77 protein-coding genes are annotated in these 95675 nt (G+C 68.3%); 43 read left to right on the top strand and 34 right to left on the bottom strand.

Translation table 11 applies throughout. From position 1 onward, the window contains the following. Positions 1–1137: flavin-containing monooxygenase (locus GOAMR_RS19330; RefSeq protein WP_005191863.1), on the bottom strand; the 1137-nt coding region annotated here is incomplete at its 3' end. Between the two features lie 307 nt (positions 1138–1444). Here GOAMR_RS19330 and acmB point away from each other — a divergent pair. Continuing rightward, positions 1445–2647, top strand: a complete 1203-nt coding sequence (acmB, locus tag GOAMR_RS19335; RefSeq protein WP_005191866.1) for a methyl acetate hydrolase AcmB — start codon at positions 1445–1447, stop codon at positions 2645–2647. 178 nt (positions 2648–2825) lie between these two features. After that, entirely contained in the window at positions 2826–3239 is a 414-nt protein-coding gene (locus GOAMR_RS19340; protein ID WP_005191868.1) for a hypothetical protein, read from the top strand. A 28-nt stretch (positions 3240–3267) separates the two neighbouring features. On the opposite strand, the gene GOAMR_RS19345 is transcribed toward GOAMR_RS19340, so the two are convergent. The 10 genes from GOAMR_RS19345 to GOAMR_RS19390 all read right to left on the bottom strand — a co-directional run bounded on the left by GOAMR_RS19345 (position 3268) and on the right by GOAMR_RS19390 (position 14089). Next, on the bottom strand, positions 3268–3948 hold the full coding sequence (locus tag GOAMR_RS19345; protein WP_005191870.1) for a response regulator transcription factor: 681 nt from the start codon (positions 3946–3948) through the stop codon (positions 3268–3270). Continuing rightward, the gene (locus tag GOAMR_RS23810) at positions 3945–5081 is read right to left on the bottom strand and encodes a sensor histidine kinase (protein WP_050942813.1); all 1137 of its coding nucleotides are present in this window, start codon (positions 5079–5081) and stop codon (positions 3945–3947) included. Before GOAMR_RS23810 ends, GOAMR_RS19345 begins: the two co-directional genes overlap by 4 nt. 2 nt (positions 5082–5083) lie before the next feature. Next, on the bottom strand, positions 5084–5875 hold the full coding sequence (locus GOAMR_RS19355) for an ABC transporter permease (protein WP_005191873.1): 792 nt from the start codon (positions 5873–5875) through the stop codon (positions 5084–5086). Positions 5876–5909: 34 nt separating this feature from the next. Continuing rightward, complete coding sequence (locus GOAMR_RS19360) at positions 5910–6896, bottom strand: ABC transporter ATP-binding protein (protein ID WP_005191878.1); 987 nt, start codon at positions 6894–6896, stop codon at positions 5910–5912. Between the two features lie 97 nt (positions 6897–6993). Then, a complete protein-coding gene (locus GOAMR_RS19365; protein WP_005191881.1) occupies positions 6994–8364 on the bottom strand; it encodes a TerD family protein in 1371 nt (456 codons plus the stop codon). A gap of 74 nt (positions 8365–8438) precedes the next feature. Next, positions 8439–9308, bottom strand: a complete 870-nt coding sequence (locus GOAMR_RS19370) for a hypothetical protein (protein WP_005191885.1) — start codon at positions 9306–9308, stop codon at positions 8439–8441. Then, positions 9305–10429 carry a cysteine protease StiP family protein gene (locus GOAMR_RS19375; RefSeq protein ID WP_005191888.1) on the bottom strand — a complete coding sequence of 375 codons (1125 nt, stop codon included), beginning with the start codon at positions 10427–10429 and terminating at the stop codon, positions 9305–9307. Before GOAMR_RS19375 ends, GOAMR_RS19370 begins: the two co-directional genes overlap by 4 nt. Then, positions 10426–11712: a phosphoribosyltransferase family protein gene (locus GOAMR_RS19380; RefSeq protein WP_005191905.1), complete on the bottom strand. Its 1287-nt coding sequence runs from the start codon at positions 11710–11712 to the stop codon at positions 10426–10428. The genes GOAMR_RS19375 and GOAMR_RS19380 overlap by 4 nt, the downstream gene beginning before the upstream one ends. Then, the gene (locus tag GOAMR_RS19385) at positions 11709–12881 is read right to left on the bottom strand and encodes an HpcH/HpaI aldolase/citrate lyase family protein (protein WP_005191909.1); all 1173 of its coding nucleotides are present in this window, start codon (positions 12879–12881) and stop codon (positions 11709–11711) included. Before GOAMR_RS19385 ends, GOAMR_RS19380 begins: the two co-directional genes overlap by 4 nt. Further along, complete coding sequence (locus GOAMR_RS19390) at positions 12878–14089, bottom strand: hypothetical protein (RefSeq protein ID WP_005191912.1); 1212 nt, start codon at positions 14087–14089, stop codon at positions 12878–12880. Before GOAMR_RS19390 ends, GOAMR_RS19385 begins: the two co-directional genes overlap by 4 nt. 131 nt (positions 14090–14220) lie before the next feature. Between GOAMR_RS19390 and GOAMR_RS19395 the strand changes: the two genes are divergently transcribed. The 12 genes from GOAMR_RS19395 to GOAMR_RS19455 all read left to right on the top strand — a co-directional run bounded on the left by GOAMR_RS19395 (position 14221) and on the right by GOAMR_RS19455 (position 34160). Further along, a complete protein-coding gene (locus GOAMR_RS19395) occupies positions 14221–14841 on the top strand; it encodes an AIM24 family protein (protein ID WP_005191915.1) in 621 nt (206 codons plus the stop codon). An 11-nt stretch (positions 14842–14852) separates the two neighbouring features. Next, the gene (locus GOAMR_RS19400) at positions 14853–15569 is read left to right on the top strand and encodes an AIM24 family protein (RefSeq protein ID WP_005191918.1); all 717 of its coding nucleotides are present in this window, start codon (positions 14853–14855) and stop codon (positions 15567–15569) included. Positions 15570–15583: 14 nt separating this feature from the next. Next, positions 15584–16345 carry an AIM24 family protein gene (locus GOAMR_RS19405; protein WP_005191922.1) on the top strand — a complete coding sequence of 254 codons (762 nt, stop codon included), beginning with the start codon at positions 15584–15586 and terminating at the stop codon, positions 16343–16345. An 82-nt stretch (positions 16346–16427) separates the two neighbouring features. Further along, a complete protein-coding gene (locus tag GOAMR_RS23815; protein ID WP_005191924.1) occupies positions 16428–17012 on the top strand; it encodes a hypothetical protein in 585 nt (194 codons plus the stop codon). After that, the gene (locus GOAMR_RS19420; RefSeq protein WP_005191928.1) at positions 17009–19849 is read left to right on the top strand and encodes a vWA domain-containing protein; all 2841 of its coding nucleotides are present in this window, start codon (positions 17009–17011) and stop codon (positions 19847–19849) included. Before GOAMR_RS23815 ends, GOAMR_RS19420 begins: the two co-directional genes overlap by 4 nt. Before the next feature lie 64 nt (positions 19850–19913). Continuing rightward, on the top strand, positions 19914–23525 hold the full coding sequence (locus tag GOAMR_RS19425; RefSeq protein WP_005191930.1) for a tubulin-like doman-containing protein: 3612 nt from the start codon (positions 19914–19916) through the stop codon (positions 23523–23525). Then, positions 23525–26206: a hypothetical protein gene (locus GOAMR_RS19430; RefSeq protein ID WP_005191933.1), complete on the top strand. Its 2682-nt coding sequence runs from the start codon at positions 23525–23527 to the stop codon at positions 26204–26206. Before GOAMR_RS19425 ends, GOAMR_RS19430 begins: the two co-directional genes overlap by 1 nt. Position 26207: 1 nt before the next feature. Next, positions 26208–28724 carry a SaeA-related protein gene (locus GOAMR_RS19435; RefSeq protein WP_050942814.1) on the top strand — a complete coding sequence of 839 codons (2517 nt, stop codon included), beginning with the start codon at positions 26208–26210 and terminating at the stop codon, positions 28722–28724. A gap of 7 nt (positions 28725–28731) precedes the next feature. Beyond that, positions 28732–31437 carry a GAP1-N2 domain-containing protein gene (locus tag GOAMR_RS23820; RefSeq protein ID WP_005191940.1) on the top strand — a complete coding sequence of 902 codons (2706 nt, stop codon included), beginning with the start codon at positions 28732–28734 and terminating at the stop codon, positions 31435–31437. After that, the gene (locus tag GOAMR_RS23825; RefSeq protein WP_005191942.1) at positions 31437–32471 is read left to right on the top strand and encodes a vWA domain-containing protein; all 1035 of its coding nucleotides are present in this window, start codon (positions 31437–31439) and stop codon (positions 32469–32471) included. The genes GOAMR_RS23820 and GOAMR_RS23825 overlap by 1 nt, the downstream gene beginning before the upstream one ends. After that, positions 32468–33610 carry a hypothetical protein gene (locus tag GOAMR_RS19450; protein ID WP_005191945.1) on the top strand — a complete coding sequence of 381 codons (1143 nt, stop codon included), beginning with the start codon at positions 32468–32470 and terminating at the stop codon, positions 33608–33610. Before GOAMR_RS23825 ends, GOAMR_RS19450 begins: the two co-directional genes overlap by 4 nt. A 37-nt stretch (positions 33611–33647) precedes the next feature. After that, a complete protein-coding gene (locus GOAMR_RS19455) occupies positions 33648–34160 on the top strand; it encodes a TerD family protein (RefSeq protein WP_040515868.1) in 513 nt (170 codons plus the stop codon). 70 nt (positions 34161–34230) lie between these two features. Here the strand turns inward: GOAMR_RS19455 and GOAMR_RS19460 are convergent, their stop codons facing one another. After that, the gene (locus GOAMR_RS19460; RefSeq protein ID WP_005191949.1) at positions 34231–35355 is read right to left on the bottom strand and encodes a DUF475 domain-containing protein; all 1125 of its coding nucleotides are present in this window, start codon (positions 35353–35355) and stop codon (positions 34231–34233) included. 151 nt (positions 35356–35506) lie between these two features. Continuing rightward, complete coding sequence (locus tag GOAMR_RS19465; RefSeq protein ID WP_005191950.1) at positions 35507–36082, bottom strand: TerD family protein; 576 nt, start codon at positions 36080–36082, stop codon at positions 35507–35509. A 212-nt stretch (positions 36083–36294) separates the two neighbouring features. Between GOAMR_RS19465 and GOAMR_RS19470 the strand changes: the two genes are divergently transcribed. Next, positions 36295–37638 carry a GmrSD restriction endonuclease domain-containing protein gene (locus GOAMR_RS19470; protein WP_083837029.1) on the top strand — a complete coding sequence of 448 codons (1344 nt, stop codon included), beginning with the start codon at positions 36295–36297 and terminating at the stop codon, positions 37636–37638. A gap of 114 nt (positions 37639–37752) precedes the next feature. Next, positions 37753–39798, top strand: coding sequence for a CocE/NonD family hydrolase (locus GOAMR_RS19475; RefSeq protein WP_040515889.1), 2046 nt, complete (start codon positions 37753–37755; stop codon positions 39796–39798). A 148-nt stretch (positions 39799–39946) separates the two neighbouring features. On the opposite strand, the gene GOAMR_RS19480 is transcribed toward GOAMR_RS19475, so the two are convergent. Then, positions 39947–41263 carry an MFS transporter gene (locus tag GOAMR_RS19480; RefSeq protein WP_005191953.1) on the bottom strand — a complete coding sequence of 439 codons (1317 nt, stop codon included), beginning with the start codon at positions 41261–41263 and terminating at the stop codon, positions 39947–39949. Positions 41264–41339: 76 nt separating this feature from the next. Between GOAMR_RS19480 and GOAMR_RS19485 the strand changes: the two genes are divergently transcribed. Further along, positions 41340–41804: a MarR family winged helix-turn-helix transcriptional regulator gene (locus GOAMR_RS19485; protein ID WP_244427457.1), complete on the top strand. Its 465-nt coding sequence runs from the start codon at positions 41340–41342 to the stop codon at positions 41802–41804. 13 nt (positions 41805–41817) lie between these two features. Here GOAMR_RS19485 and GOAMR_RS19490 read toward each other — a convergent pair whose 3' ends face one another. Continuing rightward, positions 41818–42231 (bottom strand): universal stress protein, encoded by a 414-nt coding sequence (locus GOAMR_RS19490; protein ID WP_005191958.1) that lies wholly within the window; start codon positions 42229–42231, stop codon positions 41818–41820. A 99-nt stretch (positions 42232–42330) separates the two neighbouring features. Between GOAMR_RS19490 and GOAMR_RS19495 the strand changes: the two genes are divergently transcribed. Then, positions 42331–43485 (top strand): Gfo/Idh/MocA family protein, encoded by a 1155-nt coding sequence (locus GOAMR_RS19495; protein WP_040515869.1) that lies wholly within the window; start codon positions 42331–42333, stop codon positions 43483–43485. Here GOAMR_RS19495 and GOAMR_RS19500 read toward each other — a convergent pair. Next, the gene (locus tag GOAMR_RS19500; RefSeq protein WP_005191969.1) at positions 43475–44494 is read right to left on the bottom strand and encodes a sugar phosphate isomerase/epimerase family protein; all 1020 of its coding nucleotides are present in this window, start codon (positions 44492–44494) and stop codon (positions 43475–43477) included. The two genes, GOAMR_RS19495 and GOAMR_RS19500, sit on opposite strands and share 11 nt — an antisense overlap. A 46-nt stretch (positions 44495–44540) precedes the next feature. Continuing rightward, the gene (locus GOAMR_RS19505; RefSeq protein ID WP_005191972.1) at positions 44541–45734 is read right to left on the bottom strand and encodes a Gfo/Idh/MocA family protein; all 1194 of its coding nucleotides are present in this window, start codon (positions 45732–45734) and stop codon (positions 44541–44543) included. Between the two features lie 174 nt (positions 45735–45908). Between GOAMR_RS19505 and GOAMR_RS19510 the strand changes: the two genes are divergently transcribed. Beyond that, positions 45909–46934, top strand: a complete 1026-nt coding sequence (locus GOAMR_RS19510) for a LacI family DNA-binding transcriptional regulator (RefSeq protein ID WP_005191975.1) — start codon at positions 45909–45911, stop codon at positions 46932–46934. A 129-nt stretch (positions 46935–47063) separates the two neighbouring features. Here the strand turns inward: GOAMR_RS19510 and GOAMR_RS19515 are convergent, their stop codons facing one another. After that, complete coding sequence (locus GOAMR_RS19515; protein ID WP_005191978.1) at positions 47064–47804, bottom strand: GntR family transcriptional regulator; 741 nt, start codon at positions 47802–47804, stop codon at positions 47064–47066. Positions 47805–48084: 280 nt separating this feature from the next. On the opposite strand from GOAMR_RS19515, the gene iolC reads away from it, so the two are divergent. From iolC to GOAMR_RS19550, 7 genes are read left to right on the top strand one after another with little or no spacing between them, the layout of a single operon-like run. Beyond that, entirely contained in the window at positions 48085–49074 is a 990-nt protein-coding gene (iolC, locus tag GOAMR_RS19520; protein ID WP_005191981.1) for a 5-dehydro-2-deoxygluconokinase, read from the top strand. Next, entirely contained in the window at positions 49067–49963 is an 897-nt protein-coding gene (locus tag GOAMR_RS19525) for a Cgl0159 family (beta/alpha)8-fold protein (RefSeq protein WP_040515870.1), read from the top strand. The genes iolC and GOAMR_RS19525 overlap by 8 nt, the downstream gene beginning before the upstream one ends. Positions 49964–50016: 53 nt before the next feature. Beyond that, positions 50017–50937: a 5-deoxy-glucuronate isomerase gene (iolB, locus tag GOAMR_RS19530; protein WP_005191988.1), complete on the top strand. Its 921-nt coding sequence runs from the start codon at positions 50017–50019 to the stop codon at positions 50935–50937. Positions 50938–50963: 26 nt separating this feature from the next. Continuing rightward, positions 50964–52874, top strand: coding sequence for a 3D-(3,5/4)-trihydroxycyclohexane-1,2-dione acylhydrolase (decyclizing) (gene iolD, locus GOAMR_RS19535; protein ID WP_040515871.1), 1911 nt, complete (start codon positions 50964–50966; stop codon positions 52872–52874). Between the two features lie 27 nt (positions 52875–52901). After that, on the top strand, positions 52902–53846 hold the full coding sequence (locus tag GOAMR_RS19540) for a sugar phosphate isomerase/epimerase family protein (protein WP_005191992.1): 945 nt from the start codon (positions 52902–52904) through the stop codon (positions 53844–53846). 31 nt (positions 53847–53877) lie between these two features. Beyond that, positions 53878–54894 (top strand): Gfo/Idh/MocA family protein, encoded by a 1017-nt coding sequence (locus tag GOAMR_RS19545; protein WP_005191996.1) that lies wholly within the window; start codon positions 53878–53880, stop codon positions 54892–54894. Positions 54895–54906: 12 nt separating this feature from the next. Further along, positions 54907–55773 carry a sugar phosphate isomerase/epimerase family protein gene (locus tag GOAMR_RS19550; protein ID WP_005191999.1) on the top strand — a complete coding sequence of 289 codons (867 nt, stop codon included), beginning with the start codon at positions 54907–54909 and terminating at the stop codon, positions 55771–55773. Positions 55774–55845: 72 nt separating this feature from the next. On the opposite strand, the gene GOAMR_RS19555 is transcribed toward GOAMR_RS19550, so the two are convergent. Further along, positions 55846–56775 carry a type IV toxin-antitoxin system AbiEi family antitoxin gene (locus GOAMR_RS19555; protein ID WP_005192001.1) on the bottom strand — a complete coding sequence of 310 codons (930 nt, stop codon included), beginning with the start codon at positions 56773–56775 and terminating at the stop codon, positions 55846–55848. A 146-nt stretch (positions 56776–56921) separates the two neighbouring features. On the opposite strand from GOAMR_RS19555, the gene GOAMR_RS19560 reads away from it, so the two are divergent. The 5 genes from GOAMR_RS19560 to GOAMR_RS19580 are packed head-to-tail and all read left to right on the top strand — an operon-like array spanning position 56922 to position 60673. Beyond that, positions 56922–58592 (top strand): Ycf46 family AAA ATPase, encoded by a 1671-nt coding sequence (locus tag GOAMR_RS19560; protein ID WP_005192004.1) that lies wholly within the window; start codon positions 56922–56924, stop codon positions 58590–58592. Between the two features lies 1 nt (position 58593). After that, a complete protein-coding gene (locus GOAMR_RS19565; protein ID WP_040515873.1) occupies positions 58594–59082 on the top strand; it encodes a hypothetical protein in 489 nt (162 codons plus the stop codon). Between the two features lie 2 nt (positions 59083–59084). Beyond that, entirely contained in the window at positions 59085–59300 is a 216-nt protein-coding gene (locus tag GOAMR_RS19570; RefSeq protein WP_005192011.1) for a DUF2997 domain-containing protein, read from the top strand. After that, positions 59284–60051, top strand: a complete 768-nt coding sequence (locus GOAMR_RS23830) for a ComEA family DNA-binding protein (RefSeq protein ID WP_005192014.1) — start codon at positions 59284–59286, stop codon at positions 60049–60051. Before GOAMR_RS19570 ends, GOAMR_RS23830 begins: the two co-directional genes overlap by 17 nt. Then, entirely contained in the window at positions 60041–60673 is a 633-nt protein-coding gene (locus tag GOAMR_RS19580; RefSeq protein ID WP_005192016.1) for a 4Fe-4S single cluster domain-containing protein, read from the top strand. The genes GOAMR_RS23830 and GOAMR_RS19580 overlap by 11 nt, the downstream gene beginning before the upstream one ends. Here GOAMR_RS19580 and GOAMR_RS19585 read toward each other — a convergent pair. From GOAMR_RS19585 to GOAMR_RS19600, 4 genes are all read right to left on the bottom strand, one after another. Further along, positions 60670–61713, bottom strand: coding sequence for an NAD(P)-dependent alcohol dehydrogenase (locus GOAMR_RS19585; RefSeq protein ID WP_005192018.1), 1044 nt, complete (start codon positions 61711–61713; stop codon positions 60670–60672). The two genes, GOAMR_RS19580 and GOAMR_RS19585, sit on opposite strands and share 4 nt — an antisense overlap. Positions 61714–61847: 134 nt before the next feature. Beyond that, positions 61848–63974 (bottom strand): RNA polymerase recycling motor ATPase HelR, encoded by a 2127-nt coding sequence (gene helR, locus GOAMR_RS19590; RefSeq protein WP_005192021.1) that lies wholly within the window; start codon positions 63972–63974, stop codon positions 61848–61850. A 143-nt stretch (positions 63975–64117) separates the two neighbouring features. After that, positions 64118–65386, bottom strand: a complete 1269-nt coding sequence (locus tag GOAMR_RS19595) for a competence/damage-inducible protein A (RefSeq protein ID WP_005192024.1) — start codon at positions 65384–65386, stop codon at positions 64118–64120. A 151-nt stretch (positions 65387–65537) separates the two neighbouring features. Continuing rightward, on the bottom strand, positions 65538–66143 hold the full coding sequence (locus GOAMR_RS19600) for a DUF8020 domain-containing protein (protein WP_005192026.1): 606 nt from the start codon (positions 66141–66143) through the stop codon (positions 65538–65540). A gap of 212 nt (positions 66144–66355) precedes the next feature. On the opposite strand from GOAMR_RS19600, the gene GOAMR_RS19605 reads away from it, so the two are divergent. After that, on the top strand, positions 66356–68959 hold the full coding sequence (locus tag GOAMR_RS19605; RefSeq protein ID WP_005192029.1) for an ABC transporter ATP-binding protein/permease: 2604 nt from the start codon (positions 66356–66358) through the stop codon (positions 68957–68959). Beyond that, positions 68956–70698 carry an ABC transporter ATP-binding protein gene (locus GOAMR_RS19610; protein WP_005192047.1) on the top strand — a complete coding sequence of 581 codons (1743 nt, stop codon included), beginning with the start codon at positions 68956–68958 and terminating at the stop codon, positions 70696–70698. The genes GOAMR_RS19605 and GOAMR_RS19610 overlap by 4 nt, the downstream gene beginning before the upstream one ends. Positions 70699–70701: 3 nt before the next feature. Here GOAMR_RS19610 and GOAMR_RS23835 read toward each other — a convergent pair whose 3' ends face one another. The 3 genes from GOAMR_RS23835 to GOAMR_RS19625 form a co-directional block, all read right to left on the bottom strand. Continuing rightward, positions 70702–71559 (bottom strand): TY-Chap domain-containing protein, encoded by an 858-nt coding sequence (locus GOAMR_RS23835; protein WP_005192049.1) that lies wholly within the window; start codon positions 71557–71559, stop codon positions 70702–70704. Positions 71560–71661: 102 nt separating this feature from the next. After that, entirely contained in the window at positions 71662–72810 is a 1149-nt protein-coding gene (locus tag GOAMR_RS19620; RefSeq protein WP_005192051.1) for a lipase family protein, read from the bottom strand. Beyond that, complete coding sequence (locus GOAMR_RS19625; protein ID WP_005192053.1) at positions 72807–73784, bottom strand: ABC transporter substrate-binding protein; 978 nt, start codon at positions 73782–73784, stop codon at positions 72807–72809. The genes GOAMR_RS19620 and GOAMR_RS19625 overlap by 4 nt, the downstream gene beginning before the upstream one ends. 80 nt (positions 73785–73864) lie before the next feature. Between GOAMR_RS19625 and GOAMR_RS19630 the strand changes: the two genes are divergently transcribed. From GOAMR_RS19630 to lysX, 4 genes are all read left to right on the top strand, one after another. Next, positions 73865–74899: a FecCD family ABC transporter permease gene (locus GOAMR_RS19630; RefSeq protein WP_138943818.1), complete on the top strand. Its 1035-nt coding sequence runs from the start codon at positions 73865–73867 to the stop codon at positions 74897–74899. Further along, positions 74896–75927 (top strand): FecCD family ABC transporter permease, encoded by a 1032-nt coding sequence (locus tag GOAMR_RS19635; protein WP_005192059.1) that lies wholly within the window; start codon positions 74896–74898, stop codon positions 75925–75927. The genes GOAMR_RS19630 and GOAMR_RS19635 overlap by 4 nt, the downstream gene beginning before the upstream one ends. Next, positions 75920–76726, top strand: coding sequence for an ABC transporter ATP-binding protein (locus GOAMR_RS19640; protein WP_005192063.1), 807 nt, complete (start codon positions 75920–75922; stop codon positions 76724–76726). The genes GOAMR_RS19635 and GOAMR_RS19640 overlap by 8 nt, the downstream gene beginning before the upstream one ends. Before the next feature lie 138 nt (positions 76727–76864). After that, positions 76865–80191, top strand: a complete 3327-nt coding sequence (lysX, locus tag GOAMR_RS19645; RefSeq protein WP_005192065.1) for a bifunctional lysylphosphatidylglycerol synthetase/lysine--tRNA ligase LysX — start codon at positions 76865–76867, stop codon at positions 80189–80191. A 10-nt stretch (positions 80192–80201) separates the two neighbouring features. On the opposite strand, the gene GOAMR_RS19650 is transcribed toward lysX, so the two are convergent. The 5 genes from GOAMR_RS19650 to GOAMR_RS23840 all read right to left on the bottom strand — a co-directional run bounded on the left by GOAMR_RS19650 (position 80202) and on the right by GOAMR_RS23840 (position 88409). Next, complete coding sequence (locus GOAMR_RS19650; protein ID WP_005192068.1) at positions 80202–83438, bottom strand: UvrD-helicase domain-containing protein; 3237 nt, start codon at positions 83436–83438, stop codon at positions 80202–80204. After that, positions 83438–86293 carry a PD-(D/E)XK nuclease family protein gene (locus tag GOAMR_RS19655; protein ID WP_005192071.1) on the bottom strand — a complete coding sequence of 952 codons (2856 nt, stop codon included), beginning with the start codon at positions 86291–86293 and terminating at the stop codon, positions 83438–83440. The genes GOAMR_RS19650 and GOAMR_RS19655 overlap by 1 nt, the downstream gene beginning before the upstream one ends. 308 nt (positions 86294–86601) lie before the next feature. Beyond that, positions 86602–87210 carry a DUF3558 family protein gene (locus GOAMR_RS24335; RefSeq protein ID WP_005192073.1) on the bottom strand — a complete coding sequence of 203 codons (609 nt, stop codon included), beginning with the start codon at positions 87208–87210 and terminating at the stop codon, positions 86602–86604. 199 nt (positions 87211–87409) lie between these two features. Further along, positions 87410–88096, bottom strand: a complete 687-nt coding sequence (locus GOAMR_RS24340) for a DUF3558 family protein (protein WP_306302445.1) — start codon at positions 88094–88096, stop codon at positions 87410–87412. Next, on the bottom strand, positions 88056–88409 hold the full coding sequence (locus GOAMR_RS23840) for a hypothetical protein (protein ID WP_005192075.1): 354 nt from the start codon (positions 88407–88409) through the stop codon (positions 88056–88058). Before GOAMR_RS23840 ends, GOAMR_RS24340 begins: the two co-directional genes overlap by 41 nt. 353 nt (positions 88410–88762) lie before the next feature. Here GOAMR_RS23840 and GOAMR_RS25235 point away from each other — a divergent pair, with 353 nt between their 5' ends. The 3 genes from GOAMR_RS25235 to GOAMR_RS19680 all read left to right on the top strand — a co-directional run bounded on the left by GOAMR_RS25235 (position 88763) and on the right by GOAMR_RS19680 (position 92201). Continuing rightward, the gene (locus GOAMR_RS25235; protein WP_040515874.1) at positions 88763–88960 is read left to right on the top strand and encodes a hypothetical protein; all 198 of its coding nucleotides are present in this window, start codon (positions 88763–88765) and stop codon (positions 88958–88960) included. Between the two features lie 956 nt (positions 88961–89916). After that, entirely contained in the window at positions 89917–90501 is a 585-nt protein-coding gene (locus GOAMR_RS19675) for a hypothetical protein (protein ID WP_005192078.1), read from the top strand. A gap of 167 nt (positions 90502–90668) precedes the next feature. Then, complete coding sequence (locus tag GOAMR_RS19680) at positions 90669–92201, top strand: fatty acyl-CoA synthetase (protein ID WP_040515876.1); 1533 nt, start codon at positions 90669–90671, stop codon at positions 92199–92201. Positions 92202–92244: 43 nt separating this feature from the next. On the opposite strand, the gene GOAMR_RS24345 is transcribed toward GOAMR_RS19680, so the two are convergent. The 3 genes from GOAMR_RS24345 to GOAMR_RS19690 form a co-directional block, all read right to left on the bottom strand. Continuing rightward, positions 92245–92976: a DUF3558 family protein gene (locus GOAMR_RS24345; protein WP_306302446.1), complete on the bottom strand. Its 732-nt coding sequence runs from the start codon at positions 92974–92976 to the stop codon at positions 92245–92247. Further along, entirely contained in the window at positions 92897–93250 is a 354-nt protein-coding gene (locus GOAMR_RS19685) for a hypothetical protein (protein ID WP_005192083.1), read from the bottom strand. Before GOAMR_RS19685 ends, GOAMR_RS24345 begins: the two co-directional genes overlap by 80 nt. A 157-nt stretch (positions 93251–93407) precedes the next feature. Next, the gene (locus GOAMR_RS19690) at positions 93408–93869 is read right to left on the bottom strand and encodes a 5' nucleotidase, NT5C type (RefSeq protein WP_005192085.1); all 462 of its coding nucleotides are present in this window, start codon (positions 93867–93869) and stop codon (positions 93408–93410) included. Between the two features lie 211 nt (positions 93870–94080). On the opposite strand from GOAMR_RS19690, the gene GOAMR_RS24560 reads away from it, so the two are divergent. The 3 genes from GOAMR_RS24560 to GOAMR_RS24885 all read left to right on the top strand — a co-directional run bounded on the left by GOAMR_RS24560 (position 94081) and on the right by GOAMR_RS24885 (position 95601). Then, entirely contained in the window at positions 94081–94659 is a 579-nt protein-coding gene (locus GOAMR_RS24560) for a hypothetical protein (protein WP_005192086.1), read from the top strand. A 114-nt stretch (positions 94660–94773) separates the two neighbouring features. Further along, positions 94774–94998 carry a hypothetical protein gene (locus GOAMR_RS24565; protein WP_005192088.1) on the top strand — a complete coding sequence of 75 codons (225 nt, stop codon included), beginning with the start codon at positions 94774–94776 and terminating at the stop codon, positions 94996–94998. Between the two features lie 141 nt (positions 94999–95139). Then, on the top strand, positions 95140–95601 hold the full coding sequence (locus tag GOAMR_RS24885; protein ID WP_138943820.1) for an HNH endonuclease signature motif containing protein: 462 nt from the start codon (positions 95140–95142) through the stop codon (positions 95599–95601). Positions 95602–95675: the final 74 nt, after the last annotated feature.

Consider the following 95675-nt stretch of genomic DNA (forward strand, 5'->3'; position numbering starts at 1 on the left):
GTCCTTGAACCGCACCGTGTGGCCGTCGGAGCTGTCGATACCCGCGTCGTTGAGGACGACCGCGCCGCTGACGAGGCTGGGGATGAAGGTGACGTTCTTGGAGAAGATGCTGCGCTGGCACCAACTGCCGTCCGGATGCGAACGACGATTCCAGGTGCGGATCATCTCGTAGTTCTCGTCGGTGTGCGGGGTGTCGAGGTCGAGCATCGGTGGATTCGACGGTGCACCAAAGGGATTGGCCTTGGGCTTCGCAAACTCCCGGCCCAGCAGTGCGCGCACGATGCCGGCGACGGTGGTGGCCGCGCCATAGACCACCGAGGCGGCCAGGAACAGGGACTTGGCGACGGCGCTGCGGCCCCAGAAGGATTCGTAGATGAACGGGTATTCGCTTGAACGGCGCAGCATCTCGTGCACATGTGAGCGCACCGTGCCGTTGTCGGTGCTCATCGTGCTGTTGTACACGCGCGGCAGCAGCCAGGTGTAGGAGCGGATCGACAGCGTGCACGAGTCCGCCACCTCACCGACCTCGCGCACCAGGTCGGCACCGGACTCGGCCAGGCCGACGATCAGCACCCGTTTGCCGCGGAACTGCTCGGCGTCGCGGTACTCACCGGAGTGGATGATCTCGCCGGTGAAGTTCTCCAGGCCGGGGATGTCGCGGTTGGGTGTCTGGAACGGGCCGGAGCACAGCGCGATCGCGTCGAAGTCCTCGCTGCTCTCGGCGCCGGCCGTCCGCGCGGTCACGGTCCACCCCGAGTCGGTGCGCTTGAGGTCGGTGACCTCGCTGCTGGGCCTGATGGCTTCGAGGAGGCTGAACTTGCGGGCGTATTCGCGCAGGTACTCCAGATACTGCCGCCGGGTGTAGAAGATCCGCCGGCCCCGATACGGGTGGTCGGAGAAGGCCATCAGCTTCATCGAGATGGTCAGATAGAGACTGTCGTACGCCTTCGTCTCGCCCGCTGTGGACTGTGCCGCGTGGTCACCGGCGTCGCCCGCGTCCTGGTCGACGTCGTCGCGGTACCAGATGCCGCCCGCGCCGGCGTTCTTGTCGAAGCAGACCACCTCGTGGCCCTCGTCGCGCAACTGTTTGATGGTGGTCAGTCCGGACGGCCCAGCCCCGATAACGGCAACTTTCAACGTTCACATCTCCTGACGATCCCGGCAGTCGGCGCGGCTCACGAAGCACGCAATTATGTAGGGAAGCCTAACATTAGTTAGGTGTGACAAGCGCCTGGGCGCCGGCCGAAAGGGCGGATCGCGCGGAATGTCAGGTTTGTCTCTCCTGTCGAGGTTCCGAGGCGGACCTTCTCTTTTGTCGACGGTCCTTCCACGACAAAGCGGCAGGAAGTCACCTGGTCGTTCGGACAGCTTCCCGGCGACTCGTTCACACCGATCCCGCCGGGTGGCATGGTGTCGTCACCATCTCCGCGAAAGGACCCACATCATGACCAGTGCCACCCCGGCCCTCGACGTGGCCTCGTTCCAGTCCGCTGCCGACACCGTCCTGGCCTCGGCGGTCGAGGGCGAGCGCCGCGTGCCCGGCGTCGTCGCGATGGTGACCGATCGCGACGGCAACATATACGAGGGCGCCGCCGGTGTGCGCCGTATGGGCACCGACGACGCGATCACCACCGACGACGTCTTCGCCATCTTCTCCACCACCAAGGCGATCACCGCCACCGCCGCCCTGCAGCTGGTCGAGGCCGGACAGCTCGACCTCGACGCGCCCGCCTCGGACTACGCCCCGCGGATCGGCGAGCTGCAGGTCCTCGAGGGTTTCGACGACGCGGGCAACCCGGTGCAGCGCGCACCGAGGTCGGTGCCCACCACCCGGCAGCTGCTCACGCACACAGGTGGTTTCGGCTACGACTTCTTCGACGTCAACTACTGCCGGCTCGCCGAGGAACACGGCCAGCCCAGCGTCATCACCTCCACCATGGCCGCGCTCACCACACCGCTGCTGTTCGATCCGGGCGAGCGCTGGCAGTACGGCACCAACCTCGACTGGGTCGGCCAGGTCGTCGAGGGCATCACCGGCGCACGCCTCGGCGAGGTGTTCGCGGAGAAGATCTTCGCCCCACTCGGCATCGAGAACGTGAGTTTCGACCTGCGCGACGACTTCCGGCCCCGCCTGGCGCAGATCCACGCCCGCGGTGACGACGGCTCGCTCACCCCGATGGACCTGGAACTGCCGTCGCCGCCCGAGGTGCACATGGGCGGGCACGGGCTGTACGGCACCGTCGGCGACTACATGAAGTTCATCCGCATGTGGCTCAACGACGGTGCCGGCGAACGCGGCCGGGTGCTCAGCGAGGCCACCGTCGAGATGGCGCTGCGCAACCACCTCGGCGACCTGCCGGTGACCGCGCTGCCCGGCGTGATCCCGTCGCTGTCCAACGACGCCGAGTTCTTCCCCGGCCAGTCCAAGTCGTGGTCGCTGCCGTTCATGATCAACAACGAGAAGGCACCCACCGGGCGCCCGGCGGGCGCGCACGGCTGGGCGGGGCTGGCCAACCTGTTCTACTGGATCGACCGTGAGAACGGCTTCGGCGGCTACTGGGCCACCCAGATCCTGCCGTTCGGCGATCCGACCTCCTTCATCAAGTACATGGAGCTGGAGACCGCCTTCTACAACGCCCTCGGCTGACACTCCTTCTCGACCATCGGTGAGGCGTCGGTCGAATGAATGATCCGCTTCACGTGGCTAACGATCCTCGGCGTGACCGCGAACACACTCACAGCGGTCAACACTGTCAGCCAATCTTTTTGGGGGAGACCGCGGCGGACCGCAGTCGTAGGTCTTTCTCGCGACGAGGAAGTATGTCATGTCGAATCGAATCACCCGGCTCAAGCGAGCCGCAGTGCTGGGTACCGCGGGGCTTCTCGCGGCCGGAACAGTCGCGCTCGGCGGCGGGGCCACCGCGCAGGCCTATCCGTACGACGGATTCCCCGGCGGCCGATATTGCGTGAGCCAGAACGTGATCAAGGCCGAGACCAACGCCTCGCAGGTGCTGATCTGCAGGGTGCCCGGCAGCAGTCAGTACGTGTACAAGGGCAAGGGTAAGCGCAACGGGCTGTGGGTCACCATCTGGAACGTCAATCGGTACGGAAATACGTTCTGGGCGTACAACAACGGATACAGCTACCGGATCAGCCCGGCCAACCTGACCATCCGGAATCCGCAGGGAGCGGTCATCTCCCGCGAATACTGGTGGTACTACCGCCAATCCGGTTGGTGATCTGGAGGTTTCGCCGGCCACCCGGCCGTCACCGGCGCCGGGGGCGCACCAGACCGTGATCGAAGGCGTAGACCACCGCGGCCGCCCGATCACGCACGTCGAGTTTGGTGAAGATGTGCCCCACATGGGTTTTCACCGTGCCCTCGCCGAGGAACAGGCGTTCGGCGATCTCCGTGTTGGACAGTCCCGCACCGATCAGCGCCAGCACCTCCTGCTCGCGCGGGGTGAGGCCGGTGGTGTCGGGGGCGGGATCCGGTTCGGGAGCCCCGGTGCGATAGGTGGACAGCACCCGTCCGGTGACGGCCGGATCCAGCCAGCCGTCACCGGTGGCCACCGCCCGTACGGCCCGCTGAAGATCCTCGGCCGGAACACCTTTCAGTAGGAAGCCGGCGGCACCTGCGCGCAGGGCGCCGGCCAGTGCCGCGTCGTCGTCGAAGGTGGTGAGCACCAGCACCGGCGGGGCATCGGGCAGATCGCGGACGGCCGCGGTGGCGGTGATGCCGTCGACGCCGGGCATCCGCACATCCATCACCACCACGTCGGGCCGCTGCCGCCCGATCGCGGCGGCGACCTCGGCTCCGTCGGACAGCTCCCCGACCACCTCGAAACCGAAACGGGCGCGCAGGATTCCGCGCAGACCGGTGCGGATGAGTTCCTGGTCGTCGACGAGCAGCACCCGGATGGGCGGCGTCGGCGGGGGCGTGGTCATCGCGGCAGCACCGCCCGCACGTGCCACCGGCCGCCCGTGGGTCCGGCGGTCAGGGTGCCGCCCACCGACGCCGCGCGGTCGGCCATGCCCCGCAACCCCGAACCCGGTAATCCCGGCCCGGTATCAGTGACGGGGGTTCCGGCACACTCGTTCTCGACGTCGGCGGTGATGTTGTCGGCTCCGGCGTCCACGCGCACCGACACCGGTTGTCCCGCGGTATGCCGGGTGGCGTTGGTGAGTGCCTCCTGCACGATCCGGTACAGCACCAGCCCGTGTGTGCCGCCGACACCGGAAAGATCGCCTGTCACAGCAAGTGACACGTCCACCCCCGCCTTGCGGTAGGAATCGGTGAGGGCGGGCAGGGCGGCGGCGTCGGGCAGTGGCGCGAGCGCGGGATGGCCGTCGGCCCGCATGAGGCCCACGCCGGCGCGGATCTCGTCGAGACCGGCGCGGGCCAGCCGTTCGGCCTCGGCCAGCGCCGCCCCGGCCACCTCGGGGCCCTCGTCGAGGGCCAGCCGGGCCGACGAGATGTGCAGCAGCGTCACCGTCAGCGCATGGCCCACCACGTCGTGGATCTCCGCGGCGATCCGCGCCCGCTCCTCCTCGCGGCTGCGGATCGCCAACTCCTGCTGCGCGTCTCGCAGTTCGGCGAGCGTGACCACCAGTTTACGGGCGAAGACGCAGGTCACCGCCGAGAACAGGGTACCGGTCGACCATGCCGCCCAGCCGGGCTCGGACGGATCGGCGGCGAACTGCACCACGAACACCGACAGCAGCACGGCGGTGGTCGCCACCACCATCCGCGGCGGTGACGAGACCCCCGCCCACACCGCGATCAGGCAGAACCCCATCCAGCCCAGCGTCGAGGACACCCCGGCCGACTGGACCGTCAGTGCCGCGGCGATCAGCAGCAGACCGCCGTGCAACACCACCCCCGACACGCCGGCCAGCAGGAGCGTGGCGGCCACGGCGATCGCCGCCACCGCACCTGCCCAGCCCACCACGGGCCCGTGCGGCGACGCGAGCGCACCCACCACCGCGAACAGCATCACCCCCGCCGCCGCGTACCGCACCACCACCGGCTCGCTGAGTGCGGAGCCGGCGGCAGGCGCGGTGGCGGTCATGGTTCCCATCGTCACAAGGCTGTGCGGCGCGCCGCAAGGGCGGCAGCGGCCACGGCCAGAGCCACCGTGATCAGCAGTGCGCCGGTCGCGGGCCCGATACCGAGCCACGGCTCGCGGACAGCCCTGGTGACGATGCCCAGCGGCATCCACTCGGAGATCGTGCGCAGCACCTCGCCCATCGCGGCGGGCGGCGGTCCGCCCACCCCGAGCAGGAACGACGGGAAGAACAACAGCAGCCCTACCGCCTGGGCGGCGCGGGCCGTCGGGAGGACGGTACCCAGCAGCACGCCGAGCGCGATGAACGCGACCGCACCGCAGACCGCCCCCGCGATCACCCTCGGTACGTCCGCCACCGCGGGTATCCCGTAGACGGGTGCGGCCACCGCCATCAGCAGACCGCCGGCCACCACAACAGCGGTGAGCCCGATGACCAGTTCGGCGGCCACGAACGACCACCGCGGGAACCCGGCGGCGGCGAACCTGCGCAGCACCCCGCGTTCGCGGTAGGTGGCGATGTGCACGGGCAGCATCACCAGCCCGACCGCGCCGATCACGGTGGTGAAGTACGACGCGACGTACCAGTGCGACGGGTTCACCGGGAACACGGCGTCGGCCTCGGTGCCGAACACGCCGCCGATGATCAGCATCGACACGATCGGGAACGCCACCACGAAGGTGAGGGTGATGGGGTCGCGGCCCAGCAGCCGCAGTTCGGCGGCCAGCAGGCGCGCGGTGGGCGACCGGCGCCGCCAGGGGACGGTGACGGGGTTGTCGGTGACAGAATCGGCTGTGGCGGTGGTCATGACCATTCCTTTTGTGGGTGGGCGTGGCCTGGTGTCAGGCGGCGCGCGGGGAGTCGAGGAGGGTAAGCAGGGCGTCTTCCAGGCCCGGCTGGTCGACACGCAGATCGGGCGGGACCGGCTGATCGGAGGCGGCAAGCCAGGCGCCGACATGCGCGATCACCGGCACGTCACCGTCGACGATCACCCGGCCGGCGTTCCGGCGCACGCGGGTGACACCCTCGATCCTGTTGAGCCGGTTCAGGTCCCGGGCGAGGTCGAGGTGATCGCCGGGTGTCCAGGTGAAGGAGACGGTGGCGGCCCCCGCGAAGCGGCGGACCAGCTCGGCGGGGGTGCCCGCGGCCAGGACCTTGCCGTCGCGCATGGCTATCACCCTGTCGCACAGGGCTTCTGCCTCGACCAGTTCGTGGGTGACGAGCAGGACGGTGGTGCCGACGTCCCGGAGCTGGTCGACGGCCGCCCACACATCACGTCGCGCGGTGGGGTCCAGGCCCTGGGTGAGTTCGTCGAGAATGACCAGCCGCGGGGTGTTGAGCAGCGCCAGCACCAGGAACAGCCGCTGGCGTTCGCCGCCGCTCATCGACCCGAACGCGTACCGGCGCCGGTACGCCAGCCCGAATCGTTCCAGGAGCGCATCGCTGTCGGGTGCGGGGGCGCCGGGCCGGGGCTGGGCGAACAGGGCGACGGCCTCACCGACCCGCATCCGGTCGGGCAGGGCCGAACTCTGCAGCTGGCTGCCCAGCAGCGGCCGCAGCCGGGCCGCGTCGCGGTGCGGGTGCAGGCCCAGTACCCGGACGCGCCCGGCGTCGGCATGGCGCAGACCCTGGATGATCTCGACGGTGGTGGTCTTGCCGGCGCCGTTGGCGCCGATCAGGCCCACCACCTCGCCGGGCCGGACGGTCATCGACAGGTCGTCGACCACCACCCGCCCGTCGTAGGACTTGCACAGGCCGTCGATCTCGACGACCGGCGCGCCCGGCTGTGGTGTCGCTGCTTGGGTGGAGGTTCCCGGATGGTTCGGCATGCATCTATTGCAGCCGCCGGGGCACCTCCGGCACATCTGCCGCGGGACAGATTTCCGGCCTCTGCCCCCAGACAGAGATCAGGCGGAGATCAGGACGTCAGACGTACTTCTGCAGGTGCGGCAGCGCGTCCTTGGGGGTCTTGCCCTGGAAGCCGTCGCCGAGTGCGGTGAGCTTCCAGTCGCCGCCCTCACGCTTGATCACCGCCATCGCCACACCCGTGTACGGCATCCCGCCCTGCAGGGTGTATCGGGCGAGCTCGGCGCCGGTGGTCAGGTCGACGAGGCGGCAGTACGCGTTGGCGACCTCCTCGAAGGTCTGCCCACGGTAGGAGGTGACGATGAAGACGAGCGTATCGATGCTGGGGGCCACGTTGTGCAACGCGACGGTGACCATCTCGTCGTCACCGTCGCCCTCACCTGTGAGGTTGTCGCCGGAGTGCTGGATCGAGAGATCCTCGCTCTTGAGATGCCCGAAGTAGACGACATCGGCGCAGCGACCCTGCGAATACATCAGCACCGACGCGTCGAGGTCGATGGAACTGGCGCGGCTGCGCCCGAACATCGACTTGGCCATCGCCGGATCCCAGCCCAGGCCCATCTGCACGCTGGTGAGTTTGACGCCGCCCTCTTTGCGCAGCGTCACCTTCTGGCCCTTGACCAGGCTGACCGGCCGGTCCTTGCTGAGATTGACCTCCGGCGGCGGACCGGCCGGGGCGGGCGGTTCTCCGTACGCGGCGGGGGCCCCCGTGGGCGGCGGGAACGACTGCCGGCCCGGGGGCGGGAACGACTGCGGCTGCCCGGGCGGTGGGAACGACTGCGGCGCCTGATACCCGGGCTGCGGGGCGGGCTGACCGTACGCGGGTGCCGGCGGCTGCTGGTACCCCGGTGCGGGCGCGGGCGGCTGATAGGACGGTGCGGGTGCGGTGGGCGGCTGGTACGACGGTGCCGGTGCGGCGGCCGGAGGTGCGGGAGCATCGTCGACGCTCACCCCGTGGTCGCGGACCAGGTCGGCGAACCCGCCGGCGTAGCCCTGCCCGACGGCGCGCACCTTCCAGTCGGCGTTGCGCCGGTAGACCTCCAGCGCGATCACCACGGACTCCGACGACAGTTCGCCGATCGAGTACGAATACAGCTCGCGGCCGGAGTTGTCCCCGACCCGGGCGACGGGCGGGGTGAACCGGCCGAACGACGATGACGCGTCATCGAGGGTGATCACGGCCCGGATGGCGTCGATCTCGGCGGGGACCTGGCCGGTGCTGATGTGCAGTTGCGCCAGTCCGGCACCCGGAACGAGCCGCACGCCGGGACCGGTGGGCTGGTTGTAGAACACGAAATCATTGTCGGTGCGCACCTTGCCGGTTCCGGTCACCAGCAGCGCGGACACGTCGGCGGCGGCGCCGACCTCGACGGAGACGACGATGTCAGGGGTCGGCAGCTGGGCGTTCTGGCCCTTCGACAATGTGGTCACGGTGGCGGCTCCTGGAGGGTCTGGGGTGTCGCGGACGGTCACGACCCACCCTAGCCACGAATCGGACACACCGGTCAGGCGGCACCGGCGGCCGGCATCGCGGCGTGGAACCAGGCGAGGATCTCCTCGCCGGCCAGCGCGCCGGAGGACTCGGTGACCCGTACGTGCTCGCGTGCGAACCCGAGTTCGTGCAGTTCGCCGTGTGCGGGCCGGATGCCGCGGTCGGCGGCCTCGAGCATGTCGGCGTCGAGCAGTCCGTCGCCGGCGGCCAGCACCGGTGCCCCGGCGGTCAGGGTGCCGTCGTCGATGAGCCTGTTCCGCACCTCGGCCAGGGCGGCGCTCTTGGTGACGGTGGCGGGCTGGGCGTAGATCTTGCGGCCCTGCTGCGACACGGTCCAGCCGCGCGGCGCGCACCAGCCGGTCCAGTCGGCCAGGAACCCGGCGGGCTGCCGTTCGGTGCGCACCACGAGGTAGCAGAACAGGTCGTCGGCGATGCGCAGCTTCTTGACCCACGACTGATCGATCCGCGACCGGAGTTCGGCGACGACCGTGTCGAGATCGGCTCCGGCACCGGACAACTGGGTGTCGATGTGACGGCGCCAGGCCTTGTCATCCGTGCCGTCGGTGATGATCCGGCCGCCGCTGGACACCACCGCGTGCCGGAAGGGGCTGCCGGGCAAAGCGATCCGCTTGTACTGCTTGGGGGTTCGGGTGGTCACCGGCACCACCGGCGCCGACGCGGCGAGGGTGCCGAGCAGGTCGACGGCCTCGGAGGTCATGTACGACAGCGGCGCGTCCTCATGGATCTCGACGCAGCACAGGTCGAGCGCGGCGAACTGCTCGGGGCCCATCGCGGCCTTGGAGAAGATCATCGTGCGGTCCAGATCTGTCGCTATCAGTGGTGTCGATATCGGGGGCACAGGTGCACCGGGGGACAGGGTCATTCGGTGTTCTCCTTGATCAGTCCTACGCACGAGTACGCCAGGCCGTCGACCACTTCGACGGGAACGTCGCGCTGGGCGGCGAGCAGCCGGATGTGGTCGTGTTCGGGGCGGTCCGGTGCGTCGACGAGGATCTTCCACGGCACCCGCCGCAGCAGCACCCGGGTGGTCTCTCCCACACCGGGTTTGACGAAGTTGATGGAACCGAGGCCGTAGTCGTGCTGCACCTGCTCGATGGAGCGCCAGCCCGCCCACGTGGGTTCGCGGTCGGACGCCAGCACCTGCGCGCACTGCCGCGCGGCATCCTCCCGGACGGCGTCAAAACGGTCGGTGACGGTGTCCAGCAACAGGTACGACACATCGAACGGTGCCAGATCGGCGTAGAACTTGGCGCCATGGAACTCGCCCGGCCCGATGTAGTCGCTGTTGAGCACCGTCCGCGACACCAGTCCCGACACGGTCGAGTTGAGGCACGCCGAGGCGATGAGGAAATCGTCGCGGGTGCCGAAGGTGCGCACGCAGTAACCGGGGTCGGCGAGCACCGCGAGATCGTCGGACAGCATCGGACCCCCGGCCGCCGCGTACTCGGCGAGGGCGGCGGACAGTTCGCGGGCAATGGCGCCCTTGCCGGTCCAGCCGTCGACGAACACCACCGACTCCGGCCGATGCCGGGCAGTGATGTAATCCAGTGCCACCGCGTCGATTCCGCGATCGCGGACGATCGAGATCGTGTAGTGCGGCAGGTCGAGCCCGTGGATGAGCTGTGCCCAGCGCCGCATCAGGATGCCGACGGGGGTGCCGGCGCGGGCCAGCGACACCAGGGTCAGCTCGGTGCCCCGGTCGGCGATGAGCAGGTCGGTGACCGCGCCGATGGCGGTGGCGAGCCGGTCCGCGCTCTCGGACAGCGCTGTGCGGAACAGCTTTTGGTACTCCTCGTCGGGCTGGAACTCCACCGGCAGTGACTCGGCGTAGTGCGCCCGCCCCGACTGGATGGCCTTCTCCCGTTCGGCGATTGCGCCTTCGAGTGCCACGTGCGAGAGATCCTTGAGCAGCCAGGTCACCTCGCCCGGCACGTACGAGCCGAAGCCGGGTCCGCTCAGCGGCGGGGTGAGGGGTGTGGTCATCGGGCCTCCCTGGCCGTGCGGAGTGACTGCTGAGACGGTGTATCCACCACGGCCACAACCACATTGTGTCCGGCGCGGGTCAGTACATCGACCAGGCCGCCCGCGCGGTACAGGTCGTCGGTGCCGGCGGGCTCATCGCACACGAACACCACCTGCGAACCGGCCGGATCGGTCGGGTCGAGGACCGCGTTGTACAGGTACCGTTTGGCGGTGGTATCGCCCTCGGGTGCCGGGAACTCGAAACCGCGGCGCAGCGGGTACCCGGGCTCGTCGAGAACGAAGGCCGGTGAGCGCGTCGACGTCTGGTAGCGCACCGTGAAACCGTCCTGTGCGAGGTGCTCGGCGACGCACAGCGGCTGATACATGAACTCCTCATGCCCGACCACCACCACGGCGACCGCGGGATCGAGCCGCTCGCGGACGGCCGCGGTCACCGCGGCGGTCGCCTCCTCGAACGACGCGGTGTCGGCGCGCAGAAAACCGTGCCGGCCGCCATCGGGAACGCCGGTGGGCCACGGCGCGCGGACAATGGTCACCGAACCCGGAACCGGACCCACCGGATTGAGTTCGGGCGCGGCCAGCGCGCACACCTGTTCGGTGAATCCCGAAGGCAGGCCGATGCTTCCGTGTGCCAGGGCGACGAAGGTGACGCTCAGGCCCAGCCGGTCCGCCTCCGCCTCGCACTGCTGCTGCTGCGCCGCATCGCGCATGTCCACCAGCGCGGCCGCCACATACGAGCGCCGCGGATACTGCGCGTGCAGCGCCGCGATGGCTTCCAAAGCGGTGGCACCGGTGGAGATCTCGTCGTCCACCAGGACGAGCGGAACGTCGGTGTCCGGACTGTCGGGGGCGAACAGCGCGTCGTCGGTGGGTTCGATGAGGTGGGTGGTGGCGTGCGAATGCCCCTCCTCGAACGTCGCGGTGACGCTCACGCCGTCGGCGCGGCGCCGCGTCGAATGCAGGTAACACGCCGCACCCATCCGGTCGGCCACGCAATGCCCCAGCCCGGTGGCGGTCTCGGCGAAACCCAGAACCGTTGCCGCGGCCGACTTCTCCGCACCGATCAGCTCGACGACCAGGTCGGCCAGCCGGTCCGCGGCACCCCGCACCCGCACCGGGTCGGTGGGGATGTGTTTGCCCAGCACCGTCGACACCAGCAGATGCGCGCGTTTGGGGTTGCGGCGCAGGCCGAGTCGCACCAGCTCGGTCACCCCGTCGCCGTCGAGGCGGACACCGAACCGCTCGCTCACCCAGCCGGTGCCGGTGCCTGTCGGTGCGCTCACGCGGGGACCAGCGCCGTCAGCAGATCGACGAACGTGACGTTGGGGTTGGTGACCCCGAACACGTGCGCCCGGTCGAGCACGCCCCGCGCCCAATGGCGGTGTGGTTTCAGCTCATTCATCTTGTTGCGGTACGTCGACGGCCGCACCCCGCCGGCGTTGCCGCCCGCGATGTCGACCGCGTCGTGATACTCCTCGTGGGTGACCGCCGACAGCGCGTGCACGGCTGCGACGTGGGTGGGATGGATGACGGTCTTGCCGTGCATGCCGTTCGCCCGGTCGAGCGCGATCTCGCGCAGCAGTCCGTCGATGTCGCGGCTGACGAGTTGCTGGCGGAACAGCACCGCGTCGTGTTCGGCGAACGGTGTCTGCCGCAGCGTGGGCCGGAACAGGCGTTCGTGGTCGGCGAAGTACTCCCACACCGGCCCGGTGACGATGTGGCCGGTGCCGTCGCCGCGGGCGAGATAGTTGATGATGCTGGCGATGGCGTCGGCCGCCACCCGCACGTCGTAGATCGTCAGGTCACGGTCGCGGCGGATGCCGAACATCCCGCACATGTCGGTGGCGCCGATCCGTGCGGCCAGGACATGATCGCGATACTCGTTGAGGTGCTGTGCGATCCGGGAGAGCTCGGCATCGCGGGTCTCCCGGTACACGATCTCCGGCGATTCGAGCACCGGCATCGCGTACAGGTGGGTGCCGAGCACCTCCGAGGCCCGCACCACCGCGTCGAGACCCTCGCGGGCGATGGACGCGGTGAACTTGGGCAGCACGAAACCCGACAGGGCGGCGCGCCCGGCCCCCAGCTCAGCGGCGATCTTCGGGATCCGCTCCGGGGTGCGGGTGCGCACGAACAGCAGCATTCCGGCGGTGGGTCCGTCGGCCAGTTCGTCGAGCGCGGCCACGGCGCACGCGGCGGCATGGTCCTCCTGGTCGTCGGCGACGGCGTCCTCGAGGTCGATGACCATCGAGGTGACCCCGTCGGCGAACCGGCGGCGGATCGTGCCCGCCAGGTCGTCCCGGTTGCCGGGCACGTACAGTGTTGCGCCCAGCGCCAGGGCCAGGACGCGGGTCGGGTCGCCGTGCGTGATCGGCTGGGGCCGATGGAGGAACAGGCGCTCGACGACGGCGTCGTCGAGGTGGTGGAAATGCCGGAGCGTGGGCGTGCTCATTTCGCGGCGAGTTGTCCTCTCATGCGGTCGATGATTTCGGTGATCTTGCCGTCGACCGCGCGTAATTCCGTCCAGTACGCCCAGTAGTCGGGGTGGATACGGGTCAGTGTCGCCTTGGCCCGGTCGATGCGGTCGCTTTGAGCGTCGAGCACCGAACCCCAATCGTCAACCAAGGAGTTATTTACGGCAAATTGTTGCGCATCCCGTAATCGGAACCTCACTTTGCGTTCATGCCCGGCCGGATCGGCACGCACATCGCGCAACGTCCGCAGCCGGTCGAGGACCGCGTCGACCTCCCGCTCGGCCTCGTCGAGGTGATCGCGGGCCCGCGCCGCGTCGCCGATCGCCACGTCAGGATCGGTGCGCTGGTGCCGGCGGGCCTGCTCGATGTCGGCTCGCGCGTCGGCGAGGTGACTGTCGACCCGGCGCTGATTGTCGCGCAGGTCCTTCGAGCAGTCGCTGCTGAATTCGCGCAGCAACTCCGACAGCGCCTCGGGGACTCGGGTGGCGCGGTGACCGATCGCCGACAGCCGGGTTTCGACCGATCGAATGACCCGGTCGGACTGCTCGGGGAGCGTCGCCGCGTCGGCGAGCACCTCACGCAGCCGCTGCGCCGCCGCCAGCACCGCCGCGGCCTCCCGCCGGCGTTCGGGGATCCCGCCCGCCGCCTCGAGCCGGACCATTCCGTCGCGGACCGCGCGCGCTGCCTGGTCGACGGTGCGGAGCCTGCTGATCCCGCCCGGCGCATGTTCGAGTTGTGACAGGGACTCGTGCGCGGCGACTTTCGCCTGATGGGTCTCGGAGACCGCGAGGCTGCCCGCACCCGAGGCGGAGGTCAGCTCGCCCTGATGGACCTGACTGAACCGGTTCATGTCGTGGGACAGCGCGCCGATGGCGTCGATGCAGGCGGTGATCTCCACCGGGGCCGGCGGCCGGGGCCGGTCGCGGGCGTCGGGGTCGGGGGTGGCGGTCAGCCGCAGGTACTCGCCGACGATCTGCAACTGCCGGTCGCGCAGCGGCTGCCAGTCGTGCGCTGTCCGCGTGTTCGGGTTGATCTCGCGGGCCAGCGACACGGCGAGGTCGAGCTGTGACAACTGGCGTTCGGAGTCCAGAAAAGCAGTGGTCAGGGCATCGAGCTGGTGCTGGAGGTGCGCGTCCCGCTCACGCGAGCGCCCCCCGAACATGCGTCTGACGAAGTTCCCGGCCACGGCACCGATGCTAGACGGTGGCCCCCGGCCGGCCGGGGCGGCGAAACCCTGTCGGTCGTACGGGGGACACCACCGGTCGAACGTCCTGCGGGCACTGCCGCGGCGCCCGCAGGTGTGCCACTATCTGAACCGTGCAATTGGTACAACGATCCAAGCGGGTACTCGAAGCGCATCTCTCGGGCACCTCAGTGCGTGCGCTGAGCGGTTCGATGGTGGCCTATGAAGGCCAGGTCACGTTCAAATCGGCGGGATTCGGCGGCGGTGCCGGCGTGGTGGCCGGCCTCAAACAGAAGGCCACCGGCGAATCCCTGTCGCTGATGGAGTGCACCGGGCACGGCGTCGTGTACTTCGCGCACGACGCCGCCGAGGTCACCATCCTCGACCTGGGCGGTGAGACCCTGCAGGTGGAGTCCGAGCAGCTGATGCTGCTGGCCGGCAACCTGAACACCAACGTCACCTTCGCCGGTGTGCGTGGGGTGAGCAGCGGCCAGGGCCTGTTCACCACCACCGTCACCGGGCACGGGCAGGTGGCGCTGCTTTCGCGTGGCGGGCCGCTGATCCACCTCGAGGTCAGCCCCCAGTACCCGCTGGTCGTCGACCCCGACGCGTTCGTCTGCGCCCGCGGCCAGCTCACGCAGTCCTTCGACATGGACGTGTCGTGGCGCTCGGCGATCGGGCAGGGCAGCGGCGAGGCGTTCTCGCTGCGCTGGGCCGGCAACGGCGTCGTCTCCATCCAGCCGGCCGAACGATAGGAGGGCGAGCGGTGTTCACAGCGGTCAACAGCAAGGTCGTCTCGATCAACCTCGCCCAGTCCGGGCCGGTGGTCGCCCGGCGTGGCGCGATGCTCTTCTACACCGGCCAGGTGTACTTCGAACCCCACCAGGTGCCCGGTATGGGCGGTGGCGGCATGCCCGGTATGGGCGGCGGCGTCGGCGCGATGGCCGGGCGCATGCTGTCCGGCGAACACGAGGCCACGATGATCGCGCAGGGCAACGGCGTGGTGCACTACGGATTCCGCGGCATCGAGGCGACGATCGTCGACCTCGGCTCGGTGGGCGGGCAGATGCGCGTCGAGGCCTCCCGGCTGCTCGCCTACACCTCGGGCATCCAGGCGTCGGTGGTGTCCGTGGCCTCCTCGGGCGGCCAGGGCGGCGGCGGAGGCGGTGGTGGCCTGTTCGGCGCGCTGCGCAACGCCGCGGCGGGCGCGATGACCGGCCAGGGCATGTTCACCACCCAGCTCATGGGTGCGGGCAGCGTCGTCATCCTCGGTCACGGCGGCATCTTCCAGCTGCCGGTGAACCCGAACCAGCCGGTGTTCGTCGATCCGCAGGCATTCGTCGCCTCGGCGGGGCAGGTCGGCACGACGCTCAAGTCGGCGATGAGCTGGCGCAACGTCGGACGCGGCGGCGGCGAGTCCATGCAGCTCGAATGCACCGGTCAGGGCGCGGTGTATGTGCAGGCATCCGAACAGAAGATGTGAGTGGGAGAACAACTGTGAGCGTGTACAACACGGTGTGGAATCCGCACACCCTGCCCAGCGACGACAACATCGAGGGCAACCAGTACGCCTTCTCCATCGACCTGAACCAGCCGTGGTTCATGTCCAAGGGCGCGATGATCGCCTACTACGGGCAGATGCGGTTCACCGCACTCACCCACGGCCTGCAGGGCAGCCTGCTGCAGATGGTGGCGCAACAGTTCTCCGCCCCGTTGTACATGGGTGATTTCGTGGTGGCCGAGGGGCAGGGCAAACTCGTCATCGGCGACCGTGGCTACGACATCAACGCCTACGACCTCGACGACGGCAACCTCACCATTCGCGCGGCCAATCTTCTTGCGTTCCAGCCGAATCTGTCGATGAACCAGTCGATCGTTCCGGGTTTTGTCACGCTGATCGGCACCGGTAAGTTCCTCGCCTCCTCCAACGGGCCGGTCCTGTTCGTCGAACCGCCGGTCCGGGTGGACCCGGAAGCCCTTGTGGGATGGTCGGATTGCCCGTCGCCGAGCCATCACTACGACGAGGCGTGGGTGAACGGTTTCATCGCCGCCGCCGGGCGGCGTCTGGGCGTCAATTCCGGTGAGGAACGGCAGTTCGACTTCACCGGCGCCGGAACGGTGCTGGTGCAGTCGAGCGAGAAGGTCCTCAACGACTCGTCGATTGTCCGATCGATCCAGGGCCAGCTCCCGGGTCTGTCGCTCCCGGGTCTACAGCAGATCAACCAGCAGATCTCCCAGCAACTCGGTCAGCATCAGTAGCACCGGCGCGATCGTCGGGCGAAGGGCGGACATCCGGTGTCGGCAGCCGCCAACTGTCGGTGCGATATGGAACGATGCGAGAGTGTCTTCCGGTAACCCCTTTGGGCCTGGCCCCGCGAACAGCGGCGGTCCCGCGAACAACGGCGGTCCCGCGAACAACTCGGGCCCGGGCCGCTCGCCGTTCGGACCGCCCGCGGGTGGTCCGCCATCGGGTGGTCCTTTCGGGCCCGGACCGTTCGCACCCGCGCAGGGCCGGCCGGCCGGTGGGCAGTCACCATTCGGGCCGGGCGCACCGGGTCCCCGGCGTCCCGACAACCCGGCCCCGTTCAACCCGGCACCGGGTCCGGTCGCACCACCAACCGACCTGACCCCGATCGGGCCGCCCACGGGCCTGCTGGTGGTGGCCGGGGTGCTCGCCGCCGCGGGTATCGCAATCGGCGCGCTGTTCTGGGGCCACTGGCAGGCCCTGATCGGCTGGTTGCTGGCCGGCCCGATCGCGATCGGCGTCGCGGCGCTGTTCTCCTCCCGCGACACCCTGCGCCGCACGTCGGCGGTGTACCTGCGGCCGGGCTGGATCATGGCCGCCTACGCGGCGGTGATGCTGCTGGTGACGGCCGGTGTGATCGTCGGCGCCTGCGGTTTCGCGATCTGGGTGGGACGCCGGTGAGCCCGCGCACGAGGTTCGGGGCAGGGGTCGCGGCGATCGTCGTCGCCTTCCTCACCACCCTCACCGGGGTGCCCTTGGCGCATGCGGCACCCGAGCAGACCGGAGTCGACAGGTTCGGCTCCTGCATGGCGGGGGCCAAGACAGGTCGCGTGCTGCTGCTGGTCGACGAATCGCGCAGCCTGACGGGCACCGACCCCGACGCCGCCCGCGTCACCGCGGCCAAGTTCCTCACCGAACAGCTCAGCACCTACGCCGCCGACACCGGCGCGAAGCTCGACGTGGCGATCGCCGGATTCTCCGACACCTACAGCGAACGCAAGGGCTGGACGCGGCTGTCGAAGGATTCGCTCGGCTCGCTCACCTCCACCCTCGACGGATTCGCGGACCGCGCGGGCGGCACCGACACCGACTACTGGCTCGCCCTCGACGGCGCCCGCAAGACGATGCGCTCGGGCGACGCGCCGTCGTGCCGGATGATCGCCTGGTTCACCGACGGCGAGCTGGACTTCACCATCCGGTCGAACGCCGACAAGCCGTACGCGCCGGGCGTCCCCCTCGACTCCGAGCAGAACCGCAAGAAGATGGTGGAGGCCGCCAAGACCAGCCTGTGCCGTCCCGGCGGCCTCGTCGACCAGGTGCGCTCGTCCGACATCATCACCGTCGCGATCGGCCTGGCCGGCAAGGATGTCAAGGCGGCCGACTTCGACCTGCTCAAGTCCATCGCCACCGGCGAGCAGACCTCCACCGGACCCTGCGGCGACGTGAGGAGCCCAGTGCCCGGCGACTTCTACCTCGCCGACGACATCGACGACCTGCTGTTCGAGTTCGACAAACTCAGCACCCCCGGTCAGCCGCCGCTGACCAGCGAGACCGGGGCGTGCGCGGTCAAGGTGTGCGACGAGGGCAAGCACCGTTTCGTGCTCGACTCGTCGGTGGGCAGCGTCAACATCCTGGCCAGCGCCGACCGCGCCGGCCTGACCCCGGTGCTGGTGTCCCCGGACGGTACCGAGACCCGCATGGCCGGTGACAAGGCCGGCACCGCCGAGGTCGGCGGTGTGCGGATCGGCTACAGCTTCCCCAGCGGCAAGGCCGTCTCGATCCGCATGACCAACCCGCAGGCCGGCCAGTGGCGTGGCGCGTGGGCACTGGTGTTCCTCGCCCCGGACAGCGAGGCCGCGGCGAAGACCAGGTCGCAGATCCACATTCGCGGTGATCTGTCCGCCACCTGGCTGGGTGAGAAGAACACCGCCCTGCACTCCGGCGACACTGTCGACATGAAGTTCGGTCTGCGCAACGGCGCCGGCAAGCAGATCGACCCCACCGACATTCCCGGAACCGCGTCCCTGACCACCGAACTCGTTCCCGCCTCGGGCCGGGCGATCACCATCGGGCGGGACATCCCCAAGGCCCGCATCGCCAGGTCCAGGCCGCTGGACCTGGGTTCGGTGGCCCCCGGGCGGGCCACGCTGCGGATGACGCTGTCGGTGACCACCGCCTCGGCCCGCGACCACGAGGGTGTTCTCGTACAGGGCACCGCGTTGTCGCCGTCGACGGTGGAACTGCCGGTCACCGTCGATCCGCCGGTCGGCTACCCCAAGGTCGACGGCAAGCTCGACTTCGGCACGTTCGAGGGGGAGGGCACCGCGACGGCCACTCTGAAGGTGACCGGCCCCGGCTGCGTGTGGCTCGACAAGTCCACCATCGTCGCCGCCCCCGACGGCGCGGACGGTCTCGCGATCAGCTCCGACGCCTCGGCCAAGGAGAAGTGCGTCAAGGTCGCCGAGGGCGCCGAGCGCGAGCTCACGGTGCGCCTGGCCGTGCCCACCGCGGTCAACGGGGACGTCAACGGCACCCTGCGGGTGCTGCTCGGACCCGACCAGGCCGGCGAGCAGCCGATCGCCACCGAGGTCCCGTTCACCGCGGCGCTGCAGAAACCGCTCAACACCACGAGCTTCGCGATCGCGCTGATCGTCGCGCTGATCCTCGGCCCGCTCATCCCGCTGCTGGTGCTGTACCTGGCCAAATGGCTGACCTCCCGGATCCCCGGTCGGGCGCTGCGCGCCGAACAGATCCAGGTCCGCGTCGACGGCTCCACCGTCACCCGTGGCGGTGCCCCGCTCGCGGTGCGCGACGACGAGTTCGTCCGGCTCGTGCCGGGCCTCGCGTCGTCGACCCGCAAGCTCGACCTCGGCGGCATCGCGCTGCACACCCGCATCGGACGCTCGCCGTTCGGGACCGGGTATGTGGTGGCCACCGCGCCGGGGATGGCAGGTGCGGCGGGCCGCTCCGGCGACCGGGTCGGCGCCACCCCCGACGCCCGGCTGCCGCTGGCCGTGCACAACAGCTGGTTCGTGCTGCACGATCCGCGGGGCCCCGAGAACGCGGCCACCGTGGTCCTGCTCGTCGGCGGCGACGCCGGGCGGTCCGTGATCGACCGGCTCGTCACCGAGGTCGGCGAGCACCTGCCGCGAGTGCTGCCCGGGCTGCGGGCCGACGCCCTGCGCAACATCCCCGAGAACGAGCGGCCGGTCACGCAGCCGGGCCCGGGCAATCCCTTCGGGGGCGGCGGCACGGGCGGCGGTGCTCCGGCCAACCCGTTCGGGCCGCCACCGTCCGGCGGCGCGGGCGGTTTCGGGCCGCCCCCGCAACAGGGGCCGGCACAGCAGGGGCCACCACAGGGGCCACCGCAACAGGGGCCACCTGCTGGGGGAAATCCCTTCGGGGGCAACCCCTACGGACCCCCGGCCGGGCCCCCATCCGGCGGTCCCGGATATCAGGGAGGACCCGGACAACAGGGCGGACCGGGAACCCCCGGCAGACAGAATCCGTTCGGATGATGAATCTTTCACGCACGCATGAACACCCGGCCGGATCCGGCCGGGGCGAAGAGTTGAGGGACATATGAGGCGACTACTGATCGTCGGCTGCGGCGGATCGGGCGGCGCGACGCTGGCGTACATGATGGATCAGCTGCGTTCGGAGCTGGCCGCACACGGCATCGGCCGCATCCCGGCCGGCTGGCAGTTCGTGCACCTGGACGTGCCCACCTCGCCGTCGCGCGTCGAGGGCGTGGGCTCGGTGCGTGACCAGGGCGGTGTGTACGTGGGCACCGGACCCGAGAGTGACAGCTACAAGGTCCTCGACAACGCGCTGTCACAGCGCCTGGCCGCCGGTCAGCAACTCGACACCATCGCCACCTGGGCGCCGCGCGAACCCGACACCGTGTACACGCCGCTGTCGACCGGCGCGGGCCAGTACCGGGCGCTGGGCCGGATGATCACCCTCAGCCGCGTCGGTCAGGTCCGGGAGTCGCTGCAGCGCGCCTGGGACCAGCTCTATCTGACCTCCACCGACACCGAGATGCGGTCGCTGCACATCCCGGGCGCCGGCGCGTACCGGCCCGACGATCAACCGCTCGTGCTGGTCGTGTCGTCGATGGCCGGCGGTGCCGGGGCGTCGATGGCGCTGGACATCTGCCGCGTGCTGACCCTGGTACAGGGCGTCGACCCGCGGCTGATGGCCGTGTTCATGGTGACCCCGGACATCTTCGAGACGCTGCCACCGTCGGCGGTCACCGGCACCCGCGCCAACGCGCTGGCGATGCTCGGCGAGATCGTCGCCGCCCAGACCGGCTCGGCCCGCCGTTCCGACGTCGACCTGCTGCGCGCCCTCGGCCACGAACACGGCGAGGGCGCCCGCATCCCGTTCGCCCGCGTGTTCCCCGTCGGCCGCTATGTGGGCGCCCAGCGCACCGTGTTCGGCGACGGCACCCCCGACGCGGTGTACCGCGGTCTCGGCCGCGGTCTGGCCGGGCTCACCCTGTCGGCGCCGGCGATGCAGCAGTTCGTCGAATGGGACCTCACCAACGGTGTCGGCGACCAGGGTTCGCTGGAGTACCTGGGCTGGGGCAACCGGCAGTGGAACAACATACCCTGGGGCACCTTCGGTTTCGCCAGTCTCAGCATGGGCCGCGACCGGTACGCCGAATACGCGGCCCAGCGCCTGGCGCGCAGCAGCGCCGACCGCCTCCTGCACGGACATCTGCGCCCCGGCAACACCGCCTCCGACGAGGAGCAGGTCAACGCGGCCCTGGACAACCAGTGGGACAACATCTGCCGCAACCTGGGCCTGGCCGGGGCGGGCACCACCTCGGGCACCGCGCAGTGGCTCTCGCATGTGGTGCTGCCCGCACCGCAGGTCAACCAGCATTCGTCGGCCATCGTCAACCAGACGGTCCGCCCGCGCCTGGACACCTCGCCGGGCGTCAACGGCGAGCAGTGGGCCGCTCAGGTGTACCGGGTACTGAACGAGCAGCGGGAGACGGTGAAGGGCGATGCGGCCACCGCGGCGTACGCGATCGCCTACCACTGGCAGCAACGGCTGGCGGTGGCGCTCGAACATGCCGTCACCCACGCCCTGGCCACCCTCGGATTGCCTTACGCCACCGGGCTTGTCAAACGGGTCTCGCGGATGCTGCAGGACGTGGTGATGCCCGAGGCCTACAACCTGTCGGGCTACACCCCCGCCGACGTCGTGGAGACCACGCCCGAGGTCAAACGCACCCTCGCCTCGCTGCGGGGCACCCTCGCCACCACCGGGGCCATCTCCGAGCAGGTGTTCTCCGGTCTGCAGGCCAACATCAACCAGCAGATCTACGCCGGCCTGTCGTACCAGATCTCCACCGCCGCAGGGGCATTGGTCACCGAGGTCATCGAGCCGATGATCACCGCCCTCAACGAGTCGCAGTCGCTGCTGCGGCAGGCCGCGTCCACCCCGCGCCGCGAGGCGGGCCTGGCGCACCTGCAGACCGACGAGTACGCGGCCTGGCCGTCGGACGCCGACGAGCGGGTCTCCGAACGGTTCGCCGAGGCCGACAACGAGGTGATGCTGACCCGTTCGGGAGAGTTCAAGCAGCGCTACGAGATCGACCTGCCCAGCTCTGTCGGGCTCGCCTCCGTCGACATCCAGGCCTTCCAGACGGCCGTCTCCCGGGCGTCACTGCACGTGATCACCGGCTCGTGGACCACCGTCGGCGGCACACAGTCACCGAGCGAGCTGTGCCCGGTGGTCGAACGCACCACCGCGTGGGTGTCCCGGGCGTTCCCCCGCCACCCGGAGACCGGCGACACCCTCATCGCCGCACCCACCGCCTACAAGGTGCACACCAAACCCGCCGAACTCCTCGGCCGGGCACGCGAATTCATCGGCCGCACCGGTGAGTCGTTCGACCGGTTCTGCGCGGTGTCGTTGCGCGAGTATGTGACCGGCGCCGAAAGCCGGGTCCCGGAAACCGAATTGCACGCCCGCAGACAGGATCTGCTGCTGCGCTTCGGTGAGGCCGTCGACCTGGCCCGCCCCCTGGCGAGCGTCAACGAGAACGCCATGCAGGCCATCCACGGTGTGTCGGAGATGGTGTACCGCTACAAGTTCTCGGCGGTGCCCTTCCACGGACTCGACCTCGGCGAAACCCTGGGAACCGCTCTGGCCCAACGTATCCGCGTCGACTCCAATAGTGTCGGCGCCTTCGAAGGCGCGCTCTCCGACGAACGCAACATCAAACGCATCGACATCTTCGGCTCGTACCCCAACTATTCGCCGCTCGCCTACGAGTCGGTGGTCGAACCCGCCGCCCGGCAGTGGCTCGCGGCCTCACCCGCCGAACGGTCGGCGTTCTGGACCTACCGGCGGGCCCGCCCGCTGGAGGCGAGCCTGCCGATGCACGAGACCGAACGGCGCGCGATGGTCGCCGGATGGCTGCTCGGGCGGGTCGTCGGCTTCGTCCGGACCCCCGAACCACCGTTCAGTCAGCCGGTCCGGGTGTGGGACACCGACAACCGGCAGTGGCTGTCGTTCCCGCATCCGCTGCTCACCCCGCCGTCGGAGTTCCTCGCCGAATACGACTGGCTGCCCGCGGTTCTCGAATCGGTACTGCTGGCCATCGCGCAGTCGCACCAGCCTCCGGTGATGACCTCGATGGCGCCGTACCGGGCGCTGCGCCATGTCTTCGACAGCGCGCAGGAGAACGCCACCACCGGTCCCGACGCGCGCACCCTGCTCGCCGGGCACCGCAACCTCGCCGACTGGCTGCGCACCGGCGATTCGGGCACCGGCCTGGCCTCGGTGGTCAAGGACACCGGGGAGAAGGCGGACATCGACGAGCGCGCCGAACGGGCGGGCACCTACCTGCGTGACTACGCGAACTTCGTCTCCGAACACTTCATGAAGCCCGGCGGGGGCGGCGTGTCCGGGCAGCCGCCCGCCGGCGGCGGTGGCGTGTTCTCGGTGATCGGGGTGCGCGCGCAGGCGTCCAAGACCCCGTTCTTCCGTGACCTGGCACCCGATGTGTATTGGGCCGCACACGAATTGCTCGCCCTGCTGCCGTCGGCGACGGCAGCGGCCAAGCGACCCCCGCAGCAGGAGGGCAACGCGCCGCAGCCCACCGCCCAGGGCGACGATTGGAGCGCGCCCAAGTTCGGCGCCGGATTCGACGGACCTCTCGGCGGGATGCTCTGATGACGGCGTTCACCGTGTTCATCGCGCCCGGCGGCCGCGCCGACGGCGTCCTGGCCGCGCTGACCGATCTGTCGGCGGCCGGCATCGTCGACGGGTTCGGCTGGATCGCCGACCCGGCGCCCGACGTGCCGATCGACCGGCTGACGGTGGTCGACGCCGGACTGGCCGCGGACGTGCGGCTCGACCAGTTCGTCACCACCCAGCGCATCACGGTGCTGCGGGTGTGCTCGCTGGTACCCGCCTACGACGGTGACCGTAGGCTGTCGATCCCGGCGGAGGTGGCGGTGGTGTCGGCGCTGGCCACGGCCACCGCGGCCGGTGCGGTGGTGCGTATCCGCTGCCTGCTGACCGGGCCGCAGGGCTGTGCCGCCGACCTCGACGGCTCCCTCGTCGAGGGCTGGCACAACATCATCGTCTCGCCCGAGGATTCGCGTGGCCCCGACTTCGGCCGGGTCCCCACCCCGGAGGATCCGTCGCCCGCGGCCCTCGGCCGGACCGCCGCGCCCGCGGTGGCGGGGGTGTGCGGACTGTGGTCGGGACTGGAGCACGCCCCGCTCGACGGCGCCGCCGTCCTGCCCGGACGGGTGGTACGCCTTGCCCGTTCGTATTACCGGCGGCTCGACACCGCCGCGGCCGAGGCCACCCTGCGCCGGCAGGTGCTCGCTCAGGACGGCGAGTTTCCGCTTCCCGGTGACCAGCGCACTCGCGTCGTGTACGTCGACGACGTGGGGATGGCCGCCCATTCGATGGCGAACGCGTTGTGGCGCAAGCACGGTGACGTGCTGCGCGGACCGCGGCTTCCGTACGAGACCGAGACCGTGGCCACCCTGGGCGGGTGGGCGGCGCTGAAGATGTTCTTCGGCTTCCTGTGGGCGGCGATCAAGAACGCCCCGTCGGCCTGGTACAACAAAATGGTCAGCAACGCCGCAGGCCGGATGGCCGCACAGGTGCAGCAGGCCGTCTTCTCCGAGGGCAACGCCGCCTACGAGGTGGTGGTGCGGGGCCGCCGCGCCGACGGCGGACACGCGGACTGGCGCGAGATCGGCGCCGCCTCAGGACATCTCAGTGACACCATGACGGGCCATCATCCGCAGCAGGAGGCCGCGGCCGACCTGTCCGGGGTGTGGCAGGACTATGCCCGGGCGGCGATGACGCTCGGTGACGCCGGCGACCGCAGCGGCGACCTGCCCGCCATCAGGGTGGGTGCGGCCCGGGGCATCGTGCCCCGCTCGCAGGACGCGGTGCCGGGCAGTGCCGAACGATTCGGTGACATTCCCGGAGTCGTCGCCGCGGCGGTGGGTTTCGACGGGGTCGATGCCACCGACGCGCTCGGCATCACCGATCTGCGGAATCGGCTCGGCGAACTGCAGCGTGACCGCGACCTCGGGCTCGCGGCCGGCTCGACCCTGACCGCGCTGGCGCAATGGCAGCGCGCCCACGCCCACAGCTTCGGTGCCCAGGTGGGCGATCAGCTCGCGCAGGCCTTCCACCACTGCAACCGCGAGGTGGCGCACCTGTGGGAGAAGCTGCGCAACGCGCAGCCCGCACCCGAGGCGCCGCCGAGCGACCTGCGGCTGGCCCGCTGGGTGCAGGTGACGGTCGCGGTGCTCGTGGTGCTCGCGGCGGTGGTCGGCTACCTCGGCTATAAGGAGGTCATCGGGGTGTGGACGGCCGTCGGCATCGTCGTCGGCGCGATCGTCGCGGCGCTGGTCTGCCTGGCCGTCGCCTTCGTCAACATCCAGCGCAAACTGTTCGCCCTCATCCACCAGCGCGCCTCGGTGACCAGCGAGCAGCGGATCGACCAGCAGAACCTGCAGACGGCGCTGTCGGACCTGCGCAGGCTCTCCCGCGCCTACGGGCAGTTCCTGTCGTGGAGTCGCGCCATCGGCGGTTTCCTGGCCGCACCGCTCGGCCCCGACACCCACACAGACCGGGCGCCCGTCCCCATCGCGTGGGGCCTGCCGATGGCCGCGGGCCTGGGGGCGGTGGTCCCCGACGACACCGAGACCGCGACGGCTGCCGGCTACCTGCGCCGCGACCTTTTCCACCCCGGCTGGCTCACCGATTCGTGGGACAAACTGCTCGCCGCGGGTGCGCCGCAGCAGTTCGGCTACGAGTTCGCCTCCACCTCGTCGGCGCTGTGGACCGACCCGGGCCGCGGGAGCGGCTCGGGCCTGGACCGCTGGTCGTCGGACCTGTTCGGCGGGGCACTGACCTCCACCGGCGCCGAACTGGTGTGGCAGGAGTCCCTCGGTCTGCTCGGCGGGTCGATGGCGGCACTGGCCGGGCGGTTGGTGGGCGCCGTCGCCGTCGCGGGCGGTCCCACCGTGCCGGTGGCCGACTTCCTCGGTGGGCTCGAACGCCCCGCCGCGCCCGCCGGATCGTTCCCCACCACGCTGCTCACCGACACCGCGGTCGCGGGGTCGGGGGCCCGGGTGGCCACCGACCTGCGGCACAGCTCCCGGATCGGTCTGGGTGTCGTGTGTGCGGCAACCCAATTCAGCGACGCGCTGGTGTCCGACCAGATCCGGTCCGGATCCGCTGGTGCGGCCCCCGAGACCGGCTGGGCGGCCACCGCGGCACCCGCCCCCGACGAGGGACCGCCGCCGCTGTTCAAGCCGGCCATCGGCCCGTCCGACGAGTTCCGTGCACCGGATCTCGGAAAGGGATTCGAGTTCTGAGATGACATCCGGCGTTCCCGACGGCAATCTCGACGTTCTTCTCCGGTGGTCGCGCACCGCCGCCGACCAGGGTCTGGCGGTGCCCGCCTCGGCGCGGCTGGTGGAGATCTCCCGCAGTCCCGCCAACTGGTGGGCGACCACCACCGATCGGGTGGAACTGGCCTGGCGCCCCACCGTCGACCACCTGTTCCACCAGGTGCGTCTCGGGGTGGTGCCCGCGGCCGCCGTCGAATTCCTTCCCGACGCGCTGCGCACCCCGCCGGGCGTGCCGCGGGCCCCGGTCACCGCACCCGTGCGCGCCGCCCGGCCGGAGCCGGCGCCGGGTCCGGAGCGACCGGCCGAGACCCCCACGCGGGAGACCCCGACGGCCGAGCTGCCGGCTGATCCCGAACCGCCTGCCCCCGAACCGGTTCCGGACCGGGCGACGCTGATCTTCCAGGCGCTCATCGAGTGGCGGTCCGCGCAGATCGCCGCCGGTGTGGACGGTGCGGAGGCGATCAAGGACATCACCCTGCGCAACCTGGTCAAGTACAACCAGACCGGCGAGGACGTGATCCGGGTGAAACTGCCCGGCCAGGCCAAGGGTCTCGCCTCCGACATCGCGGCGGTGTTCGCCCGCTTCGGCGAGAACACCCGAGTTCAGGATGTCGCGGCCCGGCAAGCCCCAGTCCAGAAGGCGCCGGTCCAGAAGACGCCGGCGCAGGAGGCTCCGGTACCGGTGACCCCGGCCGGGCAGATCCCGGCCGCACCGCCGACACCGCCGGTACCGGCACCGAAGGCCCCCGAGAGGGCCGCCCCGCAACCGGGCGCGACCTTGAACCTGACGCACGCGGACTTCTGCGACTACGACTACCCGGAGACCGACGTCGAACCGGGCCGCATCACCCTCACCCCGGACGCCGACGGTGTCGCGCTGTCGTGGGATCCGTGGCCGGCGGCGCACGGCGAGGTGGTGGTGTACCGGGTGGTGTCGGCCGACGGTTCCGGGGCCACGCCGCCGTCGATCTACCGGCCAGAGGCCGGTGAGCTCCTCGCCGCCACCACGGCGACGAGTATCGCCGACGGCCGGTTCCTCAGTTCGGCCGTCCGGCTGTTCGAGGTGTGGTGTCATGTCGGCCCCGACGTGGCGTCGGCGTGCGCGCGCCAGCCGGTCCGCTGGGCGGTCGGTCACGAGGTCAGCCCCGTCGACTCGATGACGCTCACCGAGGACGGCGGCCGGATCATCGGCCGGTGGACGGTGTTCCCGGGAACCCGTGCGGTGCAGGTATTCCGGATCCCGCTCGACGGCGCCGGACCGGCCACCGGCAATCCGCGCAACCAGATCTGCGTCGGTCAGCCCAACCTGACGGGCTTCGTCGACGCCGACGCCGCGCGTGGCCGCCGGTTCCTGTACCGGGCGGTCGCCGAGGTCGATCTGGCCGGCACGGTGCGGCTGTCGCGGCCCCGGCAGCTGGAAATCCTTGTCCCGGTGGAGCTCACCCCCATCGCCGATCTGCACGTGGAGATGGGTGAGGACCGCAGTACCTTTGGATTGCAGTGGACCACACCGGATTCGGGGCAGAGTGTACGGATCTACCGCTTCCCGGCCGAACCCACCGCCGGCCTGGACAGCGAGGACCGCGACGAATCGGTCATCGTCGCGGAGGGATTCACCGACGAGAACCTGATCAAGGATCCGATCGTCGCGCTCGACCCGGTCCGTTCGCAGATGATCGGGGTCATCTGGCCGCCCAACTGGGAACGCGCCTACATCACCCCGGTCACGGTGTCCGGGGACCGGGTGCGGGTGGGCACCACCAGGGTGCACACCAGACCCCTTGCGGCGGTGGTTGAACCGCGGATCATCGAGCGGTATCACACCCAGCTCGCCACGTTCGGCTGGCCCGCGGGAGCCGCTGCCGTGCAGGCCTTCGTCGGCTCGATGTCGCTGTCGCCGGAGCAGGTGTGCGCGCAGCATCCCGCCGCGGAGATCACCAAGCAGGTGCACGAGCGTGACGGTGCGCTCACCTTCCGGCCGCGGCTGCTGCACTGGTCCGGATGTCAGGTATGCCTTGTGCCGGTGGCCTATTCGCGGGGCGAGACGATCCGCGGTGAGATCACCTCGCTGGCCTATCCGGGTCTGGAACGGTTGCGCTACTGGTTCGAGGCGGTGGCGCCCGGATCGTACCGGGTGCGGCTGTTCCTGCAGGCGGAGAACGACATCCAGGATCCACCCCCGCTGGTCCTGGTACGCAATGAGGCGCGGCTTCCGCTCGAACCGCATGACGGGCAACCGGTCCTGTTCGACTCGGCGGCCGGATCGGTGCCGCACTGCCGGATCGACGGCATGCTCAAGGCAGGCCGCGCCGTCGCCACCGAGTGGACCTTCGACACGAGCAGGCTGCGTGGCTACCTGCGGGTGTTCGCCACCGACACCCGCCGCACCCGTGCCGTCGCGATCTTCGATCCCCCGATGCGGTACCTGTTCATCCCGGACCGCGCACCGGAGCCGCGCCCGGCACCGGAGATGCCGAGGTAGCGCCGCCATGGACCTGACGAAATCCCCGGCCGCCACCTCGCCCGCCGCGAGCAGGGTTACGGGCACCACACCGAAGGCTCCCGCCGCGCTGACCTACACCAGTTTCGACGACGGCACCGGCCCCGGCGGCTGGCAGATCAAACAGGTCGCCGGGCAGCTGTCCCAGGCCGAGCAGGACGGGCTGGTCAAACGCATCGCCACCGCCTTCGACCTCGAGCCGCGGCTGCCGCAGTTCCCCGGTAAGACCCAGATCGCGGGCCGCCCAAGGCGATTGAGCTATCTGTGTGTCGACGACGGGGCGGGCGCCTACTGGCACACCGTCGACGCGGGCCGCGACGCCTCGGGCCGGCCCGGCAACGTGTTCGCGCATGTGGCGGTCGATCGCCGTCCGCTCGCCGCCCGCGCCGACCGGCCGATCGTCCGCTGGGGTTCGGCGGATTGGCTTGTCCCGTTCGGGCCCGCGAACGTCGCCGCGGCCACCCTGCCCGGTCCGGAGCTGCCGCGGCCCAACCCCGGCATCAACGTGGTCTCGGCGGTCGAGTTCCTGCTCGGCCGTGACATCGACCGGCAGGGAGTGTTCCGGGTACTGCTCGACGCCGTCGTGCACGCGATCTCGGGCGGGCCCCCGGTGGTGCTGCTGACCGGCGAGCACGACGTGTCGGCGCAGTGGATCGCGGCGGTGAGTTTCTTTCTGCCGCTTCAGGTGGCGCAGGGATTCTCGTGGACCACCCACGACCGCCCCGACTACGCCGAACTCGACATCAGCCGCGGGATGCACCTGATCGCGATGCCCCGGGACGCCGCGCCGGAACCGGGCCGCCCGGCCGCGGCGCTGGTGATCGACGACGCCGAGGTGCCCGACCTCGGTGACCTCGGCGGGGCGCACCGGGTGACCCGTGGGCAGGTGCCCGCCGGGTTGCTGTCGGCGCTCGCCGAAGGGGTGCTGGCCGACGAGGAGACCGCGATCCGGGTGCTCGCGCGCTGCGAACAGGTCGCCGAGGAGTTCGCCGACGACACCTTGACCCCGTTGTGGCCGTTGGCGATCGCCGTCGAGGAGGACCCGGGCCTGGCCGAGTTCCACGCCGACGCCCTCAAGGCCATCGCCGACGAGGCGCCCGAGGGCGTGGACGGGGTGCCGTGGGCGGCGCAGCGCGTCGGCAAGGCGCGCAAGGTGTATCCGCTGACGGCCGATCAGCTGCTGTCGAGGTTCATCGCCGCACACTCCGGGGGTGGGCCGGTGGAGACGCTCGGCACCCAGTTCCTGGCGGCGGCGGTGGCCGATCCGCGGTGGGTGAGCTGGGGGCCGGTGGGTTCGGTGCCGCGGGCGGCGGTCGCCGAACTGACCGCGCTGCGCCCCGTGCTCGACGAACGCATCGCCGCCCTCGTCGCGCGGCGGGGCACCGACGAACCGGCGGGCCTGCTGATCGAGGGGCTGCGGCTGGCCGAGCTGATCGATCGGGTGGCCCGGCGTGGAGACGAATTCACCAGGATCACAGGCGAACTCGCGTCCGCATTGGATTCCGGGGGGCTGGCCGGTTTTTTCTGGGAGCCACCGGAACGCTGGCCGGGGAACTTCACCCCGCAGCTCATCGGCCCCGACGTGCGGGCCCGCTACCTGCGCCCGATCCTGTCCCGGTACCGGCCCGACTACCTGCGGCTGATCCGGTTCACCGGCTGGTCCTGGATCTTCGAGGACACGCCCAGCGCGCAAGGTGGTGCCGCGCAGGCGATCCCGATTCCCGCCAATCCCACCGACGCCGACGCCTACCTGTATCCGTTCGCCGTCGCGCAGGTGCTCGGCGCCGCGGAGGCCGCGCACACCGATCGCTCCATTCGGCGTGAATGGGCCACGGCGGCAATCGAATTCGCGATCTCATCGGACGGCTACAGCGATGAGGACTGCCGTGCCGTGATCTCCTCGATCGTCGACATCGAATGTCCCGACGTGGAGGATCTGCTCGACTGGTCCAGTCGCGAACCGGCCCGCACCGGCCCGGCGCTGCTGCGGGCCCCGGTACTCACCGGTCCGGTGGATCACCGGCTGTTCGCACAGGTCATCGCCGGTGACCGGGGACGCGGCCGCGATGCCGGGATGACCGACGGGACGGTCGCGGCCGCGGTGCTGCGCCACTGGCGTGACAACCCGAACGCGGCACCCCTGACCCGGGCCGAACTGCTTGCGGCGGTAGCGGTCTGCGTGCGCGAGGACGTCACGTCGGTGCCACGGTGCGCCCCCGACCTGGCGCAGACGATCTGCGCCGGATACGTGGTCGGGCAGCTCGCCGGTGAGTCGTGGGCCCCGCCGTCGGGAACGGCCGGCGACCCGGCCGCCACGCCGCTGCTGGGGGCGCTCACCCCGATCCGCAGGTACGTCTGGCAGTTCCTCAAGTACCTGAGCCAGCTTGGCATCGTCGACACGAATTGGCTGGTGGCGCAGGCGGTGCTGTCCCGCGTCGACGGAGAACCCCCGGTGCGCACCCTGATGGATGTGCACGACCCGTCAACCTGGTCGGACCGGATTCTGAGTTCTCTCACCGCCGACGGATATCCGCTTCCCGGTTCGGAGACCGAGGTGCGGGACGCGGTCTGGCCGGCCCTCGCCCGCGGGGACGCCGCACGGGCGGAACGGTTCTTCGGCGAGTATCCGGGCGTCGCCAAGGACTGGCTCAAGAAGATACGGGTCGCATCACAGAACAGGAAGGACCCACGCTGATGGCCACTTTTGTACTCGACGGCAAGGCCTCGGCGGAGCTGCCGCGCAGGCCGATCGCCGTCTCGCTGACTGTCGCCGGACCCGCCGGCGGCGCACGGCTGCTGGCCGAGGGCCGCGGCGGACGTCAGGTCCGGGTGGTCCAGCACACCGGCAGCCTGCTGATCCTGCCGCGCGTCGACGAGGAGACCACCGTCTCCGCCGTGCCCGACGGCCGCGACCGCTTCGGGCAGGGGACCGTCCTGCACGTGACCCTCGGCCCGGACGATCCTTCCGACCTGGGCGCCGACGTCATCCAGCTGACCCCGCGCGACGTGTCGGGGCTGAGCTTCATCGAACTGGCCACCCTCGTGCCCGTCGACGCCGGCACCGTCGGCGTGACCACGAAACTCGCCGTGCCCGACGCCCCGCTGCCGCCGGTCGCGGCGCACGCGCGGGTCGCATGCCGGGGGGTGCTGCACCGCGACCAGGTGGACGAGGCCGACCGGGTGCGTGTCGGCTGCGTCGTCGACACGTCGGTGTCGATGGCGCCGCTGTTCGCCTCCGGCACGGTCGCCGCCGCCGGTGACATCGTGGCCGGGCTCGCCGCGGTGCTCTCCGGTGGGGAAGACGTCGAGCTGGCCGCGCCGGGACCGTCGGGTGCCGACCGGGCAGCGTACAGCGCAAGCGAACTCGGCGATCACCTCCGGCAATCCCCGGTCGCGGGGTTCGGCTACGCGGTGGACCTGAACCCGGCTGTCGGCCCGCACGACCGTGTCGTCGGAGGAGTTGCCGTCGGGCCGTCGCTGACGGTGGTGATCACCGACGGCCGCGGCGTGGTGGAATTCGCCGAAGGGGTTGTCGCGCTGGTGCTCTCACACTCGGCGTCGGTGTCCTCCGGGCCCGGGTTCGCCGGTGCCGTCTGCCCGCTTCCGCCGCCTGGCGTGGGTGGCCGCGACTTCCTGGCCGGGCAGCCGCAACTCGTCTCGCGGGTGGTCGCCGACCTCCTGGCCGCCTCCGGACGGGCCGGGGCGGGCCTCGCGGGGGCCGCCCGATGACCAAGTGCCCGCGCTGCTTCCACGACCTGCCCGACGACGAGTTCGCCTGGTACGACAGTGCCGACACCCGCGTCGAACTCAACCAGGTGGCCTCCCGGTACGCCGGTGGCGATGTGCACACCCGATCGGTGCACACCGTGCTGCGCCCGCCGGACGCCGACCACACGTGGTCGCCGGTGCCCGAGGATGTCGCCCACCACGTCGAGGTATGCCCGCTCTGCCACTACGACCTGCCCGGCAACTGGCGCTGGGGGGATGCCACCTGCATCGCGATGGCCGGGGCGCGCTACACCGGCAAGACCGTGTACATCGCGGTCCTGATCAAACAGCTCAAGAAGTTCCTGGAGGCCGCCGACACCGAGGTCACCCCCGCCGACATGGTGACCGAGCGCACCTACGCCGCCAACTACGAGCGGCCGCTGTTCGAGCAGCGCGGTATTGCCGCGGCCACCCCGGCAGCGGCCGTCGCCGCCCATCAGCCGCCGCTCATCTTCAACATCGGATTCTGGGGCGAGAGGCAGCATTTCCTCGTCATCCGCGACGTGGCGGGCGAGGATCTGGAGAACGCGGAGACGAGCGGGCCGTCGTGGGAGTTCTTCGGCCTGGCGCACGCCGTGCTGTTCCTGTTCGACCCGCTGCGGGTCCGCGACATCTCCGATCAGCTCCTCGACCTGGTGCCGCCCACCAATCTCATCGGCGGCGACCCTGGCGACGTGCTGCGCAAAGTGATGTCGCTGATCGGTCGCGGCAACCCGCGTATCGGCCTCGTGTTGTCCAAATTTGATGCGCTGCAAGCACTGTCGCGGGTGGAGCAGAGTTCTTGGGGGCGGGTGATGGCCAACCCGGGCGCGGCGTTCAACCGCGATCCCGGACTTGTCGCCGCCGAGTACGACGAGGACGACGGCACCTTGCTGCACTGTGAGGTGGTGAGCCTGCTGCAACGCCTGCACGCCGGCCCGATGCTGCGGACCCTGCGCAACCCGGTCACCGGCCAGTACTACGAGAACCGGTTCTTCGCGGTGTCGGCGCTCGGGATGCCGCCGGTGGGGGAGAAGCTGCACCGCAGCGGCATCTCACCGTTCCGCTGCCTGGACCCGATCCGCTGGGTGCTGGCCGAGCGCGGGGTATCGCAGACATGAACGACAGGCCGGGGAAGGCGAACGCATGGCGATAGATATGACCAGGAACCGGACGAAGAAGGCCGGTGGCGGACACGCAAGGGTCACTGTCACCGTCGTGGTCAACGAGACCGCCTCGCTCGGATACGACATCGACATGTCGGGTTATGCGCTTGACCGTGCGGGCACCGTCCTCTCAGACAAGCACTTCGTCTACTTCAACAACGTCACCACTCCCGACGGTACGGTCAGCTATCGCAAACAGGGGCCCGAGCAGACGCTGGTGATCGACCTCGCCACGATCGACCCCGAGGTCGCTCAGGTCGCGGTCGCGGTCACCGTATATGGCGCCGCGGTGGGTTTCGGCCGGGTTCCGGGGGCGCGGATCACCGTGCGTCGGGACGGAGACGTGGTCGCCGACTACGACCTCACCGCAGGACTGCCCAACACCAGCTCGGTGGTCTATGGGCGGCTCGCACGGGAATCGGGTGCGTGGAAGTTCTGGGCGGAGGGCACCGCGTACCCCGACCTCGTCGCCACCGTCTCCAGCTTCGGCGTCACCACCTCCTGACCTCGCCAGGCCTGGGACGACAAATCCCGCCCGGATAACCACCCGGGCGGGATTTGCGCGATCAGAGGGGTCAGGCTGCCGTGAGTTCCTTGGCCTGCTCGTTGCGACGGCGGATGATGCTGGACACCAGCGCCGCGCCGATGAGCACCACGCCGATGAGGCCGGTGACGACCTCGGGCACGTGGGTGCCGATGGAGTACAGCAAGATCAGCGCCAGCGCACCGATCGCCCAGTGCGCGCCGTGTTCGAGGTACACGTACTCCGACAGGGTGCCCTGGCGGACCAGGTACACCGTCAGCGAACGCACGAACATGGCTCCGATGAGGCCGAGGCCCAGGGCGATGATGATCGGGTCGGCGGTGATGGCGAACGCGCCGATCACACCGTCGAACGAGAACGACGCGTCGAGCACCTCAAGGTAGAGGAACAGGAAGAAGCCCGCCTTGCCTGCCGCCTTGGCCAGGTCACTCGGACCGGTGCGGCCGTTGCCGGCCGTCTCGGCACCTTCTTCGGCCTCGTCGTCCTGTTCGAACTCCTCGGTGTGGAACAGTTCACCGAGGCCGTTGACGACGATGTAGGTGATCAGGCCGAGGGCACCGGCCACCATGACGGTGGCGCGCTTGTCGTCGGGCGCGATCCACTCGGCGGTGATGACCAGCAGACCGATCGCGATGACCACCTCGAGCTGGTCGAGCTTACCGATCCGCTCCAGCGGACGTTCGATCCAGCTGAGCCAGGTGAGCTCTTTCTCCTCCAGCACGAAGCCGAGGAACAGCATCAGCAGGAACATGCCGCCGAACGCCGCGATCTGCGGGTGCGCGTCGGTGATGATCGTCTCGTAGCTCGGCGAGCCGTCGGCGAAGTGCTCGGCGCCGTTTGCCGGCGGGTTGAGGGCCAGGTCGAGGGCGTCGACGGGGTTGAGTCCGGCGGTGAGCCACACGATGGCCAGCGGGAACACCAGGCGCATGCCGAACACGGCGATGAGCACGCCGACGGTGAGGAAGATCTTTTGCCAGAACTCGCTCATCCGCCGCAGCACGGTGGCGTTGATGACGGCGTTGTCGAAGGACAGGCTGACCTCGAGGATGCCGAGGATCAGGGTGAGGAGAACAGCCTCTGTTCCGCCGTAGAAGAACGCGACGACCAGCGAGATGATCGTGATGACGAAGGAGAGACCGAATATTCGGAGAACCACGAGAGTTCGGGGTGCCTTTCATGCGGGCAGTGGAGATGCGCGGGCAGATGAATTGTCCGCAACGCTGCGGAGTCGGGGTCCGACTGGGCAGAACCCGCAGGTGTGCCCGGGCCGGTCGTGACCGGTCCCGGGCACACCTCGATGTGGTGGATCAGACGTTGACGCCGAAGTCCTGGGCGATGCCGCGCAGGCCGGAGGCGTAGCCCTGGCCGATGGCGCGGAACTTCCAGTCGGCGCCGTGACGGTACAGCTCACCGAAGACCATCGCGGTCTCGGTGGAGGCGTCCTCGCTCAGGTCGTAGCGCGCGATCTCCTGGCCGTTGGCCTGGTTGAGGACGCGGATGTAGGCGTTGCGGACCTGACCGAACGACTGTGCGCGGGTCTCGGCGTCGTAGATCGACACCGGGAACACGATGGAGTCGATGGTCGGGGGCGTGCCCGCGAGGTCGACGTTGATGACCTCGTCGTCGCCGTCGCCGCTGCCGGTGGTGTTGTCGCCGAGGTGCTCGATGCTGCCCTCGGGCGAACGCAGGTTGTTGAAGAACACGAAGTGCTGGTCGGACAATGTCTTCTTGTCGGCGCCCAGCGCGATGGCGCTGGCGTCGAGGTCGAAGTCGGTGCCGGTGGTGGTCCGGACATCCCAGCCGAGGCCGACCGAGACCGCGGTGAGGCCGGGGGCCTCCTTGCTCAGCGAGACATTTCCGCCCTTGCTCAGGCTCACGCCCATTGTGAATAGCCCTTCCGTTGGTGAGATGTGCCGGCAGCGGGGTGTGCCGGCGTCTGTGGTGCTGACGTCTGTCGTGCCGACAAACAACACCCGCCACTCTATGCGAACCGGGATAAGCCGGACATCGGCGAACCGGATGACACCTGTTCCGGTTACCGTGCCTGTAACAATTCCCGCGCCATCGACGGTACAGAGTCCGATGCCGTGTCGGCATGGAGAACAACGAGAACGGGTGGTCGATGCCGTCAGGATTACCGGGTGCGGGATGGTTTGCCGACCCGGCGGGCAGTGGACGGATGCGCTGGTGGGACGGGTCGTCGTGGACCGATCGTTTCGCGGGGGAGGACGGGCTGTCGCCGTTCGCGCCGCCGGCCCCTCCCGCCGGTGGGCCGGGCGGGCCGCGGCGCCGGTCCCGGAAGTGGGCGTGGCCGGCCGGGGTGGGTGCGGCGATCGGCGGGCTGCTCGTCGTCGCGGGCCTTGTCGGCTCGCCGGATGACGATCCGGACCGGACGGTTGCCGCGACCTCGATCCCGGAGGGACCATCCGTCTCGCCCGGTTCGTCCAGTCCGCACCGGTCATCGACCACATCGGCCTCCGCTGTCGCCTCGACCACCCGGATGAGCAGCCGGGATGCGACGATCGCGCTGGGCAGGCTCGATGACCTCGACGTCAAGGGCCGCGCTCCCAAGACCGGGTACAGCCGCGATGAGTTCGGCGACCGCTGGTCCGACGACGTCGATGTCGACGGCGGCCACAACGGCTGCGACACCCGCAACGACATGCTGGGGAGCCTCGACGGGGTCACGTTCAAGCCCGGCACCCGCGACTGTGTGGTGCTGACCGGCACGCTGCACGATCCGTACACCGGCCGCGACATCGAGTTCGCGCGCGGCGAGAAGACCTCGACGGCTGTGCAGATCGATCACATCGTGGCCCTGTCGGACGCCTGGCAGAAGGGCGCGCAGCAGCTCACCGCCGACGACCGCCGCAACCTCGCCAATGATCCGGTGAATCTGCAGCCCACCGACGGGCCGACCAATTCCCGCAAGAGCGACGGTGACGCCGCGACCTGGCTGCCGCCGAGCCGTTCGTACCGGTGCACCTATGTCTCGCGGCAGATCGACGTCAAGACCAAGTACCGGTTGTGGGTGACCGCGGCCGAGAAGACGGCGATGCGACGGGTCCTCGGGACGTGCGGGGCGACGGCGCCAGAATCCGATACCCCAGAATCCGATACCCCTGAGTCTGATGTCCCGGGCGACCGCACCGGGACCACCGACCGCACCGTGGTTCCCGACCGGAGCACGGCCACCAGAACCCCGCGGCGGGTGCTGGAGACCCCCACCGAGACCGTGGTGCCCGAGACCACCGACGAGGTGACCGAGGTCCCGGAGACGTCCGAGGACACCGTCGACACGACCGAGGACACGGGCGGCAGCGTCTACTACGCGAACTGTTCACAGGTACGGGCGGCGGGCGCCGCACCGATCCATGCAGGTGATCCGGGCTATTCGCGCAAATTGGACCGTGACGGCGACGGGGTGGCCTGCGAGTAGTCCGTTCAGACCATACGAATCGGATCGGCCGTATGATGTGGCTCCGATAACTGCTATGGTCCTCCCGAATATGTGATATCGCATGTTCTCTTGCGGGAGGTAATAACGATGCAGATGTGGCGGGGAAGCCTTCGCGCGACCGGGGTGCGGTCGGCGACGCTGGCAACGGTGGCAATGGTCACCGTCGGGCTGACAGGCGTGGGCGTGGCCGCGGCCGATCCGACGGGCGGTGCGGCGGGCAGGCAGTGGACCGCCACGCACGACACGAAGCATCCGAAGTTCGCGGGCGTCAGCATCCAGACCGACGTGCCGATCCGGATGAGTGATGGCACCGTGCTCAAGGCGGATGTCTACCGGCCGGCCGACGCGAAGAAGCGTCCCATCGCCACCAAGACGCCGGTCATCGTCAACCTGACCCCGTACACCAAGCTGCTCACCTCGCTGGGCACGGCGACCACCGAACACCCGATCCTCAAGCCGTTCATGGAGCAGGTGGTCTCGAAGATCCACCTGACCGGGCCGCTGCGCGGTGTTGACGGCCTGGTCGGTGCGATGCGTGACGGCGGCATGCGGACGATGATGGCCGACTACAACCTCATCCGCAGCGGCTACACCCAGGTGGTGGTCGACGTCCGCGGCACCGGATTCTCGCAGGGCACGTGGCAGGTGTTCAAGAGCCGCGAACAGCAGGACACCGTCGAGGTCATCGACTGGGCGGCCAAGCAGAAATGGTCCGACGGCAAGATCGGCATGGCCGGTGTCTCGTACTCGGGCATCAACCAGATCTACGCGGCCAAGATGGCGCCCAAGGCGCTCAAGGCGATCGTCCCGGTGGAGCCGGGCGGCGACCTCATCCGCGATGTGGTCGCGCCGGGCGGCGCGCTGGGTGTCGGGTTCCTGCCGCTGTGGCTGACGCTGGTCAACGCGACCAAGCTCATCCCCAATGTCGCGTCGATGATGAACGGCACCTTCGACTGGAAGTGGCTGGCCGACAGGATGAGTGAGCCGGGTACCTTCTACCCGCAGCTCATGGCGGCGCTGTCCACCCCGAACATCGCGTCGATCCCGCCGAATCTGAAGAACCTGCTGGAGACCAACTCCGACGAGCGCACCTCGTGGCAGTCGGGCGCCGACAAGATCACCGTGCCCACCATGCTCTACGGCGGCTGGTTCGATCTCTTCACCAACAGCGAGGTGAAGATGTTCAACCAGATCCCGCTGCCGCCGAGCCAGAAGAAGCTGATCATGGGCGACGGCTACCACATGACCATCGGTGGGGGACAGTCCGGAACCAACGGCACCCCGCCCCGCCTGGATGTGCTGCAGAAGGCCTGGTTCGACAAGTGGCTCAAGGGCATCGACAACGGCATCGACAAGTACAGTCCGGTCACCCTCAAGCAGGTGGGCGACAAGTGGATCAGCGCCGAGCAGTTCCCGCGCGCGGGGATGCAGCGGCAGCGCCTGTACCTGAGCGACAAGCGTTCGGGCACCGCGCCGTACGCGGTGCGTGACGGGTCGCTGAAGGCCGCGAAGGTCAACTCCCGTGGTCGGCTGACGGTCAGCCCGGGTCTGGCCACCATCTGCTCGCGGGACAGTGCCCAGCAGTCCATCGGCGTGGTCGCGATCCTGCCGGTGTGCTCGGACGACGCGCGGGTCTCCGAGCGGGACGCGCTGAGCTTCACCAGTGCCCCGGTGCCCACCACCCGCAGCGTGTCCGGCTACACCAATGTGCGGCTGAACACGGTGCTCGACGCGACCGACGGCTACTGGGTGGCCACGCTGAACGATGTCGCACCCGACGGCACCTCGAAGGTGCTCACCTCCGGTCAGTTGGTCACGTCGCTGCGTGCGTACGACAGCGCCAAGTCGGAGTTCGCCCCCAACGGCGACGTCATCGATCCGTACCTGAAGTTGACACTCAGTTCGCGGCAGCCGGTCACCCCCGGTAAGGCGGTCGCCGTCGACATCGGGCTGCTGCCCACCGAGGCGCTGATCAAGGCCGGTCACCGGCTGCGTGTCGACGTGTTCGCGATGAACCTGCCGCGCGGTCTGCCGCTGCGCCCGCTGCTCAACGCCTCGCAGCTCAAGCCGCAGCACATCCAGCTCGACCCGAATAACCCGAGCTTCGTGAATCTGCCGGTCTCGAAGCCTCTGGGATAGCCGGACAGCTTCAACGCCGGTTGAGGCGGTCTACGCGCCGGACAGCTTCTTCGCCGGTTGAGGCGTGAGGAGCGTAAGCGACGAGCCTCGAAACCTCGTGAGATGACACTGTCGTCTCACCGGGTTTCGAGGCTCGCGAGCTCGCACCTCAACCAGCGGCGGGATGCTGGGCCGCGATCTGGTGATCCTCCTGGTAGGCGGCCTCGGCGAGGATCGCCTCCTCCTCCACGACGGGAACCTCCAGGACGGCCTGCTCTGCGTCCTCCCGCTCGTGCGACTGCGCCTCATGCGACTCGGTGTCGGCCTTGTTCAGGGCCGGCTGCACCAGGGTTAGGACGAGCGCGCCGACGAACGCGGTGACCGCGCCCAGCAGGAACGGCAGGTGCAGGTTGTCGTCGGTGTGCTCGACGATCTTGCCGGCCACGAACGGGGCCAGGCCGCCGCCGATGAACCGGACGAAGCCGTAGGTGGCCGAGGCGACCGGACGCGGCACCGGCGCGATGCTCATGACGGCCGCGATGACCAGCGTGTTGTTGAGGCCGACGAAGACGCCGGAGGTGATGACGGCCGCGATGACCAGCCACTTCTGGTCGGGCCAGATGCCGATGACCAGCGAGACCACGACCATTCCGCCGAGCGCCACGTACAGCGAGCGGGCGGTGCCGAAGCGGCCCTTCATCGTGGGTGCGCCGAACACGGCGAACAGTGCGACCAAGATGCCCCAGCCGAAGAACACCCAGCCCATCTTGATGGGGGACATGTTGATCAGGAACGGGGCGTAGCCCAGGATCGTGAAGAACGCCCAGTTGTAGAGCAGACCGACGACGCTGGTGATGGCCAGGCTGCGGTGTTTGAGCGCCACCAGCGGCTCGGTGATCGACGACTTCTTGTCCGGCTTGGGGGTCGGTTCGACGAACACGATGGTCGAGACCAGCGCGATCAGCATCAGCACCGAGACCCCGAAGAACGGCGCGCGCCAGCTCACGTCGCCGAGCAGGCCACCGATCAGCGGGCCGGTGGCGATGCCGACGCCCAGAGCGGTCTCGTACAGCACGATCGCGCCCTCGAAGCCACCGCTGGCGGCGCCGACGATCACGGCCAGCGAGGTGGCGATGAACAGCGCGTTGCCGATGCCCCAGCCGGCGCGGAAGCCGACGATCTCGTTGATCGAGCCGCTCAGGCCCGCGGCGGCGGCGAACGCGACGATGAGCGTCAGGCCGATGATCAGCGTCTTCTTGGCGCCGAAGCGGGAGGACACCCAGCCGGTGATGAGCATGGCGACGGCGGTGACCACCAGGTAGCTGGTGAACAGCATGGTGGTCTCGGACGGGGAGGCGTGTAGGTCGGCGGAGAGGGGCACGAGGATCGGGTCGACCAGCCCGATACCCATGAACGACACCACACAGGCGAAGGCGACGGCCCAGACGGCCTTCGGCTGATGGAATGCGGACGGGGAGTGAGACATAAATACATAGGTACTCTATATAGATAGACTATGCAATTTGGCCGGGCCTCCTTCGCCGGTCCCTTACACTCGGAGCGTGACCAGCGAAATGGAAATACCCGGCAAAACCCTCGGCGCCGCGGCCGACGCCGAGCTGGCCGAAACCCTCTACGCACTCCTGAGCGCCATGCTGCGGCACCGGCCCAGGGAGATGAGCATGACCTCGTCGTCGACGCTCGCCGCTCTGCTCAGCGACGGCCCGATGCGGGTCACCGCCCTGGCCGCCCGGCAGGGCGTCACACAGCCGACGATGACCACGCTGGTGCATTCGCTCGAACGCGACGGCCTGGTGGTGCGCATGCCCGATCCCGCCGACGGCAGGGCCACCCTCGTCAGGCTCACCGACGCCGGGGCCGAACTGGTCCGGGACCGCCGTCGGCAGTACGCGGAGGTGGTCGCGGGCTACGTGCGGATGCTTCCCGACGGCCGCCGCCGCAGCCTCGATGAGGCGCTGCCGGCGATCCGCGCGCTCGAAACCCTCATGCGCGGCGACCCTGCCTGATTCTCGCCGGCCGCTAGCCGCCGTCGGCGGTACCGATGGCCTCGTGGGTGCGGCTGTCCTCATCGGGATGCTCGGGAACCTTCACCGTGAGCACTGGCACCGTCGCGTGCAGCAGCAGCTTCTGGCTGAGACTGCCCAGCAACGCTTTTCCGATGGCCGACCGGCGCCGGATACCGATCACCAGCAGCCTCGCGTCATGCTCGGCGATCTGCCCGAGCACCGCGTTCGCCGGGTCGTGGTCGCCGCGGCCGTCCGGGAACACCAGCTCGATCGTGAGATCACCGGCCAGGCCGCCGACGTCGAGCGGGGTGTGGCCGGTGTTGACGGCGACGACATGTCTGTCGCGGAGTCCGCGCGCCTCATCGATCGCGGCGCGGACTGCCGCCGCGCCTTCCGGATTGTCCGATACGGCAACAACAATGGTCATGATGCGGCTCCTGTCCGGGTGCCGATTCTACCGAGCCACCAGGCGACCAGACGACGAACCGCAAGACAGAATGTTAAGACATATGCCAGACTCGTTCGCATGACCGACCAGATCACCGTCGCCGTCATCGGACTCGGCTGGATGGGCGCGGTTCATTCCCGCGCCTACAACCGGCTCACCCACCACTTCGATGACTGCCCGCGGCCGGTGCTGGTGGCCGTCGCCGACGACGCGCCCGGCCGCGCCGAGGCCGCGGCGGCACGCTTCGGGGCGCGGCGCCACTGCCTCGACTGGCGGGATCTGATCACCGACCCCGATATCGACGCGGTGTCGGTGACCGTGCCCAACTTTCTGCACCGCGAGATCGGGTGCGCGGTGCTCGAGGCGGGCAAGCACCTGTGGATCGAAAAACCGGTCGGGCTCTCGGCCGCGGATGCGACGGCGGTCGCCGAGGCGGCCGCCGCGCACCACCTGCGCACCGCGGTCGGTTTCAACTACCGGGCCGTCCCCGCAGTGCGGGCCGCGCGCACCCTCATCGCGGACGGGGCGATCGGCGACATCACCCATGCCCGCATCCGGCTGTTCAGCGACTACGCCGCCCACCCCGACGGTGCGCTGACCTGGCGATACTCCCGCGAACTCGGCGGCAACGGGGTGCTCGGCGATCTCGCCTCGCACGGCGCCGACCTCACCCGCTTCCTGCTCGGCGACATCGACGCCCTGATCGCCGACACCGCGACGTTCATCGCGCAGCGGCCCGAGCCGTCGGCCGCCACCACCGGACACCAGCTCGCGACCGGCGGCCGGCTCGGACCGGTCGAGAACGAGGACTATGTGTCCGCGCAGCTGCGGATGGCCTCCGGCGCCCGGTGCGTACTGGAGGCGAGCCGGGTGTCGGTGGGCGAGCAGAACTCGTACGGCTTCGAGATCCACGGCACCCGTGGCAGGGTCGCCTGGGACTACCGCCGGATGGGCGAACTTCAACTCGCACAAGGGGATCACTACACCGACGCACCAGTGTCCGACGTGCACGTCGGCCCCGGCTCCGGCGACTACGCGGCCTTCCAGCCGGGTGCGGCCAACCCGATGAGCTACGACGACCTCAAGGTCATCGAGGCCCGCGGGTTCCTGCGCGCCATCGCCGGCACCGGCCCGGCCGTCGCTACCGTCGACGACGCCGTGGCCAGTGCGAAAACCCTTGATGCCATGACAGATTCGGTGGCCACAGGCAGCTGGGTCAGCCTCAGGCGGTGACCGGCGCAGTCGCCAGTCGCTCGGCCTCGAGCAGCACCTCGGCGGCCACGCGCAGTCCCTCGATGCGGCCGAGGGAGACGTCCTCGTGTTCGATGTTGACCGCCATGTTCTCGTCGGCGCGGTACAGCGCGGCCAGGAACTCACCCCAGAACGCGGTGTCGTGGCCGCGGCCGAGGGCCACGAAGTCCCAGGCCGAATCCTTGGGCCACTCGTTGACCCACTCGTCGCCGCCCAGGTTGACGCGATCCTCCGAAGGATCGAGCCGCCGGAACCGATTGTCCAGCACCCCATAGATTTTGGCATTCTCGTTGATCCGCACATCCTTGGCGGCGGCGTGGAACACCCGGTCACCGAGGTAGTCGACGGCCGCGACCGGGTCCATCCACTGCCAGAACAGGTGGCTGGGATCCATTTCGGCGCCGACGAAATCGGTGCCCACCTTCTCGATGAGCTGCAGCATGGTGGGCGGGCTGAACACCACGTTCTGCGGGTGCATCTCGATGGCCACCTTCACGTCGTGGTCTTCGGCGAGGGCGGCGATCTCCTTCCAGAACGGCACCACGATCTCGTCCCACTGGTAGTCCAGCACGTCGAGGGCGCCGGAGTTCCAGGCGTTGACGTTCCAGTTGGGGCGGGTCGCGCCGGGTTCGCCGCCGGGCAGCCCGGACATGGTGACCACTCGCTTCTGGCCCAGTGCCGCAGCCGCTTTGATGGCCCGGCGCAGGTCGCCGGCGTGCTTGTCGCCGATCACCGGATTCGGGTGCAGCGGATTGCCGTTCACATTCAGGCCCGCGAGCGCGATGCCCTTCTCGGCGAAGATGCCGAGGTACTCCTGCGCGGCGGTCTCACTGGCGACGATGTCGGCGATGTCCGGGATATGCACGGGCGGAAGGAAACCGCCCGCGTTGATCTCGGCGGCGTTGAGTCCGAGGCCGCTGATCACATCGAGTGCGTCGGCGAGCGGGCGGTCGTGCAGGACGGCGGTGTACACGCCGAGGGTCTTGGTCATGGGGGTCCTGTCCGGTTGGGTGAAAAGGGGGAGAGGAGGGGTGCGGTCAGTCGCCGACCTTGACCTCGGCCCCGCCGGTCAGGGCGGAGCGGGCGGCGGCGTCGAGCAGGAGCATGTTGTGCAGCCCCTCGGCGAAATCGGCGTTGCGCGGCAGGGATTCGGATTCGGGCAGCCCGGCGACTTCCTCGAGGAAGGCGCGCGCCTGGAACACGAAGCCCTCGTTCTGGCCCACCCCCACGCCGGGCGCGTCCATGGCGTGCCCGCCGCTCCAGTACGGGTGCTTCGGGCCGAGGATGACGGTGCGGGTGCCCGCGACCGAGGCGTCACCGTCGCCGATCAGGTTGATGTGCACCTGCCCGGGATTGCGGAAATCGAACGACGCCGAACCGCGTTCGCAGAACACCTCGAACTTGAGGGTGTTGGGATGCCCGGCCGCCACCCGCGACACCTGCAGCGACGCCGTGCCGCCGGCGCTGAACTCGGCGAAAAAGCCTGCCACATCGTCGTTCTCGACCGGACTGCGAGTATCGGACACGGCACCGCCGGTGTGCCCGACCACCTGTCCGAGCGGTTCGGGCCGCGTGGTGTGAGTGGTGTGCAGCGTGCCGCCGCGCACGGAAGCGATGGGGCCGCCGAACAATTCGGCGATGTAGCTGAGGTGACTACCGACGTCGGCCAGTGCCCCCGACCCGGCCGGCCCGCGGTAGCGCCAGCTGATGGGGCCGTCGGGATCGCAGGCGTAGTCGGTCCAGTACTCGCCGTCGAAGTTGACGAACCTCCCGAGCCGCCCGCCCGCGACGACCTGCCCGAGGAAGGCGATGCCGGGCGAACGCAGGAAGGTCAGGCCGATGCGGGCGATCGTGTCGGCGGATGCGGCGGCGGCGACCATCGCGCGGGCGTCGTCGATGCTCGCCGACAGCGGCTTCTCGCACAGCACATGCTTGCCCACGGCCAGCAGTGCCTCGACGATCTCACGGTGCAGCGCATTGGCCACCACGACGCTGACCACGTCGATATCGTCGGCGGCGGCGATCGCCTGCCAGGAGGTGTCGTACCGTTCGAACCCGAACCGGCGGGCGGTGTCCGCGGCGAGCGGTTCGTAGGTGTCGGCGATCGACACCAGCCGGACCGGCGGCAGACCTGACCCGTAAACAGCTGTGGCGGAACGGTATCCGGCCGCATGGGCTTTGCCGGCCATGCCCGCGCCGATGACCGCGACGCCGAGGGTGCGCTCTGACATGGGTTCTCCTTCGAGTGGGTGGGGGGCGACGCGCCGCGACGGTGGCGACCGCGGGGCCGGGGATGATCGAGAATGTGAGTTGGAGCGCTCCAACGTGACGGCTACCATTGTGCTGCCCCAGCCTATGTCATGTCAATATGTCTTATCCGGATCGGATGACCGAGAGGAGCAGGGATGCCGCCGACACCGCACCGGCGCGGGCGACCGACCATCTACGACGTCGCGCGGGCCGCCGGCGTCTCCAAATCGCTGGTGTCGCTGGTCCTGCAGGGCTCACCCAAGGTGAGTGAGCAGTCGCGCCGCGCCGTCGAGCAGGCCATCGCCGAACTCGGCTACCGCCCGAGCCGGGCGGCGTCGAATCTTGCCGCCGGTCGCACCCGGCTAGTCGGTGTGCTCATCGACGACTACACCAACCTGTGGTTCGTCGACCTGGTCCGCGGATTGCACGCCGCGCTCGGGCCGCGCGGTTACCGGCTCAGCGTCGCCGATATCGCCACCGCCGACCAGGCCGAGCACCCCGTCGAATCATTCCTGTCGACCCGCGTCGACGGCATCGTCGTGGGCATGGACCCGCCCGACGGACTGTGGTCGGGGAAGGTGCCGCCGGTCGTCGTGGCCGGCACGCGGGAACTGTCGCCTCCTCACGCGGGCAGCCCGTTCGCGTCCGTGGCCAACGACGACGCGGCCGGTGCCCGGCTGGTCGCCGGCCATCTCGCGGGACTCGGTCACCGGATCGTCGGCCATGTCGCGGTGGCCGGCGGCGCGGGGACGGCCCGGCGCACCGCGTTCACCGACGAGATGCAGGCCCTCGGTGGCACGGTCCACGTCACCGCGTCGGTGGGGCCGGCCTCGGACGAACTCGGCCACGCCGGAGCCATGGAGCTGCTCGCCGCACATCCGGGGATCACGGCGGTGTTCGCGGCCAACGATGTGATCGCGGTCGGTGTCCTGGCCGCCGCCCGCGACCTGGGACTACGTGTCCCCGACGACCTGTCGGTGGTCGGCTACGACGACACCTCGCTGGCCGCGGCCAGGCTGATCGGGCTCACCACCGTCGACGACCGCGGCTTCGACGTCGGCGCGGCCGCGGGCCGCCTGCTCGCCGACAGGATGGAGGGCCGGATCATCGAACCCACCGCCACGGTCCTGCCACCCACGCTGACGATCCGCGGCACCACCGGGCCGGTGCGGACAACCTGATCTCACCAGGTTTCGAGGCTCGCAAGCTCGCACCTCAACCACCAAGGAGAGCACCTTTCGCTGGTTGAGGTGCGACGAGCCGCCAGGCGAGGAGCCTCGAAACCCGGTGAGGTGACCGTGTCCGTGACTTCAGTGACTCTGTAGCGCGACGTCGAAGAAATACCGGGACGCCCGGTAGATGTGCTGACCGAACTCGACGGCCTTGCCCATCTCGTCGTAGGCGACTCGCTGCATGGTGAGCACCGCGGCACCGGGCTGTTCGTCGAGCAGGGCGGCCTCGTCGTCGGTGGCCAGGCGGGCGCCGATGCGCTGGCGGGCGGACTTGATGCTCAGCCCGCGCCCGCGCAGGCACTGGTAGAGGCCTTTTTGCCGGAGTTCGTCGGGGGCGGGGGAGATGTCGGCGGGGATGTGGTTGGTGAGGATCGCGATCGGTTCGCCGCCGGACTTGCGCAGGCGCCGGATCGACACGACGGGGTCTCCGGGATCGGTGCCGAGTTCGTCGGCCACCTCCTCGGTGGGTGCGCCGAGCTTGTAGTCGAGCAGGTCGGTGGTGGGGGCCTGGCCGGCGGCGACGAGATCTTCGTAGAGGCTGGTCAGTTCGACGGATCGGTGGACCTCGTTGCGCACCACCTGGGTGCCGACGCCGCGTTTGCGTACCAGCAGCCCTTTGTCGACAAGGGCCTGGATGGCCTGCCGGGCGGTGGGCCGGGACATGTTGAGGCGCTTGGCCAGGTCGATCTCGTTCTCGATGCGGTCGCCCGGGTTCAGCCGTCCGCCGACGATCTCGGCCTCCAGCGCCTGGGCCAGCTGGAAGTACAGCGGCACGGGGCTGAGGCGATCGAGTTCGACATCGATCTGCGGCTGGCTCACGGGGTCAATGTTAGGTCATAAGCCGGAGCATGCGACGTGGATCATAGCCCGCATTCACCGTGCGGTAGATCCGTATGTACGGACATAACAAGCGGCTATGACAGAGATCACATCGACGATGATCGTCTCGTCGTGCGTATATCCCCAGGTTATTCGGCATGGACAAGTTGGACCACCCCGTCTACATTGATAGGACAAAGTAGCCACTGTTACGGACATCACGTCTTAAACTTTTCAAATACGACATACGAGATCTGCGACTTCGTCCGAAGGATCCCTGATGACAGCCTCCCCAACCGCGTCGTACGACCGCAACAGCCCCTACGACCTCATCACCATGGGCCGGATCGGCGTCGACATCTACCCGCTGCAGGATGGTGTCGGCCTCGAAGACGTCGAGACGTTCGGCAAGTATCTCGGCGGCAGTGCCACCAACGTGGCCGTGGCCGCGGCCCGCCACGGCCGCCGCGCCTCGGTCATCACCGCCACCGGGGCCGACGCCTTCGGGCGGTACCTGCGCACCGAACTCGCCCGGCTGGGCGTCGACAACAGACACGTGAAGGTCGTCGAGGGACTCAACACGCCGGTCACCTTCTGCGAGATCTTCCCACCCGACGACTTCCCGCTCTACTTCTACCGGGACCCGATCGCGCCGGACCTGACCCTCACCGAGCCCGACCTGGACCCGCGGGCCATCGCCGACGCCCGGATCTTCTGGACCACCGTCACCGGTCTGTCCCGCGAACCGAGCCGCGCCGCCCACCACGCCGCCTACCGGGCCCGTGGCAAGGCTCCGCTGACGATCCTGGACCTCGACTACCGGCCGATGTTCTGGCCGTCGCCCGCCGAGGCCACCGAAGCCGTCGGCGAGGTGCTCGGCCAGGTGACCGTCGCGATCGGCAACAAGGAGGAATGCGAGATCGCCGTCGGTGAGACCGAACCCGACCGTGCCGCCGACGCCCTGCTCGAACGGGGAATCGAGGTGGCCGTGGTCAAGCAGGGACCGAAGGGGGTGCTCGCCAAGACCCGCGACGAACGGGTGGAGGTGCCGCCCTACCCGGTGCGGGTCGTCAACGGCCTCGGCGCCGGCGACGGTTTCGGCGGCGCCGTCTGCCACGGCCTGCTCAGCGGCTGGTCGCTGGAACGGACGCTGCGGTTCGCCAACGTCGCCGGTGCCATCGTCGCCTCCCGCCGGGAATGTTCGACGGCAATGCCCACCACGGGCGAAGTCGACGCCGTCCTCAACGAAATGGACCTCACCCATGCCTGATCAGCCCATCAGCCCCGAGTCTTTCCAGGCGCTGCGCACCGCCCGGCACGCCGATCCGGCGGGTATCGCGACGGCGCTGGGCGGGCGCACCCGGCGGCCGCTGGTCCGGGGTGACGGCCGGCTGCTGATCGTCGCCGCCGATCATCCGGCCCGGGGCGCGCTCGGCGTCGGATCCGACCCGATGGCGATGGCCGACCGCTACGACCTGCTGCAACGGCTGGCCACGGCGCTGGCGCGGCCCGGTGTCGACGGTGTGCTCGGCACCCCCGACATCATCGACGACCTCGCGCTCCTCGGCCTGCTCGACGACAAGATCGTCGTCGGCTCGATGAATCGTGGCGGTCTGCGTGGGTCGGCGTTCGAAATGGACGACCGGTACACCGCCTATCACGCCGGTGCGCTGGTCCGCGACGGCCTGGACTTCTCGAAAGTCCTTGTCCGCGTCGATCTCGAGGATCCGGCCACGGTCGTCACCCTGGAGGCCACGGCCAAGGCGGTCGACGCCTGCGCCGCGGCCGGGATCGCGATCATGCTGGAACCGTTCATGAGCGGGCGCCGCGACGGCAAGATCGTCAACGACCTGTCCACCGACGCGGTGATCAACTCGGTCGCCATCGCCTCCGGTCTCGGTGGTTCGTCGGCGTACACCTGGCTCAAACTCCCGGTCGTCGACGACATGGAACGGGTCATGGCGGCCACCACGCTGCCCACCCTGCTGCTCGGCGGCGATCCGAGCACCGATCCCGAAACCGTGTACGCCTCCTGGAAATCGGCCCTCGCCCTGCCGGGTGTGCACGGCCTGGTCGTGGGCCGCACCCTGCTGTACCCGCCGGACGGAGACGTCGCGACCGCCGTCGACACCGCCGCCGCCCTCGTACACGGTGGCTGAGTGTTCCCCGAATCATCCGCCAACACACCTCGACCGGAGTAACAAGAGTCCCGATGGCTGCAACCTTCAACGAGTGGTTCCACCGGCGCGGCGAACTGTCCCGCGACGGGTGGGAATCGGTGGTGGACGGCTCCCTGCCCGGCTGGAGCCACACAGGTATCCGCGTGACCGACCTCGGCGGCACCGCCCGCGACCTGCCCGCCGGTGACATTGAACGCATCGTGATCCCGCTCTCGGGTGGCGGCTGCGAGGTGGACCATGCCGGGACGACCACCCGATTGACGGGCCGGGCAGGGGTTTTCGACGGACCCACCGACGTGCTGTACCTGGGCGCGGGCTCGTCGGCGACGCTGCGCGGCACCTGCCGGGTGGCCGTCGCCGAAGCGCCGACGACGGTCCGCAAACCGGCGAAGTATATTGCGGCGTCCGAGGTTCCGGTAGAGGTGCGGGGCGCCGGCCGCGACACCCGGCAGGTGCATAACTTCGGCACCCCCGCCGCACTGGACGCGGCCGCGCTCATCGTGTGTGAAGTGATCACGCCGGGCGGCAACTGGTCGTCGCATCCGGCACACAAGCACGACGAGTACGTGGCCGGGCATGAGGCGCGGCTGGAGGAGATCTACTATTTCGAGGCCGCACCGAGCCGCGCCATCCCGGCCGGGGTGAGCATCCCCGCCGATGCCGACGCTTTCGGCAGCTTCGTCACCTATTCGTCGTCGGCGGGGGAGATCGACACCAACGCCATTGTCCGCACCGGCGATATCGCGTTGGTGCCGTACGGGTATCACGGTCCGGCGATGGCCGCCCCCGAATACGACCTGTACTACCTGAACGTGATGGCCGGTCCCGACCCCGAACGGATCTGGCTGATCAGCGACGACCCGTGCCAGGCCTGGCTGCGCGAGACCTGGACCGGTCAGGACGCCGATCCCCGCCTGCCATATACCCCACCCATCCAAGGAGATTCGCGGTGACCGCTGCGCGACACACCACCAGACGCATGACCGTCTCGCAGGCGCTGATCGAGTTCCTGGCCCACCAGTGGACCGTCGACGGCGACCTCCGCGAACGCACGATCGCGGGCACCTTCGGGATCTTCGGGCACGGCAACGTCGCCGGGATCGGGCAGGCGCTGCTGCAGGCCGCCGAGACCGAGGCCGGGTCGATGCCGTTCTTCCAGGCCCGCAACGAGCAGGCGATGGTGCACCAGTCGGTGGGTTACGCCCGGATGCACCGCCGCCGTGGCACTTTGGCATCGGCCGCGTCGGTGGGTCCGGGGGCGGCCAACATGCTCACCGGCGCCGCGCTCGCCACCGCCAACCGGCTGCCGGCGCTGCTGCTCGTGTCGGACACGTTCGCCACCCGCGTCGCCGACCCGGTGCTGCAACAACTCGAACACCCCCACGATCCGGGTATTCAGGTCTCGGAAGCGTTCCGGCCGCTGTCCCGGTTCTTCGACCGCGTGCAGCGGCCCGAGCAACTGTTCTCCATCGCGCTCGGCGCCATGCGGGTGCTCACCGACCCGGCCGAGACCGGTGCGGTCACCATCGCCCTCCCCGAGGACGTGCAGGCCGAAATGCTGGACGTGCCTGTCGAATTCCTGGCCGACCGGGAGTGGCACATCCGCCGTCCGCCGCCCGAACGTGGACCGCTGTCCCGCGCGGTCGAGGCGATCGGGGGTGCGCGGCGGCCGCTGCTGGTGGCCGGTGGCGGCGTGATCTACTCCGGTGCCGAGGACGCGCTGCGCGAGTTCGCCGAGGCCACCGGGATTCCGGTGGCCACCACCCAGGCCGGCGGCGGCTCGCTGCCCTGGGATCATCCGCTGAATCTGGGCGGGGTGGGTGCCACCGGCTCGGCGGCGGCCAACGCGATCGCCGCCGAAGCCGATGTGATCATCGGGATCGGTACGCGCTACAGCGATTTCACCACCGCCAGCCGGACCGCCTTCCAGCACGAGGGGGTGCGGTTCGTCAACGTCAACGTCGCCTCGTTCGACGCCTACAAGCACGGCTCGCAACTGCCGGTGATCGCAGACGCCCGCGCCACCCTGGTCGAACTGCGTACCGCACTCGACGGGCAGCGGGTCGCCGCCGAGCACGCGTGGCATGCGCAGAACGTGAAGTCGGACTGGGATACCCAGGTGGACAGGGCTTTCGAACCCACCGGCGGTGAGCTTCCCGGACAGCCGGAGATCATCGGCACCATCAATGCGGCGATGGCCCCCGAGGACGTGATCATCCAGGCCGCCGGATCGCTCCCCGGAGATCTCCAAAAGCTCTGGCGGGTACGGGATCCACTTGGTTACCACGTCGAGTACGCCTTCTCCTGCATGGGCTACGAGATCGCCGGTGGTCTCGGCGCCAAACGCGGTTTGCTCGCCCTCGGCGACGACCGCGACGTCGTGGTGATGGTGGGTGACGGCTCCTACCTGATGTTGCACACCGAACTGTTGACGGCGGTGGCCGAACGCATCAAACTGATCGTCGTCATCATCCAGAACCACGGCTACGCCTCCATCGGGCACCTGTCGGAAACGGTTGGCTCCCAGCGCTTCGGCACCCGCTACCGGTACGCCGAACCGGCAGACGGCGACCGGGCCAAGGCCACCTTCGAACGCGGCGAGTTCCTGCCCGTCGACCTGGCCGCCAACGCCCGCAGTTACGGCGTCGACGTCATCGACATCAAACCCGGACCTGATGCGCTGCAGGAGCTTTCGGAGGCAATCGGCACCGCCAAGGCCGCCGACGGCCCCACCGTCATCCACATCAACAGCGACCCGTTCGTGTACGCACCCGACGGTCACGGCTGGTGGGACGTGCCGGTGGCCGAGACCTCCGAGGTCGAGAGCACCCGCGCCGCCCGCGCCGAATACCTCGAACAGCAGCAGCTCCAGCGTCCCCTCATCGGCTGAACACTCACCACCGCAAGGACTTACGATATGACCACCACCGAACACGCACCAGCTGCCGTCGGCGCCCACACCGAGGGCCTGCGCATCGGCACCGCCCCCGACTCGTGGGGTGTCTGGTTCCCCGAGCATCCGCGACAAACCCCGTGGGAGCGTTTCCTCGACGAGGTCGCCGACGCCGGCTACACCTACATCGAGCTCGGCCCGTACGGTTACCTGCCCACCGACCCGGCGCAACTGTCGGACGAACTCGCCAAGCGGAACCTGAAACTGTCCGGCGGCACCATCTTCACCGGCTTCCACAAGGGCGATGATCAGTGGGACCGTGCCTGGGGCCAGGCATCAAACATCGCGAAACTGGTGCGCGACATGGGTGCCGAACACATCGTCGTCATCCCGGACCTGTGGCGTTCGGACCTCACCGGCGAGGCGCTGGAACCGCGCACTCTCGAGGGCGAGCAGTGGGACCGGCTCGCCGTCGGCCACGACAGGCTCGGCAAGGCGCTGCTGGAGGAGTTCGGGGTGCACCAGCAGTTCCATTCGCACGCCGACAGCCACGTCGGCACCCGCCGCGAGGTGCAGCGGATCCTGGAGCTGACCGACCCGCGCTACTTCAACCTGTGCCTGGACACCGGCCACTACGCCTACTACGGCGGCGACAACGTGGCCCTCATCGAGGCCCACCCCGACCGCATCGGCTACCTGCACCTCAAGCAGGTCGACCAGGAGCTGCTGTTCGAGGCGCTGAAGAACGACACCCCGTTTGCCGACTGCGCCGCCGAGGTGATGGTCGAACCACCCAGCGGTGTACCGGATTTCGCGCCCATCATCGACGCCGTCAGCAAGATCGACTCCGACATCTTCGCGATCGTCGAACAGGACATGCCGGGCTGCGACGTCGACGCCCCGCTCGGCATCGCCACCCGCACTCGCAAGCACATCTTCAGCTGCCACCACATGACCCGCAACGGCTGACGCCGCCGACCACCGAGGAGGGCCACACCCCATGAGCACCAACGATCTTCGCGTCGGTGTCGTCGGCGCCGGAATGATGGGCGCCGACCACATCAAGCGCATCAACGCCACCATCGCCGGTGCGACGGTGTCGGCGGTCGTCGAACCCGACGAGCAGCGCCGGGCCGCGGCGCTCGCCACCGCGCCCGGTGCGGAAGGCTACGGGCGGCTCGAGGATGCCCTCGACGCCGACGCCCTCGACGCCGTGCTGATCGCCACCCCCGGCAAGTTCCACACGCCGGTGCTGCTGCCCGCGCTCGCCGCCGGGCTGCCCATCCTGTGCGAGAAGCCGCTCACCCAGGACCCCGAATCGTCATGGGAAGTGCTCGAAGCCGAGCAGGCCACGGGCCGCAGGCTCATCCAGGTGGGGTTCATGCGGCGCTTCGACCCCGAGTACGCGGCGCTGCGCGAACTGATCGCCGCCGGCAGCGCCGGTGACCTGCTGATGCTGCACTGCGCCCACCGCAACGCGAGCGTCCCCGACAGCTACATCCAGCCGATGCTGATCAACGATTCGGTGGTGCACGAGTTCGACGTGGTGCCCTGGCTCGCCGGCGGCTCGATCGTCAACGTGGAAGTGCGTGCGGGCAAACGCAACTCGCTGACCCCCGACCGGCTGCGCGAACCGATCCTGGTGCTGATGGAACTCGACAACGGGGTGATCGTCGACGTCGAGATGAACGTGTCCATTCAGTTCGGCTACCAGGTGGCCACCGAGGCGGTGTTCGAGAAGGGCGTGGCCCGCATCGGGCAGCCCGGCGGCCTGCAACTGTGGCAGGACGGCGCGTTCCGCATCGGCGAACACGCCGACTTCACCACCCGCTTCGCCACCGCCTACGACAGGCAGGTGCAGGCCTGGGTCGACGCGGCCAGACAGGGCGGCATCGACGGGCCGTCGGCGTGGGACGGCTACAAGGTGGCCGTCGCCTGCCAGGCCGGGGTCAAGGCCCTGGAAAGCAGCGGCCCGATCGCGGTCGAACTGCCCCCGACGCCCGACTTCTACGCCTGAGGACACCCGCTCATGGTCCGTATCGCCCTCGACCCCACCCCGTACCACTCCACCCACGGCTTCCTCGACTTCTTCGACGTCGCCGCCAAGGCCGGCTACGAGTGGATCCAGCTCACCCCGCACCCCGACTTCATCCCGTTCTTCTCCCACCCCCGCGTCGACCGCGCGTTCCTGAAGAAGGTGCGTGAGCGCGCGGCGTCGGCGGGTGTGGGCATCTCCTCGCTGCTGCCGGTGCAGCGCATCTCCTGGCCCGAGGAACTGCCCAGGGAGGCAGCGGTGCGCAACTTCCGGCGCATCATCGACATCGCCTCGGAACTGGAGGTGCCGGTGATCAACACCGAGTTCAGCGGCCGCCCCGAACGCGCCGAGGAATCCGAGGCCGGCTTCTACCGGTCGATGGAGACGCTGCTGCCGCTGCTTGAAACGGCGGGCGTCACCCTCAACTTCGACCCGCACCCTGACGACTTCGTCGAGGACGGCCTGGCCGCCTGGCAGATCCTGCGCGGCCTCGACTCCGCCGCCGTCGGCTTCGTCTACGTCGGCTCGCACACCTTCCACTACGGCGACCGGGCGGTGAGCCTGATCCCCGAACTCGGTGACCGGCTGCGCGCGGTGTACGCCGCCGACACCTTCGACCACCACCGCTCCCACGGCCTGCGCTACATCACCAACCCACCCGGCAACGCCGTCCGCGTCCACCAGCACCTGCGTATCGGCGACGGCGACGTCGACTGGACCGAACTGTTCACCACCCTGCGCGCCTCCGGTTTCCTCGACCGCGACGACGCCATCATCTGCTCCAACGTCTTCGCCGAAGACGAGCACGCCGACGAAACCTCCGAATACCAACTCGCCACACTCCGCGACCTCGTCAGGTGACCACCATTCCACCCATAACTGGAGGATCCTCCCTTTGTTGACGGAGGATCCTCCGGTCTCGGGTGGATCGACCTATGCCGCAGACAGGCCGAGCCGGCGAAGCCAGTCGGCTACCAGTGGGACCACGCGATCGGTGAGCAGGTCGTCCCATACCCACCGGATCACCATCACGTCGAGCTTGCGTAAGGCGTCCTCCCGGGCCTTCTCGCGCCGGACGACGTCGAACGGTGTCTCCCCTGTACGGACGTACTTCTGGTACTTGACCATGCCGTCGAACTCGCCGACAAGCCGGCCGCACCATGTGTAGTCGCACCGTGCGACGAACCTGCCGTCGGCTCCGTGAAACTCCTGTTGGAGCCGTGGCACGGGGAGTCCGGCACAGATCATCTGGGCCCGGCCCCACGATTCGCCGGGATTCTCGGAGCCCGCATCGGCGAAGGCCAGTGCGCGCCGGGCGATCCCCACGCCTGCCCGAGTGCCGTCGAGGATCTCAGCGATGTCATCGGCCGTGACGCCGTTGCGGAGGGCGGAGTCCATGACCGCCAGCGCTTGCGCGAAGTCCGACGCACCACACGCCACGTCGGCCGCGGTCCGGGCAGGGGAAGTGACAGCCACCCCATCGACGACCACGACTTCGGACGCGTCGAGATACCCCGGGTGCAGGTGCCGGCGAGCGCTGATCTTTCCGGCCTTCGCACCGCTGGTGGTGTGCACCTTGCTCAGGTCGGGCAGGAGCATGGCAAGCCCGTGTACGGAGGCTGCCGACTGGTGGCTCAGGACGTTCCCTTCTGTCAGGGTCGACGCGGCGATCGACCGCAACCGGTACAGCTCCGACGGTGTGTGGTCGCCGACGGCGAATGCTCCGGCCCAGATCTTGGTGAGTTCGCCCCGCTTCACGCCCTGGTTGAGCAGATAGTCGGACCAGCCGACGGAGAGCGCGGTGCGCCGATAGACGATGCCATGTTGATCCCGTGGATAGTTGTCCATGAGAATCAGACGCACCGGACCCCCTGTTGGATCCATCGAACTTTTGTTCCACCCATAACTGGAGGATCCTCCCTTTGTTGACGGAGGATCTTTCAGTTTCTGGTGGATCCACAGTTGGTTGACCGACGCGGACCGGGCCTCCCCGCGGCTAGGCTGGGCGGGTGAGTTTTCGTGACGACCTCGCGCTGACCCTGCGGGCCCGGTTCCCGATCCTCTACGTCGAATCGTTCGAGGAACAGCGGGTGCTGGCCGAGATCTCGATGGTGGCCGGGTCGGGGGAGCAGGTGCGCACCGTCCGCGCGGTGCACGCGTGGTCGACGACCTCGGGCGTGGTGACCCAGAACGGGGCACCGGCCTCGGGCACCACTGATCCGCGGGCGGCGCTCGAATGGTTCCGGCGCAATCAGGAGCCGTCGCTGCTGGTGATGCGGGACCTGCACGCCTTCCTCGGTGACGACCGGCGGCCCGCCGACCCCGCCCTGGTGCGCACACTGCGCGACCTGGCGAGCGAACTGCAGGCGGGTGCAGTGGCCCGCACCCTGATCCTGGTGTCGCCGGTGCTGCGGATTCCGCCGGAACTCGACAAGGACATCACCCTCCTCGACTTCCCGCTGCCCACTGAAGCCGAGATCCGGGCGGTCCTCGACGGCATGATCGCCGCCAACGCCGGCGGCGGCCGCATCGCGATCGGTGTCGACGCCGTGGGCCGCGAACGGCTCGCCAAGGCGGCGCTCGGACTCACCCTCAACGAGGCCACCAACGCGTTCGCGCGGGCGATGGTCAACAACGGCGATCTCGGCGTCGACGACGTGCATTCGATCATGGAGGAGAAACGGCAGACGGTCCGCAAGGCGGGTCTGCTGGAGTTCGCGTCGGTGGACATCGACCTCGACGACGTGGGCGGGCTGCAGAACCTGAAACGGTGGCTGTACAAGCGCAACGGGTCGTGGCTTGCCGAGGCTCTCGAGTACGGGGTGTCCGCACCCAAGGGCGTGCTCATGACCGGCGTTCCGGGCTGTGGAAAGTCGTTGACCGCCAAGGCGATCGCCGCCGCGTGGGAGCTGCCGCTGGTGCGGATGGACATCGGTAAGGTGTTCGCCGGGCTGGTCGGCTCGTCGGAGCAGAACATGCGCACCGCCATCCGCACCGCCGAGGCCACCGCGCCGTGCGTGCTGTGGATCGACGAGATCGAAAAGGGTTTCTCCGGTCTGGGTTCCGGCGATTCGGGAACGTCGACACGGGTGTTCGGCTCGTTCCTCACCTGGATGCAGGAGAAGACGGCGCCGGTGTTCGTGATCGCCACCGCCAACAAGGTCGACGCGTTGCCGCCGGAGTTCCTGCGCAAGGGCCGGTTCGATGAGATCTTCTTCGTCGACCTGCCGACCGCCGCCGAACGCCGCGACATCTGGGAACTACACCTGACCAAACGGCTGCGCGACAACAAGGCCGCCGGCCTGGCGATCACCCCGGAACTGCTCGACAGCCTCGCCGACATCACCGAGGGCTACACCGGCGCCGAAATCGAACAGGCCGTCATCGCAGGGCTTTTCGACGCTTTCAGCGAGCGCAGGCAGATGACCGGGGTGGATCTGCGGCGGGCGGTGGCCACGATGGTGCCGCTGTCGGTGACGCAGGCCGAGCAGATCTCCGCGATCCGCGGCTGGGCCGCCGACCGGGCGGTGGCGGCGACGTCGGCCGAGGACCGGGCAGGCTACACCACCGCCGCGTCGGCCGCACCCGCCGAGCCCACCGGACCGGACGGCTCCGGACCCCAACTCAAGCTGGTACCAAGCGATCCCACAACCCGTGGCGGAAGAACGGTGGATTTCTAGAATGAGTATCTCGATTGTGCTGATCCCCGCGGCCATCGCCGCCGCCACCTGGGCCGCGAGCCACGGCGAGAAACGGGACTCGGAGGGGCGGACCGTGATCGGGGTGTCGACGCGGATGCGCGACGTCGGCCTGCTGACCGAGGCGCTCGCCGACACCAGGGCTGTGGTGACACAGCGCTCCGACGACAGCCTGATCGCCCGGTGGCAGAACGTGTCCGCGCACTTCCACCGCGACCCCGCCCGCGCCGATGCCGCCTGGGAGGTGGATTTCATCGGACAGGGGCGAGCGGAGCGACGGGAGTTGTCACAGGTTACCGAGGAATCGGTGCAGGGGATTGTTGCCGCGGTCGACGCCGCGTACGGGCGCCGGGTGCAGCAGGCGGTGCTCACCCGGCTGCGGGAACGGGCGCCGCAGGCCGGGATGACCATCGCCTCGGAAACCGTCGACGACACCGACACGGTCACCGTCGTCCTGGATCTGGCGGTGTGAGCGTGAGCAGCGACAGAAAACAGATCGTGCTCACGGTCGCCGCCGACGGAACGGTGCGCGCAGAGACGAAAGGTGTGGTCGGTCCGTCGTGCCTCGATCAGATCGCCGTCCTGGAAGACCTGCTCGAAGCGACGACCGTGACCAGCGAGTTCACTCCCGATTACCACCGGACCACCGTGTCGGACACAGCCGAGGACATCGATGAGCTCTACCACTGACCCGCGCTGGGTCGACCCGTCCGCCGCCGCGAGGCTGGCGGATCGCAAGTGGCGCTGGAAGAACAGTATCTGGGTATTCGCGCCGGCCCTCTGTCTCGGTTTCGTCTCGTGCGCCGGATTCATCTACGCCGCCAACAAGGTCCACAACCGTAAGTGGACCGTCTACGCGGTGATCTCGACGGTGGTCACTCTGGCGGTGTGCCTGTGCGCGTTCATCTTCGAGACCGACGATCACAAGGTCGCCGACTGGGCGATCAACCTGGTCCTGGTGTCGTGGATCCTGCACCTGATCGCCGGAATATCGCTGCGCAACAACTACTTGCGGCTGCTGGCACAACGGCAGGCCCAGGATGAGCTGGCCCCGTTCGGGATCCCACCGCTCGCCCCCGCACCCACCTATCCGCCCCCGCCCACTCCTGCCGCACCCGCACCGGTTCAGGGTCTTGTCGGCATGAACGACTTCTACGCTCCCACGCCCGCGCAGCTCGACATCAACTCGGCGTCGGCGGCCGAACTGTCGGCCACCACCGGCCTCGGCCCGGCGCAGGCCGATGCGGTGATCGCCGCCCGCACCCGCGTCGGCGGCTTCCGCTCGTTCGAAGAGATCGCCGCGTCGGCGGGTCTGGCGCCACACCACCTCGCCCGGCTCCGGGAGGTGTCTTTCGGTCCGTCGCAACCGGATCCGGGCTCGGCGCCGCACAACCCGCCCCCGCCACCCCCGGTACCGGGAGGCCGGATCCTTGATATCTGACCGCACGATCCGGGTAGGGGCCGTCGTCGACGATACCGTCGCCGAGGGGCCCGGCCGCCGGTTCGCGGTCTGGGTGCAGGGCTGCTCGATCCGCTGTCCCGGCTGCTTCAACCCCCACCTGTGGGGTGCCAAGGGCGGCACCGGTATCGGTGCCGCCGAGTTGGCCGAACGCGCCCTGGCGGTACCCGGTATCGACGGTGTCACGCTGCTCGGCGGGGAGCCGTTCGAACAGGCCCGTCCGCTCGCGGACTTCGCATCGCGGCTTGCCGCGCAGGGGCTTTCGGTGATGACGTTCAGCGGCTTCACCTACCGCGAGCTGAACGGGGCAGGTGCCCCCGACGGGGCCGCTGAACTGCTTTCCGCCACTGACCTGCTGGTGTCAGGGCCGTATCTGTCGGGCCAACCGGATCTCCGGCGGCCGTGGGTGGGTTCGACCAATCAGGAGTTCCACTTCCTGACCGATCGTCTCCGTCATGTCGAGGCCGGGTTGGCCGACCTCCCCGACCGCATCGAGGTGCGCGTGACAGCCTCCGGCGAGGTCACCGTCAACGGCTGGGCCGACCTGGACCAACTTGACACTCTCCTCGCCGACGACTTCCGCCGGCGCAACCGACCTGCCTAGTCCGGCACCACGACCGCGCGCCCGCGCAGGTCGTTGGCGGCCAGCCGCCGGTACGCCTCCACACCGTCGTCGAGACTGAAGGTTTCGGTCGCCACGTGCAGCACCCCGTCGCGGGCCAGGTCGAGCACCTCGATGAGTTCACTCCTGGTGCCCCAGTAGGGCGCCCGCACCGACACCTCGTACGGCTGGGAGAAGAAGCCGACCTTGGCGGCGGCCACCCCGTCGCCGAGGCCGACGATGACGACATCGCCGAACACCCCGACCATACCCATCGCCATGTCCAGGGTCGGCTGATATCCGACGAAGTCGAAGACCGCTGTGGCCCCGGCCTTTCCGGTGATCTTGCGGACCTCGGCGACGGTGTCGGCGTTGCTGAGCACGGCCTCATGCGCCCCGACCTCCTTCGCGAACGCCAGCTTCTCCTCGGTGACGTCGACGGCGATGATCCGGGATGCGGTGAGGTGGCGCAGCAACTGGATACCCACATGCCCGAGCCCGCCGGCCCCGATGACGACGGCGGTGGTGCCGCCGACCAGCTTCGGCAGCGACGCCTTGATCGCGTGATAGGGAGTCAGTCCGGCGTCGGTAAGTGCTACCGAAGCTACCGGATCGAGGTCACCGAGCGGCACCAGGTGCCGGGCGTTGTCGATGAGCAGGTACTCGGCCATCGCACCGTCGGTGCCGAGTCCGGGCGGGGTGATGGATTGTTCGGCCGCGTTGAGGCAGTAGTTCTCCTGACCCTGCGCGCAGCGGTGGCAGGTGCCGCAGCCCCACGGCCCGTACACCGCCACCGATGTTCCCTCGGTCATCGCCTTCACGCCGGACCCGACCGCGGCGACCACCCCGACACCCTCGTGGCCGAGCGTCATCGGCAGCGGGTAGGCGAAGGCGCCGGGCGGGGCATTGAGGACGAAGTCGTCGGAGTGGCAGGCGCCGGCGGCGGTGACCTTGAGCAGCACCTGCCCGGGTCCGGGCGCAGGTTTGTCCACCTCGCGCAGTTCGGGCGGTTGTCCGGGAGCGATGAACTGGATGGCCTTCATGTGGGACGGTACCTCTCAAATATGACGCGGACCTCACCTTGGGGTTTTACTCGCGTGTCCGGGCGGGCGAGGTGCTTTGGGATCAACATGGGGCACTTTGAGGACGTAAGTCCCCACCCGGACTGACCATCCGATCAGGTGAGGATCACCAGCCGCTGCGTCGCGCGGGTCATCGCCACATACCGGTCGACGGCGCCGCCCACTCCGGCACTGAACGACTCGGGCCGCACCAACACGACGAGATCGAACTCCAGACCCTTCGCGGTGCTCGGGGTCAACGTCCGCACCCGCGGCCGGTGCAGCACGACGGAGTCGCCGATGACACAGCCTGTTCCGTCTGGGTTCTCCCGAAGCCACCCGTCCACAACGGATTCCAGCTCGCCCACCCGGGCGTGGGTCACCGGGATACCGGAGGATCGGATCGACGTGGGCACGTTGGCGTCGGGGATCTCCGCCCGGATCACTGGCTCGGCCTCGGCCATGATCTCGGCGGGGGTGCGGTAGTTGACGGACAGTCCGGCCCGGCGGATATCGCGCAGGCCGACCCGCCCGAGCCGGTCCTGCCAGGTCTCGGTGAACCCGTCCCGCGCCTGTGCCCGGTCGCCCACCACGGTGAAACTCCGTGACGGGCACCGGACGAGCAGCATCTGCCACTGCGCGTCGGTGAGTTCCTGCGCCTCGTCGACGACGATGTGCGCGAACGGTCCGGCGAGCTCGTCGGGATCGCTTGTGGCCGAGACGGTGTCGTCGTCGAGGGCGTTGCGCAGGTCGTCGGACCGGAGCATCGACGCCACCCGCATCTCGCTGTCGTCGGCGGCGATCACATCGGCGATCACATCGTCCATCCGGGCCCGCTCGGAACGCAACGCGGCGGCGTGGCGGTGTCGTTGCCGGGTGGCCTCCGGGTCGCCGATGCGCCGGCGGGCCGCGTCGAGCAGCGGCAGGTCCGGGAGCGTCCACGCCGCCGGGTCTTGACGTTGCAGTGCAAGCACTTCCGCGCGGGTGAGCCACGGTGCGCACATCGCCAGGAACGCGGGCACCGTCCACAGGTCGCCGACGATGTCGACGGGATCGAGCAGCGGCCAGGCCCGGTTGAACGCCGCGACCAGTTCGGTGGTGCGCCGCAACGATGTCCGCGCCTCACCGAGCTCCTCGGGGTCGATCGGCAGGGCGGCGAGGGCGATCTCCAGCAGCTTTTCCCACACCGCATCGCGGGCATCGTTGTGCGGGGTGCCGGGTTCGGCCTCGCCGAAGGCCTCGGCCCAGTCGGTGGGGGACAGCGTCAGCCGGCCCCAGTCGGTGTCGACGGTCAGCGACGTGCGCGGTGTTTCCTCGTAGAACCGCACCGCCGGTTCGATGGCACCCACTATCGCGGCCGACGCTTTCAGCCGGGCCACCTCGGGATCTGATTCCGCGACGGCACAGCCGGATTCGGGAACCAGGTCGGCAACGGTACACGTCAGTACCCCCTGCTCGCCGAGTCCGGGCAGCACATCGGCCACATACGACAGATACGGCCGGTGCGGACCCACCACCAGCACCCCACCCCGCTGCCCGCTCAGCCGGGGGTCGGCATACAGCAGGTATGCCGCACGATGCAGTGCGACAACGGTTTTCCCGGTTCCCGGCCCGCCGTCGACGACGAGGGTGCCCGCCGAGCCGGCGCGGATGATGGCGTCCTGGTCGGCGGCGATGGTGCCGAGCACGTCCCGCATCCGTTCGCCGCGGCCCGCGCCGAGCCCGGCCAGGAACGCCGAGTCGTCGTCGAGCACGAGGTCGTCGGCCGGTTCGGTGGTGAGGGCCTCGTCCCAGAAGTCGATGATCGCCCCCTGTGACCAGCGGTACCTGCGTCTGCTGGTGAGGCCGCGCGGGTCGGCGTGGGTGGCGGCGAAGAACGGTTCGGCTGCCGGTGTGCGCCAATCGACCAGCAGTTGGTCGCCGTCTGGACCGGAGAGCCCCAGTCGGCCGATGTAGGTGATCGTGCCGTCGGTGCCGACCATCCGTCCCAGGCACAGGTCGAGCCCGTACCGCCGGATCGTCGCCAGCCGGGCGTGGGTGCGGTGGATCTCCATATCCCGTTCCATCGCATGATGCCCCGCCCCGCCCGGTGCCTTCCGGAGGGTGTCGATACGGGTGGTCAGGGTGTCGACGGTGTGCGCGAGCGCGCCGTCGATGGCCGCGAAACGCGTGACATCTCCGGCGATGAATCGTGAATCAGCTTTGTGTACAAGGGTTTCCGGTATCCGGAACGGTGATTGCATGCGGCGGCGAACTCCTCGTGGGCGGTGGGAGAAATGATTGTGCACCACACCGGGGGCCTTGCGGCAAGGCCCCATCCGCGATATACCGTTAAGTGGGAAAGAAATCTCTCCTGTTTCGGGGTGGTCACCTCATGCCGGCGGCGCTAGGCTCCCAACGTCTCCAGGATCAGATGCATGGCGGCAGTCACCGTCAACGCCCGCACCGTGGTGCGATCACCCGGGAACCGGATCGTCAGCGTCCGCGTCGGTGCACCGTTCAGTGAGACCCCGAAACACACTGTACCCACCGGCTTTTCGGCAGAACCCCCACCCGGACCGGCGATCCCCGTGGTGGAGACGGCGATATCGGTGCCCAGCACCCGCCGCGCCCCGTCGGCCATCGCCTCGGCCACCTGCTCGCTGACCGCTCCGAACTCGGCGATCAACTCCGTCGGCACACCCAGGACACTCGTCTTCACCTCGTTCGAGTACGACACCACACCACCGGCCGTGTACTCCGACGACCCGGCCCGGTCGGTGAGCCGGGCGGCGATCTTGCCGCCGGTGCAGGATTCGGCGGTCCCGATCATCCGCCCCGCGAGTGCCGCCGCCACCAGGTCGTCGACGGTGCAACCGTCGGTGGAGAAGATCTGTGCCCCATGGCGTTCGGTCATCAACTCGAGCAGCGAGGCATAGGCTTCACGTCCGTCGTCGGCGAAGCGCGTGACCATATCGATCTCACCCGCCCGGATGCAGGTGGTGATCTCCAGCGAGCCGAACCCGGGCACCAGCTGCTCGGCGCTGCGCAGGGTGTCGGCGAGCTCGGCCTCCGACAGCCGGTAGGCACGGATCGTCTCCTGCGCGAACACCGGCAGCGAGGCGGTGACCTCGGTGAACGCGTCGGTGGTGATGGCGGCCGGCCACATGGCCTGCAGTTCGCGGGGCGGTCCGGGCAGCACGATGATCGCGGGCAGTGGGTCGGTGCGGCCGATGGCGATGCCTGGCGCGGTGCCGGTCGGCGGGATGTGCCGAGCGCCGTCGGGCACGTACGCCTGCTCGTGCACCCCGACCGCCGCAGCCTCCGGTAACCGGCCCTCGATGCCGCGCCAGCGCAGCAGGATGTCGGTGATGTGCTGTTCGAGTTCGGGGTCGTGCCGTAGTTCCCGGCCGCAGAATTCGGCGACGGTGGCGACGGTGAGGTCGTCGGCGGTGGGCCCGAGTCCGCCGGTGGTGACGATCAGGTCCACGCCCTCGTCGACGAGGAAACGCAGTTGGGCGGTCAGGTCGTCGGGCCGGTCGCCACAGATGGTGATGTGGGCGACGTCGATACCGAAGCCGAGGAGTTGTTCGGATACCCACGGCCCGTTACGGTCGGCGATCCGGCCGGTCAGCACTTCGGTTCCGGTGACGATGATCCCTGCGCGCGCACTCACCTGCCCGAGCCTATGCCACCGCCGGTCTTCCGGCCGCTGGTTGAGGTGTGAGGAGCGTTAGCGACGAGCCTCGAAACCCGGTGAGAGAACGATGTCATCTCACCGGGTTTCGAGGCTCGCAAGCTCGCACCTCAACCAGCGGGGTGGGGTGTCAGGCGTTGAGCCAGTTCAGCACCGCGTGGAAGGCACGCGGGTTGGCGTCGTTGATGCCGATCGCCGCACCGACGATCGCGCCGACACCGGCAAGCCACAGGCAGCCGACGAAGATGAGGCAGCCGACCACGAGGCCGACGATCGCGCCGATGGCGGCGGTGAGGCTGCCGCCGTTGTTCCAGCCGATCATCACCTCACGCATCATCCGGTTGTAGGCGGCCTGCTTGGACGCGTACGGCTTGACGTCCTTGGTGATGAGGGCGCGGTTCTGCGGGGTGACGATCGGGATCAGCGTGGCGCTGGTCCGGTCGGCGCTCAGCTTGACCCGCAGCGGGACGGCGACGCCGCTGATCGGGATGGTCAGCGGAACCTGCTCGATGACCTTGCCACTGCGGTTGGCCACCGACAGGCTTTTGCCGCCGCTGTAGGGCAGGAAGGTGGCGTTGGTCAGCTTGGTGGTGAGCTTGCCGGGCATGGCCGTGGTGACGCTGGTCGGGTTGGCGCCCGACACGGGGGCCGCGTCGGCGGTGCCGGCGCTGACGGCGAGGACGGTGGCTGTTGCGGTGACGCCGAGGGCGAGACCGATTCGTCGGAGAAGTCGCATGGGTGACCGGGGCCTTTCGATAGTGGAGTCCGTGATGGTTACCCTGCCAAATCATCGGCGCCTGATGTCCGACTTATCACCTCTGTCTCGGGCATTGTTGCCGGATCGATGCCGGAAGAACCCGTGGATCGGGCCGAGGGGGATTGTTGACACGCACCCCTGGAACTAAGGTGAGTCTGGCCTAACTTCGAGCAGATGGACGGGAGGACGTCATGTCGAGAGGTTTCAACGGGGCGCTGATGCGTGCCTTCGGTGCGCGCGATCACGTGGCGAAAGTGACTGGTGTCCAGGACATCACCGCACACTGTAAACGGGTGTGGTTCGTATCGGACACCCTGTTCGAGGAGGCCGAGGCCTTCCCGACGGCCTTCGTGCGCGGCTGGTTCCCCGACGGGCAGGGCAAGGAGTTCCAGCGCGCCTACACCTTTGTCGACGCCGACCCCGAAAACGGACAATTCTCCGTCGATTTCGTGTTGCACGAACCGGCCGGACCGGCGTCGGCGTGGGCGAAGACGGTGGAACCGGGCGACGAGATCTCGGTGATGTGGATGAGCGCGATACCCTTCGAGGTGCCCACGGTGGGCCGGCCCGAGGGATACCTGATGATCGGCGACTCGGCGTCGCTCCCCGCCATCCGGACCGTCATCGACGTGATCCCCGACGACCTCCCGATCGACCTGTACCTGGAGGAACACGACCCGCTCGATCACGAGCTGCCGCTCCCGGAGCATCCGCGGCTGCGCACGCACTGGGTGCCGCGCGGCGACGCCGCGTCGGTGGCCATGGCGCTGGAGAACCGCGACTGGTCCAACTGGTACCTGTGGGTGTGCCCCGAATCGGGCACCCTCAAGGAGGTGCGCAAGCGCGCCAAGGAGTTCGGCTTCCCCAAGTCGCAGACGCACGCGCAGGCCTACTGGGTGCACGGCAAGGCGATGGGCAAGGAACGCGACCCCGAAGCCGAGGCGGCGGCACAGGCGGCGGCCGAGCCGGTCCCCGAGCCACCGGAGGAGCCACAACCGGCCCAACCCACCGAACCCACGGCGGTACAGGGTGCGTGGAGCGCCGCCGGAGCCGGCAGGCTAATCGCGCCGCTCAAGGGCAAGCTCATCCTCGCCGGCATCGCCCAGTTGGTCGTTGTGCTACTGCAACTGGCCCCGTACGTGGTGCTGGTGGAGTTCTCCCGGCGCATCCTGCGCGGCGCGCCGTCTTCGGAGCTGTGGAATCTCGGATACTGGGCGCTCGGGCTGATCGGTGCCGGACTGCTGCTGGAGTTCGGGCTGATGTTGTGGCTGCATCTGGTCGACGCCCGCTTCTCCCGTGACCTTCGACACCGGCTGATCGGCAAGATGTCACGAATGCCGTTGGGCTGGTTCACCTCCCGAAACTCGGGCACCATCAAGTCGCAGATTCAGGACAACACTCTGGCCCTGCACTATCTGGTGACCCACGCGGTGGTGGACGCCGTCGCCGCGGTGGTCTCCCCGATCGTGGTGCTGGTCTATCTGTTCACCGTCGACTGGGGGATCGCGCTGTGCATGTTCCTCCCCGTCCTCACCTATGTGGTGGTGATGTGGCGGATGATGGTGCAGTCGGGTCCGAAGATCCCGCAGGCGCAGAAATGGGCCGAACACATGAACGGCGAGGCCGCCGCCTATCTGGAGGCGCAGCCGGTGATCCGGGTGTTCGGCGGCGCGATGGCGTCGAGTTTCCGGCGAAACCTGGACGGCTACATCGGTTTCCTCGACAACTGGCAGCGCCCGTTCATCAAGGCCAAGACGGTGATGGATCTGGTGACCCGCCCCACCACCTTCCTGTGGCTGATCTGCTGCGCCGGAACACTGTTCGTCATCTGGGGGTGGGCGCAGCCCGTCGACCTGCTGCCGTTCCTGTTCCTGGGCACCACCTTCGGTGCCCGGCTGCTCGGCATCGGCTACGGCCTGTCGGGGCTGCGGGCCGGCACGGTCGCCGCCCGCGACATCCAGGCCACCCTCGAAGAACCCGAACTCGCGGTCCTCGACAACCAGACGGGTGCCGACGAACGCGACGTGATCTTCGACCACGTGACGTTCGGGTACCGCAAGGACGTGCCGGTGCTGCACGATGTGTCGTTGCGGCTGAAACCGGGCACGGTGACCGCGCTGGTGGGGCCGTCGGGTTCGGGAAAGTCGACGCTCGCGGCGCTGCTGGCCCGCTTCTACGACGTGGGCGGCGGTGCGATCCGGATCGGCGGCCGGGATCTGCGGTCGATGACCGGTGACGAACTGTACCGGCAGCTCGGATTCGTCCTGCAGAGCACACAACTCGTGGCCGGCACGGTCGCCGAGAACATCGCCCTCGCCGTCCCCGGCGCCTCCCGCGAACGTATCGAGACCGTGGCCCGGGCGGCCAACATCCACGACCGGATCGAGCGGATGCCCGACGGGTACGACACCCTTCTCGGTCCGGACGCCGCCCTGTCCGGGGGTGAGCGGCAACGCCTCACCATCGCCCGCGCGCTGCTGGCCGACGCCCCGATCCTGGTGCTCGACGAGGCCACCGCCTTCGCCGACCCCGAATCGGAATACCTTGTGCAGCAATCACTGAGCCGGCTCGCCGCGGACCGCACGGTGCTGGTGATCGCGCACCGGCTGCACACCGTCGTCGACGCCGATCAGATCGTCGTCCTCGACGGTGGCCGGATCGTCGAAACCGGCACCCACACACAGTTGTTCGACGCCGGCGGCCGGTATCGGGCGCTCTGGGACTCCCTGGAGGGCGACTCGCTGGAGGAAAGTTCTTCCGGCACCACCGATCTGACGACGGGAGCACACCGATGATCCGCACCCTGCTGGCCCTGATCCCGCCCGGCTACACCGATTTCCTGCGCCGCTTCGCGGTATTGACGGTGCTGTCGGTGATCATCCGCGCCGCGAGCGTGGTGTTCCTGGTGCCGCTGCTGTCCGGCCTGTTCGACGGCGACCACGACAAGGCACTGCTCTGGCTGGGTGCGCTCACGATCTCGACCGTCGTCGGCTGGATCATCGACAGGGCCATCTCGCGCAGTGGTTTCGGGCTGGGCTTCGGCATCGTCGACACCGCCCAGCACGATGTGGCCGAACGGCTCTCGCGGGTACGGCTGACCTGGTTCAACGTCTCCAACACCGCCGACGCCCGGCAGGCGATCGCCGCGACCGGCCCCGACCTGGCCGGTCTGGTGGTGTACCTGGTGGTTCCGGTGACCGGCGCGGTGCTGCTGCCGGCGGCGATCGGTATCGCCCTGTTCGGGGTGGCCTGGCAGTTGGCGCTGGTCGCGCTGGCCGGGGTGCCGCTGCTGCTGGGTGCGCAGTGGGCCACGACCGCGATCACCAAGAAGGCCGACGCCGTCGCCGACGACGCCAATGCCGAACTCAACGCCCGTGTCATCGAATTCGCCCGCACCCAGGAGGCGCTGCGGGTGTCGCGGCGGGCCGAACCCGAACGCGGGCTGGTCGGCGAGGCGCTGGACCGTCAGCACGGCGCCACCACCCGGCTGCTGCTGTTCCAGATCCCCGGGCAGGTGCTGTTCAGCCTCGCGAGCCAGGTGGCGTTGCTGGCGCTGGCCGGGACCACCGCGTGGCTGGCGGTGCGCGGCGAGGTGTCCCCGGCCGAGTCGGTGGCGCTGATCGTGGTGGCGGTACGTTACCTCGAACCGTTCACGGTGCTCGCCGAACTCGGTTCCGGACTGGAGACCAGCCGGCTGACGCTGAAACGGATCGGCACCGTCCTGGGCGCGGAAACCGATGGCCCGCACGAGGGTACGGCCGCGCGGGCCGAGCTGTCCGGGCCGCCGCGGATCGAGTTCGAGAACGTCACCTTCGGGTACGGCGACGGCCGCCCGATCCTCGACGATCTGAGCCTGACCATCGAAGCCGGTTCGGCCACGGCGATCATCGGCGCCTCCGGGTCGGGCAAGTCCACCATCCTCGGCCTGATCGCGGGCCTGCACGAACCACATTCTGGGCGTGTCCTTTTCGACGGTGTCGATGTGGCCACGCTGGATCTGCCCGCGCGCCGGGCATTGTCGAGTGTGGTGTTCCAGGAGCCGTACCTGATCCAGGGTTCCATCGAGGAGAACGTCCTCGCCGGCGACCCGGCAGCCGGTCCCGAACGGGTCGCCGCCGCAACACGACTCGCGCGGGTCGACGAGATCACCGGTCGGCTGCCCGACGGTGTCCGGTCGGAGGTCGGCGAGGGCGGTTCGGTTCTTTCGGGTGGTGAACGTCAGCGCATCAGCATCGCCCGCGCCTTGCTCAAACCCGCGCCGGTGCTGTTGATCGACGAGGCCACCAGCGCCCTCGACAACGAGAACGAACGCGCGATCGTCGACGCCCTGTCAGGGGAGGGGACACCGCGCACCCGCATCATCGTCGCCCACCGGCAGGCCGGTATCCGCCACGCCGATCAGGTGATCGTGATCGATGACGGCCGGATCGTCGAACAGGGCACCCCCGATCAACTCCTCACTGCCGGTGGACGATTCGCCCGATTCTGGGAACAGCAGGGCGCGAGCGCCGGCTGGAAACTCACCGGCTCCTGAGAATCACGGCTCCCAGGGCCGCCCCGCGTTGGCGTCGGAGATCAGTTCGACGATGGCCGGGGCGCCGTGGGCCAGGAACTTGTGCCACGACCCGAGGCCGTGCACGAAATTGTCGGGGCTCAGGTCCGCCGCGTCGATGCTGCGCACCGCGAACACGCTGTCCTGCGCGACGAGCAGCGTGACGTACGGCCAGCGCAGCGCGTGGGCGGCGATGATCTGCCCGAGCATCGTGTTGTCGGGTGCGCTGCCCAGGTTGGCGGCGCATTCGAGCCACGGTCCGTGCTTGGACAGCGAGATCCACGACCGGGTGCCGTACACCGACGGCAGCGTGATGCGGTCGTCCTCGACGGTGCAGTCCTCGAGTCCGGTGAGGCCCGCCAGATAGTCGAGGATCACCGGCAGCACCGCGGCCGGGGTGAACGGCAGCGACTTCGAGTCCGGGGACGGTTCGGCCGGCGGCTCGTCGGCGTCGTCGAGGAAGGCCGGGTGGGTGATGTGCCAGAGCCCGAGGAAGGCGCGGGTGACGATGAACGCGACCTTCTCCAGGTTGCGCTTGCCGGCCTCGACGATGTGGGTGCCGTTGGCCAGATGCCGCCAGCCGATCTCGGCCATTCCGTCGATCTGCTCGGCGTAGCCGTCGGGGTCGGCGCTCAGGTCGGCGTCGCTGATGGTGGCGCGTACCCGCCCGGCCCCGGTGACGGTGAAGACCACACGCGGATGCGGACCGTCGGGCACGTCGGCGGACACCGCCGACACCGTCAGGGTGTCGTCGCGGCCGAGGTCGTACAGCCGGACCGCGAGGCCGAGTTCGTACTCGTCCCAGGCGCGCTGCATCTGCGCGTCGAACGGCATCTGCTCCATCGTCGTCCCCTCCTGACCGCGTGATCCGGGCGGATCGTGCAGTGGCCACAGTAGGCGACGGCTACGACATTCCGGGAACGGTTTACAGCGGCCGGTATGGTTTCAGCGCCCGGCGAGGTACCTGTCGTGGGCCCACTTCGCGGACACGGTCTCGGTGGCCCCGCCCATGTCGTGCCCGGTGGTGGACCGGCGGTAGTCGATGTTCGCTCCGGCCGCGCGCGCGTCGCGCACGTACAGCTCGGTGAGCGGGCTGAACGCGGTGACGTCGAAGACGCCCTGATGGATGAGCACCGGGCTGCGGAAGCCGCGCACCGGGACCACCTGGGTCTGCCGGACAGCCCGGATCAGCGGCCCCTGCCCGAGGCTCCGGGTGAGCATCTGGCCGACGCCCACCCCGGCGGACCGTTTCACCTGGTCCGGGTAGCACAGGGTTTCGGCCGATGTGAGCAGCGACTTCCCGGTCGGCGTCAGGTACGCGTCGACCTTGAGCCACGGATTCGCCACGGCCAGCCCGCGCAGCACGTACGACAGGTAGGTGACGTAGTCGGGGATCGGCAGCGACGGCACATACGGTCCGAGCGCCGCCAGGTACCGGTCCATGTGGACCGGCGGGGCGACGGCGGTGGTGCCGATGAGCGTGAGTTCGGGCGCGTACTTCGGCGCCATCGTCCCGGCGAACAGGGAGGCGTGCCCGCCCTGTGAGCCGCCGCTGGTGGTGAACTCGCGGCCCACCTTCACACCCACCTTCGCGCCGAGCTGACGGACCGCGCGGACGGCGTCGATGAGGTTGGCCCCCGACACCCGGCCGTCGAGGTACGGGTGTACGCCGGGTCCGTCGATGCCGGCGTATTCGGGTGCCACCAGCAGGAAGCCGTTCTTCAGCCACGGACCGAAGTACGGGCCGTACGAGCGGCCGCCCGCCCGGAACGCGTTGGCGAGGGTGCAGCTGTCGCCGAGTCCGGCGGTGCCGTGTCCGTACGCGGTCACCGGGTAGCCGGTCGCCGGTGCCTTCGTGGTCGGGATCCAGGCGGTGGCCCGAACCGGGGTGAGCGTGTTGCCGGCCCCGCGCGACAGGTAGGTGAGCGTGTACGCGGCACGCCCGCCGGGCATCCCGAACGCCTGCTCGCCGACCTTGCTGAAGGTCAGCAGTGCGCCCGGCTCGGACGGTGCGGCCGACGCGGGTGCGGTCAGCAGCGCACACGCGGCGAGAACCGCCGCGACCACCGTCGCGGCGCGGGTCCAGGCGGTCACCGCTGCGTGCCCTGCAGCTCGCTGAGCGCCTTCTCCAGCTGGTCGAGCATGTAGTCAGCCTGCGCGAACGACGAGATGGTCACGGTGCCGAGCCCGAACACCGGCTTCTTCGACGACTTGAGCAGCGGATTGTTCAGCAACTGCCGCTGCAGCGCGTTGTGACCGCCGTCGAAGTCGGAGGCGACGAAGATGGCGTCGGCGTCGAGGAACTGGCCGAGCTTCTCGGGGGAGGCGGTGAACTCGCCCGGGTTGGTGTCGGGGGCGGTGCCGTCGCCGGTCACCGAGTCGGCGAACACTACACCCGCCTGGCCGAACAGGTCACCGATCATCGACTTGGTGCCGGCGACGTAGATCTCGCCCGGCTCGTGCGAATCGAGCACGGTCACCTTCACCTTGGTGAGGACGTCGGCGTAGGTGGTCTTGATGCTGATCTGCCGCCGCTTCAGCTTTTCCTGCAGGGCGTCGAACTTGTCTGTGGTGCCCAGGATCGCGGCCGCCGACTTGGTGCGACCCTCCCAGTCGGTGCGCTCGGTGCCACGGATCTTCATGATCGCGGTCGGCGCGAGCGCGGCCAGGTCCTTGTTGGCGCCCGGATCGCCTGCGTCGATGGTGACGATCAGGTCGGGGTCGTACTGGGTGAGCGTCTCGGCCGGCGCGGTGCCGTCGATCTTGTTCTTGATCTTGGCGTAGGCCTCGCGGTTGGCCGGCGGGACCATCGGGGTGTCCATCGTGGCCGCGGCGACGAGCCGGTCACCGGCACCCACCTCGATCAGGGCCTGCGTGCCGGCGTTGTGGACCGAGATGATGCGCTGCGGGTTGCTGGGGAGGGTGACTTCGGTGCCCTGCAGGGTGAGCTTGTGCTCGTCACCGCCGTCGCCGCTGTCTCCGGAACTGCAGCCGACGAGTCCCACCGCAAGCACGCCTGCGACGGCGACCGCGCCCCAGCGTGTGAGTGATCTGTTGCGCAGCCGCATCTGGCGTATCTCCCTCGACCCGTCCCGGTTGTGCGTGCCCGAAAGGCACCGTTTTCTCAGGTGAGGCTAACCTTTACCCGGTGTTGACACAACACACTCGATTCACGATCGCGATGGCAGCCGTGGCCGTCGTTGCGGTGGTCGCCGGGCTGACCGCGGCGAGCCTGTGCGTCGGCGCGCTCAGCACCGGGCCGGGCGAGACCTTCCGCATCCTCGGCAACTGGATTCACGGCCACGGCTTCTCTTCCGTGCCCACCGACAAGGAGACGGCGGTGCTGCACTACCGGGTGCCCCGCACCTGCGTCATCGTCATCGCCGGTATCGGCCTGGGCCTGGCGGGCACCCTTATTCAGGGACACACCCGCAACCCGCTGGCCGACCCGGGACTGCTCGGCATCTCGGCGGGTGCGGCCCTCGCGATCGTCGTCGGCATCTGGTTCCTCGACATCGACTCGGTGCTCGGCCAGGTCCTGCTCGCCTTCGCCGGGGCGGCGGTGGCCGCGACCGCCGTGTTCGCGATCGGCGGCACCGGACGACGCGGCGACGACCCGGTGGGCCTGGTCCTCGCGGGTGCCGCGGTGTCGGCGCTGTTCGGGGCGCTGACCACGACGATCATCCTGCGCAGCTCACAGGCGCTCGACACCTTCCGGCACTGGACGTCCGGGTCGGTGGCGTGGGTGGACACCGGGTTGTTGTTGTCGGCGGCGATCCCGCTGCTGATCGGGGCGGTGATCGCGTTCGCGTCGGCACCGGGCATGAACCTGCTGACGATGGGGTCGGAGGCGGCGTCGTCGCTGGGCCTGAACGTACCGAGGCTGCGGGTGGCCGGGCTGATCGCGGTCACCGTGCTCGCGGGCGCGGCCACCGCCGTCGCCGGTCCGCTGGCGTTCCTCGGGCTGACCGCACCGCACATCGCGCGTGGCCTGGTCGGCGCCGACTACCGGCTGATCCTGCCGATGGCCGCCGCGTGCAGCACCGCGATCCTGTTCATCGCCGACATCATCGGCCGGGTGGTCGCCGACCGCGAGATCCCGGCCGGGGTGATGCTCGTGTTCGTCGGGGTGCCGTTCTTCCTGATCGTGGTGCGGCGCACCCGATTCCGGGCGGTCGCATGAGCGTGCGACCGGACGGCATCGGCGTCGGCGGCTGCTTCGTCGTCGTGGAGCGGCGGCGCGTCGTGGTGTCGGTGCTGCTCGTCGTCGCGCTGCTCGCCGCGCTGGCCGTGGCGCTGATGTTCGGTGAGGAAACGCTGTGGCCGCGACAGCTTGTCGACGTCCTGTCGGGCGGCGGCACCCGGGGTGACCGGACCCTGCTGCTCGACCTGCGCGCCAACCGGGTGATCGTGGCGGCGCTGGCCGGGGCGGCGCTCGGTGTCGCGGGGGCGGTGATGCAGTCGGTGACCCGCAACCCGCTCGCCAGCCCCGACATCCTCGGCATCAGCGCCGGCGCCTCGGCGGGGGCGGTCATCGTGATCGTCGCCAACGACGGCGTGCTCGACGGCAAGAGCTGGGCCGCCCCGGTGGGCGCGATCGTCGGGGGACTGGTGATCGCCGCGGGGATCGCCGCGTTCTCCGTCGGCATGGACCCGTTGCGGCTGGTCCTGGCCGGTATCGCGCTGTCGTCACTGTGCGGTGCGATCGTCACCTACCTGGTCGCGATCGCCGACCCGGAGGTGGCCGCGCACGCCTACATCTGGTTGTCGGCGTCGCTGGCCGGCCGCGAGGCCGAACACATCTGGCCCGTCGCGACCGCGCTCGTGCCGGCGATCGCGGTGATCGTCCCGCTGTCGCGGCGGGCGAGCATGCTGTCGCTGGGTGCGGTCCGCGCCCATTCTCTCGGCGTGCCGGTGGCGCGCACCGAACGCGGGCTGCTCCTGGTCTCGGTGCTGCTCACGTCGCTGGCGACGGCCGCGACCGGCCCGATCGGCTTCGTCGCGTTCGTGGCGCCGCAGATCACCGCCCGCCTGACGCGCACCGCGTCACCGCCTTTGGTGGTGTCGGGCTTGACCGGTGCGACGCTGGTGCTGTGCGCCGACGCCGCGGCCCGCACGATCCTGCCGTGGAGCGCCCCGATCGGCGCGGTGACTTCGGCGCTCGGTGCCCCGATCCTCATCTACTTCCTGTGGAGGGCTGTCCGTGTCTGATGCTGTTCTTTCCGGACCCGCGCTGACCGCCGAGGGCGTCCGGGTCGGGTACCGCGACAAGGTGGTGCTCGACGACCTCACCGTGCACATCCCCGAGGGTTCGCTGACGATGATCATCGGCCCCAACGGTTGCGGAAAGTCCACGCTGCTGCACACTTTCGCCCGCATCCTCACCCCGACAGCCGGCCGGGTGCTGCTCGGCGGGCGCGAGGTGGGGGCGTTCGGGGCCAAGGAGTTCGCCCGGGAACTGTCGCTGCTGCCGCAGAGCGCGATCGTCCCGTCGGGCGTGCGGGTGTCGGCGATGGTGGGCCGCGGCCGCTACCCGTATCAGCGGCTGCTGCACCAGTGGAGCGACGCGGACACCCGGGCGGTGGAACGGGCGATGGCGGCGACCGGCGTCGACGGGTTCGCGGGCGCGATGATCGATGAACTGTCCGGCGGCCAGCGCCAACGGGTGTGGCTCGCGATGCTGCTGGCGCAGGAGACAGACGTGATGTTGCTCGACGAACCGACGTCGTACCTCGACATCGCCAACCAGTACGAGCTGCTGGAACTGATGCGGACCCAGCACGACGAGGGCAAAACCCAGGTGGTGGTGTTGCACGATCTCGCGCAGGCAGCCCGGTACGCTTCCCATCTCATCGTGATGGACGCCGGGCGCGTGGTGGCCACCGGTACACCGCACGAGATCATCACCGAGGACCTGCTGCGCGACGTGTTCCAGCTGCCGGCGCTGGTGGCGCCCGACCCGATCAGCGGTACACCTGCCGTGTATCCCCTTGACCCCCGGGATCTTTGATCCCCGGTTTTCTCGGGGTCCGCACAGGTTTCTGCGAATATCCTGGGCCTGGTGACCACTCCGACAGACCGCTGAACCGACGTGACCGGCACCGCACCCCCAGAAGGCCGCTCGCGCACCGCTGTTCGCACGTGGCGCGTGCCACGGATCTCGCCGGTCGCACGTGACCGCTTTGCCGAATTTGTCGCGACCATCGTCAGCAGGATGCTGACCGGCGCGGGCTTCCTGTCGTTGATCGAGATCGTCACCCGCGACTGGCGGCCTGTCGACTATCTGACCGACGCCCTCAACGTGATCGGTATCCCCGCCGACCGCAGCCTGTACGTGGCGCTCCTGGTGTTCGTCCTCGCCGGTGCGATCCGCCGCCGATTCGTCGTCGCCTATGCGGTGCTGATGGTGTTGCAGCTGCTCAACCTGATAAGTCTCGTGGTGATCGTCTATCGCGCCGAACACGGCTACGACCACTACCACGTATACGAGACATGGCACGAACGGTCGCCGATCGCCTGGACGGCGCTGGGCGCCGGGATCATCGCGGCGCTGGCGCTGGCGCTGTCGCGGCGGGCCTTCACGGCGCGGCTGGCCGGCGGTTCGATCCCGGCCGCGCTGGGAGTGTTCGCCGCGGGAATGACCGTATCGTGGCTCGTCGCGATCAGCCTCACCGGCATCGCACCTCATCACCTACACGGGTTGCGCGAAAAGCTCCACTGGTCGGTGCTGGCAACGCTGGGTGATCACGTTGCCCCGCACGCCCCGTATTTTCACGGCCATCAGGGGTCGCACTGGGTGTTCACCGTCGTCGGCATCACCTCCGCCATCGCGCTGATTCTGGCGTTGCTGGTGCTCTCGCGGGCCAACCATTCCAACCAGTTCCTCTCGCGCGAGGACGAGTTGGACGTCCGCCGGTTGCTGGCCCGCTACAGCGAGGACGATTCGCTCGGCTACTTCGCCACCCGCCGTGACAAGAGCGTGGTGTTCTCTCCCGATCGTCGCGCCGCTGTGCTGTTCCGGGTGGTCGGCAGTGTCAGCGTCGCCGGCGCCGACCCGGTCGGCGACCGGGAATCGTGGGCCGCGGCCGTCGATGCCTGGCTGCTCAACTGCCGGGAGCACGGCGTACACGCGGTGGTCCTGGCGGCCGGCGACCACGGTGCACAGGTGTATCGGCACGCCGGGCTGCGCACCCTTGACATGGGCGATGAGGCGATCATCGATGTCGGCTCGTTCACGGTGCGCGGACCGGCGATGAAACCGGTCCGGCAGGCGGTCAACCGGGTCGCGGCCGCCGGGTACACCGCCAGGGTGCGCCGGCATCGGGAACTGACCGACGCCGAGGTGACCACGATCGCCGGGCTGGCCGAACAATGGCGCGGCGAGGATGTCGAACGTGGCTTCTCGATGGCACTCAACCGGTTCGGCGACCCCGTCGACGGCAACTGTGTGCTGATCACCGCACACGGCCCCGACGGCCGCATCCGTGGTCTGCTGTCGTTTGTGCCATGGGGCTTGCGCGGCATCTCGCTCGATCTCATGCGCCGCGACCGGGACGGCGACAACGGCGTCATCGAGTTTCTCGTGGTCCGCATGATCGAGCACTGCCGAAGCGCCGGGATCAGCCGGATCTCACTGAACTTCGCGATGTTCCGGTCGGTGTACGCCAACGCCGACAAGGTGGGCGCCGGTCCCATCACCCGCGGCGTCGACGCCGTCCTGGATTTCGCGTCGCGCTTCTATCAGCTCAATCAGCTGTACCGGTCCAACCAGAAGTACCGGCCCACCTGGGTGCCGCGGATCATGTGTTACCAGCCACCGCTGTCGGTTGTCCGGGCGGCGCTGGCCGGCGGAATCGCCGAGGGTTTTGTGCCGAAGCTCGGCCCGGCCGTGCTTACCGGCCCCGGCGTCCCCGAAGACCAGGAGATCCGCGCCGACAGCGAGTTCCTGTCGGCGGTCGCGGCCATCGAGACCGAACAGCGGCGTCGCCCTCTCCCGGATCGGCGACCCGGTGACCAGCAGCGGGCCCGGCTGGCGAAGATCGGTATGCTCGACGCGCTGAGTATGTCGTCGTATCCGCCCGGCGTCACCCGGGACGCGGATATCGCCGGTGTGCGTGCGGGTTTCGCCGAACTGCCCCCCGATACCGAGACCGGCGTCGTGGTTTCGGTGGTCGGACGGGCTCGCGGGGTCCGCGACTTCGGCGGACTGGTGTTCGTCGACCTCGCCGAGTCGGGTGCCAGGATTCAGGCGATGTTCGATGCGGCACAGTCTGATCCAGGCGCGCATACCGCGTTGCGGGTCGGTGTCGACATCGGTGACCTGATCAGCGTGACCGGGCAGGTGTGCACCACACGCACCGGCGAACTGTCGATTCTGGTGCGGCGCTGGCAGATGGCCGCCAAGTGCATCAGCCCGGTGCCGGCGCCGGGAGCGGAGCTGACCGACGAGGTACGCACCCGCAACCGGACATTGGAGCTGCTCACCGACTTCTCAGCGACGGAACTGCTTGTCCAACGCTCGTGTGGGGTGTTGGCGCTGCGGAACACGTTGCAGGAAGCCGGATTTCTCGAGGTGGAGACGCCGATCCTGCAGACCGTGCACGGCGGCGCCGCGGCGCACCCGTTCACCACCCACATCAACGCCTACGATATGCCGCTGACGCTGCGGATCGCGCCCGAGCTCTATCTCAAACGCCTTGTCGTCGCGGGTATGCCACGGATCTATGAACTCGGCCGCAACTTCCGTAACGAGGGCGCCGACGCCACCCATAATCCCGAGTTCACCGCATTGGAGGTGTACCAGGCCTACGCCGACTACCGGGTGATGGCCCGGCTTGCCCGGGAGCTGATCGTGGCCGCGGCGGTTGCCGTCAACGGCGCACCGGTCGCCAAGCGCCGCGGCGGCACCGTCGACCTCACCGGTGAATGGCCGGAGATCACTGTGCACCAGGCAGTGTCACTTGCCACCGGGGTACCGGTGACGGCCGGGACCGGCGCCGCTCAACTGGCCGAGATCTGTCGGGACCACACGGTGGAGGTCGCTCCGGATGCCTCCGCCGGTCAGCTGGTGATGAAACTGTATGAAGCGCTGGTGGAAAAGCAGACGGTGACGCCCACCTTCTACTACGACTTCCCTGTTGAGGTCTCGCCACTCGCCCGCCCGCACCGCGACGACCCGCGGCTGACAGAGCATTGGGATCTGGTCGCTTTCGGTGCTGAAGTGGGTACGGCCTATTCGGAACTGACCGACCCCGTCGATCAGGGTGAGCGTCTGCTGGCGCAGTCGTTCGCCGCGGCGGGCGGCGATCCGGAGGCGATGGCCTTCGACGACGATTTCGTACGGGCCCTCGGTTACGGCATGCCGCCGACCGGTGGGCTCGGGCTCGGGGTCGATCGGCTGATGATGATGCTCACCGATGTACCGATCCGCAGAACCCTGACCTTCCCATTCGTCAAACCGCTCGACAACACCTGACGCCGGGCCGTCACACGCAGGTCCTGCGGATCGTGACGGCGTCGCCGGGCCGGCAGAACACCAGCTCCAGACGTCCCACACGTTCACCCGTGGCTTGCCCGATCATGTCCGCGTAAATCGACAACTGCGTCCAGTACGCCTCGATTGTCGACTGCTTGACGCCCACGTCGGTCTTGTAGTCGACGATGACGAGGGTGCCGTCGTCGTCGCGATACACCAGGTCGGCGATACCCTCGACCACCGTCACCCCGTCGGGGGCGATCCCGGCGAGTTGCATCTCCTGCCAGTGCGGCCGGAGTGCCGCACGCCGCACGGGTTCGGCCTCGATCGCCGAACAGGCCAGGGCCACAAAGAAGTCCTGATCCTCGAAGTCATTGGCGGCGGCTACATTGCGGGCGGTCTCGCGGAAGGTGTCGTCGGCGCCGTCGGCGAGGGACACCGCTTCCAGGACCGCGTGCAGGGCGGTGCCGAGATTCTTGCCGTGGTCCTTGCTCGCGGTGCCGCCCGCGACGGGTGTGGGCTCACCCCGCGCGACGAGGCCGCCCGTCGTATAGCTGTCGAGTAGCTTTGTGGCGGTATCGGTTTCGGGGTGTGCGATATACGTCGCCGAATACGACGACCGGCGCGCCGACAACTCGGCGATCCGTTCGGTCTCGGCCGTCCAGTCGTCCCAGCTCTGGTGTTCGCCGACCGTGGGTGCGTCCTCCTCGTGGCGACGGGCCTCGACGAGTTCGGGCATGACGTTCTCGACACCGTCGAGGCCGGCGGCGAGGATCGAACCCCAGCAGCTCCGGGACCCGATATACCCGGATACCGCGAGATGACTCTCGGCGCGGGTGCAGGCCACGTAGAGCAGCCGGATCTTCTCGGCCTGGATATGCGCGGCTTCCATTGCCTCAGCGGCCTTGTACCCTGACGTGCGCACCGTGGCGCTCGCGTAAGCATGCAGCGTGTCGGCCGAATCCCACAGCACGGGTTCGGGATCATTCCGGAATCCGCCGCTCATCCCGGCGACGATCACCATCGGGAATTGCAGCCCCTTCGCGGCGTGAATGGTCATGATGCGCACCGCGTTCACCCCGATCTCGGGGAGCACGGCCTCGGCGACACGGGCGTTCTCGTCGGCCTGGGTGGCCGCCCAGTCGAGGTAATCGCGCAGGCTGCCCCGGTCCTCGGCATACCAGGCGTGGGCCTGGTCGATGACGAACCGCAGCCGCCGCCACACGTCCCGATGCCGGGGCGAATCCATCGACACCTCGAACACCCGCCGGTCGGCGGCCAGCCGCGACAGCAGGTCGCCCGGGTTGAGGTCGCCGAGCCGCGCCGCCACCTCCCGCAGATAGCCGAACGCGTGCGCGACCGGTGAATCCTCCTGTCCTTCCGGCGGGTCGAGGTGAATGATCCACTTGCCGCCCGCTTTTCGCCAGCGCAGCAGGTCGTCGTCGCCGCACCCGAACAGCGGGGTACGCAGGGCGGCGACGATGGCCGCCGAGTCGGCGGTGTTGGCCAGTGCCCGGCAGGTGGTCAGCAGGTCGTGCACCTCCTGCGTCGAATACACCAGACTCGATGCCTCGGAACGGAACTCGATGCCGGCGGCGTCGAGACTCTTCTCCAGGAACGGCAGCACCGCACGCGACGGGATGAGGATGCAGATGTCGCTCCACCGCAGTGGCACATGATCGTAATCGTCTTCGCCCCTGTACTTTTCGTGACACCAGCCGGTCCCGGTGGCGGTGGCGATGATGCGGGCCACGTCCCGTGCCTCTCGGGTGCGCGGAATCTCGGCCTTGCTCAGGTTCAGTTCCTCGACGGTGGGTTCGCTGTCGTCAGAGAACACGAAAGGTGCCGGGCCCCAGAGCAACGGGGCCGGCTGCGGCCGGTCGGGCCGGGGGGCGAGTGCGACGTACTCGGGCTGTACATGCCCCTGTGTCACGATGAGGTTGCCGAACACCTCGTTCACCCAGTCGATGACGGTGCGGGTGGATCGGAAGTTGGTGGTCAACTGCACCACATCGGCAGCCGGAACCTGTTCGCGGGCACCCATATACGCTGCAATATCAGCGCGGCGGAAGCGGTAGATCGACTGCTTGGGGTCACCGACGGTGAACAGCCTCCCGGCCACGTCGACGGCTCCGGCCCCGGCGACGATGCGTCGGGCCAGGGTGAGCTGCAGCGGATCGGTGTCCTGGAACTCATCGAGCAGCACCCGCTGGTACCGCTCGTGCGCGGCGGCGGCCACGGCCGGATCCTTCAGCACCTTCGCTGCGTACACGAGCAGGTCGTGGAACTCCAGCCGCCCGGTGCGGCGCCGCTCGGCGGCCTCGTCAAGGATCAGCGTGGACAGATGATGGACCACGATGCGTAGCGCGCTGTCGAGGTAGTCGCCGACCACGTCGGCGATGACGGATTCTTTCAGGTTCTTGATGTCGGCTCTGATGTCTTTGGGAGCAACACCTTTCCACGCCGCGGCGCGGCCGACGTTGCCCGCCTTGGGGAGGTCGTTGGCGATTGCGATCCAGCCGAGGCTGTCGCCTTCCTCCTCCAGCTCCGTCTTCCACCGGCTCAGCTCGTGGAGCACCTGCACCAGCCTGTCTTCCGGGTCGGTGCACCGGGAGGCGAGGGCGCAGATCCTGTCGGTCTCCCGGAGGATGACGTCGACGTCGGCTCCGGTCAGGTGACCCGGTCCGGTATCGGTGGTGAGCCGATCCCAGTTGCGGTCGAGACCGTCTGCCAGGGTACGCATCTGGTTGACCGACACCCCGGTGGCGATGATGATGTGCATGGCCTCGACAACTTCGTCGGGGGCATTGTCGGTGAAGAGGAGCTGCTGCATCCGTTCCCAGCGCCGCTGGAACGACAGCTGCGAACCCATGGCATCGACGACCTCGATGCGTGGCGGCACCTTCGCTTCGAGGGGATGTTCGCTGATGATGCGGCTGGCGAAGCCGTGCAGGGTGCCGATGGCGGCGGTATCAAGCTGGAGCAGAGCCTTTTCCGCCTCGGGTGTGGCGTGTGTGGCCAGCTCGACACGGACCCGTTCGCGCAGTTCCGCCGCGGCTTTCTCGGTGAATGTGATCGCGGCGATCCGGTCGAGCTCGATACCGTCGACCAGGACGAGCCGGCAGATCCGCTGCACCAGGGAATGAGTTTTGCCGCTGCCTGCCCCGGCCTCCACGAACAGCGTGGAGGTGGTGTCCTCGGTGATGCGGGTACGCGCGGCCTCGTCCGCAAGTCTCTCGTCGGTCATTATTGTGCGGCTCCGTATTTCGCGACGTAGTCGGTGATCTCGGGTACCTCTTCGAGGTTGGCCCAGGCGCGTTCGAGACCGGCCTTGCCGACGAGGTCGAGGATCGGGTCGGCCCACCAGGTGTCGGGGGTGCGGGGCGGAAAGTAGCCGGCGCAGATCATCTCGTGCACCAGCCGCAGATCTCCGGTGAGCACATCGATGACGTCCTGGGTGAGTGTGTACCCCACCTCGGCGAATCCGCCCTTGTCGGTGATGAACCAGTAGCGGGCTGCCACCGCGTCTCCGAATTCCCTCGCCAGCAGGGCGTATACGGGGAGCTGGAAGCGTTTGCCGTTCTCGGTGGGCTGCTGGTCGGTGATCTTGTCGTACGTCTTCTTCTGCCCCGACTTGTAGTCGGTGACACGGACCCGGCCGTCGCGGTGCTTGTCGATACGGTCGACGGCGCCCCGGAAGCGGATGGTGGCGGTCCCGAGATCGAACTCGACGGCCGGGTGCTCGGGCGGGTCGCTGTAGGGGCGGCCCCGGGGAGGCATCCCGAAGGTCCGTTCGGCGTCGGTGGGGGTCCAGCCGTGGGCGTGGTCGTCGGTGTCGTAACCGTGCCAGGTGCGCAGGTCCCGCATGATGGTGCCGCGCGCCCGCGCCCACAGGTGGCCGAGCCAGCCCGGATTGTCCCGCTCGGCCCGGGTCAGCACGTCCTCGGCGATACCGATGAGGCGGGAAAGGTCGTGTGCCGCACCCTCAGTGGTGCCGACGACGTACAGTTCGAGGATCTCGTGGATGAGGTTGCCGCGGGTGAGTGCGTCGATCTCGACGGCCTCGTCGGGGTCGGGGAGTTCGCTCGCGCCGAGCACGGTGGTGAGAAAGAAGCGGTACGGGCTTTTCACCCAGTCCTCAAGTCTGGTGGGCGACACCGGATTATCGAATACGGTGAGCAGATCGCAAACGGTGTGCACGTTACCGTTGAAGCGGGTGAACCGGCCGTGCAGCCTGTCGCTGCGCATCCGCATCCCGTCGACGACCACCGGATCGGTGAGCGCGTCCTGCCGCCGATCGGCGGGCACCGCGGCCAGCGCTCGCAGCCGCCATTCGGTTTCCGACGCCGACGACGCCCCGATCCGCGGATTGGCGTGTTGCGCTGCCACATCAAAGGATTCGACGACCACGATGCTGTCGGCGCCGAGAGTTTGTTTCTGCCACCCGACGACGTCGACAGGTGTGCCGGCGAGCGAGCTGAGCGCGGGCAGCAGCCATCGGCTGGGCACCCGTTCGGCCCCGCCGCGCAGGCTGCCGCGCGGAAAGGTGACGACCCGCTCGGAGCCGACAGTCGCGAGCGCCGCCTGATAGCTGCGCAACTGGGCGTCCATGCTGTCGGCGGGGGTGCGGCCGGTGAGTTCGGCCGGCAGCAGGGGATCGTCGCGGCGCGGCACCGGCAGAACGCCTTCCGCCGCACCGAGGACGACCACGACGTCGAGGTCGCGCCCCGCCGCGTCGGCGAGCCTGCCGACGGTGACCCCGACGCCGGAGGTTCCGTGTTTGCCGCCGCGTGAGTCGATGCGGACCATGACGGCGTCGAGTATGCGTTCGGGGGTCGGTGCCGGTGCGTACTCTTTGAGGAAAGCGAGTGCGGCACAGTCCTGTCGCAAGGTCACCAGATCGGCCGACGCCTGCTCCGACGACCCGGCGAACCTGCTGTCGAGCAGTGCGATCAACTGTGCGGACACCTCGGGCCAGGTGCCGGCCTCGCCGAGTGCGGTCAGGTCGGCTTGCAGTGCTTCGACAAAGTCGTGCAGGGCGATGGCCTCGTCGGAATACCTGTCCTCCTCCGGAGTCTTCCCGGGAGGTGGTTCGGTGAGACTGTGCCAGTCCGCACCGCCGACGATCTTGCGGAGGTCGCGGGTGACGAGTTCGAGCTTCCGTTGGCTGACCGGCTTTTCGGCTCCCGGAACCTGCGGACGCCGCAGCACCCCTTCGGCGAGGAAGCCGAGGATATCTCGCCGCGGCATCGCCGCGACATCGATCTGGAGCAGCCCGAGAAGGGCGCGGGCGGCGGGCCGGTCGCCGAGGCCGCGATGCAGGGGTGCGTTGAACACGATCCGGCCGGCGGTCAGATGTTCGTGCAGCAACCCCAGATACGGGTCGGGGGTGGGGTAGTAGATACCGATACGGTGCCCCGGAACCCCGGCCGCCAGATGCTTACGGACCAGTCGCACCACCGCCCGCACCTCGTCGTCGGCGTCGGAGGTGTGGATGACCTGGGTGGGTAGCGGGTCGCTGCCGGGTTCGATGACGGTGCCATTGGCGGCGAGCACGTCGAGCAGCGGGTCGAGCGCCGGATTGGTGCGGATCGGCGCGAACACCACCACGTTGTCCAGTGTCCGTGCCGCGGCCTCGGCCGCCGCATACGCCTCATGTTTCAGGAAGTACTGTCCGGTCAGGTCCTCGGTGAGCGCTTCCCGGTACACCCGCAACATGTCGCCGACGAGTGGTGTCGAAGCATCGATCCGCGGATCGGCCAGCTCGGTCAACTGCCACGCCGCCTGCGCCAGCGCCTGCGTCGTGATCGGCGCCCCCGCCACCTCCTCGAACACCCCGGGCCGCTCCTGGAGCACCAGCGCCACCGCCGCCTCCAGCACCGGATACGGCAACGCCTGCCGAGGCTTGAGCACCGGCCCCGCCAGCCGCTCCACCACCTGCCGAAACGTCACGATGCTGGTATTGGCCACCGCCCCCGCCCGGGCTAGTGCATGCAACACTTCCCGCCCCGCCGCATGGGTGGGCACCACCACCGTCACCGGAGCCAGCGGATCCCCCGCCTTGGCCCCGGCAACCGCCCCCACCACCTCATCGAACATCATCCCGCCATCATGCCCGACCCCTCGGACATTTCCGCTGATCTTCCGACCTGAGGGTCACTGCCGGTTCCGACATTTTCGCTGATCTTCGGACTTGAGGGTCACTGCCGGTTCCGACATTTTCGCTGGTCTTCGGACTTGAGGGTCACTGTCGGTTGAGGTGCGAGGTCGCCCAGCGACCAAGCCTCGAAACCACGTAGTACGACGCCATCCCTGGCGCCGCTCACCTCCTTGATCCCTGAGGCCGAAGCGACGAAGGAGCGAGGGTCACGAAGGATCCGGTGACCCGAAATCCTGACGCACCCACCAAGTCACGACGGAACCGACGGCTCCATCTTCGGAATCGTGCGCCGTGTGAAATCGATGACAAATGCACATAGTTCGGCAGTGGGTGGTGGCTTCCAGAAGCGAGTCAGGATGGTCGCGACAGAAGCGGTGCCGGACTTGACGGTCGTCATGCAGGTGTAGGCGTCGCGCGAGTCGACCAATACGCGACGGCCATCGACGGAGACGTCCCACGAGGCCCGATACCACCGGCGATCTCCAGCTCGCTGCTCGAACGTCGGCTTGTTGCCGACGGACTGAGAGATACCTGAGTTCCTGATATCGGAAAGTTCCCAGATGCAGCCGCGAGCAGTCTGATGGTCTGCCAGTGCCGCATCCTTGACCCGCTGTGGATCAACGCCGGCATCTGCCAGTTCGGTGGTAGTCAGCGCGGTACAGGGTTCATACGCTGTGCCATTGTTGTTGCTGGACCACCTATTCGGGAACTGTGTAGTGAAGGGAAGGCGTTTGCCGAGATCGTCGGTCTGACGAACGGATACGATCTCAGTCGAGGTCGTCCCGAGCGGCGTCGGAAGCGGCTTTCCATGAACAGCGCAGGCCGTTGCCGTAAGCGTAGTCACAGCCAGGGCTGCCATGAACCCGATGGGTAGGCGGGGCGGCTCGCAATCAGCGAGGCGTAATGATCGATGCGGCATCATGGTCGGCGTCGGCGAGTGTCTTAGCCGTAGCGAAGCAAGCATTAGCGAGGTTTTGGGCGGACTCTGCTTGGACTTTGAGATCGGTTGCCCACGTGGTGACGATTCCCCGGAACAGACCGTGAGTAGACCGTCCCGGCTATGACGGAGCCGATGGCTCCATCTTGGGGATCGTGCGTCGAGTGAAATCGATGGCAATGGCGCAGAGTTCCTTGGTCGGGGGCGCATTCCAGGTACGCGTGACAATCGTTGACACAGGTGACCGACCGGATTTGACTGTCACGGTGCATGATGCGGCACTGTCGGGATCAACCATGACCAGTCGTCCGCCGATGGTCAAGTCCCACCATGTCTTGAAGTTGCTCCGGAGTTTCATCCGTTCCTCGAATGTCGGCTTGTTACCGGTTATTTGACCGATCGATGAGAGCCTGATGCCGGAGTGTCTCCATGAGCATCCACGTGCGGTTTGGTGGTTGGCCATGGCGGCATCTGAGACACTCTTCGGATCGAGTCCGGACGCGAGGAGTTCAGTATCACTCAGCGCGGTACATGGTTCGTAGGCTGTGCCGTCGTTGTTGGCGGACCATCGATCTGGGAATCGGGTTGTGAACGGAAGTTTCTTTCCGGTGCTGTCCGTTTGCCTGATCGTCGCTGTGGGTGCCGAATCTGTGACGGCGGGGGAAGGATCGCCGCTTACCGCACAAGATGCAGAGCATGCAAGTGCCACCGAGACGCAGACAGCTGTCAACGTGGGGGCTATTCGGTGCACAGCAGTCGCGGGGCGGTCAGAAGGGGCCAATGCCCGATGCCGCATCGAAGTCTGCATCGCTCAATGTCTTGGCTGCTGCGAAGCATGCATCGGCAAGGTTTTGTGCTGATGCGGATTGTTCCTCGAGATCGGCCACCCAGTGTGCGACTACTTCGCGAAACAGGCTGTGAATCTCTCTCCCTTCTACGCAGTCACCAAAGTAGTTGGATTTGAAAAGGTATTGGGTGTTCTTTGCCAGATCGTGCAGGTCGGTCGAGGCCTTCTCGGCCGTCTTCCCCCGAGCCTTCCACCACTCCGGATCGGCTTCCACCTCCCCAGCCACATCGAACGCGTACTTCGTACCCTGCGGCTGCTCGTCGTCGCCTGCCATAATCCCCCCGGATCGCAAATACAGTTCGAGCTACGAAAGTTGTCGATAACCCCTGTTGATGGGACAGTCAACACGGCGACGTCGAGTTTGTCCAGAGCTGGGGACAGAGGTGTGGATAGACGGATGGCGGTGGTGGAGACGGGCTATCGGTTGGCCTGCTGATCGAATCCGTCAGTCGCGGCACGGTTCTGATCGAAAACGTTCACCTCGGTCCCATGAGGCCGATGCGACGAACGATCGAGGGTCACGGATGTTCACATCGGCCATGTCGGGGTGCGAGACCCGCCTTCTTGATCCCTGAGGCCGAAGCGAGGAACGAGCGAGGGGCACGAAGGGTCCGGTGAGATGACAGCATGACGCGCCCCCTCGTTCTCGTTCCTGTTGCCGACGCCGCCTATGACGGCGCAGGCGCCTCCATCTTGGGAATCGGGCGCCGGGTGAAGTCGATGGCTATCGCGCAGAGTTCCTTGATCGGCGGTGGATTCCAGGTGCGGGTGACGAGTGTCGTCACGGTTGCCCAGCCGGATTTGACTGTGGTGGTACACGAGTAGCGATCATCGGAATCGACCATGACCAGACGACCCGCGATGGTTACATCTCAAGAAATCTTGTGCCAGTTTCGTTGTGTCATCCGATATTCGAAAGTCGGCCTGTTTCCAGTTGCCTGACCGATTCCCGACAATCGAACGCCGGTGTGGTCCCATGTGCACCCGCGAGCGGTCTGGTGGTTGGCCATGGCGGCATCTGAAACAGTCGTCGGACCGAGTCCGGCGGCGACGAGATCGCGATCGTCAAGGGCAGTGCATGGCTCGTAGTTCGTTCCATTGTTGTTGGTGGACTACCGATTTGGAAACTGTGTTCTGAACGGTAGCCTCTTGCTGAGGCTGTCGGTTTGGCGGATTGTCTCGGTTGGCTGTGCTGGGGGGTGAGGTTTCCGAGTGCGGATGCCCGTCAAGAGTACACGCCGTTTAGCAAAGCACGATTGTTGTCGTGCAGGTGATTACGAAGGTCTCGGCCAGCCGGAGTCAGCCGGTCGCAACGCGGTCAGAACGGGCCAATGTTCGATGCGGCGTCGGAGTCTGCATCACTCAGCGTCTTGCCTGCCACAAAGCATGCATCGGCCAGGGTCTGGGCTGTCTCGGACTGCTCTCGGAGATCCGCTACCCACGCTTGGACCACGTCATGGAACAGCGCGTGGGTGGCTTCGACACACTCCCCAAAATGGTTCTCGCTGAAGAGGGACCCTACCTTCTTTACCAGTTCCGCGAGCTCTGCCGCACTCCCTCGGCCGTCTTCCTCCGAGCTTCCACCACTCCGGATCGGCTTGCACCTCCCCGGAGGCATCGAACGCATACCGAATGCCTAGCGGCTGCTCGTCATCGTCGGCCATCATACCCCGGATCGCAAACACTCTTCACGCTATGAAAGTCGTTGATAATATCCCTGATTGGACAGTCAACACGGTGACAGCAACGCTGTCCAGATCCGACACGGAGGTTGTGGATACATGGCGAGCAGGCGTATCGAGCGGTTGGCGAGCGACACTCCGTTCCAATCCAGCAGCAGCGGTATCGATCTGACGGTCACAGACTTCTGGTCATGGGCAGGTTCGGACCTGCTCGACAACTCGCTCCGCGGTCAGCTGGCGGAGTTCATCGTCGGCTCGGCACTCGGCTGTGTCGACGGCAAGGTCAGGCGCGAGTGGGATGCCTACGACCTCCTCACCCCGGACGGTATCAAGGTGGAAGTCAAGTCGACGGCCTACCTGCAGGCGTGGGGACCGACCACGAAGTCGTCGATCAAGTTCTCGGTGGGTAAGTCGAGAGCATGGGATGCGGAGACCAATACCTACGACGTGGAGCACAAGCGGTCGTCCGACGTCTACGTGTTCTGCTACTTCGCCTGTGAAGATCGGAAAGTCGCGAATCCGCTGAACCTGGATCAGTGGGAGTTCTACGTGGTGCCCACCAGCCTTCTGGAGAAGCTGATACCAGAGCAGAAGTCGATCAGTCTGACGTCGCTGCTGCGCCTCACGTCCGCACCGAGGGTTGCCCACGCCGACATCGCCGAAGCGGTACGAGGTCGAAAATAGGTGCCGAATAGTTCGGTGGGGTCGTTTCGGCCCCACCGAACGTGTGCCGGGGCTACGATTCCGACCAGGGCGTGTGTGCCGTGCGAAGGCAGTGACGCCGAACGCGGTCCAGAACAACCTCGCTGAGACCGGGGTGAACTCCGAGGATGAGAAGCAACATGCCTGAGATGTCGGCGATTCATTCCAGCCGTGTCGATGATGTCCTGCGGCGCAGCGCCGCACGATCACCGCACAGCACGGCGCTGACCTTCGAGCCACGGTCGTGGACCTATCGGGAACTGGACGACGCCGTGACCCGGGCGGCCGCCGAACTGCTGGCCTTTGACCTCGACAGCCAGGCTCGGGTGGCCACCTACGGGTCGAACTCGGATGCCTATGTGATCGCCTTCCTGGCGTGCTCGCGCGCCGGTCTGGTGCATGTTCCGATCAACAACGCCCTGACGGGGGATGAGCTGAACTACCTGCTCACCGACTCGGGGGCGAGCCTGGTCCTGGCCGATCCCGGTCTCGCACCCCAGGTGGCGCAGGTCAGCGACGTCCCGATCGTCGCGTTGCGCGACGCCGACGATTCACTGCTGTCGCGGGTGCGGACGGCCGACGGTCCTGTGCCGGCGATACCCGAACCCGACGTCGACGAGTCCGGTCTCGTCCAGTTGCTCTACACGTCGGGCACCACGTCCGCGCCCAAGGGTGCGATGATGTCGCACCGCGCACTTGTGCACGAATACTTCTCGACCATCGTCGCCCTGGATCTCACCGGGAACGATGCACCACTGCATGTGATGCCGCTGTACCACTCGGCCGGAATGCACGTGTGGATGATGCCCTACCTGGCGGTGGGTGCCGCCAATCACCTTCTGCCGTCCGCAGATATCGCGACGATCCTGGAGCGGATCGAGACCGCGCGGGCCGGTTCGATCTTCTTGGCGCCGACGGTGTGGGTGCCGCTGTCGCAGCACCCCGATTTCGCCGGCCGCGACCTGTCGAGTTTGCGTAAGGCGGTGTACGGGGCGTCGATCATGCCGGTTCCGGTGCTCGAACGTCTCCAAAAAGCGTTGCCGGACTTGGGTTTCTACAATGCATTCGGGCAAAGCGAGATCGGGCCGCTGGCAACGGTGCTGCGTCCGGAGGAGCACGCGCAGCGGCCGGCGTCGTGCGGGCGGCCGGTGCTCAATGTGGAGATCCGCGTGATCGGCGCGACGGGTGAACCCGTCGAGGCCGGCGGTCAGGGTGAGGTGGTCTACCGATCGCCGCAGTTGTGCGACGGGTATTGGAACAAGCCGGAGATGACCGCGGAGGCGTTCCGCGACGGCTGGTTCCATTCGGGGGATCTGGTGTCGATAGACGCCGAGGGCTACATCACGGTCGTCGACCGCATCAAAGATGTGGTCAACACCGGCGGCGTCCTTGTCGCGTCGCGTGAGGTGGAGGATGCCCTGTACACCCATCCGGGTGTCTCCGAGGTCGCGGTGATCGGTGTGCCCGACCCGAAATGGATCGAGGCGATCGTCGCGTTCGTGGTGGCCGATTCCGCTGTCACCGAGGACGAGTTGATCGCCCACACCAGGTCCCGGCTGGCAGCGTTCAAGGTGCCCAAACGGATTGTCTTCATCGATCAGCTGCCCCGCAATGCGAGCGGCAAACTGCTCAAACGGGTGGTCCGGGCCGACTACGCCGACTCACTCGGCAGGGGAAAGTAGAGACCAGGCCTGAGTTACGCGGAAGCGAATTCTCTGCGCCACCTCACGGAGCGGGCGGTTCCATTTTGGGGATGGTACGACGGGTGAAATCTATGGCGTATTTGCAGAGTTCCGTTAACGGGATTAGATCTGCGGTCCGCATTACGATTGTTACGACGGGGGCGTCGCCGGACTTTACCGTTGTCGAGCAGTCGTAGCGACCAGTCGAGTCGACCATGACGAGTCGCCCGTCGATTCTGATATCCCACGAAGTCTTGTACCAATCACGGTCCGTGATTCTTTCTTCGAATGTGGGTGCGTTCCCGGTGCCCTGGGACAAACTTGAGTTCCTAAGGCTCGCGTATTGCCATAGGCATCCTCGAACAGTCTGGCGATTGGCCAGCGCGATATCCGAGACGCTGTGCGGATCGAGTCCTGTGTCTGCCAGCTCGGCGTCGGTCAAGGCGGTGCACGGTTCATACTTGGTGCCGTCGTTGTTTCTTGACCACCGGTCCGGGAAAGTTGTCGTAAACGGTAGCCTCTTGCCAGAATCATCATTCTGTCGGACAGCCTCGGATGGCGTCTTTCCCAGTGGCGATGCCGTGGTCGCGGACCGCGGCTCACCGTCCACGGCGCATCCCGTTGCAGCGAAAGCAGCGATTGCGGCATAGACGATCGTCAAAGTACGGAAAATTCGATCTGGTCTACGTGCGAAGTCAGAACGGTCCAATGTGAGAGGCCGCCTCGTAGTCGGTGTCGCTGAGGGTCTTGGCCGCAGCAAAACACGCTTCTGCAAGGTTCCGCGCGGATGTGGATTGCTCCCGGAGATCCCGGGCCCACGTGGTGACTATCCCGCGGAATAGCTCATGAGTGGTCTCGCCTTCTACGCATTTACCGTAGTGATTGGTCCTGCAGATCTGCTCGGCATTCTGTGCCAGAATCTGAAGATCCTCCGCCGCCTGCTCGGCCGTCTTGCCCCGTGCCTTCCACCACTCCGGATCGGATTCCACCTCCCCGGATATGTCGAACGCGTACTTCGTGCCCTGCGGCTGATCGTCGTCGCCTGCCACTATCCCCCCTGGATCGCAACACGATGTGCTCTATGAAAGTCATTGATCGACTACCTGATCGGACAGTCAACACGGCGAAGTCCGTGTTGTCCAGATCTGACGGTCAGGTTGTGGATCGATTGGAGCACATCGTCGACTCCGATGGCCTGGGCCGGCCCTACGCCAGTGGCCGCATATGCTGGACGACCTGCTCCCACGTCTCGAACCCGGGTTGCCCGAAATGGATGTGTACGCCCTGGAATTCGCTGACGCCGTTCTTGGTGCGGTCGTCGATGATGTAGTCGCCGGCGTTGAGGTGTTTGCGGTGCGAGAGGATGAGCCGCTTGTAGGCGGGGGTCCCTTCGTCGGCGCCGATGTGGTGGCGCACCCAGTTGAGCTTGTCGGTCCATGCCGACGGGTTGTCCCAGGGTGCCGTCGACAGGATGTAGGTGTCGAACAGTCCGCTGAGTTCGGCGTAGGAGTCGATCGCGCCGGGGAGCGGATCCATGAGCGCGAAGATGCCGGGCGCATCGTCGTAGTGGCCGTCGTACTCGGCGAAGTCGGCGGCGGAGAGTCGGTCGATGCCGGACTGGAAGTCGACGAGGGTGTTGTCGAGGTCGACGTACAGGATCTTTTTCACAGGCGCAGTATGCCCGCGCCGAACGACAATTCGCTGTCGATCGCGGGATGCTGAGCCGGGGACTCCTCTGGTTGGAGGAATCCTTACCGATCGCGCCAATATCTGAGCAAATACCGTAACTCGAACGTACAATCGACTGATGGCTTGGGGTGAAGCACACAACGACGGCGAATCGGGCACCACCGATATGCTCCCGCGCTGACGCACGCGGGTGGCTCGGGAGCTGGCCGGAGACGACGACCTCTCGGCCACCAAACTGGTGGAGGTGCTCGCGCACTGCGCGTCAAAGATTGCTGTGGCTCAGTACCGGATGATGCGCGCGGCCAGCATGATTCACGACGAACTCGCCGAAGACCATGCCTACGAGTGCAGTCGGACCGATTCGGGCGAAGGCACACCTGCGCAGCTGTTGGATTCGGTCGCTGCGGGCAAAGATCCGTACGCCGACTTTGGTCCGGACGGTCTCGAACAAGCGATTGCCGAGGTCGACGCGGTCCTGACCATCACATCGTCTCGAGCCAAAGCTCTGATCATCGCTGGCGACGCCGCCCGCTACCGCCTGGTGTTCACGTCCTACACCTTGGCCGAAGGCCGCATCGATCTCGACCGGTTCCTGTCCGCGGTAGCGCGCACCGACCTGTGCTCACCGGAGGCGATCGAGGACATCGACGCACATCTGGCGATGGCGATTCAAGAGAATCCGCCGATGCCCACCCGCAGCTTCAACACTGGTCGATTCGTTGATCGCGCGGTGGGATCCGGAAGCTACCCGCAGGCAAACCGAACGTAACAAGGCCGGCCGCAAGGTGACCATCACCCCGGACCGTTTCGCCCGTGGCAATTCCCGGATCGGCGCGTCGCTGCCCGCGGCGGACGGCGCGCCGTCGACGCGAAGTTGAACACGATGGCAGGGTCGGTGCATTCGGGCGATCCCCGCACCAAACAGCAACGCCGCGCCTACGCACTGGTGGCCTTGGCCAAGGGCCGGACCGTTCTGCCGTGCCTGTGCGCGGCGTGCGTCGCGATGCCCGTCGGCGCCGACGCCTACGACCTCACCGGCACGGATCCCGACGACGACGAGGTGCGGGCGGATCGCGCCGCGGACTGTCCGCAAAAGGCATTAGGTTGATGGATGCGGTGTGGACGGATGCGGTTCGGGTGCGCGCCCGGTGTTTCACATCGTGGTCAACCTGTCGACCCTGCTGGGCCTGGACAAGGACCGGGCTTTCTCGACGGCCACGGCATCATCGACGCCGCCACCCTGCGCACGATGGTCACCGAAGCCGAACGCAGCTACCTCAACACCCACACCAAGCAAGCCGACCGGCAGCCCTCCAGGTACACCCCCAGCAAGAAGCTGATCAACCTGGTCAAAACAGGGGAGTTGTGCTGCACCTTCCCCGGCTGCAACTCCCCGGTGTGGAAAGCCGGCATCGACCACACCACCCCCTTCGACCACCGCAATCCCACCCGTGGCGGTCAAACAGTCCTCACCAACCTCAAACCGCTCTGCCGCTTCCACCACCGCATCAAAACGTTCACGAGCTGGCAGGACTACCAGGACGACCTCGGCCACGGCTGGTTCCAATCCCCACTGGCCATGAGTTCCACGCCGCCTTCTTCACCGGCCGCACCCTGTTCCCCGGCCCCCTCCCACACCGCGACCCCGACCACCCGCCCGAGCCACCCTCGACGCCGACCGCCGGAAACGGATCGCCAAACTAGCCGATGATCAGCGTCGATGGGACAAAGCCAATCCGCCACCGCTCTGACCTGCCTCGGAGTGCCCGCGACCGTACACTCAAC

Origin of the sequence: Gordonia amarae NBRC 15530 (assembly GCF_000241345.1) — a bacterium.
Classification (GTDB): Bacteria; Actinomycetota; Actinomycetes; order Mycobacteriales; family Mycobacteriaceae; genus Gordonia; species Gordonia amarae.

Coding starts and splice junctions, on each gene's coding strand:
- acmB (WP_005191866.1), top strand. CDS start 1,445: ATGACCAGTGCCACCCCGGCCCTCGACGTGGCCTCGTTCCAGTCCGCT.
- GOAMR_RS19340 (WP_005191868.1), top strand. CDS start 2,826: ATGTCGAATCGAATCACCCGGCTCAAGCGAGCCGCAGTGCTGGGTACC.
- GOAMR_RS19345 (WP_005191870.1), bottom strand. CDS start 3,948: ATGACCACGCCCCCGCCGACGCCGCCCATCCGGGTGCTGCTCGTCGAC.
- GOAMR_RS23810 (WP_050942813.1), bottom strand. CDS start 5,081: ATGGGAACCATGACCGCCACCGCGCCTGCCGCCGGCTCCGCACTCAGC.
- GOAMR_RS19355 (WP_005191873.1), bottom strand. CDS start 5,875: ATGACCACCGCCACAGCCGATTCTGTCACCGACAACCCCGTCACCGTC.
- GOAMR_RS19360 (WP_005191878.1), bottom strand. CDS start 6,896: ATGCCGAACCATCCGGGAACCTCCACCCAAGCAGCGACACCACAGCCG.
- GOAMR_RS19370 (WP_005191885.1), bottom strand. CDS start 9,308: ATGACCCTGTCCCCCGGTGCACCTGTGCCCCCGATATCGACACCACTG.
- GOAMR_RS19375 (WP_005191888.1), bottom strand. CDS start 10,429: ATGACCACACCCCTCACCCCGCCGCTGAGCGGACCCGGCTTCGGCTCG.
- GOAMR_RS19385 (WP_005191909.1), bottom strand. CDS start 12,881: ATGAGCACGCCCACGCTCCGGCATTTCCACCACCTCGACGACGCCGTC.
- GOAMR_RS19425 (WP_005191930.1), top strand. CDS start 19,914: ATGAGGCGACTACTGATCGTCGGCTGCGGCGGATCGGGCGGCGCGACG.
- GOAMR_RS19430 (WP_005191933.1), top strand. CDS start 23,525: ATGACGGCGTTCACCGTGTTCATCGCGCCCGGCGGCCGCGCCGACGGC.
- GOAMR_RS19435 (WP_050942814.1), top strand. CDS start 26,208: ATGACATCCGGCGTTCCCGACGGCAATCTCGACGTTCTTCTCCGGTGG.
- GOAMR_RS23820 (WP_005191940.1), top strand. CDS start 28,732: ATGGACCTGACGAAATCCCCGGCCGCCACCTCGCCCGCCGCGAGCAGG.
- GOAMR_RS23825 (WP_005191942.1), top strand. CDS start 31,437: ATGGCCACTTTTGTACTCGACGGCAAGGCCTCGGCGGAGCTGCCGCGC.
- GOAMR_RS19450 (WP_005191945.1), top strand. CDS start 32,468: ATGACCAAGTGCCCGCGCTGCTTCCACGACCTGCCCGACGACGAGTTC.
- GOAMR_RS19455 (WP_040515868.1), top strand. CDS start 33,648: ATGACCAGGAACCGGACGAAGAAGGCCGGTGGCGGACACGCAAGGGTC.
- GOAMR_RS19465 (WP_005191950.1), bottom strand. CDS start 36,082: ATGGGCGTGAGCCTGAGCAAGGGCGGAAATGTCTCGCTGAGCAAGGAG.
- GOAMR_RS19470 (WP_083837029.1), top strand. CDS start 36,295: ATGGAGAACAACGAGAACGGGTGGTCGATGCCGTCAGGATTACCGGGT.
- GOAMR_RS19475 (WP_040515889.1), top strand. CDS start 37,753: ATGTGGCGGGGAAGCCTTCGCGCGACCGGGGTGCGGTCGGCGACGCTG.
- GOAMR_RS19480 (WP_005191953.1), bottom strand. CDS start 41,263: ATGTCTCACTCCCCGTCCGCATTCCATCAGCCGAAGGCCGTCTGGGCC.
- GOAMR_RS19490 (WP_005191958.1), bottom strand. CDS start 42,231: ATGACCATTGTTGTTGCCGTATCGGACAATCCGGAAGGCGCGGCGGCA.
- GOAMR_RS19495 (WP_040515869.1), top strand. CDS start 42,331: ATGACCGACCAGATCACCGTCGCCGTCATCGGACTCGGCTGGATGGGC.
- GOAMR_RS19500 (WP_005191969.1), bottom strand. CDS start 44,494: ATGACCAAGACCCTCGGCGTGTACACCGCCGTCCTGCACGACCGCCCG.
- GOAMR_RS19505 (WP_005191972.1), bottom strand. CDS start 45,734: ATGTCAGAGCGCACCCTCGGCGTCGCGGTCATCGGCGCGGGCATGGCC.
- GOAMR_RS19510 (WP_005191975.1), top strand. CDS start 45,909: ATGCCGCCGACACCGCACCGGCGCGGGCGACCGACCATCTACGACGTC.
- iolC (WP_005191981.1), top strand. CDS start 48,085: ATGACAGCCTCCCCAACCGCGTCGTACGACCGCAACAGCCCCTACGAC.
- GOAMR_RS19525 (WP_040515870.1), top strand. CDS start 49,067: ATGCCTGATCAGCCCATCAGCCCCGAGTCTTTCCAGGCGCTGCGCACC.
- iolB (WP_005191988.1), top strand. CDS start 50,017: ATGGCTGCAACCTTCAACGAGTGGTTCCACCGGCGCGGCGAACTGTCC.
- iolD (WP_040515871.1), top strand. CDS start 50,964: ATGACCGTCTCGCAGGCGCTGATCGAGTTCCTGGCCCACCAGTGGACC.
- GOAMR_RS19540 (WP_005191992.1), top strand. CDS start 52,902: ATGACCACCACCGAACACGCACCAGCTGCCGTCGGCGCCCACACCGAG.
- GOAMR_RS19545 (WP_005191996.1), top strand. CDS start 53,878: ATGAGCACCAACGATCTTCGCGTCGGTGTCGTCGGCGCCGGAATGATG.
- GOAMR_RS19550 (WP_005191999.1), top strand. CDS start 54,907: ATGGTCCGTATCGCCCTCGACCCCACCCCGTACCACTCCACCCACGGC.
- GOAMR_RS19565 (WP_040515873.1), top strand. CDS start 58,594: ATGAGTATCTCGATTGTGCTGATCCCCGCGGCCATCGCCGCCGCCACC.
- GOAMR_RS23830 (WP_005192014.1), top strand. CDS start 59,284: ATGAGCTCTACCACTGACCCGCGCTGGGTCGACCCGTCCGCCGCCGCG.
- GOAMR_RS19585 (WP_005192018.1), bottom strand. CDS start 61,713: ATGAAGGCCATCCAGTTCATCGCTCCCGGACAACCGCCCGAACTGCGC.
- helR (WP_005192021.1), bottom strand. CDS start 63,974: ATGCAATCACCGTTCCGGATACCGGAAACCCTTGTACACAAAGCTGAT.
- GOAMR_RS19600 (WP_005192026.1), bottom strand. CDS start 66,143: ATGCGACTTCTCCGACGAATCGGTCTCGCCCTCGGCGTCACCGCAACA.
- GOAMR_RS19605 (WP_005192029.1), top strand. CDS start 66,356: ATGTCGAGAGGTTTCAACGGGGCGCTGATGCGTGCCTTCGGTGCGCGC.
- GOAMR_RS19610 (WP_005192047.1), top strand. CDS start 68,956: ATGATCCGCACCCTGCTGGCCCTGATCCCGCCCGGCTACACCGATTTC.
- GOAMR_RS23835 (WP_005192049.1), bottom strand. CDS start 71,559: ATGGAGCAGATGCCGTTCGACGCGCAGATGCAGCGCGCCTGGGACGAG.
- GOAMR_RS19625 (WP_005192053.1), bottom strand. CDS start 73,784: ATGCGGCTGCGCAACAGATCACTCACACGCTGGGGCGCGGTCGCCGTC.
- GOAMR_RS19635 (WP_005192059.1), top strand. CDS start 74,896: ATGAGCGTGCGACCGGACGGCATCGGCGTCGGCGGCTGCTTCGTCGTC.
- GOAMR_RS19650 (WP_005192068.1), bottom strand. CDS start 83,438: ATGACCGACGAGAGACTTGCGGACGAGGCCGCGCGTACCCGCATCACC.
- GOAMR_RS19655 (WP_005192071.1), bottom strand. CDS start 86,293: ATGATGTTCGATGAGGTGGTGGGGGCGGTTGCCGGGGCCAAGGCGGGG.
- GOAMR_RS24335 (WP_005192073.1), bottom strand. CDS start 87,210: ATGGCAGCCCTGGCTGTGACTACGCTTACGGCAACGGCCTGCGCTGTT.
- GOAMR_RS24340 (WP_306302445.1), bottom strand. CDS start 88,096: ATGCAGACTTCGATGCGGCATCGGGCATTGGCCCCTTCTGACCGCCCC.
- GOAMR_RS23840 (WP_005192075.1), bottom strand. CDS start 88,409: ATGGCAGGCGACGACGAGCAGCCGCAGGGTACGAAGTACGCGTTCGAT.
- GOAMR_RS25235 (WP_040515874.1), top strand. CDS start 88,763: ATGACGCGCCCCCTCGTTCTCGTTCCTGTTGCCGACGCCGCCTATGAC.
- GOAMR_RS19675 (WP_005192078.1), top strand. CDS start 89,917: ATGGCGAGCAGGCGTATCGAGCGGTTGGCGAGCGACACTCCGTTCCAA.
- GOAMR_RS19680 (WP_040515876.1), top strand. CDS start 90,669: ATGTCGGCGATTCATTCCAGCCGTGTCGATGATGTCCTGCGGCGCAGC.
- GOAMR_RS24565 (WP_005192088.1), top strand. CDS start 94,774: ATGGCAGGGTCGGTGCATTCGGGCGATCCCCGCACCAAACAGCAACGC.
- GOAMR_RS24885 (WP_138943820.1), top strand. CDS start 95,140: ATGGTCACCGAAGCCGAACGCAGCTACCTCAACACCCACACCAAGCAA.